Annotated in this window: 97 protein-coding genes, 2 tRNA genes and 3 pseudogenes (2 of these 102 running past the window's edge); 41 read left to right on the top strand and 61 right to left on the bottom strand. The window is 67.0% G+C overall.

Going from position 1 to position 115,343, the window contains the following annotated elements:
• Window positions 1-487, top strand: partial view of a phthiocerol/phthiodiolone dimycocerosyl transferase gene (locus OK015_RS10520; RefSeq protein ID WP_268132610.1) — the final stretch only. The gene continues 770 nt to the left of window position 1, outside the view; the window shows 487 of its 1,257 coding nt (coding positions 771-1,257); the start codon falls outside the window, past its left edge; it ends in the stop codon at window positions 485-487.
• Window positions 484-1,737: a saccharopine dehydrogenase family protein gene (locus tag OK015_RS10515; RefSeq protein ID WP_268131218.1), complete on the top strand. Its 1,254-nt coding sequence runs from the start codon at window positions 484-486 to the stop codon at window positions 1,735-1,737. Before OK015_RS10520 ends, OK015_RS10515 begins: the two co-directional genes overlap by 4 nt.
• Before the next feature lie 11 nt (window positions 1,738-1,748).
• On the opposite strand, the gene pks2 is transcribed toward OK015_RS10515, so the two are convergent.
• On the bottom strand, window positions 1,749-8,309 hold the full coding sequence (pks2, locus tag OK015_RS10510; RefSeq protein WP_268131217.1) for a sulfolipid-1 biosynthesis phthioceranic/hydroxyphthioceranic acid synthase: 6,561 nt from the start codon (window positions 8,307-8,309) through the stop codon (window positions 1,749-1,751).
• Window positions 8,306-10,048 carry an AMP-binding protein gene (locus OK015_RS10505; RefSeq protein WP_268131215.1) on the bottom strand — a complete coding sequence of 581 codons (1,743 nt, stop codon included), beginning with the start codon at window positions 10,046-10,048 and terminating at the stop codon, window positions 8,306-8,308. Before OK015_RS10505 ends, pks2 begins: the two co-directional genes overlap by 4 nt.
• 640 nt (window positions 10,049-10,688) lie before the next feature.
• Between OK015_RS10505 and OK015_RS10500 the strand changes: the two genes are divergently transcribed.
• Both OK015_RS10500 and OK015_RS10495 read left to right on the top strand, forming a co-directional pair.
• Window positions 10,689-11,858, top strand: coding sequence for a permease (locus OK015_RS10500; RefSeq protein WP_268131214.1), 1,170 nt, complete (start codon window positions 10,689-10,691; stop codon window positions 11,856-11,858).
• A 270-nt stretch (window positions 11,859-12,128) separates the two neighbouring features.
• Window positions 12,129-13,674, top strand: a pseudogene (locus OK015_RS10495) (HNH endonuclease signature motif containing protein).
• Window positions 13,675-13,676: 2 nt separating this feature from the next.
• Here the strand turns inward: OK015_RS10495 and coaD are convergent.
• The 6 genes from coaD to OK015_RS10465 all read right to left on the bottom strand — a co-directional run bounded on the left by coaD (window position 13,677) and on the right by OK015_RS10465 (window position 20,848).
• On the bottom strand, window positions 13,677-14,159 hold the full coding sequence (coaD, locus tag OK015_RS10490; RefSeq protein WP_268131212.1) for a pantetheine-phosphate adenylyltransferase: 483 nt from the start codon (window positions 14,157-14,159) through the stop codon (window positions 13,677-13,679).
• A gap of 24 nt (window positions 14,160-14,183) precedes the next feature.
• Window positions 14,184-14,738 (bottom strand): 16S rRNA (guanine(966)-N(2))-methyltransferase RsmD, encoded by a 555-nt coding sequence (gene rsmD, locus OK015_RS10485; RefSeq protein ID WP_268131210.1) that lies wholly within the window; start codon window positions 14,736-14,738, stop codon window positions 14,184-14,186.
• Between the two features lie 81 nt (window positions 14,739-14,819).
• Window positions 14,820-18,212 (bottom strand): pyruvate carboxylase, encoded by a 3,393-nt coding sequence (locus OK015_RS10480; protein WP_268131208.1) that lies wholly within the window; start codon window positions 18,210-18,212, stop codon window positions 14,820-14,822.
• 10 nt (window positions 18,213-18,222) lie between these two features.
• A complete protein-coding gene (locus OK015_RS10475; protein ID WP_268131206.1) occupies window positions 18,223-18,870 on the bottom strand; it encodes a vitamin K epoxide reductase family protein in 648 nt (215 codons plus the stop codon).
• Entirely contained in the window at window positions 18,867-19,634 is a 768-nt protein-coding gene (locus OK015_RS10470; protein WP_268131204.1) for a DsbA family protein, read from the bottom strand. The genes OK015_RS10475 and OK015_RS10470 overlap by 4 nt, the downstream gene beginning before the upstream one ends.
• Before the next feature lie 95 nt (window positions 19,635-19,729).
• The gene (locus tag OK015_RS10465) at window positions 19,730-20,848 is read right to left on the bottom strand and encodes an alpha/beta hydrolase (protein ID WP_268131203.1); all 1,119 of its coding nucleotides are present in this window, start codon (window positions 20,846-20,848) and stop codon (window positions 19,730-19,732) included.
• Here OK015_RS10465 and OK015_RS10460 point away from each other — a divergent pair.
• From OK015_RS10460 to OK015_RS10450, 3 genes are read left to right on the top strand one after another with little or no spacing between them, the layout of a single operon-like run.
• The gene (locus tag OK015_RS10460) at window positions 20,847-21,692 is read left to right on the top strand and encodes an aldo/keto reductase (protein ID WP_268131201.1); all 846 of its coding nucleotides are present in this window, start codon (window positions 20,847-20,849) and stop codon (window positions 21,690-21,692) included. The genes OK015_RS10465 and OK015_RS10460 overlap by 2 nt on opposite strands.
• Complete coding sequence (locus OK015_RS10455; RefSeq protein WP_442791233.1) at window positions 21,693-22,544, top strand: aldo/keto reductase; 852 nt, start codon at window positions 21,693-21,695, stop codon at window positions 22,542-22,544.
• 15 nt (window positions 22,545-22,559) lie between these two features.
• Window positions 22,560-23,330 (top strand): class I SAM-dependent methyltransferase, encoded by a 771-nt coding sequence (locus tag OK015_RS10450; RefSeq protein ID WP_268131199.1) that lies wholly within the window; start codon window positions 22,560-22,562, stop codon window positions 23,328-23,330.
• Here the strand turns inward: OK015_RS10450 and OK015_RS10445 are convergent.
• From OK015_RS10445 to OK015_RS10435, 3 genes are read right to left on the bottom strand one after another with little or no spacing between them, the layout of a single operon-like run.
• On the bottom strand, window positions 23,327-24,046 hold the full coding sequence (locus OK015_RS10445) for an HNH endonuclease family protein (protein WP_268131198.1): 720 nt from the start codon (window positions 24,044-24,046) through the stop codon (window positions 23,327-23,329). The genes OK015_RS10450 and OK015_RS10445 overlap by 4 nt on opposite strands.
• Before the next feature lie 41 nt (window positions 24,047-24,087).
• The gene (recG, locus tag OK015_RS10440; RefSeq protein ID WP_268131196.1) at window positions 24,088-26,307 is read right to left on the bottom strand and encodes an ATP-dependent DNA helicase RecG; all 2,220 of its coding nucleotides are present in this window, start codon (window positions 26,305-26,307) and stop codon (window positions 24,088-24,090) included.
• 2 nt (window positions 26,308-26,309) lie between these two features.
• Window positions 26,310-27,983, bottom strand: coding sequence for a DAK2 domain-containing protein (locus OK015_RS10435; protein ID WP_268131194.1), 1,674 nt, complete (start codon window positions 27,981-27,983; stop codon window positions 26,310-26,312).
• Between the two features lie 281 nt (window positions 27,984-28,264).
• Here OK015_RS10435 and rpmB point away from each other — a divergent pair, with 281 nt between their 5' ends.
• Window positions 28,265-28,459, top strand: a complete 195-nt coding sequence (gene rpmB, locus OK015_RS10430) for a 50S ribosomal protein L28 (protein ID WP_268131192.1) — start codon at window positions 28,265-28,267, stop codon at window positions 28,457-28,459.
• Window positions 28,460-28,465: 6 nt separating this feature from the next.
• On the opposite strand, the gene OK015_RS10425 is transcribed toward rpmB, so the two are convergent.
• Window positions 28,466-29,287 (bottom strand): mycofactocin-coupled SDR family oxidoreductase, encoded by an 822-nt coding sequence (locus OK015_RS10425; protein ID WP_268131191.1) that lies wholly within the window; start codon window positions 29,285-29,287, stop codon window positions 28,466-28,468.
• Between the two features lie 141 nt (window positions 29,288-29,428).
• Here OK015_RS10425 and OK015_RS10420 point away from each other — a divergent pair, with 141 nt between their 5' ends.
• Window positions 29,429-31,045: a putative alpha/beta hydrolase gene (locus OK015_RS10420; protein WP_268131190.1), complete on the top strand. Its 1,617-nt coding sequence runs from the start codon at window positions 29,429-29,431 to the stop codon at window positions 31,043-31,045.
• A gap of 28 nt (window positions 31,046-31,073) precedes the next feature.
• On the top strand, window positions 31,074-31,559 hold the full coding sequence (locus OK015_RS10415) for a hypothetical protein (protein WP_326498545.1): 486 nt from the start codon (window positions 31,074-31,076) through the stop codon (window positions 31,557-31,559).
• An 8-nt stretch (window positions 31,560-31,567) separates the two neighbouring features.
• Here the strand turns inward: OK015_RS10415 and OK015_RS10410 are convergent, their stop codons facing one another.
• A complete protein-coding gene (locus OK015_RS10410; protein WP_268131188.1) occupies window positions 31,568-32,458 on the bottom strand; it encodes an SDR family NAD(P)-dependent oxidoreductase in 891 nt (296 codons plus the stop codon).
• An 84-nt stretch (window positions 32,459-32,542) separates the two neighbouring features.
• On the opposite strand from OK015_RS10410, the gene OK015_RS10405 reads away from it, so the two are divergent.
• The 3 genes and pseudogenes from OK015_RS10405 to OK015_RS10395 form a co-directional block, all read left to right on the top strand.
• Window positions 32,543-32,989 (top strand): nuclear transport factor 2 family protein, encoded by a 447-nt coding sequence (locus OK015_RS10405; RefSeq protein WP_268131187.1) that lies wholly within the window; start codon window positions 32,543-32,545, stop codon window positions 32,987-32,989.
• Between the two features lie 142 nt (window positions 32,990-33,131).
• The gene (locus OK015_RS10400; protein ID WP_268133185.1) at window positions 33,132-33,326 is read left to right on the top strand and encodes a hypothetical protein; all 195 of its coding nucleotides are present in this window, start codon (window positions 33,132-33,134) and stop codon (window positions 33,324-33,326) included.
• A pseudogene (locus tag OK015_RS10395) lies at window positions 33,296-33,532 on the top strand (short-chain dehydrogenase/reductase); the annotation flags it as partial. The gene OK015_RS10400 and the pseudogene OK015_RS10395, both read left to right, overlap by 31 nt.
• A 22-nt stretch (window positions 33,533-33,554) precedes the next feature.
• On the opposite strand, the gene OK015_RS10390 reads toward OK015_RS10395, so the two are convergent.
• Window positions 33,555-34,238 carry a uracil-DNA glycosylase gene (locus OK015_RS10390; protein WP_268131185.1) on the bottom strand — a complete coding sequence of 228 codons (684 nt, stop codon included), beginning with the start codon at window positions 34,236-34,238 and terminating at the stop codon, window positions 33,555-33,557.
• A 66-nt stretch (window positions 34,239-34,304) separates the two neighbouring features.
• The gene (locus tag OK015_RS10385) at window positions 34,305-35,273 is read right to left on the bottom strand and encodes a thiamine-phosphate kinase (RefSeq protein ID WP_268131184.1); all 969 of its coding nucleotides are present in this window, start codon (window positions 35,271-35,273) and stop codon (window positions 34,305-34,307) included.
• A 170-nt stretch (window positions 35,274-35,443) separates the two neighbouring features.
• Between OK015_RS10385 and OK015_RS10380 the strand changes: the two genes are divergently transcribed.
• Window positions 35,444-36,013, top strand: a complete 570-nt coding sequence (locus tag OK015_RS10380; protein WP_268132606.1) for a DUF3515 domain-containing protein — start codon at window positions 35,444-35,446, stop codon at window positions 36,011-36,013.
• Here the strand turns inward: OK015_RS10380 and OK015_RS10375 are convergent.
• Together OK015_RS10375 and OK015_RS10370 are read right to left on the bottom strand one after the other, a co-directional pair.
• Complete coding sequence (locus OK015_RS10375) at window positions 36,010-37,119, bottom strand: D-alanine--D-alanine ligase family protein (protein ID WP_268132604.1); 1,110 nt, start codon at window positions 37,117-37,119, stop codon at window positions 36,010-36,012. The genes OK015_RS10380 and OK015_RS10375 overlap by 4 nt on opposite strands.
• Window positions 37,120-37,240: 121 nt before the next feature.
• Window positions 37,241-38,272, bottom strand: a complete 1,032-nt coding sequence (locus tag OK015_RS10370; RefSeq protein ID WP_268131182.1) for an NAD(P)H-dependent glycerol-3-phosphate dehydrogenase — start codon at window positions 38,270-38,272, stop codon at window positions 37,241-37,243.
• Window positions 38,273-38,416: 144 nt separating this feature from the next.
• Between OK015_RS10370 and cofC the strand changes: the two genes are divergently transcribed.
• The 3 genes from cofC to OK015_RS10355 all read left to right on the top strand — a co-directional run bounded on the left by cofC (window position 38,417) and on the right by OK015_RS10355 (window position 42,354).
• Window positions 38,417-39,067 carry a 2-phospho-L-lactate guanylyltransferase gene (cofC, locus tag OK015_RS10365; protein WP_268131181.1) on the top strand — a complete coding sequence of 217 codons (651 nt, stop codon included), beginning with the start codon at window positions 38,417-38,419 and terminating at the stop codon, window positions 39,065-39,067.
• Between the two features lie 86 nt (window positions 39,068-39,153).
• Entirely contained in the window at window positions 39,154-41,343 is a 2,190-nt protein-coding gene (locus OK015_RS10360; RefSeq protein WP_268131180.1) for an RNA degradosome polyphosphate kinase, read from the top strand.
• Between the two features lie 72 nt (window positions 41,344-41,415).
• Entirely contained in the window at window positions 41,416-42,354 is a 939-nt protein-coding gene (locus tag OK015_RS10355) for an NUDIX hydrolase (protein ID WP_268131179.1), read from the top strand.
• Between the two features lie 70 nt (window positions 42,355-42,424).
• Here the strand turns inward: OK015_RS10355 and OK015_RS10350 are convergent, their stop codons facing one another.
• The 3 genes from OK015_RS10350 to leuC form a co-directional block, all read right to left on the bottom strand.
• Window positions 42,425-43,045: an HU family DNA-binding protein gene (locus OK015_RS10350; RefSeq protein WP_268131178.1), complete on the bottom strand. Its 621-nt coding sequence runs from the start codon at window positions 43,043-43,045 to the stop codon at window positions 42,425-42,427.
• 214 nt (window positions 43,046-43,259) lie between these two features.
• Window positions 43,260-43,856, bottom strand: a complete 597-nt coding sequence (gene leuD, locus OK015_RS10345; protein ID WP_268131177.1) for a 3-isopropylmalate dehydratase small subunit — start codon at window positions 43,854-43,856, stop codon at window positions 43,260-43,262.
• 19 nt (window positions 43,857-43,875) lie between these two features.
• On the bottom strand, window positions 43,876-45,303 hold the full coding sequence (gene leuC / locus OK015_RS10340; RefSeq protein WP_268131175.1) for a 3-isopropylmalate dehydratase large subunit: 1,428 nt from the start codon (window positions 45,301-45,303) through the stop codon (window positions 43,876-43,878).
• A gap of 86 nt (window positions 45,304-45,389) precedes the next feature.
• Between leuC and OK015_RS10335 the strand changes: the two genes are divergently transcribed.
• On the top strand, window positions 45,390-46,091 hold the full coding sequence (locus OK015_RS10335) for an IclR family transcriptional regulator (protein ID WP_268131173.1): 702 nt from the start codon (window positions 45,390-45,392) through the stop codon (window positions 46,089-46,091).
• An 87-nt stretch (window positions 46,092-46,178) separates the two neighbouring features.
• A complete protein-coding gene (locus OK015_RS10330) occupies window positions 46,179-46,691 on the top strand; it encodes a pyridoxamine 5'-phosphate oxidase family protein (protein WP_268131172.1) in 513 nt (170 codons plus the stop codon).
• A gap of 7 nt (window positions 46,692-46,698) precedes the next feature.
• Here OK015_RS10330 and OK015_RS10325 read toward each other — a convergent pair.
• The 4 genes from OK015_RS10325 to OK015_RS10310 form a co-directional block, all read right to left on the bottom strand.
• Window positions 46,699-46,771, bottom strand: a tRNA-Glu gene (locus OK015_RS10325).
• A gap of 84 nt (window positions 46,772-46,855) precedes the next feature.
• A tRNA-Gln gene (locus OK015_RS10320) sits at window positions 46,856-46,927 on the bottom strand.
• A gap of 115 nt (window positions 46,928-47,042) precedes the next feature.
• On the bottom strand, window positions 47,043-48,443 hold the full coding sequence (gene gltX, locus OK015_RS10315; RefSeq protein WP_268132603.1) for a glutamate--tRNA ligase: 1,401 nt from the start codon (window positions 48,441-48,443) through the stop codon (window positions 47,043-47,045).
• 53 nt (window positions 48,444-48,496) lie between these two features.
• Complete coding sequence (locus OK015_RS10310) at window positions 48,497-49,297, bottom strand: fumarylacetoacetate hydrolase family protein (RefSeq protein WP_268131170.1); 801 nt, start codon at window positions 49,295-49,297, stop codon at window positions 48,497-48,499.
• A 216-nt stretch (window positions 49,298-49,513) separates the two neighbouring features.
• Here OK015_RS10310 and OK015_RS10305 point away from each other — a divergent pair, with 216 nt between their 5' ends.
• The gene (locus OK015_RS10305; RefSeq protein WP_268131168.1) at window positions 49,514-50,725 is read left to right on the top strand and encodes an MFS transporter; all 1,212 of its coding nucleotides are present in this window, start codon (window positions 49,514-49,516) and stop codon (window positions 50,723-50,725) included.
• A 26-nt stretch (window positions 50,726-50,751) separates the two neighbouring features.
• A complete protein-coding gene (locus OK015_RS10300; RefSeq protein ID WP_268131166.1) occupies window positions 50,752-52,068 on the top strand; it encodes an MFS transporter in 1,317 nt (438 codons plus the stop codon).
• Here OK015_RS10300 and OK015_RS10295 read toward each other — a convergent pair.
• Window positions 51,968-52,990, bottom strand: coding sequence for a 3-isopropylmalate dehydrogenase (locus OK015_RS10295; RefSeq protein ID WP_268131164.1), 1,023 nt, complete (start codon window positions 52,988-52,990; stop codon window positions 51,968-51,970). The genes OK015_RS10300 and OK015_RS10295 overlap by 101 nt on opposite strands.
• Window positions 52,987-54,573, bottom strand: a complete 1,587-nt coding sequence (gene serA, locus OK015_RS10290; RefSeq protein ID WP_268131162.1) for a phosphoglycerate dehydrogenase — start codon at window positions 54,571-54,573, stop codon at window positions 52,987-52,989. The genes OK015_RS10295 and serA overlap by 4 nt, the downstream gene beginning before the upstream one ends.
• 30 nt (window positions 54,574-54,603) lie before the next feature.
• Here serA and OK015_RS10285 point away from each other — a divergent pair, with 30 nt between their 5' ends.
• The 3 genes from OK015_RS10285 to OK015_RS10275 all read left to right on the top strand — a co-directional run bounded on the left by OK015_RS10285 (window position 54,604) and on the right by OK015_RS10275 (window position 57,644).
• On the top strand, window positions 54,604-56,070 hold the full coding sequence (locus tag OK015_RS10285) for a phytoene desaturase family protein (RefSeq protein ID WP_268131161.1): 1,467 nt from the start codon (window positions 54,604-54,606) through the stop codon (window positions 56,068-56,070).
• Complete coding sequence (gene wrbA, locus OK015_RS10280; protein ID WP_268131160.1) at window positions 56,067-56,666, top strand: NAD(P)H:quinone oxidoreductase; 600 nt, start codon at window positions 56,067-56,069, stop codon at window positions 56,664-56,666. The genes OK015_RS10285 and wrbA overlap by 4 nt, the downstream gene beginning before the upstream one ends.
• 123 nt (window positions 56,667-56,789) lie before the next feature.
• Window positions 56,790-57,644 carry a hypothetical protein gene (locus OK015_RS10275; RefSeq protein WP_268131158.1) on the top strand — a complete coding sequence of 285 codons (855 nt, stop codon included), beginning with the start codon at window positions 56,790-56,792 and terminating at the stop codon, window positions 57,642-57,644.
• Between the two features lie 103 nt (window positions 57,645-57,747).
• On the opposite strand, the gene ilvC is transcribed toward OK015_RS10275, so the two are convergent.
• From ilvC to OK015_RS10260, 3 genes are all read right to left on the bottom strand, one after another.
• The gene (gene ilvC / locus OK015_RS10270; RefSeq protein ID WP_268132602.1) at window positions 57,748-58,749 is read right to left on the bottom strand and encodes a ketol-acid reductoisomerase; all 1,002 of its coding nucleotides are present in this window, start codon (window positions 58,747-58,749) and stop codon (window positions 57,748-57,750) included.
• 61 nt (window positions 58,750-58,810) lie between these two features.
• The gene (gene ilvN / locus OK015_RS10265; RefSeq protein ID WP_163789748.1) at window positions 58,811-59,317 is read right to left on the bottom strand and encodes an acetolactate synthase small subunit; all 507 of its coding nucleotides are present in this window, start codon (window positions 59,315-59,317) and stop codon (window positions 58,811-58,813) included.
• Window positions 59,318-59,400: 83 nt separating this feature from the next.
• Window positions 59,401-61,269: an acetolactate synthase large subunit gene (locus OK015_RS10260; RefSeq protein WP_268131155.1), complete on the bottom strand. Its 1,869-nt coding sequence runs from the start codon at window positions 61,267-61,269 to the stop codon at window positions 59,401-59,403.
• 362 nt (window positions 61,270-61,631) lie between these two features.
• On the opposite strand from OK015_RS10260, the gene OK015_RS10255 reads away from it, so the two are divergent.
• Complete coding sequence (locus tag OK015_RS10255) at window positions 61,632-61,988, top strand: PH domain-containing protein (protein WP_268132601.1); 357 nt, start codon at window positions 61,632-61,634, stop codon at window positions 61,986-61,988.
• 16 nt (window positions 61,989-62,004) lie between these two features.
• Here the strand turns inward: OK015_RS10255 and OK015_RS10250 are convergent, their stop codons facing one another.
• Window positions 62,005-62,871: a DoxX family protein gene (locus OK015_RS10250; RefSeq protein WP_268131154.1), complete on the bottom strand. Its 867-nt coding sequence runs from the start codon at window positions 62,869-62,871 to the stop codon at window positions 62,005-62,007.
• A gap of 243 nt (window positions 62,872-63,114) precedes the next feature.
• Here OK015_RS10250 and OK015_RS10245 point away from each other — a divergent pair, with 243 nt between their 5' ends.
• The gene (locus tag OK015_RS10245; protein ID WP_268131152.1) at window positions 63,115-64,236 is read left to right on the top strand and encodes a PQQ-dependent sugar dehydrogenase; all 1,122 of its coding nucleotides are present in this window, start codon (window positions 63,115-63,117) and stop codon (window positions 64,234-64,236) included.
• Between the two features lie 35 nt (window positions 64,237-64,271).
• Here OK015_RS10245 and gatB read toward each other — a convergent pair whose 3' ends face one another.
• The 7 genes from gatB to gatC all read right to left on the bottom strand — a co-directional run bounded on the left by gatB (window position 64,272) and on the right by gatC (window position 72,491).
• Complete coding sequence (gatB, locus tag OK015_RS10240; protein ID WP_268131150.1) at window positions 64,272-65,789, bottom strand: Asp-tRNA(Asn)/Glu-tRNA(Gln) amidotransferase subunit GatB; 1,518 nt, start codon at window positions 65,787-65,789, stop codon at window positions 64,272-64,274.
• 60 nt (window positions 65,790-65,849) lie between these two features.
• Window positions 65,850-66,719: a MinD/ParA family ATP-binding protein gene (locus OK015_RS10235; protein WP_268131149.1), complete on the bottom strand. Its 870-nt coding sequence runs from the start codon at window positions 66,717-66,719 to the stop codon at window positions 65,850-65,852.
• A 106-nt stretch (window positions 66,720-66,825) separates the two neighbouring features.
• A complete protein-coding gene (locus OK015_RS10230; RefSeq protein WP_442791289.1) occupies window positions 66,826-68,379 on the bottom strand; it encodes a GMC family oxidoreductase in 1,554 nt (517 codons plus the stop codon).
• A 195-nt stretch (window positions 68,380-68,574) separates the two neighbouring features.
• On the bottom strand, window positions 68,575-69,555 hold the full coding sequence (locus tag OK015_RS10225) for a helix-turn-helix domain-containing protein (RefSeq protein WP_268131147.1): 981 nt from the start codon (window positions 69,553-69,555) through the stop codon (window positions 68,575-68,577).
• A 42-nt stretch (window positions 69,556-69,597) separates the two neighbouring features.
• Window positions 69,598-70,629 carry an ATP-dependent 6-phosphofructokinase gene (locus OK015_RS10220; RefSeq protein ID WP_268131145.1) on the bottom strand — a complete coding sequence of 344 codons (1,032 nt, stop codon included), beginning with the start codon at window positions 70,627-70,629 and terminating at the stop codon, window positions 69,598-69,600.
• Between the two features lie 54 nt (window positions 70,630-70,683).
• Complete coding sequence (gatA, locus tag OK015_RS10215; protein WP_268132600.1) at window positions 70,684-72,171, bottom strand: Asp-tRNA(Asn)/Glu-tRNA(Gln) amidotransferase subunit GatA; 1,488 nt, start codon at window positions 72,169-72,171, stop codon at window positions 70,684-70,686.
• 8 nt (window positions 72,172-72,179) lie between these two features.
• Window positions 72,180-72,491, bottom strand: coding sequence for an Asp-tRNA(Asn)/Glu-tRNA(Gln) amidotransferase subunit GatC (gene gatC, locus OK015_RS10210; RefSeq protein ID WP_268131144.1), 312 nt, complete (start codon window positions 72,489-72,491; stop codon window positions 72,180-72,182).
• Between the two features lie 96 nt (window positions 72,492-72,587).
• On the opposite strand from gatC, the gene OK015_RS10205 reads away from it, so the two are divergent.
• Window positions 72,588-73,244, top strand: coding sequence for an amino acid-binding protein (locus OK015_RS10205; RefSeq protein WP_268131143.1), 657 nt, complete (start codon window positions 72,588-72,590; stop codon window positions 73,242-73,244).
• Between the two features lie 10 nt (window positions 73,245-73,254).
• Here OK015_RS10205 and OK015_RS10200 read toward each other — a convergent pair whose 3' ends face one another.
• The 5 genes from OK015_RS10200 to OK015_RS10180 form a co-directional block, all read right to left on the bottom strand.
• Window positions 73,255-76,170, bottom strand: a complete 2,916-nt coding sequence (locus OK015_RS10200) for an MMPL/RND family transporter (protein WP_268131141.1) — start codon at window positions 76,168-76,170, stop codon at window positions 73,255-73,257.
• On the bottom strand, window positions 76,167-76,598 hold the full coding sequence (locus tag OK015_RS10195; protein ID WP_268131139.1) for an MmpS family transport accessory protein: 432 nt from the start codon (window positions 76,596-76,598) through the stop codon (window positions 76,167-76,169). The genes OK015_RS10200 and OK015_RS10195 overlap by 4 nt, the downstream gene beginning before the upstream one ends.
• A gap of 169 nt (window positions 76,599-76,767) precedes the next feature.
• Window positions 76,768-77,376 carry a TetR/AcrR family transcriptional regulator gene (locus OK015_RS10190; RefSeq protein WP_268132598.1) on the bottom strand — a complete coding sequence of 203 codons (609 nt, stop codon included), beginning with the start codon at window positions 77,374-77,376 and terminating at the stop codon, window positions 76,768-76,770.
• 36 nt (window positions 77,377-77,412) lie between these two features.
• Complete coding sequence (ligA, locus tag OK015_RS10185) at window positions 77,413-79,512, bottom strand: NAD-dependent DNA ligase LigA (RefSeq protein WP_268131137.1); 2,100 nt, start codon at window positions 79,510-79,512, stop codon at window positions 77,413-77,415.
• 34 nt (window positions 79,513-79,546) lie between these two features.
• Window positions 79,547-80,560: a methionine synthase gene (locus OK015_RS10180; RefSeq protein ID WP_268131135.1), complete on the bottom strand. Its 1,014-nt coding sequence runs from the start codon at window positions 80,558-80,560 to the stop codon at window positions 79,547-79,549.
• Window positions 80,561-80,659: 99 nt separating this feature from the next.
• Here OK015_RS10180 and OK015_RS10175 point away from each other — a divergent pair, with 99 nt between their 5' ends.
• A complete protein-coding gene (locus OK015_RS10175) occupies window positions 80,660-81,304 on the top strand; it encodes a sensor domain-containing protein (protein ID WP_268131133.1) in 645 nt (214 codons plus the stop codon).
• A 65-nt stretch (window positions 81,305-81,369) separates the two neighbouring features.
• Here OK015_RS10175 and OK015_RS10170 read toward each other — a convergent pair whose 3' ends face one another.
• The 5 genes from OK015_RS10170 to OK015_RS10150 all read right to left on the bottom strand — a co-directional run bounded on the left by OK015_RS10170 (window position 81,370) and on the right by OK015_RS10150 (window position 85,751).
• Window positions 81,370-81,645 (bottom strand): DUF4190 domain-containing protein, encoded by a 276-nt coding sequence (locus OK015_RS10170; RefSeq protein ID WP_268131131.1) that lies wholly within the window; start codon window positions 81,643-81,645, stop codon window positions 81,370-81,372.
• A gap of 111 nt (window positions 81,646-81,756) precedes the next feature.
• Window positions 81,757-82,833, bottom strand: a complete 1,077-nt coding sequence (mnmA, locus tag OK015_RS10165; protein WP_268131129.1) for a tRNA 2-thiouridine(34) synthase MnmA — start codon at window positions 82,831-82,833, stop codon at window positions 81,757-81,759.
• Window positions 82,830-84,017 carry a cysteine desulfurase family protein gene (locus OK015_RS10160; protein WP_268131127.1) on the bottom strand — a complete coding sequence of 396 codons (1,188 nt, stop codon included), beginning with the start codon at window positions 84,015-84,017 and terminating at the stop codon, window positions 82,830-82,832. The genes mnmA and OK015_RS10160 overlap by 4 nt, the downstream gene beginning before the upstream one ends.
• A gap of 34 nt (window positions 84,018-84,051) precedes the next feature.
• Complete coding sequence (locus OK015_RS10155) at window positions 84,052-84,882, bottom strand: lysophospholipid acyltransferase family protein (RefSeq protein WP_268131125.1); 831 nt, start codon at window positions 84,880-84,882, stop codon at window positions 84,052-84,054.
• Window positions 84,879-85,751, bottom strand: a complete 873-nt coding sequence (locus OK015_RS10150; RefSeq protein ID WP_268131123.1) for a GNAT family N-acetyltransferase — start codon at window positions 85,749-85,751, stop codon at window positions 84,879-84,881. Before OK015_RS10150 ends, OK015_RS10155 begins: the two co-directional genes overlap by 4 nt.
• Before the next feature lie 266 nt (window positions 85,752-86,017).
• Between OK015_RS10150 and OK015_RS10145 the strand changes: the two genes are divergently transcribed.
• The 3 genes from OK015_RS10145 to OK015_RS10135 all read left to right on the top strand — a co-directional run bounded on the left by OK015_RS10145 (window position 86,018) and on the right by OK015_RS10135 (window position 89,257).
• The gene (locus tag OK015_RS10145; protein ID WP_268131121.1) at window positions 86,018-87,280 is read left to right on the top strand and encodes an aminotransferase class I/II-fold pyridoxal phosphate-dependent enzyme; all 1,263 of its coding nucleotides are present in this window, start codon (window positions 86,018-86,020) and stop codon (window positions 87,278-87,280) included.
• Between the two features lie 79 nt (window positions 87,281-87,359).
• A complete protein-coding gene (locus tag OK015_RS10140; protein ID WP_268131119.1) occupies window positions 87,360-89,009 on the top strand; it encodes a fatty acyl-AMP ligase in 1,650 nt (549 codons plus the stop codon).
• Entirely contained in the window at window positions 89,006-89,257 is a 252-nt protein-coding gene (locus OK015_RS10135) for an acyl carrier protein (RefSeq protein WP_268131118.1), read from the top strand. Before OK015_RS10140 ends, OK015_RS10135 begins: the two co-directional genes overlap by 4 nt.
• Before the next feature lie 127 nt (window positions 89,258-89,384).
• Here OK015_RS10135 and OK015_RS10130 read toward each other — a convergent pair whose 3' ends face one another.
• Together OK015_RS10130 and OK015_RS10125 are read right to left on the bottom strand one after the other, a co-directional pair.
• Window positions 89,385-90,341: an electron transfer flavoprotein subunit alpha/FixB family protein gene (locus tag OK015_RS10130; protein ID WP_268131116.1), complete on the bottom strand. Its 957-nt coding sequence runs from the start codon at window positions 90,339-90,341 to the stop codon at window positions 89,385-89,387.
• A 37-nt stretch (window positions 90,342-90,378) separates the two neighbouring features.
• Window positions 90,379-91,170: an electron transfer flavoprotein subunit beta/FixA family protein gene (locus OK015_RS10125; RefSeq protein WP_268131115.1), complete on the bottom strand. Its 792-nt coding sequence runs from the start codon at window positions 91,168-91,170 to the stop codon at window positions 90,379-90,381.
• Between the two features lie 228 nt (window positions 91,171-91,398).
• On the opposite strand from OK015_RS10125, the gene OK015_RS10120 reads away from it, so the two are divergent.
• The 3 genes from OK015_RS10120 to OK015_RS10110 are packed head-to-tail and all read left to right on the top strand — an operon-like array spanning window position 91,399 to window position 95,062.
• Window positions 91,399-92,229, top strand: a complete 831-nt coding sequence (locus OK015_RS10120) for a class I SAM-dependent methyltransferase (protein WP_268131114.1) — start codon at window positions 91,399-91,401, stop codon at window positions 92,227-92,229.
• Window positions 92,230-92,255: 26 nt separating this feature from the next.
• The gene (locus OK015_RS10115) at window positions 92,256-93,821 is read left to right on the top strand and encodes a 1,4-alpha-glucan branching protein domain-containing protein (protein WP_442791288.1); all 1,566 of its coding nucleotides are present in this window, start codon (window positions 92,256-92,258) and stop codon (window positions 93,819-93,821) included.
• Complete coding sequence (locus OK015_RS10110; RefSeq protein ID WP_268131110.1) at window positions 93,818-95,062, top strand: glycosyltransferase family 4 protein; 1,245 nt, start codon at window positions 93,818-93,820, stop codon at window positions 95,060-95,062. The genes OK015_RS10115 and OK015_RS10110 overlap by 4 nt, the downstream gene beginning before the upstream one ends.
• Before the next feature lie 3 nt (window positions 95,063-95,065).
• On the opposite strand, the gene OK015_RS10105 is transcribed toward OK015_RS10110, so the two are convergent.
• Complete coding sequence (locus OK015_RS10105; RefSeq protein WP_268131108.1) at window positions 95,066-96,040, bottom strand: SDR family NAD(P)-dependent oxidoreductase; 975 nt, start codon at window positions 96,038-96,040, stop codon at window positions 95,066-95,068.
• Window positions 96,041-96,105: 65 nt separating this feature from the next.
• Between OK015_RS10105 and OK015_RS10100 the strand changes: the two genes are divergently transcribed.
• The 5 genes from OK015_RS10100 to OK015_RS10080 all read left to right on the top strand — a co-directional run bounded on the left by OK015_RS10100 (window position 96,106) and on the right by OK015_RS10080 (window position 102,094).
• The gene (locus OK015_RS10100; protein WP_268131107.1) at window positions 96,106-97,464 is read left to right on the top strand and encodes a TIGR01777 family oxidoreductase; all 1,359 of its coding nucleotides are present in this window, start codon (window positions 96,106-96,108) and stop codon (window positions 97,462-97,464) included.
• A 20-nt stretch (window positions 97,465-97,484) separates the two neighbouring features.
• Window positions 97,485-99,593: an MMPL family transporter gene (locus tag OK015_RS10095; RefSeq protein WP_268131106.1), complete on the top strand. Its 2,109-nt coding sequence runs from the start codon at window positions 97,485-97,487 to the stop codon at window positions 99,591-99,593.
• A complete protein-coding gene (locus tag OK015_RS10090) occupies window positions 99,590-100,078 on the top strand; it encodes a TspO/MBR family protein (RefSeq protein ID WP_268131104.1) in 489 nt (162 codons plus the stop codon). The genes OK015_RS10095 and OK015_RS10090 overlap by 4 nt, the downstream gene beginning before the upstream one ends.
• Window positions 100,078-101,409, top strand: coding sequence for a cryptochrome/photolyase family protein (locus OK015_RS10085; protein WP_268131102.1), 1,332 nt, complete (start codon window positions 100,078-100,080; stop codon window positions 101,407-101,409). Before OK015_RS10090 ends, OK015_RS10085 begins: the two co-directional genes overlap by 1 nt.
• Window positions 101,410-101,545: 136 nt before the next feature.
• On the top strand, window positions 101,546-102,094 hold the full coding sequence (locus OK015_RS10080) for a DUF4333 domain-containing protein (protein ID WP_268131101.1): 549 nt from the start codon (window positions 101,546-101,548) through the stop codon (window positions 102,092-102,094).
• Between the two features lie 191 nt (window positions 102,095-102,285).
• Here the strand turns inward: OK015_RS10080 and OK015_RS10075 are convergent, their stop codons facing one another.
• The gene (locus OK015_RS10075) at window positions 102,286-103,023 is read right to left on the bottom strand and encodes an acyltransferase (protein WP_268131099.1); all 738 of its coding nucleotides are present in this window, start codon (window positions 103,021-103,023) and stop codon (window positions 102,286-102,288) included.
• A gap of 163 nt (window positions 103,024-103,186) precedes the next feature.
• On the opposite strand from OK015_RS10075, the gene OK015_RS10070 reads away from it, so the two are divergent.
• Window positions 103,187-104,452 carry a PQQ-binding-like beta-propeller repeat protein gene (locus OK015_RS10070; RefSeq protein WP_268132596.1) on the top strand — a complete coding sequence of 422 codons (1,266 nt, stop codon included), beginning with the start codon at window positions 103,187-103,189 and terminating at the stop codon, window positions 104,450-104,452.
• A 5-nt stretch (window positions 104,453-104,457) separates the two neighbouring features.
• Here the strand turns inward: OK015_RS10070 and OK015_RS10065 are convergent, their stop codons facing one another.
• From OK015_RS10065 to OK015_RS10055, 3 genes are all read right to left on the bottom strand, one after another.
• Window positions 104,458-105,138 (bottom strand): esterase, encoded by a 681-nt coding sequence (locus OK015_RS10065; protein WP_268131097.1) that lies wholly within the window; start codon window positions 105,136-105,138, stop codon window positions 104,458-104,460.
• 72 nt (window positions 105,139-105,210) lie between these two features.
• Window positions 105,211-106,407, bottom strand: coding sequence for a THUMP-like domain-containing protein (locus OK015_RS10060; protein ID WP_442791287.1), 1,197 nt, complete (start codon window positions 106,405-106,407; stop codon window positions 105,211-105,213).
• Window positions 106,404-107,366, bottom strand: coding sequence for a class I SAM-dependent methyltransferase (locus OK015_RS10055; protein WP_268131095.1), 963 nt, complete (start codon window positions 107,364-107,366; stop codon window positions 106,404-106,406). The genes OK015_RS10060 and OK015_RS10055 overlap by 4 nt, the downstream gene beginning before the upstream one ends.
• Before the next feature lie 191 nt (window positions 107,367-107,557).
• Between OK015_RS10055 and OK015_RS29245 the strand changes: the two genes are divergently transcribed.
• Window positions 107,558-107,797, top strand: a complete 240-nt coding sequence (locus tag OK015_RS29245) for a barstar family protein (RefSeq protein WP_442791286.1) — start codon at window positions 107,558-107,560, stop codon at window positions 107,795-107,797.
• Window positions 107,798-107,963: 166 nt separating this feature from the next.
• On the opposite strand, the gene OK015_RS10050 is transcribed toward OK015_RS29245, so the two are convergent.
• The 7 genes and pseudogenes from OK015_RS10050 to serB form a co-directional block, all read right to left on the bottom strand.
• Window positions 107,964-109,208 carry an HNH endonuclease signature motif containing protein gene (locus OK015_RS10050; protein ID WP_268131093.1) on the bottom strand — a complete coding sequence of 415 codons (1,245 nt, stop codon included), beginning with the start codon at window positions 109,206-109,208 and terminating at the stop codon, window positions 107,964-107,966.
• A gap of 436 nt (window positions 109,209-109,644) precedes the next feature.
• Complete coding sequence (locus tag OK015_RS10045) at window positions 109,645-110,853, bottom strand: glycoside hydrolase family 76 protein (RefSeq protein ID WP_268131092.1); 1,209 nt, start codon at window positions 110,851-110,853, stop codon at window positions 109,645-109,647.
• Between the two features lie 294 nt (window positions 110,854-111,147).
• Entirely contained in the window at window positions 111,148-112,371 is a 1,224-nt protein-coding gene (locus OK015_RS29055; protein WP_326498529.1) for a PPE family protein, read from the bottom strand.
• A 200-nt stretch (window positions 112,372-112,571) separates the two neighbouring features.
• Window positions 112,572-113,234, bottom strand: a pseudogene (locus OK015_RS10035) (enoyl-CoA hydratase); the annotation flags it as partial.
• Entirely contained in the window at window positions 113,231-114,061 is an 831-nt protein-coding gene (locus OK015_RS10030; protein WP_268131091.1) for an NUDIX hydrolase, read from the bottom strand. The gene OK015_RS10030 and the pseudogene OK015_RS10035, both read right to left, overlap by 4 nt.
• Complete coding sequence (locus tag OK015_RS10025; protein ID WP_268131089.1) at window positions 114,058-114,945, bottom strand: ABC transporter ATP-binding protein; 888 nt, start codon at window positions 114,943-114,945, stop codon at window positions 114,058-114,060. The genes OK015_RS10030 and OK015_RS10025 overlap by 4 nt, the downstream gene beginning before the upstream one ends.
• A 14-nt stretch (window positions 114,946-114,959) precedes the next feature.
• Window positions 114,960-115,343 carry the final stretch of a phosphoserine phosphatase SerB gene (serB, locus tag OK015_RS10020; RefSeq protein WP_268131087.1) on the bottom strand. Its footprint extends 852 nt past the window's final position, so the window shows 384 of its 1,236 coding nt (coding positions 853-1,236); the start codon falls outside the window, past its right edge; it ends in the stop codon at window positions 114,960-114,962.

The raw sequence follows: 115,343 nt of genomic DNA, 5'->3' as shown, positions 1-115,343 counted from the left end.
GTACTTCTATCCGGTCGACCTGCGCTTTCACCTGACGCCCCCGGTGGGTGCGACCGAAGGCACCATGCCGCTGGGGTTGGCGAGCTACCTGGCCGAAATTGGGCCCGATACCGATCTCGTCGGCCTGGCCGGTGGCATCGTCGACGCATTCCGGGCCGATCTGTCGGAAGGCCTGATCCAGCAGTCGTCGCTGCACTTCAGCCTGCAATACGAAGGAAGCCTGCCCGGACTCCCCCCATTTGTGATGTGCACGGACGTCGGCTCGATTCCCGGTCTGCGCACGCCCGATGGCATCGAGATCAACGACGTCGGCGGCGAATTCCACTTCGCGGCCGACGCTCCGGTCGATCTCTACAGTTGCTGGACCTTTGCGGGCCGGCTGTACATCGAGCGCCATTCGAACCTGCCGGGCCACGAGAAGTCCCTGGACGCGATACGTGCCCTGTTGTGCTCTGCTCCCGCCGAGGACAGTTGGATCATGGAGTGAACAGCGGGCGTGAGTTCGACATCGTCCTGTACGGTGCCACAGGCTTTTCCGGCAAGCTGACCGCCGACTACCTCGCGCAGTGTGAATCACCGGCGCGCATCGCGCTGGCCGGTCGTCGCAGCGAACGTCTGCTGGCCGTGCGGCAGACGCTGGGTCCGACCGCACGGGATTGGCCGGTGATCGTTGCCGACGCGTCGCGGCCGCCGACGCTGCGCGCGATGGCCTCCCGAACACAGGTGGTGCTGACGACCGTCGGCCCCTACGCGCGATACGGCCTGCCACTGGTGGCTGCGTGCGCCGCGGCCGGAACGGACTATGCCGACCTGACTGGCGAGCTGATGTTCGCCCGCAACGCCATCGACCAATACCACAAGCAGGCCGTCGACACCGGCGCCCGTATCGTATTGTCGTGCGGATTCGACTCTATCCCTTCGGATCTGAACGTCTACCAGCTACATTGCCGGGCAACCGAGGATAACGCCGGCGAACTCGCCGACACGATGTTGGTGCTGCGCGCGTTTCGGCAGACCGGGGCCTCCGGCGGCACGATCGCATCGTATTTAGGTGCCATGCGGACCGCGTCAATCGACGCACACGCACGCCGACTCATCGAGGATCCCTATACACTCAGCACCGACTTCGGCGCTGAACCCGATCTTGGTCCGCAACCCGACTTTTCGTGGCATCGGGGACGCGACATCGCACCCGAATTGTCCGGCTTCTGGGTCGGCGGATTTTTCCAAGCCCCCTACAATGACCGAATTGTTCGGCGCAGCAATGCCTTACAAGATTGGGCTTACGGCCGGCGGTTCCGTTACTCGGAAACGATGAGTCTCGGAAAGTCGTTTGTGGCTCCGGTCGCCGCCAGGGCGGTCACGGGCGCTCTGACGGGCGCCGTCCGCTTGGGCAACCGGCATGCCAAGCGATTGCCCCGGCGGTTGATGGAGCGGATTGTGCCTAAGCCCGGCGCCGGTCCGAGTGATCTCTCCCGACGGCGCGGTCACTTCACGATCCAGACGTACTGCACGACGACGACCGGCGCTCGCTACCGGGCGACTTACGCCCAAAACTGCGACGCATATCACGCAACGTCGCTGATGCTCGCGGAGAGCGGGCTAGCGCTGGCGCTCGATCGCGATCGGCTCTCCCCGTTACGGGGGGTACTCACTCCCGCCGCGGCGATGGGCGACGCGCTGCTGGCCCGGCTGCAGGCCGCCGGAGTATCGCTGGGCACGACCCGGCTGGCCTGAATCCCGTTCGCCTAGCCCGGAGTTGCCGTCGCGGCCTCTTCGGCCACCAGCGTCTCGGCCAGGTGCAGGCTCAAAGCGTGGGCTGTGTTGTGGGTGGCGATGGCCTTGGGGGTGATCCGGATACCGATCTCGGCTTCGATCCGGGTCCGCAGCTCCAGATTGCCCAGCGAGTCCAATCCGTGTTCGACGAACGGGCGGTCGGGATCGACCGTGCGGCGCAGGATCAGGCCGGTCTGCTCGGTGATCAGGCGCCGCAGCCGGGTGGGCCATTCGTCCTGCGGCAGCGACCGAAGTTCGGTGCGCACCGTGGTGGCGCCGGTCTGGTGGTCTCCTCCGGCCTGGAAGGCTTCCGCGAACGGGCTGTGGGCGACCAACGGGGTCAGCCACGACGTCCCCGTGGTCGGGATGTAAGCCGCGTAGCCACGGTCATAGCGCAGGAGTTCCTCGAACGCGTACGCCCCCTCGTCCGGAGCGATCATCGCGGTACGGCCGCCCTCCGCCAGGTGCGTGGCGCGCCCGATCTCGCCCCATGGTCCCCATGCGATAGCCAGCGCCGGCAGGCCCAGGCTGCGCCTCCAGATGGTGAAGCCATCAACCCAGCTATTGGCTGCCGCGTATGCGCCCTGCCCGGCTGAGCCCAGCAACGCGGCCGCGGAGGAGAAACAACAGAACCAGTCCAGCGGCTGACCGGTCGTCGCGCGGTGCAGGTTCCACGCACCGTAAACCTTTGGCGCCCAGTCACGGTCGATCACCTCGTCGGTGATGTTGGCCAACGTGGCGTCCACGACTACCGCCGCGGCATGCAGCACCCCGCGCAGCGGAAGCCCGGTGGCAGTGGCCACGGCCACCAGCCGGGCCGCGGTGTCGGCCTCGGCCATGTTGCCGCACTCCACAACGACGTCGACCCCGCCCGCGCGGATCCGCTCAATGGCCTGCCGCGCCTTGGCCGTCGGGTCGGCCCGGGCGGTAAGCACGATCCGGCCGCAACCCGCCTTGCCCATCTCGGCGGCCAGTAACAGGCCGAGCCCGCCCAGGCCCCCGGTGATGATGTAGGCACCGTCGCCGCGGAACACGCTGGCCCGCTCCGGGGGCACCACCACGGTGCCCTGTCCTTCGCGCGGGATGGACAGGATGAGTTTGCCGTTGTGCTCGGCCGCACCCATGACGCGAATTGCGGTGGCCGCCTGGTCAAGTGGATAGGTGGTGTGCTCGAGCGCGGGTAATTCGCGGTCTCCGACGAGCCGGTACACGGTGCGCAGCAGGTCCCCCACCTGCTTGGGGTGGCTGGCAGCCATCAGCGCGAGGTCGAGGTAGTGGAACGTGAGGTTGCGGCGGAACGGATACAGGCCCAGGCGGGTATCACCGTAGACATCGCGCTTGCCGATCTCCACGAACCGTCCACCGATCGCCAGCAGTTCGAAGCCGGCGCGTTGGGCGGCACCGGTCACGGAGTTGAGCACGACATCGACGCCGTATCCGTCGGTGTCGCGGCGGATCTCCTCGGCGAACTCGGTGCTGCGCGAGTCGTAGACGTGCTCGATGCCCATGTCGTGCAGCAGCGCACGCCGCTGCGGGCTGCCCGCCGTCGCGAAGATCTCCGCCCCCGCCAACCGGGCTATCGCGATTGCGGCCCGCCCCACGCCGCCGGTGGCCGAGTGGATCAGCACCCGTTCCCCCGCCTTGATCCTGGCCATGTCCTGCAGGCCATACCAGGCGGTGGCGTACGCGGTCGTGGCCGCGGCGGCCTGCTCGGCGTCCAGGCCGGGCGGCAGTGTCACGGCAAGATTCGCGTCGCAGCTGACGAACGTTGCCCAACAGCCGTTTTCGGACACACCGCCGACGCGGTCCCCGACCTGATGGTCGGTGACTCCCGGCCCGACCGCGGTGACGACTCCCGCGAAATCCATCCCCAGCCGGGGTTGACGCCCGTCGACGCTGGGGAATCGACCCATAGCGATGAGCACATCGGCGAAGTTGAGGCTGGAGGCGGTGACGGCGACCTCGATCTGTCCGGGCCCAGGTGAGATGCGGTCGAATGCAACGAGTTCCAAGCCTTGCAGGTCACCGGGAGTTCGGATCTCCAGGCGCATGCCGTCGAGCTGACGGTCGGCGATGGCGGTGCGCCGCTCGTCGGGGCGCAGCGGGGCAGCGCGCAGCCGGGCGGCGTACCACCGCCCGTCACGCCAGGCGGTTTCGTCTTCGTCCGAACCGGCCAGCAGCTGGCGCACCACCTGCGCGGCGTCGGCACCCTCGTCCAGGTCGATCTGGGTGGCACGCATGTGGGCGTCTTCGGCCGCGATCACCCGCATCAGCCCGCGCAGCCCCGCCTGGTCCAGGTTGGGCCGGTCATCGGACAACACCGTCTGGGCGTTGCGGGTCACCACATACAACCGGGGCGGCTCGTCTGCGGATTCGGTCAGCGCACGGGCGATCCGCACCAGACGTCGCACCTGCTCGCGGCCGCGGGCCGGGGACTGCTCGCCGTTGCCCTCGGCCGCCGGGCCGGTCAGGACCACCACACCGCCGGCATCGCCGATCTGCACGTCGACCTGTTCAGCGGTCGGCCAGCAACTGATTTTACATTGCGCACCTTCGGTTTTCAGCGCATCCGCGAGCTGGGCGGCCAACGGGTTGTCGGCATCCGAGGCCGTCAGCAGCAGCCAGGCTCCGGCCGCGCCGTCGCCCGCGGCGGGCAGGTCGCGCTGCTGCCAGTCGATCGCCAGCAGGCGTTCGGCCAATAGCCTTCGGCGGGCGTCACTTTCGGTGACGTTGCCGCCGATCCGCAGCCCACGCACGATCAGCAGCACGGTCCCGTTCTCGTCCAATACGTTGAGGTCGGTTTCCATTCCGGTCCGATTAGCCTCGGTCACCCGGCTCAGGCAGTAGCGAGCGTGCTGCAGCGGGCCGTAGCTGCGTAGCCGGCGCACGCCCACCGGCAACAGCATGCCGCCGTCGCCGACGTCGCTGATGCGCGCATGGGCAGCTACGGACTGAAAGCACGCATCCAGTAGCGCAGGGTGCGCGCCGTAGCCGGTCTGTCGTGCGCGAATCGATTGCGGCACTTCAATTTCAGCCAGCACGGTGCCGGTTGTGCCGTCGCCGGTGTAGGCAGCCGCCAGGCCGGCGAACGCCGGACCGAACCGGACTCCGCGGTCCTCGAACCACTGCCTCAGCCCATCGCCGTCCACCCGATTCGGGTGCGCCGCAAGCAGGCCGGCGATGTTCTGCGCGGCTGGCCGGTCGTCTTCATCGGCGCGGCGCAGGGTCGCGGAGGCGCGCCGTGCGTGCTCCCCATCGTGGTCGGTCTGCACCTCGAAGTCGACGACGCCGGACGCCCGCACCGACGCGTCGGCGTGCAGTGGGGTCTGTTCGTCGAGCAACAACATCTGTTCGAAGCGGATGTCACGGACCTCGGATGCATCGCCCAGCGTGGCGCGGGCCGCGGCCAGCGCCATTTCGCAGTATGCGGCCCCGGGGAAGGCCGGGACCGCATGCACCTGGTGGTCGCTGAGCCAGGGGTGGGCCGTGGTGCCGACTTCGCCGGCCCAGACATGACGCTCGGGCTGCTCGGGTAGCCGCACGTGCGCACCCAACAGCGGATGCACCGAAACGGTGTGGCCGCCGGCCACCGCGGATCCCTCGCCGTCGTGGGCCGCTAGCCGCGCACGATGCTCGACGGCGCCGAGCCAGTGGCGGGTGTGGTGCCAGGGTGCGGTGGGCAGCGGCGGATGTGGTTCGGGCGGATGTGGGGTTTGGGGCGCAGTAGTGGTGTGGCTGGCGTTGACGTTGGAGTGGAACGCCAGCGTGTCATCGGCATCGCGCTGCAGGGTGCTGACGATCTGGTAGTCGCCGGCGCCGAGAATGTCATTGATGGCGTGCGTGAGCAGCGGGTGTGGGCTGATTTCGACGAACGTGGAGTGGTCGGCGCCGGCCATGGCGACGGCCTGGCTGAACCGAACCGGGTTGCGCAGGTTGGCCGCCCAATGGTCAGCGTCGAACACCGGTGTGTCGTCGGGGCCGCAGGTGGTGCTGATCACCGGGATGGCCGACGCATCCGGGGTCAAATCGGCTAGCTCAGAACATAATTCGGGCAGGATCGGCTCGATGATCCGGTGGTGGGAGGCCACGTCGACTTCGATGCGCCGGGCCAGTCGGTCGCCGCCGGCCACCACCGCCATCACCGCGTCGACCTGCTCGGGCGGGCCGGCAATCACCGTCTGTCCCGGCGAGGCGTACACCGCGATGCTCAACTGCGGGTAGTCGACCAGGAGCTTCTCGGTGGCGGCGGCGTCGGATTCCAGCAGCGCCATCGCGCCCTGACCGGCCAGCCGCGCCATCAACCGCGACCGGGTGGCGATCACCCGCAGCCCGTCGGCGACGCTCAGAGCCCCGGCCACCACCGCCGCGGTGACCTCGCCCATCGAGTGCCCGATCACCGCGCTCGGCTCAATCCCATAGGAACGCCACAGCGTGGTCAGCGCCAGCTGCACACCCACCAGCACCGGCTGAATCCGCTCGATGCCCGTTACTGCCCGGCCCTCGGCCAGTACCTGCTGCAGCGAGAATCCGGCCTGCGCCACGAAGGTGGGCTCCAGCTCGGCGACCGCCGCGGCGAATGCCGGCTCGTCGGCCAACAACTGCTGTCCCATCCCCGCCCACTGCGAACCCTGACCGGAGTAGACGAAAACCGTGCCGGGCCCCGACTTTCCCTCCCGGGTGAGTACCACTCCGTCCGCCGGCTTGCCGTCGGCCAATGCCCGCAACCCGGCGATCGCCCGCCGGGAATCGCGCGCACACACGGTGCCGAACAGCGCGTGCCGGGGCCGGTGGTGATTAAGCGTGTGGGCGACATCGGCCAACGCCACATCGGCGCCGTCGCCGTCCATCCACTCGGCCAGCGCCGACGCCCAGGACGCCACCCGCTCGGTCGTCTTGCCCGAGACCACCAATGTGCTCACCGCCGGGACTTGCCGGGAGGCAACGGGATCCGTGGCCGGCGCCTGTTCGACCACCACATGGGCGTTGGTGCCGCCGAAGCCGAACGACGAAACTCCCGCCCGCCGCGGCAGCCCGGTATCGGGCCAATCCGTGGGTTCCGCAACGACTTTCAGTCGCATGTCTTGGAAGGGAATGTGTGGATTCGGGGTCGCGAAGTTCAGGTTGGGCGGGATGTGCCCGCGGTGTACTGCCAGCACCGCCTTGATGAGGCCCGCGATCCCAGCGGCCCCCTCCAAATGACCCATGTTCGATTTGACGGCGCCCATGAGCAGCGGCCCGTTTTCGGGGCGTCCGCGACCCAGCACCGTACCCAGGGCACGCGCCTCGATGGGATCGCCCAAAAGCGTTCCGGTTCCGTGAGTCTCCACGTAGTCGACCTGGTGTGGCGCAACGCCGGCGTTGGCACACGCCGCGCGCAGCACGGCCATCTGTGCGGCCGGGTTCGGCGCCATCAGCCCGTTGGATCGGCCATCCTGGTTGACCGCCGATCCCCGTATCACTGCCAGCACCCGATCGCCGTCGCGCACAGCGTCGCTCACCCGCTTGAGTATCACGGCGCCGCAGCCCTCGCCGCGGACGAATCCGTCCGCATCCGCGTCGAACGACTTGCACCGACCCGTCGGCGACAATGCCTCGGCTCCGTCGAAGCTGCGAAAGATGGCCGGCGACAACAACAGGTTCACTCCTGCCGCGATGGCCAGATCGCAATCCCCCGTCCGCAGACTCTGGGCGGCCAGGTGCACGGCGACAAGCGACGACGAACAGGCCGTGTCCACCGACACCGAAGGTCCGCGGAGATCCAGGACGTACGACAGCCGGTTGGCGATGATGCTCAGGGCGCCGCCGATGTTGCTCCACGCGTCGACACGACTCAGGTCCGTTCCCGCCAGGTATCCGTAGTCGGTCGCACACGCTCCGGCGAAAACGCCGGTCTGCGATCGGCGCAAGGATTCCGCGGGAATACCGGCGTGCTCCAACGCTTCCCAGGCCACCTCCAGCAGCAGACGCTGCTGCGGGTCCATCGCGGTCGCTTCACGCGGGGAGATCTCGAAGAATTCTGCGTCGAAACCATCGACGTCGGTCAACACCGAAGCCCAGCGAGTGGTGGCGGCCAACGCCGTCGCGATCTCCGGCGAACCGTCGTCAAACGGCTCCCACCGATCGGCAGGCACCTCGGTTATCGACGAACGACCCTCACCCAAGAATCGCCAGAATGCGTCCGGCCCGCAAACCTCGCCGGGAAAACGACATCCCAACCCGATCACCGCGATGGGCTCGTCGACCGAACCGCGCTCTGCCGAGACGGCTTGCGCCGCGGACTCCGACTCGGGGGTGGTCAGAAACTGCACCAACTCGTTGATCGTGGGGTGCTGCCAAAAATCCACCGGGGACACCGACCGGTTGATTAAGGTGGCCAATTCTCCCGAGAGTACGACCGCATCACGGGAGCCGACGCCCAAGTCGTTGAACGCCACGTCGAGGCCGACTTCATCGCTATCACAACCGATCTCGGTAATCAGATAGTCGATCAGCCAGCGCCGCAGCTCGGCCTCGTCCGGGACGGCGGACGTCATGCCGAGACATCCAGACGGTCAAACTCCTCCCGGCGATAGGTCTCGACACAAGTCGACCGGCGGACCTTGCCGCTCGTCGTGAGGGGAAGCGAACCGGGCGCCACGAGCACAAGATCGGTGATACGCACACCGTGTGCGCTCGAGATGGCGGCCGCGACCTCGCGTCGCATCGAGCGAAGTTTCTGCCGGGCATCCTCATCGGATCCGCCGCGGCTCTTCACCTCCGCGATCGCAACGAGCTGCTCGCTGGTGTCATCGACAACCGAAATCGCCGCCACCCGGCCCTTGGTGATCTGTGAAATCGTCGACTCGATGTCGTCGGGGTAGTGATTGCGTCCGTCGACGATGAGCAGATCCTTGAGGCGGCCCACGATGAACAATTCGCCGTCGTGCATGAACCCCAGGTCACCCGTCCGCAACCAGGGACCTTCGGGTGTGCCCGGAGTTGGAGAGGCAATCTTTGCGCCAAAGGTGCGTTTGGTCCGTTCCGGGTTCCGCCAATATCCCGTGCCGATGTTGGCACCGTGCGCCCAGACCTCGCCGATGATTCCCGACGGGGTCTCGGCCCTGGTTTCAGGGTCGACAATGCGCACCAGCGGGGACTTCAGCGTGCCGTAGCTGACGAGGTCGCTACCGCCTTGTTCCTCCGTGCAGGGCGTCGCCTGACCGCCCGACAGTTGCTGGTATTGAAAACGCACGGATCTGGGCGCCTGCCCCGCCGACGCGCTCGCGACATACAGAGTCGCCTCGGCGAGCCCATAGCACGACCTGATAGCCGTGTTTGGCAGGTTGTACCGCGAGAATCGGTCCATGAAGCGGGCGATCGACGCCGGCTGCACCCGCTCGGCGCCATTGGCCAGCCCCACCACTGCGCCGAGGTCAAGCCCGGCCATGTCGTCGTCCGAAATTCTGCGCACCGCCAGATCGAAAGCGAAATTAGGCCCGGCGGAGAATGGCCGCGGATTGGCGGCAAGCAGCCTCATCCAACGAGCCGGCTCCACCAGAAATGCGATCGGACTCGTCAACACCGCGGGACGTGCCCATACCGTGGGAAAGCAGATCCCTTGAATGAGCCCCATATCGTGATAGAAGGGCAGCCAGGACACCAACGATTCCGGTGACCCGGAAACGTCGAACAAAGCCGACTCGAGTTGCTGGCAATTAGTAAGCACATTCTCGTGAGTGATCACGACGCCGGCCGGCTGGCCGGTCGATCCCGAGGTGTACTGCAGATAAGCTTCCTTGGGATGCGAATATTCTGCCCGAGTGAATTCGCCGGCGGAATAGAAGTCGAGTGAGTCGATTTCGATGACCGCGGGTGCCGCCGAAGTGCCGTGCGCCTCAGCGTATTTGATGACACCGTCGACGGCAGCGGACGTCGTGATGATCGCGGCGGGTGTGCAATCCTGCAGCGCCGACGATATGCGAATGTCGTGGGCGCCAAATTGCGGGATGGACAGCGGGACGGCGATGAATCCGGCTTGCAACGCCCCCAAGAAACCAATGAGGTAGTCGAGGCTCTGCGGGGCCAGTATCGCCGCCCGATCGCCGGTCGTCCCGCAACGCCTGAGCTCCTCGGCAACGATCGACGCGCGACGGTGCAGCTGTGACCAGGTCAAGCTTTCGGCGAAGCCTTTCGGATCCACGTCGTAGTCGATGAATGTGAACGCCGTCTCACTGGGCTGCCGGCGCGCGTTCTCACCGAGGAGCGCGGGAATGGAGGACTCGAGAACGGACATAACGCTACCCTTCTGATTTCGTGCAAATAATGGTGCGTATCACGTCCCCCACGGGATGCCGCGGCCTGGTCTTCTCGCAGCACCACCCCATGCCACAACCGATACAAACGCGTCTACCTTGGCAGCACCACCCTGGATAAGAAGCCATCAGAGGCGAGGCGGGTGTCGCCGGGATCGACGGCGAACGCGACGCGCGTCTGCGAACGCACGGCTTTCGCGACCGCGCCCGCCTGCACTCCGACGACCGCGGGAGCTACCCACTGTTCGAGGAAGTGTACCTCCGCACGGCCCGGCGACGATCCAGCCCACCTGCGCTTTTCCGGCGTCGGGCGACTCGTCCGCCGGGCGCTGCGCTGCCCTGCGCGAGCGCCCGCGGTCCTGGCCACTTCCACGGCGAGGAACCTACCCGTTCGCGAGCGGCCTCGTTGGCGAATCGGCGAACTGCGTGACCAGCCATTATCGTCGCCGCGGTTCACCAACGTCCTACTCCCCCGCACCAGCGGGGCCGGTCGGGGTGCGCGGCAAATTGCCTGCCGTTTGCCACGGGCGAGTGCCGAAACGGTCCTAACACGTCTGCCCGGGCGCAACGGCCGCGAATGCGTGATGATCAACGTACGGACAGGGAAGCGAGTCGCCGGTGATGAGCAAGGTGCTAGCGGCAATCGAGCACGCACTGGCGCTGGCCGGGTCGATGACCTGGGAAATCCTGTGGGCGCTGATCCTGGGTTTCGCCCTGTCGGCCGTCGTGCAGGCGGTGGTACGCCGCTCGACGGTGGTAGCCCTGCTCGGCGACGACCGGCCACGCACCCTGGCGGTGGCGGCGGGGCTTGGCGCGGCATCGTCGTCGTGCTCGTATGCCGCGGTGGCCTTGGCGCGGTCGTTGTTTCGCAAGGGCGCTCATTTCACCGCCGCCATGGCATTCGAGATCGGTTCCACCAACCTTGTCGTGGAGTTGGGCATCATCTTGGCCCTGCTGATGGGCTGGCAATTCACCGCCGCGGAATTCATCGGCGGCCCGCTGATGATCGTGATGCTCGCCGTCTTGTTCCGGTTGTTCGTGCGGTCGCGCCTCGTCGATGCCGCCCGCCGGCAAGCCGAGCGGGGAATCGCCGGCTCGATGGAAGGCCACGCCGCGATGGACATGTCCATCAAGCGCGAGGGTTCCTTCTGGCAGCGACTGCTTTCCGCCGAGGGCTTCACTTCCGTTTCGCACGTGTTTGTCATGGAATGGCTGGCGATCCTGCGGGACCTGGTGCTGGGCCTGTTGATCGCCGGCGCCATCGCGGCGTGGGTGCCCGAATCGTTTTGGCGGAGTTTCTTTCTGGCCGACGACCCGGGCCTCTCGGCACTGTGGGGGCCGATCGTGGGACCCGTCGTGGCGATTGTGTCCTTCGTCTGCTCGATCGGCAACGTGCCGTTGGCCGCGGTGCTGTGGAACGGCGGCATCAGCTTCGGCGGCGTGATCGCCTTCATCTACGCCGACCTGTTGATCCTGCCGATCCTGAACATCTACCGTAAGTATTACGGCACCAGGATGATGCTGACCTTGCTCGGCACCTTCTACGCCGCGATGGTCATCGCCGGTTACCTCGTCGAATTGCTTTTCGGCACAACGAACCTCATTCCAGCCCAACGCAATGCCACGGTCATGCAAGCGTCGATCGCGTGGAACTACACCACGTGGCTCAATATCGTCTTTCTCGCTATCGCGGTAGTGCTGGTCGTCCGCTTCGTCACGTCCGGAGGAATGCCGATGGTGCGCATGATGGGCGGCTCCCCGGAGGCGACGGACGGCCACCACCATCACTGACGACAGCTATGACATAGCGGAGGCCGCCGGCCATCAATTCACCGCCCAAGGTAGCGAACCCACATCCACTCCAGGCGCGACGCACCCGAGGTGGGCTAATTCGCTTCTCCGCGGCCTGGTTTGGCGGGTTCGGCGCATCGCTGAACGAAGCGAGTCCGTCGACGGCGTCGATGACGAGGCGTCGACGCGGGCGTACGGCGAGGCCCTCACCCTTTCGCGCGCATTTCTGACGAGTCAACGCGGTCAGTAGACAGTGGCATAATCGAACCTATGTTCGAGAACGCCGATCCCCGCGATCTGGTGACGGAGATCGAGTCCACGCACCGGCAGGAGTCGACGCTGGTGGCGCGGCGGATGGCCGCCGTGGCGGCATTGCTTCGGCATCGAGTGGCCGCGACCGAGCAGGCACGGTACCGGCGGGGCTATGCCGTGATCGACGGGTTCGAGCAGGCCGCGGCCGAGGTGGCCGCCGCGATGAATCTGTCCCCGATCGCGGCCAGCTATCTGGTGTCGTACGCCGAGGCGCTCGATACCAGGCTGACCAAGGTTGCGGCTCTGCTGGCCGAAGGCCGTACCGATTGGCGCACCGTCCGGTTGATCATCAGCCGTACCGACTTGATTACCGATAACGAGTTGATCGCTCAGGTCGACCGGTCACTGGCCACTCGCATCGGGAAATGGCACGGCTGGTCGCGACAGCGGATCGTCAATGCGGTCGACGCCACGGTGCGGGCCGTCGATCCCGATGCCGCCCGCGAACGACGCGAGACCGCCGAGAATGATCGGCACATCGCAATCAGCACGCTGGACAACGGGATGGCGGACATCTACGGCACCGTCGCGGCCACGGCAGCGACGGCCTTCGACCGCCGGCTCTCGCAACTTGCGCGGCAGGTTTGCGCCGCCGATCCGCGGACGATGGATCAGCGCCGTGCCGACGCCTTGGCCGCGCTGACTCAGGGGCGCGGACTTGCATGCCGCTGCGGACGGCCGGATTGCCCAGCCACTGCCAGCGACAGCGAACAGAAGTCAGGTGATGTGCGGGTGGTCATCAACGTGGTCGCCAGCGAACCAACCGTCTATGGCAACAGCGATCGGCCGGGCTACCTCGAGGGTTACGGAGTCATCGACGCCGAGCAGGTCCGTGAGCTCGCCGCCACCGCAGCACAACTCTCTGCCAATCCGGTCACCAGCACGTCAGAGGGCGCTCCGCTATCAACCATCCGCGGCACTCGAACGCTCAGTTCGTTGCCGAGATCTGACCTGTCGCTTCCCGGGATGTAGCCGTCCCGCAGTGGTATGCGATGTCGACCACACCATCCCGTTCAACCACCAGGATCCAACGGCCGGCGGCCTGACAGTGGCAGAGAATCTCAAATGCCTTTGCCGCCAACACCATCGGCTCAAGACGTTCCACGGTGGGTGGCGCGACACACAGCTTGCCGACGGCACTGTCACCTGGACCTCTCCCAGCGGGCGCACCTATCGGACATACCCGGCAGGCGCGGATCTTTTCCCGCAGCCGCGCGGACCGGCGTGTGCCGCGCCGACCTCGGTGCGACGCGATAGGTCCAAACAACAACGCGCTCGAATAAGTCAGGCGCGCACGCATAACCGCCGGCAAAAAGCCCGCAAAGAGGAAGTAGCCGCGCGCAAGTTCCGAAACTATATGCGCGACACGCTGTTCGCCTTCAAGGGCGCACCAAGCACCAGCCCGTTCTGTAGCTGGATCAACGAACCCCGCGAGTCGGAGGAACTACCTGCCGATTGGGTCCCCGACCCGCCGGCGCCCCTGCCCGACGACCCACCCTTTTAACCCTACGGCTTGCCCGACAGCCTCTGGCGCAGACGGCGATTGACCGATTCCGGCAGCAGCGCCGAGACGTCGCCGCCCATCGTCGCGACCTCTTTGGCCAACGACGACGACACGAACGAAAACTGCGGCGCGGTCGCCACGAAGAACGTGTCCACATTGGCGATGTGCTTGTTCATCTGTGCCATCTGCAACTCGTATTCGAAATCGGTGTCGGTGCGCAGACCCTTCACGATCGCGGTCATCCCACGAGACGTGACGAAATCCACCACCAGACCTTGCCCGACCTCGACGCGCAGATTCGGCAGATGAGTCGTCGCCTCCTCGATCATCGCGATCCGCTCGTCGACGTCGAACATCCCCTTTTTGGCGGGGTTGGTCAGGATCGCCACGACCACCTCGTCGAACTGGCCGGCGGCGCGTTCGAAGACGTCGATGTGGCCCAACGTCACCGGGTCAAACGAGCCCGGGCATACGGCGCCGCTCATAAGCGATCAAGGTAGCAGGACGCGTCAGCCAACTTCGGCCAGCTCCAGCCGGGTATCGCCGTAAACCCGCTGCGGCCAGGGGATCCAGCCGTCCGGCCAGGTCAGCGGTTCGCCGGCCGCCGCACGCTCCACGACCGCGACGGTCCCCTCGTGCACCCAACCGTGGTTGCTCAAGGCCGCCAGGACGGCGTCGACCTCCGCGGTCTCGACGTCGTAGGGCGGGTCGGCCAACACCAGATCCACCGGGGATCCGGCCCCGCCCGCCAGCACCGCCGCCACCGCACCCCGACGCAGCGTCGCACCGGGCAGACCCAGGGCTGCGATGTTGCGCGCGATGACGGCCGCGGTGCGCTGGTCGGACTCGACGAACAGCGCCGACGCCGCGCCGCGCGAGAGCGCCTCGAGACCCAGCGCGCCCGAACCGGCGTAGAGGTCCAGCACCGCCAGGCCGGCCAGATCCCGTCGCGCGGCCACGATGTTGAACAGCGACTCACGCACCCGATCGGTGGTCGGGCGGGTTCCGCGCGGCGGCACCACGATGCGCCGCCCTCCGGCGACGCCGCCGATGACCCTGCTCACTTGCGCCGCTCCTCCTCGTCGCTTCGTCCCCCTCGCCGCTGCGCGGCTGGGGGTGCCCCCACTGCATCGTCCGGGCGCGGGTCAGCTCAGCACCACCAGCAGATCTCCGCCCTCGACCTGCGCGGTGCTCGACACCGCCACCCGTGCGACGGTCGCGTCTTTCGGAGCCGTGATCGGAGCTTCCATCTTCATCGCCTCGATCGTGGCGATCGTCTGGCCGGCGCTCACCCGATCGCCCTCGGACACCGAAACCGCGACGACGCCGGCGAAGGGCGCCGCGATGTGGTCGGGGTTGGTTCGCTCGGCCTTCTCGGCGGTCGGGATCGTGCTGGCAATGCTGCGGTCGCGCACCAGCACCGGACGCAACTGGCCGTTCATGATGCACATCACCGTGCGCATGCCGCGCTCGTCGGGCTCGGAGATGGCTTCGAGACCGATCAGCAGATCGACCCCGCGCTCCAGTGTCACCTGGTGCTCATGGCCCTGCCGCAGGCCGTAGAAGAACTGGTTGGCCGACAGGTGCGACGTGTCGCCGTAGGTGTCCCGGTGCTCCTCGAATTCCTTTGTCGGACCGGGGAACAGCAGCCGGTTAAGCGTGGCCTGACGTTTGGGTCCGGTCAGGGCCAGCGCATTCTCATCGTCGGCGTTGAGCTGCTGGACCGGCTTGGCGGGCGCGCGGCCGGCCAGCGCGGCGCTGCGCAGCGGCTCCGGCCAACCACCGGCCGGATCGCCCAGCTCGCCGCGCAGGAATCCGATCACCGATTCCGGGATGTCGAATCGCGCTGGGTCGGAAGCGAATTCGTCAGCACTGGATCCGGCACCGACCAGCGCCAGCGCCAGGTCGCCGACGACCTTCGATGACGGAGTGACCTTGATCAGCCTGCCCAGCACCCGATCGGCACCGGCGTAGGCCTCTTCGACCTCTTCGAATCGATCTCCCAAACCCAGTGCGATCGCCTGCTGCCGCAGGTTGGACAACTGACCGCCCGGGATTTCGTGATGATAAACCCGCCCCGTCGGGCCGGGCAGCCCGGATTCGAAGGGCGCGTAGACCTTTCGCAGCGCTTCCCAATACGGCTCCAGCGCGCATACCGCCGGCAGCGACAGCCCGGTGTCGTGCTCGGTGTGTGCGGCGGCGGCGACGATCGAACTCAGCGCGGGTTGGCTGGTGGTTCCCGCCATCGGCGCGGCGGCCCCGTCGACGGCGTCGGCTCCCGCCTGCCAGGCGGCCATATAGCTGGCCAGCTGGCCGCCCGGGGTGTCGTGGGTGTGCACGTGGATCGGCAGGTCGAAACGACTGCGCAGCGCGCTGACCAGTTTGTGTGCGGCCTGTGGCCGCAGCAAGCCGGCCATGTCCTTGATCGCCAGCACGTGCGCGCCGGCGTCCACGATCCGCTCGGCCAGGTCGAGGTAGTAGTCCAGCGTGTAGAGCCGCTCGCCCGGGTCGGACAGGTCTCCGGTGTAGCACATCGCGACTTCGGCTATCGCCGAACCTGTTTCGCGCACGGCGTCGATCGCCGGGCGCATCGAGTCCAGGTTGTTCAGCGCATCGAAGATGCGGAAGATGTCGATACCGGTCGCGGTCGCCTCCTCGACAAAGGCCGAGGTGACCAGTTCCGGATACGGCGTGTAGCCCACGGTGTTGCGGCCCCGCAACAACATCTGCAGGCAGATGTTGGGCATCGCCTCGCGCAGCGTGGCCAGCCGCTCCCAGGGATCCTCCTTGAGGAAACGCAGCGCCACGTCATAAGTCGCCCCGCCCCAGCACTCCACCGACAGCAGCTGCGGCATCGTTCGGGCCAGATACGGCGCCACCATCATCAGCCCGCTGGTACGTACCCGTGTCGCCAGCAACGACTGGTGGGCGTCGCGGAAGGTCGTGTCGGTCACGCCCACCGCGGGCGACTCGCGCAGCCAGCGCGCGAAACCCTCGGGCCCCCACTCGACCAGCCGCTGCTTGGACCCGGCCGGCGGCTCCACCTCGAGATCGGCCGGGTCTATGAAGGGCAACTTGTCGTGCGGATACACCGTCGACGGATGCGTCCCGTGCGGATGGTTGACCGTGACGTCGGCCAGATAGGTGAGGATCTTGGTGCCGCGATCGGCCGAGGCGCGTGCGGTCAGCAGCTGCGGCCGCTCGTCGATGAACGACGTCGTGATGCGGCCGGCCTGGAAGTCCGGGTCATCCAGAACCGCTTGCAGGAAAGGAATATTCGTCGACACCCCGCGAATCCGGAACTCCGCGATCGCGCGACGGGCCCGGGCCACCGCGGTGTGGAAGTCGTGGCCGCGGCAGGTCAACTTGACCAACATCGAATCGAAGTGGGCGCTGATCTCCGCGCCGAGGTTGGTGCTGCCATCCAGGCGGATGCCCGCCCCGCCGGGGCTGCGGTACGTGCTGATCCGGCCGGTGTCGGGCCGGAACCCGTTGGCCGGGTCCTCGGTGGTAATCCGGCACTGCAGTGCGGCACCGTGCGGCGCGATGTTCTCCTGCCGCAGGCCCAGATCGTCCAGCGTCTCGCCGGACGCGATGCGCAATTGGCTGGACACCAGATCGACGTCGGTGATCTCCTCGGTCACGGTGTGCTCCACCTGAATCCGCGGGTTCATCTCGATGAAGACGTGGTGACCGCTCTCGTCCAGCAGAAATTCCACCGTGCCCGCGCAGCTATAGCCGATGTTCCGGGCGAACGCGACGGCGTCGGCGCACATCTTGTCCCGCAGCTCGGTGGGAAGGTTTGGGGCGGGAGCTAATTCGATGACCTTCTGGTGCCGACGCTGAACGCTGCAGTCGCGCTCGTGCAGGTGGATCACATTGCCGGCGTTGTCGGCCAGGATCTGCACCTCGATGTGTCGCGGCTTGATCACCGCCTGCTCGAGATAGACGGTCGGGTCACCGAAGGCCGACTCGGCCTCACGACTGGCCGCCTCGATGGCTTCGGGCAGTGCCGCGGCGTCGGCGACGCGACGCATGCCCCGTCCCCCGCCGCCGGCAACAGCCTTGACGAACAACGGAAACCGCATGCCGTCCGCCGCCGAAACCAGCTCGTCGACCGAGCGCGACGGTGCCGACGACGTGAGGACGGGCAGCCCGGCTTCCCGCGCGGCTTCGATCGCTCGCGCCTTGTTTCCGGTCAGCTCAAGGATTTCGGCGCGGGGACCGACGAAAGTGATGCCGGCGGCCGCGCAGGCGGCGGCCAGGTCCGGGTTCTCCGACAAAAAGCCGTACCCGGGATAGATGGCGTCGGCGCCGGCCCGGACGGCCGTTTCGACGATCTCGTCGACAGACAGGTAGGCCCGCACGGGATGTCCGACGTCGCCGATCTGATACGACTCGTCGGCCTTGAGCCGATGTTGCGAATTGCGGTCCTCGTAGGCGTAGACGGCAACGGTGCCGACGCCAAGCTCGTAGGCCGCGCGGAACGCACGGATCGCGATCTCGCCGCGATTGGCGACCAGCACCTTGGAGATCACCTTCGACTCCTTACAGAAGTGTCGACCAATAGTCCCAGAACCGCACCATGATCAGCAGAAACACCGCGGTGAACCATAGCGCGGCGAGCGACCACCGCCATTGATAAAGCAACCGTGCCGCGGTGCTATCGCGGCTGTCGAGCACCGGGCGAAACACGATGGACGCGACCACCACCAGCAGCGTGATCGTCATCGCCCAGACCACCATGCAGTAGGGGCACAACGCCCCGATCCGGTACAGGCTCTGATAGATCAGCCAGTGCACGAACACCGCACCAACCAGGAGCCCAGCCGCCAGAGCGGCCCAAAACCATTGGGGTATAGATACTTTCGCGACCGCAAGGACGCCGGCGACCAACACCACGGTGAACGCCACGATGCCGAGCAATGGATTCGGGAAGCCCAGCACCGACGCTTGCGGCGTGATCATCACCGACCCGCACGAGATGATCGGATTGAGGTTGCACGACGGCACGTAGGACGGGTTGAGCAGAATGTCGATTTTCTCCACCGTCAGGGTCGCCGACGAGGCCAAACCGACCGCACCGGCGATCAGCACCCACCACGCGCTGAGGGTCGGTGCCCGAAATTCCCGCGTCGAAGCCGGTGTCGGGTCACCGGATCGCTCGACGGGTTCGACCGACACCGCAGCCGTCACGAAGCCGCGGGAGCGACAGCCGTGTCGATGCCCGGAATGTCACCGACGATCGTCTTGATCTTGGCGACCAGCGCATCCGGGGTCGACGGGTCGTAGTTTTCGCCGTTGATCTTGATCGTCGGGGTGGCGGTGATGTTCGCGGCCGCCGCTTCCCCACTGACCTTGGAGAGGTACTTCCCGCTGTTGATGCAGTCCGGCACCTTGCCGACGACGCCGGCTTCACGGGCGAGTTCGATCAATTTCGCATTGTCCGGGAAACTGGTGCCGCGCTCGTCGGGCTGGACACCGGAGCTGTACAGCGCGCTATGAAAACGCCGAAACGCATCCATGTTCTCGTCGGCGACGCACAACGCCGCCGCCCCCGCCCGCGAGGGATAGTTCTGGTTCTTGGAGCTGTCGAGAATGGCCACCATCGAGTAATCGGCCGCAATGGCGCCCGCGTCGATCAGCTTGGACACCGTCGGTCCGAAGGTGCGCTCGAAATTACCGCAGGCCGGACACAGGAAATCCTCGTAGAACGTGACGACGGCCTTGGGGTTGCTGGTCCCGGGCGCGGTGATCAGCTTGCTCGACGTCACGCGGACGGTGTCGCCCTCACCAGCGACGCCGCCCTTCTTGTCGTGATGCGACGTCACGATGTAGAAAACGAGCGCGACCGCGAAGATAACGATGAACGCGGTACCGCCGATCTGAATGAGCCGGCCGGACTTGCCGTCTCCGGCCTTCAGGTCGAATCGGGGGGGGCGTTTCGATTTGTCGGCCACAGGTTCGGAGGTCCTTCTGTGCTTGGATCGGCTTGCGGGTGGTCCGTAGGTTCCAGACGGCGCTTCTAGATTACCGGCGAGCGTCCCTCGGCAAATCAGGCCCGGCTCAGGTGAGCGCGCAGCGCCGAAATCAGATCGCTGGTTGCGGCCGCGCTGCCACCACCGAGCTGAAACAGGCTGGCGAAACCATGCGTCAGCGAACCCGGGCACCGCAGATCCACCGGGGTGCCCGCGGACTGCAGCGCCGCCGCGTATCGCTGGCCTTCGTCGCGCAACGGGTCGAACCCCGCGACGGCGATCAGCGCCGGCGCCAGCCCGGACAGCGACTCGGCCAGCAGCGGCGATACCCGCGGGTCGGCGGCCTCGATGCCGGTACCGCGCAGGTACTGGGCGGTGAACCAGTCGATGTCCCGCTTGGTCAGCAGAAATCCGCGGGCGAATAGGCTCAGCGACCGAGTCTGCGCGGTGAAGTCGGTCCGCGGATAGATCAGCCACTGCAGCAGCGGCGCAGGGCCATCCTCGTCGCGCGTCAGCTGGCACACGAGCGCGGCCAGGTTCCCGCCCGCGCTGTCTCCGCCGACCGCGACCCGTCCCGGGGTCGCGCCGAGTTCGGCGGCGTGCTCGTAGGCCCAGGTGAACGCCGCATAAGCGTCGTCGATGCCGGCCGGCGCCGGATGCTCGGGCGCCAGCCGGTAGTCGATCGACAACACGTGCACTCCCGCGTCGCGGCTAGTCAGCCGGCACAGCGGGTCGGCGGTGTCCAGGTCGCCGAGCGCCCAGCCCCCGCCGTGATAGAAGACCAGCAAGTCCGAGGCCTCACCACTGGCCGGGCGGTAGTGCCGCGCCCGGATCGCGCCGGCGGGCCCGGGGATCGTCAGCTCTTCGACCGTGACATGAATCTGGGGACCGGGCATGGCCAGCATCGACTGGCGCATCTGGGCGCGAGACGCCGCCAGGTCGCCGTCGAGCGTTATGCCGTCGACGCCACCGAGCCGCAGACCGGACAGCATCAGCTGCAGGGTGGGATCGAGCGTGTTGCCGTCGATGATGATCGACCGACCACCGAACATCACCCGCTTGGCGGGGGTCGGGATCCACGGAATGGCCTTGACGCCAACGGTGGTGAGAACGTCCTGAACGCGGCCGGCCCAGCGACTCGATGCGCGTCCGGCTTGAAGATCCAGATCCGGTGCGCCTGGCAGACTCTGTGTCATGTCCGGCCCCCTCGAAAAAAACGTAGTCACCCTCAACGACGGTCATGCAATCCCCGCCGTCGGATTCGGAGTCTTCCAGGTCCCTCCGGCGGAGACGGAGCAGGCGGTGCGTACTGCGCTGCGCGCCGGGTACCGCCACATCGACACCGCCGCCGCCTACCGCAATGAACGGGAGACCGGGCGCGCGGTTGCCGAATCCGACGTGCCGCGCGATCAACTCTACGTGGTGACCAAACTGTGGAACGCCGACCAGGGTTACGACAGCACGTTGGCGGCCTTCGACGCCAGCATGGACCGGCTTGGCCTCGACTATCTCGACCTGTACCTGATCCATTGGCCGCTACCCGCGGTGGGAAAGTTCGTCGAAACCTTCAAGGCTTTCGCCCACCTGCGCGACCAGGGCCGGATCCGGTCCATCGGAGTCAGCAATTTCGAGCCCGAGCACCTGATGGTTCTGATCGATGCCATCGGCATCGTTCCCGCGGTGAATCAGGTCGAGTTGCATCCCCGTTTTCCTCAGACGGAGTTGCGAAAAGTGCACGCCCAGCACGGTATAGCGACCGAGGCGTGGGCGCCGCTGGGGCAAGGAGCACTCCTGACGGATCCGACCGTCACCGCCGTCGCGCAAGGTTGTGGGCGGACACCCGCCCAGGTGTTGATTAGGTGGCATATCCAACTCGGTAATATCGTGATCCCCAAGTCAGTCAACCCTGCACGGATTGCGAGTAACTTCGACGTGTTCGATTTCGAACTCACCGCCGATGAAATGGCGACGATTTCCGCGCTCGACGACGGAACTCGGCTTGGTCCTGATCCACGAACCTTCAGTTTCACAGGTAGGTGAATGACGTTGACTGGCGACGCGGGCCTCGCCGTACCCTCGATCACTCTCAATGACGAAAACACGATGCCGGTGCTTGGCCTCGGCGTCGCGGATTTGTCGGAGGACGAGACCGAACGCGCCGTATCGGCGGCGCTGGAGATCGGCTGCCGGCTGATCGACACCGCCGCGGCCTACGGCAATGAGGCCGCCGTCGGTCGCGCCATTGCCGCCTCGGGTATCCCCCGCGCGGAACTGTTCGTCACCACCAAACTGGCCACCGCCGACCAGGGTCTCAAGGGCGCGCAGGATGCCTGCGACGCCAGCCTGGAGCGACTCGGGCTGGATTACCTCGACCTGTACCTGATTCATTGGCCGGCCGCCGCGCAGGGCAAGTATGTGGACTCCTTCGGCGGGCTGCTGCAGGTCCGCTCCGCCGGACATGCCCGCTCCATCGGTGTCGCCAACTTCACCGAGGAATACCTGGAGATGGTCATCGATCTGGTCTTCACGACTCCGGCGGTCAATCAGATCGAGCTGCACCCGCTGCTCAATCAGGCCGACATGCGCAAAACGAACACACAGCACAACGTCGTGACGCAGTCTTACACTCCGCTGGCGCTAGGCAGATTGAATGACAACCCGACCGTGAACTCGATCGCCGGTGAATACGGCAAGACACCCTCGCAGGTGCTTTTGCGATGGAACCTGCAATTGGGTAACGCGGTCGTCTTCCGGTCGGCCAACGCCGAGCACATCGCCAGCGACTTCGACGTGTTCGATTTCGAACTGGCCGCCCAACACATGGATGCGATCAACGCGCTCAACGACGGGACCCGGCTGCGCCCGGACCCCGACACCTACGCCGGCACCTAGCCGACTGGGCCGCTGATGCCGGGTCGCGCGGTCGGCGACGACCGGGTGCGCTACGACCGGACCGGGCGCGGCTATTCACGCACTCGCCGCGCCGACCCGCGGGTCGCCGCGGTGATCGGCGAGGCGCTGCTCGGCATGACGACGGTGGCGAACATCGGCGCCGGGACGGGATCCTACGAACCGGCGCGCACCGTCGTCTCGGTCGAACCCAGCCGCGTGATGATCGCCCAGCGTCCGCCTGGTTGCGCTCCCGCGATCCAGGCCGTCGCCGAGCGGCTGCCGATTCGCTCCAACGCCGTGGACGCCGCGCTTGCCGTGCTAACCGTCCACCATTGGAGTGACCTCGCGACGGGTATCGCCGAGATGCGGCGGATCGCGCGTCGTCGCCTGGTCGTCTTCACCTGGGACCACAACCTGTTTCGGCGGTTCTGGTTGGTCAACGAGTACCTGCCCGCGGCCGCCCGGACCGACGCCGACCTGGCCGTCCCGATCACGAAACTTGCTTCCCTGCTCGGAGATCCGAAGATCATTGCGGTACCCGTCCCGCACGATTGCGTCGATGGGTTCGGCGGCGCCTATTGGCGCCGACCGCACGCCTACCTCGATCCGGCCGTTCAGGCAGGGATGTCGCTGTTCACCCTAACCTCGAAAGTAGCACTGCAGAAAGGACTTTCGCGACTACGCGCGGACCTCGACAACGGCGCGTGGGAACGTCGACACGACGATCTGCTGGACACAGAGGAGCTGGATCTCGGCTACCGGCTCCTGGTCGCCGAGCTGGCCTAGGGTCCCGCCGGGCAGGTGGCCGCGGCCTGACGCAGCGCGCCCGCCGACGCCTGATCCACCGGCAGCCGATATCCCCGCAGCACCGCGATGAACTGCATCGCGTATTGACAGGCGAACGCCTTGTTCGGCGGCATCCATAACGCCGGCGGCAGGTCACCCTTGTCCTGATTGGCCTGCCCCTGCACGGCCAGCAGGTTGGCCGGATCGTTGGCGAAGCGCAGTCGCTCGGGATCCGGCCAGCCGAAGGCTCCCATGTCCCAGGCGTAGGCGAGCGGAACGATGTGATCGATCTGTACCGATTCGCCGACCTTGGCGCCCCGCTGGAAGGCGATGGTGGTGTTGGTATACGGGTCGCGCAGGGTGCCGGTGGCCACGGCGGTGGGGCACCGCTTGATCGCCACGAAGGTCTTGTCGACGAGATCGCGGTCGAGAATGTCGTCGCGGGTGTCGCATCCGTTGTGGCCACCCGGCGCGTCGTTGTCGTCGTCCCAGGCGTCGCCGAACGCCGCCCGGCGGTAGTCGTAGTGGTGGACCCGAAGTGGTGCCACCACAATGCCGGCCAGCACATCGGTTCCCCGCGCCACCGTGGGCACATCGGCGCGCGCGGCGATCTCCGCGTGCCTGGCCGAGGTCGAGCCCAGCGTCTGATACGCGACGAGCACCGCGAGCACCGCGGTCACCGACAACCACAGCAGCACTTTGCGATTAGATTGCACCACTTCTCCTCATCGCTCCGCTCTGCATCGTCGCTGGCGCGTCACGACTTGTCCAGGTATTCGATGCGGTCGGTGTCGGTGAATTGCGCTGCCAGCAAGGGCAATCCGGGGTACCGACCGGCGTCCTGATATGCACGGGTACAGAATTCCCGGGCGGCCTCAATGAACACCAGATGGTCGGCCAGCGACAGCAGGCGCAGGGTGATTGCCTTACCGGACTGGTTGCGGCCCAGCACATCTCCTTCGCGGCGCTCTTTGAGATCGAGCTCGGAAAGAGCAAACCCGTCCAGCGTCCCGGCGACGGCACTCAACCGCCGACCGGCCGGCGATCCCGGCGAGCTCCAGCTGGCCAGCAGGCACAGGCTCGGGTGCTGGCCGCGGCCGATGCGGCCGCGCAGCTGATGCAACTGGCTGATTCCGAACCGGTCGGCGTCCATCACCAGCATGACCGTGGCGTTCGGAACGTCGACCCCGACCTCAATGACGGTGGTGCACACCAGCACATCGGTCTCGCCGCTGCGAAAAGCGGCCATCGCGGCGTCCTTCTCGTCGGCCGGCAACCGACCGTGCATCAGTCCCAGCCGCAGGTTCGACAGCTCGCCGGCACGCAACCGGGCGAAAAGCCCCTCGGCGGTCTCCGACGGGCGCGCGCCTTCCTCCCCCTTTGCCGGCTCCTCGGTCTCATCGATGCGGGGAGCCACCACGTAGGCTTGGCGACCGGCCGCGACCTCCTCGCGGATGCGCTGCCAGGCGCGCTCCAGCCAGGCGGGCTTGTCCTTGACGAAGATGACGTTGCTGGTGATCGGTTGACGGCCGCGCGGCAGCTCACGCAGCGTGGAGGTTTCCAGATCGCCGTAGACGGTCAGCGCGACGGTGCGCGGGATCGGCGTCGCCGTCATCACCAGCAGGTGCGGCGTGATGCCCTCGGGAGCCTTGGCGCGCAACTGATCTCGCTGCTCGACACCGAAGCGGTGCTGCTCGTCGACGACGACCATGCCCAGCTTGGCGAATTCCACCGAGTCTTGAAGCAGCGCGTGCGTGCCGATGACGATGCCGACCTGACCGCTGGCGATCTCGGCGCGTACTTGCTTTTTCTGCGCCGCGGACATCGATCCGGTGAGCAGCGCCGCCCGGGTGGCGTTGTCGGCTCCGCCCAGCTGGCCGCCCATCGCCAACGGGCCGAGCACGTCGCGTATCGACCGCAAGTGTTGTGCGGCAAGGACTTCCGTCGGTGCCAGCAGTGCACACTGGTAGCCCGCATCGACCATCTGCAGCATCGCCAGCACCGCGATGATCGTCTTGCCGGAGCCGACCTCACCTTGCAGCAGCCGGTTCATCGGGCGGTTCGCCGCCAGTCCTTCGGACAGCACCTCCAGCGTTTCGCGTTGTCCCGCCGTCAGTTCGAAGGGCAAGCGTTCCAACAGTTCCGCGGCCAGACCGTCAGGCTGCCGCGGCGCCGGCGGCCCCGACTGCGACAGCTCACCGTGCCGGCGCGACACCAGCGCCCACTGCAGGCCGACGGCTTCGTCGAACGTCAATCGCTCACGCGCGCGACGGCGCTGCGCCTCGTCCTCGGCGAGATGAATCGCACGCAGCGCCTCATCTTCGGGCATCAGATCGTGGGCGGCGAGTAGCTCGGCGGGCAGCGGATCGTCGACCGGATCGAGGACCTCGAGCACCTGGCGCACGCAGGCGAAGATGTCCCAGCTCTGCACTTTGGTGCTGGCCGGGTAAATCGGGAAGAAGCGGCGTTCGAACGCCGACATCAACAGCTCGCCGCTGACGGCCTGCGAGGTGTCGGCGATGGTCTTGAGCGACTTGCTGCCGCGGTTGCGTCCGCCCGGCGAGTCGAGGATGAGAAAGTCCGGGTGAGTCAGCTGCATGACGCTCCGGAAGTAGCCGACCTCCCCGGAGAGCATCACCTTGGTGCCCTCGGTGAGGTCCTTGCTGAGGTAGTCCGCGTTGAAGAACGTCGCGGTCACCTTGCTGCGACCGGAGCCTACGGTGATGCGCAGGCATTTGCGCCTCGGGTTCTTCTTCATCGGAAACGAGTGCGTATCGGTGATGGTGTCGACCAAGGTGATGTGCTGCCCCTCTTCGGGCCGATCATCGTCGGCGTCCCACCTCGCCGCGCCCTCGGTGTAGCTGCGGGGGTAGTGCCGCAGCAGGTCGTCGACCGTGCGGATGCCGAACACCTCGTCGAGGGGCCCCGCAGCCTTGGCGCCCAGCACATAGTCGAGCCGCTCGGACAGCGACACCACGGCTACTCGACCCCGATCAGCAGCGCGTCGCCGCGGTGGCCGGTGTGGTAAGTCACCAACTCGGTGCCCGGATGATGGTCGTGGACGTGCTGTTGCAGGATGTCCGGCACCGAGGCGACGTCGATTGCACCGCCGACCAGCACCGTCACCAGGTCGCCGCCGGAGGCCAACAGCAGATCGAGCAGGCCGATCGCCGCCCCGGCCGCATCGGCGGCCACGATCAGCACCTCGTCGCCTGCGATGCCCAACCCGTCGCCCGGCTGACAGCGCCCCGCCCAGGTCAGCGCGCTTTCGGTGGCGATGCGCACCGAACCGTATCGGGCACCACCGGCGGCGCGGGCCATGGTGTAGCCGTCGTCGACCGCCGGCCGGTCCGTCTCGTGCACGGCCAGCGCGGCCAGCCCCTGCACCATCGACCCGGTCGGTATCGGCACCACGTCGATACCCCAGCCGATGGCCGCGGTGCAGCCGGCGACCAGCTCCTCTGCCGCCACATAGCCGTTGGGCAGCACCATCACCTGCGCGGCACCGGCGTCCACCACGGCCCGCATCAGCTGGTGAGCGCTGATATCCGTGGTCGGGTCGCCCGCCTCGACAGCCGGCCGCAGCACGTGGGCACCTTCGCCGGCGAACAGTTCGGCGGCCCCATCGCCGTCGACGACGGCCAGCACCGCCCGTTCCTTGGTCCAGCTGCCCGCGGGCAGCCCGACGGTCCCGGCGCTCAGCGCCGAGATCACGATCCGGCTGAGCCGTCCGGCCGCCAGCCCCGCTTCGACCGCGGCGCCGGCATCGTCGGTGTGAACATGCACCGAGTAGGTGGCCTGATTGGTAAAGGGCGCGGCGGCGATGGCTACTGAATCGCCCAACCTCGTGAGCCGGTCCCGCAGGGCATTCGCGGCCGGCGGATTGCAGCCGTCCAGCCGGTACATCACCTCGAACTGTGGCGCCGGCCGTTCGCTGGGGCCCGCCGTCGGCTCCGCGCGCGGCGAGAGCTCATAGACCGTGCGGGCCGGCGCCTGCCCGATGACCGTCGAACGCAGCGCGTCCAGCAGCACCAGCAGGCCCCGCCCCCCGGCGTCCACGGCGCCGGCGTCGGCAAGCACGTCCAGCTGCTCCGGGGTTTTTTCCAACGCGACGACCGCAGCGTCGCCGGCCGCCGTAATCGCTGTGGCCAGCCCGTCGCTCGCACACTCGTCGACGGCGTCGGCGGCGGCCCGCAGCACCGAGACGATAGTTCCCGCGACTTCTTGGCCGCCCATCGAGGTGATCACCAGCTCGACGCCGCGCTGCAACGCCGCCCCGAGCAGCACGGCGTCCAGGTGCGGCAGTTCACCCCCGGCCTTGGCGGCCGCGGTCGCGGTGACGTCGGCGATACCGCGCAGGATCTGCGACAGGATCACGCCGGAGTTGCCGCGGGCGCCGTTGAGCGCACCCACCGAAAGGGCGGATGCGACCCGGGCGACGCATCCGGGGCCGCCGTCGGCGGCGATGCCCGCGTTGGCCTCGGCCAGCGCGGACCGCATCGTGAACAGCATGTTTGCCCCGGTATCGGAGTCGGCCACCGGGAACACGTTGAGGCGGTTGATCTCGTCGATGTGTGTGATCAGGTCGCTGACGGCGGTGTGCGCCCAGTCCCGCAGGGCGGGCGCGTCGAGCAGACGATCCGAATTGCCCACCGTGACCCACCTCCTCGGAGCCTCATTCAGGCCAGCAGCCGGCGGGCGCCGGCCTAGCCCGACGATGACGCAATTAGCGGCTGCCCGCGAGTCACCGCTGGCCGGCAAGGGCTGACCGGCCTATTGAGCCTAACCAGCGGCAGGGACAGTTTCAGAGGTGAGCCGGCCGGACGAAGCCTTGATCGTTTTGGCAGTTGCCCACCACAGTCGGTATCCTGGGCTGTCGCGGCGCGTCTAGACCTATCCGTGCCGGACCCCCGAACATCTGAGGAGCTTGAACGATGGCCGCTGTGTGCGAAATCTGCGGGAAAGGCCCCGGCTTCGGCAAGTCGGTGTCGCACTCCCACCGGCGCACCAGTCGGCGCTGGGACCCGAACGTCCAGACGGTGCACGTCGTGACGCGCCCCGGCGGCAACAAGAAGCGACTCAGCGTCTGCGCGTCCTGCATCAAGGCCGGCAAGGTCCTCCGGGGCTAGCTGTACCTACATGACGACGTGTCCGGCGTCGACGGGTATCGACACACCCGTCACATAGCGTGCGCGAGGACCGACCAGCCAGAGCACCGCTTCGGTCACGTCTTGCGGTTCGACCAGCGGCACACCGGGCAACAGCATCTGCGAGACCGCCGGATTCGGATTCTCCAGCATCCGGTTCACCACGAAGTCGTTGAGGATCATCGGCGTCGAGACGCCGCTCGGATGTACCGAATTGACCCGAATCTTGTGTGGTGCATAGGCGTTCGCGGCCGAACGCATCAACCCCACCACTCCGTGCTTGGACGCCGCATAGGCGAACATGGCGGCCGTGCCATCGCCACCCCGTCCGGTCAGGCCCTGCGACGAGCTGACCATCACGATCGATCCGCCCCGTCCCTTGCGGATGATCGACGGCACCGTCGCGAGCAGCGTGTGCCAAACCCCCTTCAGATTGGTGTCGACGATCGAGTTGAACACCGGTTCGGAACGGGTTTCGGTGTCACCGATCGCCACCACGCCGGCGTTGGCGATGACGATGTCCACCTCTCCGACATCGTCGATCCCGGTCCGCACCCCGGCCTCCAACCGAGCCAGCTCGCGAACGTCGGCGACGACGGGCACCGCCTTGCGGCCCGCGGCTTCGACCAGCCGTGCGGTCTCGTCGAGATCCGATTTGGTCCCCAGCGGGTACGGAATCGCGTCGATATCGGCGCAGATGTCCACGGCGATGATGTCAGCGCCCTGTTCGGCGAGCGCCACGGCGTGGCTGCGACCCTGGCCGCGCGCCGCGCCGGTGATGACGGCAACCGTGTTGTCGAGTTCACCCATGACGGGCAACGTACCTGGCGACTACGTCCGCTCCTGCGATCGGGCTGAATTGACGGCTCGGTACCTGCTTTAGCCTTACCATCACCACCAGGGGAGGGTGGCGATGGATAGTCGGCGACGGCGGCGACCGCTGGGGATCCGGTGCAGCTCCGGTACATAAACATCCCCCTGCTGATCGCCGAGGCAGGTGGCGATCCCTGGGCCATCAATCAGAGCCTGCAATCGGGGCGCCCCGCCCAGATTTCCGATTTGGCGGAGGCCTTTCATGCCGCAGGTGTGTGCACGACCGAATCCAGCAAGGCGTTCGCCGATGCCCGCGACCGCTTCGAAGCCGCCTGGAATAGGGAGACCGGCGGTCATCCGATCAACGACTCCGATGAGGTGCAGCGGGTGACCAAATCCCTTGGTGCACAGTCCCTGCAGTTGCCCAAGATCGGCGTCGACCTGGAAAAAATCGCCGCGGCGTTGGCCGAGGCGCAAAAGGCCGGGGCCGCACGGATCGCCGCTCTCGAGACGCAGTTGCAGACGCTCGACAACATGATCGGCCAAGCGCTCGAGATGGAAACCGATCCCCATCTCGGCGCGGCGGATAGGGACGCGCTGCATGCCTTCATCACCACGTGTGAAGACGACGCGATCCGCGACACCAAGGCCGCGCTCGGCGATCTGCAAGCAACGCGCAACGGCTATGCGGCCACCTTGCACAGCTCGATGGCCGGCCTGCACAGCGAAGGCTACGACCCGCCGGCCAGCGTGGGCGACTGGATCGAAGGTCCGTTGCAACCCGATCAGGCACGCAATCTTGGGCCGGTCGCCGGTACCGGTGCTAATCCGGGCATCCCCGGAATTGGCGCGGCGGACTTGGGGGAAGTGGTGCAGCTGCCCGACGGCAGATACGTAGCGATCTTCGGGGATTCGTTCTCCGGCAATGGAGCGTACGACGGGACGCATTACCCGTCCGTCGCCGTACCCGTCACCTTCGACGACCAGGGTCGTCCCCATTTCGGCGAACCGCTGACGGGGCCGGACGGGAGCCCGAACGTGCTGTTCCCCCCACCGTTGCAAGCAGCGGGCAAAAACACACTCCCGGCTGGGAGTATCCGGATGCGCGATGGCACGACCTACGTGATGGCCACGGGCACAAGCAATTTGAAACCCGATGGCGGCTCGTGGCTGACCCGGGTCACCAACGACCCCGGCCGGGGCTGGCAGCCCATCGAAGGTTCGTGGCGTGCGCCGGGAGCCGGGCCGACGCAGATCAGCGGGTTCCAGGCCGCCGACGGCAACGTGTACATCGCCGCCGACTCATTCGACCGCAGCCAAGGAGTAAGCATGTACCGGGTTGATCCCAGCCATGTCGCCGACCGCAACGCCTGGCAGCCCTGGACCGGCAATAGTTGGGGCCCAGCCGGACAACAAGCCATGCCGGTGAGCCAATCGCCCTACGGCGAACTCAGTTTCAGGGAAGTCGACGGCAAGGCGGTACTCTCGGGGTTCAACCAGGGCACCGGAAACGTCGAGGTCCGGGTGGTCAACGATCCTACGAAAGCGCTGACCGTTGGACCGACAGTTGTTGCGCAGCAGAGCAATCCGCAGGGTCCGAACTTCGTACCGCAGAACTACGGTGGATTCATCCTCCCCGGCTCCACGCTGGACAATCTGAATCTATTTGTCAGCCAATGGAATACAGCGACCAACACGCCGTACAACACACAGCAGTTTGAGGTCAACGCGAACCGCCAACCCACCCACCGATAGGACGAACATGATCAGTAAGACGCTCGCCATCGCGGCCGGGATCGTCAGTGCTGTTGTCACCAGCTGCAACGCCCATGCCGATACGCCTGCTTTTCCCGACATCAGCGGCTATGCACCGGTAAACGTCGCGGACTACACGATCGGGCTTCCCAACACCGGGCGCGCGCCACTGAACACGGTGTATTTCCTCACCCCGGACGGCATCACGTGCGACTTCTTCTCCGAGCAGGCGCAATGCACGGGCAACAACTTTCCCGCTGTCCCGCCGGCCGCCGGCGCCGGCACGGTGAACGCGATCGGAACCACCTCGGGGTTGGCGCAATCCGGTGACCCGATCGCCCCCAACGGTCAGGTTTATGGACACCCGCTCAAAACGCTGCCGCCACTGCACTCCATCACGGTGAACGGCGTGACCTGTGGCGTCGACAACGCGGGTACCACCGCGTGCAAAGACCCCCAAGGCCGTGGCTTCGTCCTGTCCCCGCGCGGCTCTGGCTGGCTGCCGCACGTGTGAACAGGCCGCTAGACGGACAGCGTCGTGCCGGTCTGTTCTTCGGCGAAAGCCACCAGTCGGGCGGCCACCGCGTAGTCGGACGCGAGCGGTGTCCGACCGATCAGCGCCACGTCGCCGCGCAGTCCGAGCCTGCCGCTGACACCGACGAAGCTGCCCGGCGGCACCGGTTCGCTGATGCAGTACAACGTGGGCGCGGCACCCTCGTCGATGTCGTTGCCGAACCGGTCGGCCACGACCTTGACGGCTTTGTGCGCCAGCGACATCACGGGCGAGTCCGAGAGATTCGACAAGTTCGAGGCCACCCACCCCGGGTGAGTGAGTTGGGTGACGATGGCGGATCCGGCGGCGCGCAGCCTGCGGTCCAGCTCGAGCCCCCACAACATGACCGCGAGCTTCGAGGCCGCGTAGGCTCCCAGCCTCGTCCACTTGCCGCGGCGCAGATGCATGTCGTCGAGCCGCAACGTGGCCGACTTGTGCGCGTCGGAGCCGACGTTGATGATCTGCGAACGCACCCGGGGCAGCAGCAGATTTGTCAACGCGAACGGTCCGAGCAGGTTGGTGCCCATCGTCATCTCGAAGCCGTCAGCGGTTTCAGTGCGCCGAGCGGTGAGCGTGCCGGCGTTGTTGATCAAGATGTCGATTTCCCCGTCGACCTGATCGGGAAAAGCACGCACCGAAGCCAGGTCCGCGAGGTCGAGCTTGACCACCGACGTCGAGCCGCCCATCTCGGCGGCCCGTTGCTTGCCGAGGTCCGCGTTGCGCACGGCGAGGACGACGTGGGCGCCGGCGTTGGCCAGAGCGTGCGCGGTGCCCAGCCCCACGCCGTTGGTTGCGCCCGTCACGATGACTCGCTTGCCGGTCAAGTTGCCGAGGCGGCTCGGCGTCCAAGGTAGCGTCACGGCGACTAAGAGTAATGGGTGGTTCTATGTAAGTCGGGTCAGTTCTGCCAACATGATCTGCAAACCGCACAGGAGTGGCTTGGCATGAGTGACAGCGCGCGAGACATCACCAACCTGATCTACACCTACGCCGAACTCCTCGACGGTGGTGACCTGGACGGGGTGGCCGCGCTTTTCGAGCATGGCCGCATCTGTGGCATGGAGGACGGTCCGCCGGAGACGGTGTTCGAGGGGTCCGCCCGGGTGCGGCAGATGTACGAGATGGCCACCCGCATCTACGAGGACGACGGCACCCCGAAGACCAAACACAACACGACCAATGTGCAGCTACACATCGACGAGGCCGCGGGGACCGCACGCAGCACGTCCTACTACTGCGTCACGCAGGCCACTGTCGACCTTCCGTTGCAGGTGATCGTCACCGGCCACTACAAGGACACGTTCCATCGATTGGACGACGCATGGTGGTTCGACAGTCGCATCATGTTCGTCGACCAGGTCGGCGACGTCAGCCAGCACCTGAAGTTCTGAGCGAGTGGCAGCCCCGAGCGCCTTCGACGTTGGGGCGCCGGCGAATTCGAGGGCCCGCGATCAGCGAAGCGCGATGGACTGGAGAACTGTGGCCTGCTTCCCGATCAGGTAGACCAGCGATTCATCCTGTACAACAAGCGTTTTGGACAGCAAATCGGAGGAACTGCGCAGGCCTGACGATCCTGTCTCGACCGCCTCCCAGCGCGAACGATTCGACGATTCGTTCGCCGAAGTGATGTTCTCGGGTGACGAACGCTACGAGATCCACGGCCGCCTCGGCCGGCACCGGACGACCGAGAACTACTTCACGCCGACGTGGCGGCACGCAAAGACCTGATCAAGCAGTTCGCCGATCACCTGCCGGGCGATCCGAAAAAGGTGGCCGAGGCGGTGCTCATGGTGACCACACTCGACGAGCCGCCGCTGCGCCTACTACTGGGCCGCGACGTGCTCAAGGCGATGCGGGACAAGATCGCCGCGATGTCGGCGTCGATCGAAGAGTGGAAGGCCGTCACCAAAGACGTGAACTTCCCGGATTCGTGAGCGCTTGCTGTCCGAGACCAACTCAGGGCAGCCGCCAATCGATCGGGTCGGCTCCCATCCCGGCGAGCAGTTCGTTGGCGCGGCTGAACGGACGCGAGCCGAAGAATCCGCGCGATGCCGACAGCGGTGAGGGGTGCGGCGACTCGATTGCCACGCAATTACCCTCCGCCAGAACAGGTTTGAGCGTTGACGCGTCGCGGCCCCACAGGATCGCCACCATGGGCTGTGACCGCCCGACCAGGGCGCGGATCGCGCACTCGGTGACGGCTTCCCAGCCCTTGCCGCGATGCGACGCCGGGTTGCTCGGACGAACCGTCAAAACCCTGTTCAACAGCAGCACGCCCCGCTGCGCCCAGGGCGTCAGATCGCCACACGAGGGTTGCGGGTAACCCAGGTCGGCCGAGTATTCGTCGAAGATGTTGGACAGGCTCCGCGGCAGCGGACGCACATCGGCAGCCACCGAAAAGCTCAGGCCCACCGCGTGCCCCGGTGTCGGATAGGGGTCTTGCCCGACGATCAGCACCCGCAGCTGATCGAACGGGAAGGTAAAGGCGCGCAACACATTCGGACCGGCGGGTAGGTATCGGCGGCCCGCCGCGATCTCGTCCCGCAGGAATTGCCCCATCTTGGTCACCTGCTCGGCGACCGGCTCGAGCGCGGCGGCCCACCCCTGCTCGACGAGTTCACTCAACGGACGTGCGGTCACCGCGCAACCCTAACCCTCCCGATACGATTGCCCGGCTCCTCCCCGGGCCGCGCGCGGCCCGCATCGTCACCGAGCGAAAGACTGCCAGCCCGCGTATCCCCGCCACTCGGCGCCGTCGACGAGTACCCGGGCCGGGCCGTCGAGCACCTGCCCGATGACGCGCCACCCGGGTGGCACCGGGCCGGCGAAACAGGCCACCAGGGCGTGGTCCTCGCCGCCACCCAGCACCCACGACCATGGATCGTCGCCCACCGCCGCCGCGGCCGCGCTCAGCGCATCGCGATCGGGGGCAAGCGCCGCGGTGGACAGGTCAATACCCACAGCCGACGCCTCGGCGACGTGGCGCAGATCGGCGACCAGCCCATCGGAGACGTCGATCATCGACTGCGCACCGTAAGCCGCGGCCACCGCGCCCTGACCGTAGGGCGGCTCCGGCACCAGATGACGCGCGCGCAGTTCGTCAAACCCGCTAATCCCCTTATGCCACAACGAGTATCCAGCAGACGAGCGGCCCAGGTCGCCGGCGACGGCAAGCACCGCGCCAGGTTTCGCCCCCGAGCGCAACACCGGCGCCCGCCCACCCAAGTCGCCCAGCACCGCCACCGACAACACCCACAGCGGTGCGCTGACCAGATCGCCGCCGACGATGCCGGCGCCGACTCGTGCTGCCTCGTCCCACATTCCGTCGACCAATGCGTCCGCATCCGCCGTCGGCGTATCAGCGGGTGCGCCGAAGCCGACCACGAATGCCGCGGCCCGCCCACCCATCGCCTCGATGTCCGCCGCGTTCTGAGCGATCGCCTTGCGGCCGACGTCGCGGGGCGTCGACCAGTCCAGCCGGAAATGCCGGCCGGCCACCAGCATGTCGGTCGACACGGCGGTACGGCCGTCGGCGGCGGACACCACCGCCGCGTCGTCGCCGGGTCCGAGCAGCACTGCGGCGGGCTGAACGCGGCCGCGTACCAGCCGATCGATGACGGCGAACTCGCCGAGTTGCCCCAGCGTTGGTGACTCCGGAGCCGGTTCTTCGCGCACGGCACCTCTTTCTGCGCGTCCTCTTCCTGCGCGTCCCGGCACGTCAGGGCCTCGTACAGTGGTCCGACCTGCGGTAAATTTGGTCCCTGCCCGCGCGAGCGGACGGCGCCAGTGTATGAGATGGGAGGTGTCCGGTGGTCGATGCTGCCGGCGTCGACGGCCGGGTGGTGATGGGAAGTTCGGACACCGAGGACCTGGGCGGGCCACCGCGGGCCCTGCTGATCGCCGCGGTGGTGGTGGCGGTCCTGGCGACCGGCGTCGTGCTTGTCATCGCGGCCACCCGCGAAGCGCCGCCGCGGCCGGTCGCCCTGCCCGCCGCGCCGGCCCCGCACGCCGACAGTTCCGCATGCCGTGCGCTCTCCGCGGCGCTGCCGCAGCGGCTCGGCGACTACCAGCGCGCGCAGCTGGCGCAGCCGGCGCCCGCGGGCGCGACCGCCTGGCGCGCCGGATCCGGCACCGAACCGGTGGTGTTGCGCTGCGGGCTCGAGCGCCCGGCCGGCTTTGTGGTGGGGTCCGCGATCCAGGTCGTCGACCGGGTGCAGTGGTTCGAGGTGGCGTCCGAACAGCAATCCGCCGGTGACGCAGGCAGATCCACCTGGTACACGGTGGATCGACCGGTGTACGTCGCGCTGACCCTGCCGTCGGGATCCGGCCCGACCCCGATCCAGCAGCTCTCCGGAGTGATCGACCACACCATCGCGGCGGTGCCCATCGACCCCGCCCGACCCGGTGAGCGCTAGCGCAGACCCGTACCCCGGGCCAAAGCCGTTTCGACCATGGTCGCCAGCAGACTGCGATAGTCGACGCCGCTGGCCGCCCACATCCTCGGGTACATCGAGATCGTGGTGAAGCCCGGCATCGTGTTGACCTCGTTGATCACCGGCCCGTCGTCGGTGAAGAAGAAGTCAACCCGGGCCAGGCCCTGGCAGTCGATGGCCTTGAACGCCCGGATCGCCAATTGGCGCACGGCGTCGGCGATGTCGTCGTCGACCTTGGCCGGGACGTCCAATTCGGCCGCGTCGTCGAGGTATTTGGTGGCGAAGTCGTAGAAGCTATCCTCGCGTCCGCGCACACCGGCTACCCGGATCTCCCCCACCGTACTGGCTTCTATTGTGCCGTCCGGCATTTCAAGCACGCCACATTCCAGCTCGCGACCGTTGATCGCGGCCTCGACGATCACCTTCGGGTCGTGGCGGCGAGCCTGAGCCACCGCGGCGGCCAGCTCGTCCCAGCGCGCGACCCGCGTGACACCGATCGACGAACCACCGCGTGCCGGCTTGACGAACACCGGCAGGCCCAGCCGCTCGCGCTCCTCGGGCGGCAGCGTCTGCCGCGACGGCTTCAGCACCGCGTACGGGCCGACCGGAAGTCCCTCGGCGACAAGAAGCTTCTTGGTGAATTCCTTGTCCATACCGACGGCGCTGGACAGCACACCGGCGCCGACGTACGGCACGCCGGCGAGTTCGAGCAGCCCCTGGATCGTGCCGTCCTCGCCGTAGGGTCCGTGCAGCACCGGGAACACCACGTCGACGGAGCCCAGAACTTCACCGGCGCCGGGCGGTAGCGACACCAGCTGACCGCCGCGCCGCGGATCGGCCGGCAGCGCCAGCTCAGTGCCGGCCTCGATGGTCACCTCGGGCAATTGCCGGTTGCTGATCGCCAGCGCGTCCGGGTCGCCGTCGGTGAGCACCCACGACCCTTCGGGGGTGATGCCGATCGCGACCACATCGAATCGTTGCGGATCGAGGTTGCGCAGGATGCTGCCCGCGGACACGCACGAGATGGCGTGTTCGTTGCTGCGTCCGCCGAAGACGACGGCGACGCGCACCCGGCTACCGGGTGGCACGGGGACCCGACTCGTCCCCTCGCTAGCGCTCACAACCTGGAGAGGCTACCGGTTGGGACGCCGACAGGTCGGGGCGCCGACCGTTAGCGGGGTTTTGCCGGACCGCCGGGCGGGAACGCGCTCATTCCGGCTTGGTGCTGCGGCCCAGCAGCAGGGCCATCGCCTCGTCGACCGAGAGTCCCTTATGGCAGACCCGGTGCACCGCGTCGGTGAGCGGCATCTCGACGTCGTAGCTGGACGCCAGCGCGAGCACTGATTCGCACGAGGTGACGCCCTCGACGACGTGGCCGTCCTTTCCCTCCAGCGCCGACTGCATGGTTGCGCCGCGCCCCAGGCGCTCACCCATCGAGCGGTTCCGTGACTGCGGCGACGTGCAGGTGGCCACCAGGTCACCCACCCCCGCCAGGCCGGCCAGCGTCGCGCCCTTGGCGCCCAGCGCGATGCCGAGCCGCATGATCTCCGCCAGGCCCCGGGTGATGATCGCCGCGGCGGTGTTTTCGCCCAGGCCGACGCCGGCCGCCATCCCGCACGCGAGCGCGATGACGTTCTTGCAGGCTCCGCCGATCTCGGTGCCGACCACGTCGCTATTGGTGTACGGGCGGAAATACCCGGTGTTCAGCATGCGCTGCAAGGCGACGGCGCGGCCGGAGTCGCTGCACGCCACGACGGTGGCGGTGGGTTGACATTCAACGATCTCGCTGGCCAGGTTCGGCCCGGAAATCACCGCGACCTGCGACGGGTCGACACCGGTCACCGAGACGATGACCTGGCTCATCCGCATTAGGGTGCCCAGCTCGATGCCTTTGGCCAGGCTGACCAGGGTTGCGCCGTCGGCGATTAAGGGAGCCCACTGCTCGAGGTTGCTCCGCAGGTTCTGCGCCGGGACGCCCAGCAGCACCGTCGTCACGCCGCGCAGCGCTTCGGCCGCGTCGGCGGTGGCCCGGATCCCCGGCGGCAGCTCGGTGCCGGGTAGGTAGGCGGGGTTATATCGGGTGGCGTTGATCTGCTCGGCGACATCGGATCGCCGGGCCCACAACCTGACCTCCGCTTCCGGTGCTCCGGTCGTTTCGAGGACCTCGGCGAGCACCTTGGCCAGCGCCGTTCCCCATGCTCCGGCGCCCATCACCGCGACGGCGCCCGCTGTGCTGGCCATTTCTCATCCCGATCTGTCATCAACGCGGCATCTGCAGCCGCTACACCCTAGAACAGCCTCGGGCGGCCGGCATATGTCCCCCGCGAGCGGGTGCGGCGCCAGCTCGCGACCGGCGCGAATCGCTGCGCTGGCAGGATTGACGTCATGAGCGGCGCGCAGACAAACGGTGCCGGCGATATCGCGTTGATCATCGCCGTGAAGCGGTTGGCCGCCGCCAAGACCAGACTCGCTCCGGTGTTCTCGGCACGGACCCGAGAGACCGTGGTGCTGGCCATGTTGGTGGATACCGTGACGGCCGCGGCGGGGGTCGGATCGGTGGGCTCGATCACTGTCGTCACGCCGGACGAGGCCGCGGCGGCCGCAGCGGCGGGACTCGGAGCACAGGTGCTCGCCGACCCGACACCCGAAGGCCACGACGACCCGCTGAACCAAGCGCTTGCCACCGCCGAACGTCACGTGGCCGAATCGTTCTCCAATGTTATTGCACTGCAAGGTGATTTGCCCGCTTTGCAGACACAAGAGCTGGCCGGCGCGATCGCTGCCGCACGCCAGCACCGGCGCAGCTTCGTTGCCGACCGGCTGGCAACCGGCACCGCGGCACTGTGCGCATTCGGCACCGCGTTGGATCCACACTTCGGGGCGGATTCGGCGGCGCGGCACCGTCGTTCGGGTGCGATCGAGCTGACGGGCGCGTGGCCCGGGCTGCGCTGCGACGTCGACACCCCCGCCGACTTGGTGGCCGCTCGCCGTCTCGGCGTCGGGGCGGCAACCGCTCGTGCCATCACCCAACACTGAGGAAAGCCACGCGGCAAACCTGTCTGCGGGATGAACGGCGCGCCAACGCCGGATGGATCTCTACCGAGCGCTAGCAGCACCACCCGGTGATGAGCAATGATTCCTTCGTGACCGAAATCGAAGCTGAAGCACGGCTTGACGAAACTGTGTGGCAACCCGGCGACAGCGCGGTGGGGGCGCCCCCCGCTACGACCCCCGCCGCGATCGACGATGCGCTACCGGAGGACCGATACCTCAACCGGGAACTGAGCTGGCTGGATTTCAACGCGCGCGTGCTCGCATTGGCCGCCGACACCTCGCTACCGTTGTTGGAGCGCGCCAAGTTCCTGGCGATCTTCGCGTCGAACCTCGACGAGTTCTACATGGTCCGGGTGGCCGGCCTCAAGCGCCGCGACGAGATGGGGCTGTCCGTCCGCTCGGCCGACGGCCTGACGCCTCGTGAGCAGCTGGCCCGCATCGGCGAACAGACGCAGCGGATCGCAACCCGGCACGCGCGCGAATTCCTCGATGCGGTGCGACCGGCGCTCGCGCACGAAGGCATCTATATCGTCACGTGGGCCGATTTGGATCAGGCCGAGCGAGACCAACTGTCGACCTACTTCAACGAGCAGGTCTTCCCGGTTCTGACCCCGCTCGCCGTCGACCCGGCGCACCCATTCCCATTCGTGAGCGGGCTGAGCCTCAACCTGGCCGTCACGGTCAAGGACGACGGCGGCCAGCACTTCGCTCGAGTCAAGGTGCCCGACAACGTCGATCGCTTCGTCGAACTCGGCGGCGGTACCGACGCCGACGGCAACGACGGGCCAGCCGTCGTCCGCTACCTGCCGATGGAATCGCTGATCGCGGCCTTCCTCCCGGCCCTTTTCCCGGGGATGGAAATCGTCGAGCATCACGCGTTCCGCATCACCCGGAATGCCGACTACGAGGTTGAAGAGGACCGCGACGAAGACCTGCTGCAGGCGCTCGAACGGGAATTGGCGCGCCGGCGGTTCGGTTCACCGGTGCGACTCGAGATCGCCGATGACATGACCGAGAGCATGCTCGAGCTGCTGCTGCGCGAACTCGACGTGAATCCCGGTGACGTCATCGAAGTCCCGGGGCTGCTCGACCTCTCGTCGTTGTGGCAGATCTACGGCGTCGACCGGCCGGCACTCAAGGACCGGACATTCGTTCCGGCCACCAGTCCCGCCTTCGCCGATCGCGAAACGCCGCGCAGCATTTTCTCGACGCTGCGCGAAGGCGATGTGCTGCTTCATCATCCGTATGAGTCGTTCTCCACGAGCGTGCAGCGATTCATCGAACAGGCCGCAGCCGACCCGAACGTGTTGGCAATCAAGCAGACGCTGTACCGCACCTCCGGTGACTCACCGATCGTTCGGGCCCTCATCCAAGCGGCCGAGGCCGGAAAGCAAGTCGTGGCAATGGTGGAGATCAAGGCACGCTTCGACGAGCAGGCGAACATCCGCTGGGCTCGCACGCTTGAGCAAGCGGGCGTGCACGTCGTCTACGGGTACGTCGGACTCAAGACGCACTGCAAGACCTGCCTGGTGGTGCGCCGCGAAGGTTCAACCATCCGGCGCTACTGCCACATCGGGACCGGCAACTACAACGGGAAGACGGCGCGACTGTACGAGGACGTCGGTCTGCTCACGGCCTCCCCCGACATCGGCGCCGACCTGACCGACCTGTTCAATTCGCTGACCGGCTACTCGCGCAAGGTCTCCTACCGCAACCTCTTGGTTGCCCCGCACAGCATTCGCACCGGGATCATCGAACGCGTCGAGCGCGAGATTGCGGCCCACCGCGAACATGGTGGTGGCCGGATCCGGGTGAAGATGAACGCTCTGGTCGACGAGCAGGTCATCGACGCGCTGTATCGCGCGTCGCGGGCCGGCGTGCGGGTCGAGGTGGTGGTGCGCGGCATCTGCGCGCTACGCCCTGGCACCGAAGGCTTCTCGGAGAACATTGCGGTCCGTTCGATCCTCGGCCGATTCCTGGAGCACTCGCGGATCATGCATTTCAGTCGCATCAACGAGTTCTGGATCGGCAGCGCCGACATGATGCACCGCAACCTCGACCGGCGCGTCGAGGCGCTGGTTCAGGTCAAGGATCCCAAGCTGACCACGTATCTGAACGAGTTGTTCGAGTCCGCGATGGACCCGTCCACCCGGTGCTGGGAGCTCGAATCCGACGGGCAGTGGATCGCGTCGCCACGGGAAGGTCACTCGGTGCGCGATCACCAGGAGTCATTGATGGAGCGCCACCGCGGCGCCTAACGACATGTGGTAACTTTCCAGCCCACGCCCGGGGCCGGTGTAACGCTGGCCGAATTGACCTGCAGGAGTGGAGTGTCGGACCAGAACTCGCGGCGCTCAGGGAAGCGGCTCGTCTACGCGGCGGGCGCGGTGCTGTGGCGAGACCGCCGTGCCGATGCGGACGACACCGAGCTCGAGATCGCTGTCATCCACCGTCCCCGCTACGACGACTGGTCGCTGCCCAAGGGCAAAGTGGACCCGGGCGAAACGGCACCGGTGGCCGCGGTGCGCGAGGTGCTGGAGGAAACCGGACACCACGCCATCCTCGGCCGGCGGCTCGACAAGGTGAGCTATCCGATCGACCAAGGCGTCAAAAAGGTCTACTACTGGGCGGCGCGCAGCACCGGTGGCAATTTCGAACCGGGCAAAGAGGTCGACGAATTGATCTGGTTGTCCGTCGCCGACGCAATGAAGAAGCTCGACTACGGACAAGACCGAAATGTGTTGCGGGAGTTCACAAAACAACCAGCAGACACGCACACCGTGTTGGTAGTCCGGCACGGCACCGCGGGCCGCAAATCCCGGTTCTCCGGAGATGACACCAAGCGACCGCTCGACAAGCGAGGCCGCGCTCAGGCTGAGGCCTTGGTCCCGCAGCTGATGGCGTTCGGCGCCACCGACGTGTATGCGGCCGATCGGGTGCGCTGCCACGAGACGGTTGAGCCGCTCGCCGAGGAGCTGGGTGTGACGATCGAGAACGAGTCCGCGCTCACCGAGGAGTCGTACGCCAAGAGTCCCAAACGCGGCCGGCACCGGATACTGCATATCGCCGAGCGCGAGGGCACACCGGTGATCTGTACGCAGGGCAAGGTGATTCCCGATCTGATCACATGGTGGTGCGAACGCGACGGGGTACACCCGGATAAGTCGCGCAATCACAAAGGCAGTACGTGGGTGCTGTCGCTATCCAAGGGCCGACTGGTGGCGGCCGATCACATCGGCGGCGCGCTGGCCGCCAACGTCCGGGCCTGACACACGAAATACCCTTCGGGGGCAGCCTTGCCGCCCCGAAGGGTATTCGCGTCTGAACTCGGCTACTGCCTTACTTGCGGCCGCGCTTGGCGGCGGCCTTCTTGGCCGGAGCCTTCTTGGCCGCAGTCTTCTTGGCCGGAGCCTTGGTCGCGGCCTTGCGCACGGGCGCCTTGGCAACGACCTTCTTCACGGCCTTGACCGCTTTCTTGACCGGAGCCTTGGTCGCGGCCTTCTTGACCGGGGCCTTGGTCGCGGCCTTCTTGACCGGAGCCTTGGTCGCGGCCTTCTTGGCCGGAGCCTTGGTCGCGGCCTTCTTCACCGCAGCCTTCTTGGCGGGAGCCTTCTTGGCAACCTTCTTGGCTGCGCCTGCAACAACACCACGTTTCACGGCCGGTCCTTCCGACGGGAGGCGCTGTGCGCCAGCAACAACCGCTTTGAATTGAGCACCCGGGCGGAACGCGGGGACGGACGTCGGCTTTACCTTCACCGTCTCACCGGTACGCGGGTTGCGGGCGACACGCGCTGCGCGGCGCCGTTGTTCGAACACACCGAACCCGGTGATGGTCACGCTGTCGCCCTTGTGCACCGCACGCACAATGGTGTCGACAACATTCTCGACGGCGGCGGTCGCCTGCCGACGGTCCGAGCCCAATTTCTGTGTGAGCACATCTATGAGCTCTGCTTTGTTCATCCAAACCCTCCGAAGCCAGTGGTCCCATTTTGGGAACCGACTAGCGAACACGGTAAACCCTTACCCAGCAAATTGCCAAGCGCCACGCGCAATTTCACGGCTAAGCAACAGGAAATTCGGCAATCCGGTTGCCGCCCTTGGTCGGTGACGCGGGCGAAAAATAAGCCTTGCTAGCTAAGGCGATCGGGGCGAAATTCCACCCCGATCGAGGAGTTCACGGGGTGGGTAGAGTGCGCGGTTTCCAGTCCGGACGGGCCGCCTCGAAAGACTCGATGTCATCGAGTTTCTGCAGCGTAAGGCCTATATCGTCGAGTCCTTCGAGCAGTCGCCACGCGGTGTGGTCGTCAATCTTGAACGGCAGCACCGTCGTTCCCGCAATGATATTTCGATCTTGAAGATTGGCAGTGATTTCCAGTCCCGGACTCTGCTCGATGAGCTTCCAAAGGAGTTCCACGCCGTCTTGGCTGACTTCGGCCGCCAGCAGCCCCGCCTTGCCCGCGTTGCCCCGAAAAATGTCGCCGAATCGAGACGAGATGACCACCCGGAAGCCGTAGTCCATCAGCGCCCACACTGCATGCTCGCGCGACGATCCGGTCCCGAAGTCGGGTCCGGCGACCAAGACCGAGCCTCGGTCAAATGGACTGAGGTTGAGCACGAATGACGGATCCGACCGCCACGTCGCGAACAATCCGTCCTCGAAACCGGTGCGGGTGACACGCTTCAAATACACCGCAGGAATGATCTGGTCGGTATCGACATTGGAGCGCCGCAGCGGCACGCCAATCCCGGTGTGGGTGTGAAAGGCTTCCATCTTCGTCCTCGATTTCGTTTCAGTTCAAGTCAGCCGGAGCGGAAAGCGTGCCGCGAACCGCTGTGGCCGCGGCGACGTCCGGCGATACCAAATGCGTACGGCCGCCTTTGCCCTGCCGCCCTTCGAAGTTCCGGTTGGACGTCGCGGCGCAGCGCTCGCCGGGCGCGAGCTGATCGGGGTTCATACCCAGGCACATCGAGCAGCCGGCCTGCCGCCATTCGGCACCGGCGGCGGTGAATACCTCACTGAGCCCTTCGGCTTCGGCCTGCGCGCGCACCCGCATCGAGCCCGGAACAACCAGCATTCGCACGCCCGGGGCCACTTTGCGCCCGCGCAACACCTCGGCCACTACCCGCAGATCCTCGATGCGACCGTTGGTACAAGACCCCACGAATACCGTGTCGACCGCGATCTCACGCATCGGCATACCCGGCCGAAGGTCCATATATGCCAACGCTTTCTCCGCGGCCTGGCGTTCGTCGTCGTCGGTCATCAACTCGGGATCCGGCACCGCCGCCCCCAACGGCACTCCCTGGCCGGGGTTTGTTCCCCAGGTGACGAACGGCGTCAACGACTCCGCATCGAGATAAACCTCGGTGTCGAAAACGGCGCCGTCGTCGGTGCGCAGCTGCTGCCAGTACTGCAACGCGGCGTCCCACTGGGCGCCGGTCGGCGCGTGCGCGCGGCCACGCAGGAATTCGTAGGTGGTCTCGTCCGGCGCCACCATTCCGGCGCGGGCGCCGGCTTCGATGCTCATGTTGCAGACCGTCATCCGGCCTTCCATGGACAGGGATTCGATCGCACTGCCCCGATATTCGATGACATGGCCCTGGCCGCCGCCCGTGCCGATCTTGGCGATCAACGCCAGGATGATGTCCTTGGCCGTCACGCCGGGCGCCAATTCCCCGTCGACATTGACCGCCATTGTTTTGAAGGGCCGCAACGGCAAAGTCTGGGTGGCCAGCACATGCTCGACCTCCGAGGTACCGATTCCCATGGCCAATGCGCCGAATGCTCCGTGAGTGGAAGTGTGACTATCCCCACAGACGACCGTCATTCCCGGTTGGGTCAGCCCTAATTGCGGTCCGACGACATGCACGATGCCCTGTTCGATATCACCCATCGGATGTAGCCGGACACCGAATTCGGCGCAGTTGCGCCGCAATGTCTCAACCTGAGTACGCGATATCGGGTCGGCGATCGGCTTGTCGATGTCGACGGTGGGCACGTTGTGGTCCTCGGTGGCCAGCGTCAGATCTGGCCGGTGCACCGGGCGCCCGGCCAGGCGCAGGCCGTCGAACGCCTGCGGGCTGGTGACCTCGTGCACCAAATGCAGGTCGATGTAAATCAAGTCCGGCGCGGTGCCGTCACCGGAGACCACAACGTGGTCTTCCCACACCTTTTCGGCCAGGGTGCGCGGCTTACCCCCAGCTACTTCGGTTCCCATCGTGAACTCGCCTCGATTCGCCTCATTCGCGGCTCGCCGATCAATCTGGGCTGTGATCTCATAATACGAGACGCTAGTATCTCTCTATGAGACAGCATAGCGGCATCGGCGTCCTGGATAAAGCCGTGGAGGTGTTGCACACGATCGCGGAATCTCCCTGTGGGTTAGCCGAACTGTGCGACCGCACCGGTTTTCCCCGGGCGACGACCTACCGGCTGGCCGCTGCACTGGAAGTGCACCGCCTGCTGGCGCGCGACGACGAAGGGCGTTGGCAGCTGGGCCCCGCGCTGACCGAACTCGCGGCGCAGGTCGACGATCCGTTGCTGGCGGCCGGCGCGGCGGTGCTCCCGCACTTGCGTGAGACCACCGGCGAAAGCGTGCAGCTGTACCGCCGCGAGGGCACGTCGCGGGTCTGCGTGGCGGCCCTGGAACCGTCTGCGGGCCTTCGCGATACGGTTCCGGTCGGAGCGCGGTTGCCGATGACAGCGGGTTCGGGGGCCAAAGTCTTGCTGGCCCACAGCGATGCCGCCACTCAACAAGCCGTGCTGCCGACGGCCAAGTTCACCGACCGGACGCTGGCCGAAGTACGCCGGCGTGGTTGGGCGCAAAGCATTGCCGAGCGCGAGCCGGGGGTGGCGAGTGTGTCAGCGCCCGTGCGTGATGGCCGCGGCGTGGTCGTCGCCGCCATCTCGGTGTCGGGGCCCGTCGACCGGATCGGCCGGCGTCCGGGAGCGCGCTGGGCCGCCGATCTTCTATCGGCGGCCGACGCCATGGCTCGACGGCTATAGTCGCCTCGACCGCTCGAGTGTGCGTCCGGGGCGCACAATTCCCGCCCTCAGCGCACGCTCGAAATCCGCCGCTGACAAACTGACGCGATGGGAACCAATCAGCGCGCGAGCATCGTCATGACCGAGGACGAGATCGCCGACTTCGTCGTCAGAAGCCGCACCGGGACAATGGCCACCATTGGGCGCGACGGCCAGCCGCACTTGACCGCCATGTGGTACGCCGTCGTCGACGGCGAAATCTGGATCGAGACCAAAGCCAAGTCTCAGAAGGCCGTCAACCTGACCCGCGATCCGCGAGTGACCTTTCTGATCGAAGACGGCGACACCTACGACACGTTGCGCGGAGTGTCCTTCGAAGGCGTCGCGGAGATCGTCGACGATCCCGACGTCTCGCATCGCGTCGGGGTCAGTGTGTGGGAGCGCTACACCGGCCCCTACACCGACGACATGTTGCCGTTCGTCCAGCAGATGATGAACAAGCGAGTCTGCGTGCGCATCGTGGCGCAGCGCGCGCGTTCCTGGGATCACCGCAAGCTCGGATTACCGCCGATGCCGGTAGGCGGATCAACCGCCCCGGCAGTGCTGGGGACCGGCCAGTAATTACTTGTAGCCCCGATGGGATTCGAACCCACGCTACCGCCGTGAGAGGGCGGCGTCCTAGGCCGCTAGACGACGGGGCCAGAACCGATCCGAGCAGCCAGCATAGCTCACCCGGCGAGGGCTACCTAATCACTGGGCATCTGCTTGCAGCCTGACAGACTTTGCTGGGGTACCAGGACTCGAACCTAGAATGGCTGAACCAGAATCAGCTGTGTTGCCAATTACACCATACCCCATTGGCTGCCTAAAACCGCTGCTCAGAGCGTGTTCTGCGGGCTAGCGCCAGCTTGTGAACCCACTCTGCCAAACCGTTGTCGGCCTTTGTAAACCGCTGTGCAGACTACCAAAGATTCAGCCGGCCCCATCGCGCGCGGCCCGCAACCGCTCCAGGCTGCGGTCCCGGCCCAGCAGCTCCAGCGATTCGAAGAGCGGCGGACTGATCGTCGTTCCGGTGGCGGCAACGCGGATCGGGCCGAACGCCTTGCGCGGTTTGAGCTCGAGGCCCTCGATGAGGGCCGCCTTGAGCGCGTCCTCGATGCCCGCCGTCGTCCAGTCCGCGAGGCCCTCCAACGCCCGCAGAGCGGCGTCGAGCACCGGGGCAGCGTCCGGGCCCAGCTCCTTGCCGGCGGCCTTGGGGTCGATCGCGTATTCGTCGTCGTTGAGGAACTTCAGCAGGTCCCACGCATCGCCGAGCACCACGATGCGGGTCTGCACCAGCTCGGCCGCCGTGGCGAATCCGGCCTCGTCGAGCCCGAGGCGATGGCCGTGCACAGCGAAGTAGTCGTGCAACCGGCCGGTGAAGTCGGCGACGTCGAGCATCCGGATGTGTTCGGCGTTGAGCGCGTCGGCCTTCTTCTGATCGAACCGGGCCGGGTTGGAGTTGACGTCGACCACGTCGAACGCGGCCACCATCTCCCGGAGGCTGAACAGGTCGTGATCGTCGGCGATCGCCCAGCCCAGCAGCGCAAGGTAATTCAGCAACCCTTCGGGGATGAAGCCCCGGTCGCGGTGGGCGAACAAATTAGACTGCGGGTCGCGCTTGGACAGCTTTTTGGTGCCCTCCCCCAATACCGTTGGCAGGTGCGCGAATTGCGGAACGCGCTCGGCCACCCCGATTCGGATCAGCGCCTGGTACAACGCCAGCTGACGCGGCGTCGACGGCAGCAGATCCTCGCCGCGAAGCACGTGGGTGATCTTCATCAGCGCGTCGTCACACGGATTGACCAAGGTATACAAGGGATCTCCGCTTGCGCGGGTCAACGCGAAATCGGGTACCGAGCCCGCCGCGAAGGTGGTGGTCCCGCGCACCAGGTCATCCCACGCCAGATCTTCGTCGGGCATCCGTAGCCGCACCACGGGCTTGCGGCCTTCGGCCAGGAACTCCGCGCGCTGCGCCTCGGTCAGCTCGCGGTCGTAGTTGTCGTAGCCCAATTTGGGATTGCGGCCGGCGGCCACATGGCGGGCCTCGACCTCCTCCGGCGTCGAAAAAGCGTGGTAGGCCTCACCGGCGGTCAGCAACTTGTCCACCACTTCGCGGTAGGTGTCGCCGCGCTGCGACTGCCGGTACGGGCCGTAGGGTCCGCCGACCTCGGGCCCCTCGTCCCAATCCAGCCCGAGCCAGCGCAACGCGTCGAGCAGGGCCAGATAGCTTTCCTCGCTGTCGCGCTCGGCATCGGTGTCCTCGATGCGAAAGACGAAGGTGCCACCGGTGTGGCGAGCGTAGGCCCAGTTGAACAGCGCGGTGCGGACCATCCCGACGTGCGGGGTGCCGGTCGGCGATGGGCAGAACCGGACCCGAACGTCAGTCACGACTTTCCTTTTCGGACCACGGGATTGGAGAGGGTGCCGATACCCTCGATGAAAATGGAGACGGTGTCGCCGTCCTCGATGGGACCGACCCCGGCCGGCGTCCCGGTGAGGATGAGATCGCCCGGCAGCAAAGTCATCACCGCCGAGATCCATTCCACGATGGCACCGACATCGTGAATCATCAGCGAGGTGCGGCTGTCCTGTTTGACCTGGCCGTTGACCTCGGTGCGCAGCGCGATGTCGGCCGGGTCGAGGTCGGTGACGACCCACGGCCCCACCGGGCAGAAGGTGTCGTGCCCCTTGGCGCGAGTCCATTGGCCGTCGGCCTGTTGCTGATCGCGAGCCGACACGTCGTTGGCGATCGTGTAGCCCAAGATGTTGTCGGCGGCCTGGGCGGCCGCCACGTCCTTGCACGGCCGGCCGATCACCACGGCCAGCTCCCCTTCGAAATGCACGGGTGATGCGTTGGCGGGCAACCGAATCGGTACGTTCGGTCCGATGATGGCGGTGTTGGGCTTGAGGAAGATGATGGGATCGGCCGCGGCCGGGCCGGTTGCGAAGGTGGCCATCTCGGCGATGTGGTCGCTGTAGTTCTTGCCGATGCAGACCACCTTTCCGGCAAGCATCGGAGCCAGCAGCCGGACGTCGGCGACCGGCCACGAGCGACCGGTAAACGTCGGCGTGCCGAACGGGTGCTCGGCGATCTCACGGGCAGTCATCGCGCTGGGATCCTCCAGCGGGCCCTCGATACTGACGAAGGAGACACCATCCGGGCTAGCGATTCGACCAAGGCGCATTCACCTAAGCCTAGTGACGGTCGCGAGCCCGGCAGCAGCCGGGCGATGCGGGCCGTCACCATCGGCCCCCCGGGCGACGATGCGGCGCCCCGACCCGGGCCGAGGTGAAGAAACCGTCGCGACGAGACCATCCGGCGACCGTCTTGTTCCGAACTACTTCAGGGGCAGGTTTCGTGGCAGACGAAAGGAGCCCGCGGACCTAGGGAGTAGAACTGCGTGCCGGAGCAGACGATCAGCACCGCTCGACGATGGACGATGCTCGTCGTCTCGCTCACCGCGACGTTGTGCGCCAATGTCTTCATCAATGGCGTCGCCTTCTTGATCCCCATGCTGCACACACGACACGACACCGGCCTGGCCGAGGGCGGCCTGCTGGCAGCGCTGCCGAGTTTCGGCATGGTGGTCGCCCTGCCGATCTGGGGCTACCTACTGGACCGCGTCGGGGAACGCATCGTGCTCACCCTGGGCCTGATCCTGACCGCGACAGCCGGCTTCGCCGCCGCATCGGCACATTCGCTCATGACGATGGGGATATTTCTGGTGCTCGGCGGTATGGCCGCCGCCAGTAGTGTCACCGCGTGCGGCCGGCTGGTCACCGGCTGGTTCCCGCAGCACCAGCGGGCTCTGGCGATGGGCATCCGGCAGACGGCACAGCCGCTGGGAATTGGATTGGCGGCGTTGGTGATTCCCGAGCTGGCCAAGCAGAGCTTGTCGACGGCGCTGCTCTTTCCCGCCGGACTGTGCGCCGTGGCGGCGGTGATCGGCGCCATCGGCGTCAAAGACCCACCGCGCCCGAGGCATGCGGATGCCAGCGATGAGGACCTCGCGAACCCCTACCGCGGCGCCACCACGCTGTGGCGAATCCACGCCGCTTCGGCGCTGCTGATGGTGCCTCAGCCGGTAGTCCTGACCTTCATGCTGGTCTGGTTCACGATGGACCGCGGCCTGTCGGCGGCCTGGGCGGGCGCACTGGTGGGCCTTTCTCAACTACTGGGTGCGCTGGGCCGCATCGCGGCCGGCCGCTGGGCGGATCAGGTCGGCTCGCGGATGCGGCCGCTCCGGATCCTGGCCGTCGTCACCACCGTGGTCATGCTGGTGCTGGCGCTCAGCGACCACTTGAATTGGTCACTGGCCGTGCCGGTCATGGTGACCGCGGCAGCGCTCACCGGCGATAGCGGGTTGCCGTTCACGACGATCCCCGAATTAGCCGGGCCGTTTTGGAGCGGACGCGCATTGAGCGCGCAGAACGCGCTCGAGCGGCTGATGGTTGCGCTCGGCCCCCCGGCATTCGGCGCGTTGATCGCCACCGCCGGATTTCCGGTGGCGTTCGCGGTATGCGGCTTGTTCCCGCTGGCGGCGCTGCCATTCGTACCGGTCGGCGCCCTTCCGCGGGTGATGGCCGACAGGGCCGCCGTGTTCGAATCCTGATGCGTTGACCGCGGTTAGCATGGGGGATGACCACGGACCCGGCAACGGCGGTCCAACTCAGCACCGGCGCACGCTGGCAGATGATGATCGTCTCGCTGGTCGTGACATCCACGTCCTTCCTTTTCATCAACGGCGTCGCCTTCCTGATCCCCGCACTGGAAGCCGAGCGCCGAACTCCGCTCACCGAAGCCAGTCTGCTGGCCTCGATGCCCAGCTGGGGGATGGTCGTCACCTTGGTCGGCTGGGGCTATGTGCTGGACCGGGTCGGCGAGCGGCTCGTGCTGACTGTGGGCTCGGCGCTCACCGCGGTCGCGGCCTACGCTGCGGCATCGGCAGATTCGCTCTTGTGGGTCGGTGTGTTTCTGTTCCTCGGCGGTATGGCCGCGGCCAGTTGCAACACCGCCGGCGGACGGCTGGTCTCGGGTTGGTTCCCGCCGCATCAGCGCGGCCTGGCGATGGGGATTCGCCAGACAGCGCAACCGCTGGGTATTGCCTTGGGCGCCTTGGTGATACCCGAGTTGGCCGAGCACAGCCCACACGCGGGTCTGATGTTTCCCGCCATCGCATGCACGGTGGCCGCCCTGCTCAGCATCGTTGGTGTCGTCGACTCACCACGCAAAGCCCGGGCGACGGCTACCGACCAGGAATTGGCGAGTCCCTACCGCGGGTCATGGGTGCTGTGGCGAATTCACGCGGTGTCTGCGCTGATGATGATGCCGCAGACGGTGACGGTCACGTTCATGCTGGTCTGGCTGATCAGAAACGACGGCTGGTCGATCGCGGCTGCGGGCGCCGCGATGACGGTCTCGCAGTTGCTCGGTGCGTTGGGCCGGATCTTGGTCGGGCGCTGGTCGGATCGCATCGGCTCGCGCATGCGGCCTGTCTCGGCCATTGCGGCCGCGGCCGCTTTGACGCTGTTCCTCTTGGCCTACGCCGACCACCGGACTTCGCGGTACGAAGTGGCACTGATGGTCATCGTCTCGGTGCTCGCCGTGCTCGACAACGGGTTGGAAGCCACGGCGATCACCGAGTTCGCCGGACCGTTCTGGAGTGGGCGCGCGTTAGGCTTTCAGAACACCACTCAGCGACTGATGGCGGCCGCCGGTCCCCCGCTCTTCGGTGCATTGATCAGTGCGGCAAGGTATCCCACGGCCTGGGCGTTGTGCGGACTGTTCCCGTTGGCGGCCATTCCGTTGGTGCCGGCCAAGCTCTTACCGCCCGGCTTAGAAACCAGGGCGGCAGCTACAGCCCGGCTGCAATCCGTTCGCCGACTTCGCTGGTGGAGAGCCGTTCGTTCCCGCGCGACGCCAGATACGTCTCGACGGCCCGGTCCACCCGGCTAGCGGCCTCGGCCTCACCGAGGTGGGCAAGCAGCAGCCCCACCGAAACGATGGCCGCGGTCGGATCGGCGACGCCCTTGCCGGCGATGTCGGGTGCGCTGCCGTGCACCGGCTCGAACATCGACGGATTGGTCCGGGTGGCGTCGATATTTCCACTGGCGGCCAAGCCAATTCCGCCCGAGACCGCGGCGGCCAGGTCGGTGATGATGTCGCCGAACAGGTTGTCGGTGACGATCACGTCGAAGCGGCCGGGGTCGGTGACCAGAAAGATGGTGGCGGCGTCCACGTGTTGATACGCCACCTCGACATCGGGATATTCCGCGCCGACCTCGGCGACGACTCGCGACCACAGTTTCCCGGCGAAGGTCAGCACATTGTTCTTGTGCACCAACGTCAAATGCTTGCGGCGCTGCCGGGCCCGCTCGAAGGCGTCGACAACCACACGCCGCACCCCGAACGCGGTGTTGACGCTGACCTCGGTGGCGACCTCGTGGACAGTTCCGACCCGGATCGCGCCACCGTTGCCGGTGTAGGGACCTTCGGTCCCCTCCCGCACCACCACGAAATCGATGTTGGGATTTCCCGGCCCCTCCAGTTTCAAAGGGCTGCTCACCCCTTTGTACAGCCGGGCCGGTCGCAGGTTGACGTGATGGTCAAGCTCAAAGCGCAGGCGCAGCAACAGTCCTCGCTCCAGCACACCACTGGGCACCGATGGATCACCGATCGCGCCTAGCAGGATCGCGTCATGCTCCCGCAATTCGGCCAGCGCCGACTCGGGCAGCAGCTCGCCGGTGGCGTGGTAACGCCGCGCGCCGAGATCGTACTCGGTCTTCTGCACGCCGGGCTTGACCGCGTCGAGAACCTTCACCGCTTCGGCGACTACTTCGGGACCGATCCCGTCACCGCCGATGACCGCCAATTTCATGACAGGTCAACCACTTCCAGCTTGTTGGCGCCAACCGCAAGCGAGATCGCCGACCGTACATCGTCGGGCACGTCCTGGTCGAGCCGCAGCAGGATCGTCGCGCTCGGCCCCTCGGTGTCCTCGGACAGCTGTGCGGCTTGGATGTTCACCCCGGCCGCGCCCAGCAGGGTGCCGATCTTGCCCAGCGCACCGGGCTGGTCGTGGTAGTTGATCACCAGGTTGGTGCCCGTCGCGCGCAGGTCGAAGTTGCGGCCGTTGATCTGAACGATTTTCTCGACCAATTGCGGACCCGACAGTGTCCCGGCGACGTTGACGCTCGAGCCGTCGTGGGCAACGGCCCGCACGTCCAGGACACTGCGATGGTTGGGACTCTCGGTGGCCGTGCTGATTTCGGTCGTCACGCCGCGCTCGGCAGCCAGCGCCGGGGCGTTGACGAAGGTGACCGGATCCTCGATGATCGCCGAGAATAGGCCGCGCAGAGCCGAAAGCTTCAGCACCTCAACATCTTCGGATGCCAGCTCGCCGCGTACCTGCACCGTCAACGACGCCGGCAGACCCTCGGACAGGGCGGCGGCCAGCACCCCGAGTTTGCGCGCCAGGTCCAGCCAGGGCGCCACCTCCTCGTTGACCACGCCGCCGCCGACGTTGACGGCATCGGGCACGAACTCCCCCGCCAGCGCCAGCCGTACGCTCTCGGCGACATCGGTACCGGCCCGGTCCTGCGCCTCGGCGGTGGACGCCCCCAGGTGCGGCGTCACCACCACTTGCGGCAACTCGAAAAGCGGGCTGTCAGTGCATGGCTCGCTGGAGAACACGTCGAGCCCGGCGCCGCGCACATGGCCACTGGTGACCGCTTCGGCCAGTGCCGCCTCGTCCACCAGGCCGCCGCGGGCGGCGTTGACGATGATGACGCCGGGCTTGGTCTTGGCCAGCGCCTCCTTGTCGATCAGGCCCGCGGTCTCGGCCGTCTTCGGCAGGTGCACCGAGATGAAGTCGGCACGCGCGAGCAGTTCGTCCAGGGACAGCAATTCGATGCCCAGCTGCGCGGCGCGCGCCGGGGAGACATAAGGGTCGTAGGCGATGATGTGGGTGCCGAACGCCGCGATCCGCGCCGCGACCAACTGACCGATCCGGCCGAGTCCCACGATGCCGACGGTCTTGTCGAAAAGCTCGGTACCCGAGAACGACGACCGCTTCCAGGTGTGCTCGCGCAGCGTGGCGTCGGCCGCCGCGATCTGCCGCGACGCGGCCAGCAACAGCGCTATCGCGTGCTCGGCAGCGCTGTGGATGTTCGAGGTCGGGGCGTTGACCACCAGGACACCGCGTTCGGTGGCGGCGTCGACGTCGACGTTGTCCAGCCCGACCCCGGCGCGGGCGACGATCTTGAGCTTGGGGGCGGCGGCCAGCACCTCGGCGTCGACGGTGGTCGCGGAACGCACCAGCAGCGCGTCGGCCTCGGGCACCGCTGCCAGCAGCTTCTCCCGGTCCGGACCGTCTACCCAGCGCACCTCGACCTGGTCACCCAGGGCGGCGACAGTTGATTGAGCGAGTTTGTCGGCGATTAACACAACAGGCAAGTTCACGCCCGCCAGCGTATCGGCTGTAATTGACCGGTGGACGTCACCATCGTCGGCAGCGGACCCAACGGCCTCTCAGCGGCCGTGATCTGCGCCCGCGCTGGACTCAAAGTGCAGGTCGTCGAGGCACAGCCCACCTTGGGCGGCGGTGCCCGCACTGCGGCCGACCCAGAATTTCCCGGAGTCGAACACGACATCTGCTCGGCGGTTCACCCGCTGGCACTGGCCTCGCCGTTTTTCGCGGAGTTCGACCTGCCCGCGCGCGGCGTGCAGCTGTCGGTCCCGGACATCGCCTACGGCAACCCGCTACCGGGCCGGCCCGCGGCGATCGCCTACCGCGACCTCGATCGCACCTGCACCGAGCTGTCCGACGGCGCATCCTGGCGGCGGCTGCTGGGTCCGTTGGTGACGGACTGGCATGCCGTCGTGGATTTGCTGCTCGGCGACAAACGTTCGGTGCCTGGATCGTTGCCGTCGGCGCTGCGGCTGGGGCTGCGGATGCTGGCTCAAGGCACGCCGGCGTGGGGATCGTTGGCCGGCTTACTGAACGGAGACGACGGCCGCGCCTTGTTCACCGGCGTTGCCGCGCATGTGCTTTCGCGAATGCCATCCTTGACGGCAGCCGGGGCGGGGCTGATGCTGGCGACGCTGGCCCATTCGGTCGGCTGGCCGATTCCGGTGGGCGGCAGCCAGGCAATTACCGACGCGCTGATCGCCGACCTGCGCGCGCACGGCGGTGAGGTGACGGCCGGCGTCGAAATCACCGAGCCGCCAACCGGTGTCGTCGCCTTCGACACGGCACCGACTGCGCTGCTGCGGATATACGGCGACGCGCTGCCGGACCGGTACGCCAAAGCGTTGCGCCGCTACCGATTCGGCCCCGGTGTCGCCAAAGTCGATTTCGTGCTCGGCGAGGACATTCCGTGGTCGGATCCACGGCTTCGGCACGCCCCCACCCTGCATCTCGGCGGCACCCGGGAGCAGATGGCGTTCGCCGAGAAAGAGATCGCGGCCGGACGCCACGCGCGGTGGCCGATGGTGCTGGCCGCGGCGCCGCACCTCGCCGACCCCGGCCGCATCGACACCAACGGCCGTCGCCCGTTCTGGACGTATGCCCACGTCCCGTCGGGTTCGGACCTCGATGCGACCGAGGCCGTCACCGCGACCATCGAGCGGTTCGCGCCGGGCTTTCGCGACGTCGTAGTCGCCGCCCGCGCGGTGCCCGCCGCACACCTGACCGACCACAACGCCAACTACGTCGGCGGTGACATCGGGATGGGCGCAAACTCCGCCTGGCGCGCGATCGCCGGACCCACGCCGCGGCTGGACCCTTGGCGCACACCGATTCCCAAGACATACCTGTGTTCGGCCGCCACCCCACCCGGCGGCGGCGTACACGGCATGGCCGGCTACTACGCCGCGCGCAGCCTGTTGCGCCGTGAATTCGGCATCGACACGCTGCCCTTTTTGGGGCCGGCCCTCGGGCCTAAGCTGACGCCGTGACCAAACTCGCGATCATCTACTACTCGGCCACCGGCCATGGCACCACGATGGCGAAGCGCGTCGCCGCCGCGGCCGAGGCCGCCGGCGCCGAGGTCCGGGTGCGACCCGTCGCCGAGACTCGCGACCCGGAATCCTTTGCCCAGAACCCGGCCTGGACGGCGAATTACAACGCCACCAAGGACCTGCCGATGGCCACGGGTGACGACATCGTGTGGGCCGACGCCGTAATCTTCGGTTCGCCCACCCGGTTCGGCTCACCGGCGGCGCAGTTGCGCACCTTCCTGGACTCGCTGGGCGGGCTGTGGGCCGAGGGCAAGCTGGCCGACAAGGTGTACGCGGGCTTCACGTCGTCGAACACCGTGCACGGCGGCCAGGAGACCACGCTGGTCTCGCTCTACCTGACGCTGATCCACTTCGGCGGCATCCTGGTGCCGCCGGGCTACACCGATCCGTCCAAGTTCGTCGACGGCAACCCCTACGGGGCCAGCCTGGTCGCCACGCACGACAACATCGACGAGTTCGATACCGCGACCGGCGACGCCCTGGAGCACCTGGCGCGCCGAGTCGTGACGATCGCCGACCGCCTGACGTCCTAAGCCTCCGGCCTTTGCGCCGCGACATCGACAGCGACATTGACGTAAGCGTGACGACACGCCGTACTTCGCCGCGCTCGCGTCGATCTCGGCGAACCTGTCGGTGGTCCCGCCCACGATCGACGTATGACCGAAGTGTTCGTTGGCAGCGAAGCGGTCGCGGCCGCGGCGCTCACCGAGCATCAGCTGAGGAGTCGGAACCGGCCGATCTTCCGCGGTGTGTACCTGCCGGCCTGGTGCGACCCCACGATTGACGACTACACAGTCGGTGCCTGGCTATGGTCGCGTAGACGAGCGGTGGTAGCGGGTGTTGCGGCGTCGGCACTGCACGGGGCCCAGTGGGTCGATGCGCAGACGCCCGTCGAGCTGGTCGCGAAAAGCGCCCGGCCACAACCCGGATTGATTGTTCGCAATGAGACATTGCGCGCCGAGGAGGTCACGCAGGTCACCCGTCACTCGATCACGCTTCCGGTGACCACGCCCGCGCGCACCGCCTTCGATCTCGGCCGTCACCTGCCGCGAGGCCAGGCGTTGGCGCGACTTGACGCACTCGTGCGGGCCACCCCGTTCTCCATCGAGGACGTCTTGATGCTCGCGAAGAGCTACCGGGGCGCCCGTGGAGTGCGACGGCTCAACGCTGTCCTCCCGTTGATCGACGGCGGCGCCGCATCGCCCAAGGAAAGCTGGCTGCGTCTGCTTTTGCTCGACGCCGGATTGCCGAAGCCAACCACACAGATACCGGTGCACCGCGGATGGCAACTTGTGGGCCTGCTCGACATGGGTTGGGAGGACTACCTGGTCGCCGTGGAGTACGACGGCGACCAACACCGCGCCGACCGCCGCCAGTTCGTCAGGGACATCAACCGGATCGCGGAGATGGAGCAGCTGGGCTGGGTGGTGATTCGCGTCGTCGCCGAGCACCGCCCGCATGACATCATCGACCGGGTTTCTCAGGCGCTGGCGCGCCGTGGTTATCGCTGAAATCGACATTAGCGCGAAGACACGCCGAAAATTGCCGCGCTAACGTCGATCTCGGCGAAATGAGCCCTACGCCGTCTCGGTGATGATCTCGGCGAAATGAGCCCTACGCCGTCTCGGTGATCGGGCGGTCCACCCAGCTCATCAGGTCGCGCAGCTTCTTACCGGTGACCTCGATCGGGTGCTCGGCGTTCTCCTTGCGCAACTGCTCGAGCTGCTTGTTGCCGCCCTCGACGTTGGCGACGAGCTTCTTGGTGAACTCGCCACTCTGGATGTCGCGCAGGATGTCGCGCATCCGGTCCTTGGTCCCGGCGTCGATGACCCGTGGGCCCGACAGGTAGCCACCGAACTCCGCGGTGTCGGACACCGAGTAGTTCATCCGGGCGATGCCGCCCTCGTACATCAGGTCGACGATCAGCTTGAGTTCGTGCAGCACCTCGAAGTACGCCATCTCCGGCGGGTAGCCCGCCTCGACCATCACATCGAAACCGGTCTTCACCAATTCCTCTGTGCCACCGCACAATACGGCCTGCTCACCGAACAGATCGGTTTCGGTCTCGTCCTTGAAGGTGGTCTTGATGACACCGGCCCGGGTGCCGCCGATGGCCTTGGCGTAGGACAGTGCCAGCGCCTCGCCCTTGCCGGTCGGGTCCTGGTCGACGGCGATCAGCGCGGGCACACCCTTGCCGTCGACGAACTGCCGGCGCACCAGGTGCCCGGGCCCCTTCGGGGCGACCATCGCGATCGTGACATTGCCGGGCGGCTTGATCAGGTCGAAGTGGATGTTGAGCCCGTGACCGAAAAACAGTGCGTCACCGTCGTTCAGGTTCGGCTCGATCTCGTTCTTGAAGATGTCGGCCTGGGCGGTGTCCGGCGCCAGCAACATGATGACGTCGGCCCACTTGGCGACCTCGGCCGGGGTGTCGACGGGCAGACCCTGCTCCTCCACCTTGGGCCGCGACTTCGACCCCTCTTTGAGCCCGACGCGCACCTGGACCCCGGAGTCGCGCAGGCTCAGCGAGTGCGCGTGACCCTGACTGCCGTATCCGATGACGCCGACCTTGCGGCCCTGGATGATCGACAGATCTGCGTCGTCGTCGTAGAACATCTCTAATGCTTCCGGCACGGTGAATCTCTCTTTCTCGTTGGACTTTTGGAATATGTATCGCTTATTTGGCGGTGCCGATTCCACGCGGCCCGCGGGATAGCGACACCACTCCCGATTGAACGATCTCGCGGATACCGAATGGTTCCAGCACTCGCAGCAGCGCCTCGAGCTTGCCGCGGGTACCGGTCGCTTCGACGGTCAACGAATCCAGGGATACGTCGACTACCTTGGCGCGGAACAGGTTTGCCGCTTCGATTACCTGGCTGCGGCTACCGGAATCGGCCCGCACCTTGATCAGCGCCAACTCGCGAGCCACCGAGTTGTCCTCGTCCTGCTCGACGATTTTGATGACATTGATCAGCTTGTTGAGCTGCTTGGTGACCTGCTCGAGCGGAGTCTCCTCGGCGGAAACCACGATGGTCATCCGCGACATGTCCTTCTGCTCGGTGGCCCCCACAGCCAGCGACTCGATGTTGAAACCACGGCGCGAGAACAGTGCCGCGATGCGCGCGAGCACACCCGGCTTGTCTTCGACCAACACCGACAGGGTGTGCGTCTTGGCGTACATTCAGGGCCGCTCCTTCTCATCGCTACGTCCCACTCGCCGCTCCGCGGCCGGGGGCGCCCCCACTGCATCGTCGCCGGCGCGCATCAGGCGTGCCCTTCGGTTTCGTCGTCGAACAGCGGACGGATTCCGCGGGCGTGCTGAATCTCGTCGTTGCTGGTCCCGGCGGCCACCATCGGCCACACCTGGGCATCGGCGCCGACGATGAAGTCGATCACGACCGGACGGTCGTTGATCGCGCGAGCCTGATTGATCACGTCGACAACGTCTTCCTCACGCTCGCAACGTATCCCGACACAACCCAACGCCTCGGCCAGCTTCACGAAGTCCGGGATGCGGTGGGAGTGCGTGGCCAGGTCGGTCTGGGAGTAGCGCTCCTCGTAGAACAGGCTCTGCCACTGCCGCACCATGCCCAGGTTGCCGTTGTTGATCAGCGCCACCTTGATCGGCACGCCCTCGATCGCGCAGGTGGCCAGCTCCTGGTTGGTCATCTGGAAGCACCCGTCGCCGTCGATCGCCCAGACCTCCGCCTCGGGGCGAGCGACCTTGGCGCCCATGGCCGCCGGGATGGCGAACCCCATGGTGCCCAGGCCGCCGGAGTTGAGCCAGGTGCGCGGCTTCTCGTACGAGATGAACTGGGCCGCCCACATCTGGTGCTGACCCACACCGGCGACGTAGACGGCGTCGGGCCCGGCGATCTTGCCGAGCTGCTCGATCACGTACTCCGGGCTCAGGCTGCCATCGCTCTGCGGGCCATAGCTCAGCGGATAGGTGGACTGCACCTCGTCCAGATAAGCCCACCAGGCCGTCATGTCGATCTTGCCCGGGGTTTCGTACTGACGCAGCATCGTGATGAGGTCGGTGATGACGGCCTTGACGTCGCCCACGATCGGCACGTCGGCGACCCGGTTTTTGCCGATCTCGGCCGGGTCGATGTCGGCGTGGATGACCTTGGCTTCGGGCGCAAAGGAATCGAGCTTCCCGGTCACCCGGTCGTCGAAGCGGGTACCCAGCGCGATCAGCAGATCGCTGCGCTGCAGCGCCGCCACGGCGGCGACCGTGCCGTGCATGCCCGGCATGCCCAGGTTCTGCCGGTGACTGTCCGGGAAGGCGCCGCGCGCCATCAACGTGGTGACCACCGGGATCCCGGTCAGCTCGGCCAAATCCCGCAGCTGCTCGGTCGCCTCGCCGCGGATGACGCCGCCGCCGACGTAGAGCACCGGTTTGTGCGCCCGCGCGATCAGCTTGGCGGCCTCACGGATCTGTCGGTTGTGCGGCTTGATGTTCGGCTTGTAACCGGGCAGATCCATCCGCGGCGGCCAGCTGAACGTGCACTGTCCCTGCAGCACGTCCTTCGGGATGTCGACGAGCACCGCGCCGGGACGTCCGGAGGAGGCGATGTGGAACGCCTCGGCCAGCACCCGGGGAATGTCGTCACCGGAGCGGACCAGGAAGTTGTGCTTGGTGATCGGCATGGTGATGCCCGAGATGTCGGCCTCTTGGAAGGCGTCGGTCCCGATCAGCGCCCGGCCGACCTGCCCCGTGACGGCGACCACAGGGATCGAGTCCATCTGCGCATCGGCCAAGGGGGTCACCAGATTGGTCGCGCCGGGACCCGAGGTGGCCATCATGACGCCGACCTTGCCGGTGGCGTGCGCATAACCGCTTGCCGCGTGACCGGCGCCCTGCTCGTGCCGAACCAGCACGTGCCGCAGCTTTTTCGAGTCGAACAGCGGGTCGTAGACCGGCAGCACCGCGCCGCCCGGGATCCCGAAGATGACCTCGACGTCGAGCTCCTCCAGCGACCGGATTACCGACTGAGCGCCGGTAAGTTGGTGCGGTGCAACATGTTTCGCCTGCTTGGGTGGAACTTTTGCGGGGGCTTCCGCAGTGTCCGGCGCCCAGTGGTCGCCATCCTGCGACTCGGGTGTCTGTGGCCTGGTGGGTGCGCTCACTGTGGTGATTGTCCTCTTAGTCCTGATTTGGCTGTGGAAGTTTCGTTGATACGCAAGAAAAAACCCCCGTCAGCTCTCGCTGATCGAGGGTTGCGCGTTGGTGCCGGATCGCTTCACATGCTGAAGGAATTAGTCACGCACCAACGCGCTGACTAATTACTACGAGCATCCCGGGCTTTCCGGTGGTATCCATAGCTTTCGACGGTAGCCTTCGCACTGCTCAACCGTCAAATCCGGTGCGGCGGGGACCAATCGTCGCCGCGCCGGCGGCTCCGGTGCCGGCACGAAATCGTCAACCCACGCCGGGGTGAAATGATGTGCGGGTGGCTTCTGGCTCTGCTGCCCCGACACCCGCGCCCGTAGTGATCAAGATCTCACCGATCGCGCACCTCGCCGTGGGATTTCTAGCCCTCGGGTTGCTGATCCCGGTGCTGGCCTGGGCACCATCGACCCCACTGCTGCTGATCCCGGTGCTGTTGTCCGCATTGATCATCCGGCTGCGCACCGTTGCCGACAGCCGGGGCGTGACGGTGCGAACCCTGCTGGGGAGCCGGACGGTCGGCTGGGACGACATCGACGGGCTGCGCTTCCACCGAGGTTCCTGGGCACGCGCCAAGCTCAAGAGCGGAGCCGAGCTGCGCCTGCCGGCGGTCACGTTTGCGACACTTCCGCAGCTGACCGCGGCCAGCTCCGGGCGAGTGCCCAATCCCTACCGATGAACGCCTGAAACGGCAGTCAGGCGATCGGATTGACCCCGTTGAGCAGCACCCACACCGCGATGCCGGCCGCGATGCCGGCGAGCAGGGCCACGAACGACCCGATGAAAGGCCGGTGGGCCCATCCCCTGTTGGCGTCCAGGCCGTAGCGGCCGGGCCCGGACAGGATGATCGCGACGGCGAGCACGATCAGCGTGATCTGGTACTCGTGCCCCTGCGGCAGGAAGTAGGAAAAGGTGTGCGGCCGCGCCGAGATGCTGACCAGCAGCTCGTTGATCAGGAACGCCAGGGCGCCCGCCGCGGCCACCGGGGTGAACAACCCCAGCACCAGCAGCAGGCCCGCGGCGACCTCACCGCCCGCGCTCACGTAGGACAGGATGTCGGCATGCTGGTAACCGGCGTCGGACAGCGAGTTCTTGAAGCTGGCCAAACCCTGACCGCCCCACCAGCCGAACAGCTTCTGCAGCCCGTGCGCGCCGAGCACCACGCCGAGGCCGACCCGCAACACCAGCAACCCGAGATTCTGGGTGCCGCGCCGGCCGATCGCGCGTTGCCGTTCGTAGTCCTCGCTCGGATCGATCTCGGCGGGTTCGGCCGCTAAATGCCGCGGCGCCGGGTGTGGCTGGACATACGGCAGCGGCTCCTGCTGGTCGAGCACGTTGTACGACGGCCCGGAGGGGCTGGCGGCCTGATTCGGGTCTTGATAAGGGATCACATTCGGGTCTTGGTACGGGATGACGGTGGTGGTTCCGAAGTCGCCCGGATACCCGACGGGAGTCAGGTCATCTTCGGGGTCGACCAAGCGCGCTGCGGCGGGGCGTCCCGGGGCCGACTCCGGAGCTTCGCCGGGCCGCTGCCAAGATGCGTCATTCGATTGACCGGTCACGGGAGTCAGGGTAAGGGCATTTAGGCCCGAATTGGGGATTTGAGCGGCGCTTTCGCCAGGTAATTGACGCCCGGACCGCGAAATGGGCCCGGATTGGCCCCAAATGTGCTTCGCCTGCTTCCCAAACGGATGAAAACGCACGCAGAAAACGGGCGGCCCGCAGACGCCGCCGCGACCGGCCCCGAATGCCCACACACGCACGCTTGTGGCGCCGGTGCCCACACTATCCGTAGCCTGTCGGTCATGCGTTTGGGGTGGCCGGTTCGGTGCGGGCTCGCTGCGCTCTGCACGGTGCTGCTGGTAGCGACGGGCTGCGCCCGATTCAACGACGCCGCGTCCGCGCCCTTCACCACCGCACCGGAACTCAAGCCCCAGCCGAGCTCGACACCGCCCCCGCCGCCGCCACTGCCGCCGACGCCGTTTCCCAAGGCCTGCCCCGCACCCGGGGTGATGCAGGGCTGCCTGGAGAGCACCAGCGGCCTGATCATGGGCCCCGACAGCAAAACCGCGCTGGTCGCCGAGCGCACCACGGGCGCGGTCAAGGAGATCTCGGTCAGCGCGGAGCCCAAGGTGAAATTGGTCGTCCCGGTCGACGGGTCCGGTGACGGCGGGTTGATGGACATCGTGTTGTCGCCCACCTACTCGCAAGACCGGCTGATGTACGCCTACATCAGCACGCCCACCGATAACCGGGTCATCCGTATCGCCGACGGCGACATCCCCAAGGACATCCTGACCGGGATTCCCAAGGGCGCCACCGGAAACACCGGGGCGTTGCTCTTCACCAGCCCGACCACGCTGCTGGTGCTGACCGGCGATGCGGGCAACCCGGCCACTGCCGCCGACCCTAAATCGCTGGCCGGCAAGGTGCTACGCATCGAGCAGCCGACGACGGTCGGTCAGGCGCCGCCGACGACCGCGCTGTCCGGCGTCGGCTCGGGCGGCGGCCTGTGCGTCGATCCCGTCGACGGTTCGCTCTACGTCGCCGACCGCACCCCGACCGCGGACCGGTTGCAGCGCATCACCAAAGCCTCAGAGGTTTCCACGGTGTGGACCTGGCCCGACAAGCCGGGAGTGGCCGGATGCGCGGCGATGGACGGGACCATCATGGTCAACCTGGTCAATACCAAATCGACGGTGGCGGTGCGACTCGCGCCGAACACGGGTGCGGTCACCGGTGAACCCGAGGTCGTCCGCAAGGACACGCACGCCCACGCGTGGGCCCTGCGGATGTCGCCGGACGGAAACATCTGGGGCGCCACCATCAACAAGACCGCCGGTGATGCCGAAAAGCTCGACGACGTGGTGTTCCCGCTGTTCCCGCAGGGTGGCGGCTTCCCGCGCAACAACGACGACAAGGCTTAGACGACTTCCGGGCCGGCGCGGCCCGCTGACGAGCGCTAGGACTGCCCGCAGGCGGCCAGCACCAGTTCGCGTACCCGGGCCGCATCGGCCTGACCGCGGGTGGCCTTCATGACCGCGCCCACGATCGCACCGGCCGCGGCCACCTTGCCGCCGCGGATCTTTTCCGCCACATCGGGATTGGCGGCCAGGGCTTCGTCGACGGCGGCCTGGGTGACCGAGTCGTCGCGCACCAGTGCCAAACCGCGGGCGGCCATCACCTGCTCGGGTTCACCCTCCCCGGCGAGCACACCTTCGACGACCTGGCGGGCCAGCTTGTTGGACAGCTTGCCCTCGTCGACCAGCACGATCACCGCGGCGACCTGGGCGGGTGTGATGGCCAGCTCGTCCAATTCGATGTTCGCCTCATTGGCCTTCTGCACCAAGAAGTTTCCCCACCAGGAGCGCGCTTGGGTGCTGGAGGCGCCGTGCTTGATGGTCGCGGTGACCAATTCGACCGCGCCGGCGTTGACGAGATCACGCATGACCTCGTCGGAAACACCCCACTCTTCTTGAATCCGCTTGCGGCTCAACCAGGGAAGCTCGGGGATGGTCTGACGCAACTGCTCAACCAGCTCGCGGCTGGGTGCGACGGGTTCCAGATCGGGCTCGGGAAAGTAGCGGTAGTCCTGCGCCGTTTCTTTGGCGCGGCCCGATCTGGTGGAGCCATCAGCCTCCTGAAAGTGCCTGGTTTCCTGCGTGATTCGGCCGCCGGCTAGCAGTACCGCCGCTTGACGCCGCATTTCGTAGCGCACCGCGACCTCGACGCTTTTCAGCGAGTTGACGTTCTTGGTCTCGGTCCGGGTGCCGAACTCGGTCGCGCCGGTCGGCTTCAGCGAGACATTGGAGTCGCAACGCATCGAGCCCTGGTCCATGCGGACATCGGATACTTCCAACGCGCGCAACAAGTCTCGCAAAGCCGTCACGTAGGCCCGGGCGATCTGCGGTGCCCGCGCTCCGGCTCCCTCGATGGGCTTGGTCACGATTTCGATCAACGGCACGCCGGCGCGGTTGTAGTCGATCAGCGACGTCGTCGCCCCATGGATGCGTCCGGTCTCGCCGCCCAGGTGGGTGAGCTTGCCGGTGTCCTCTTCCATGTGGGCGCGTTCAATCTCGACGCGCCAGGTGGTGCCGTCTTCCAGCGGGGCTTCCAGGTAGCCGTTGATGGCGATCGGCTCGTCATACTGCGAGATCTGATAGTTCTTCGGCATGTCCGGGTAGAAGTAATTCTTGCGGGCGAAGCGGCACCACGGCACGATCTCGCAATTGAGTGCCAGCCCGATGCGGATCGCCGACTCGACCGCGGCCCGGTTGAGCACCGGCAGCGAGCCGGGCAACCCCAGACACACCGGGCACACCTGGGTGTTCGGCTCGGCACCGAATGTGGTGGAGCAGCCGCAGAACATCTTCGTCGCGGTGGACAGTTCGACGTGTACTTCCAGCCCGAGCACCGGATCGAAACGCGCGATGACGTCGTCGTAATCCAGCAGCTCGGCCGCCCCGGAAGTAACAGTCATGGAAACGATCTTAATGGTGGTGGCGCCGCCGACCGCAGGGCCGGGCACAAGCGCAAGCGATCAGGACGAGCGGGACTCGCGCCAGGACCGCAGCGGTGCGTCGGGCCCCACCGACCTGCCGGCAGCCATGTCGCCCAGCGCGGCCGCCATCTCCAGGTAGCCGCGCCGGCTTTCCTTGCTCAACCGGTCCAGCCCGAGCTCTTTACCCCTGTGCACATACCGATCGAAGGGCAGTACCACGGTGGCGGGGACGCGGGCAGACAGCGACTCGAATTCGTTGGTGACCACGCCGTCGAGCTTGGCCGGCTCGGTGTAATTCAGGGCGAGTACCGTCGACTTCAGCAACCGCCGATGTCCGTTGTTGGACAACCACTCCAGCGTTGTCCTGGTCTTGGCTACCGCGTCGATCGAGGTGCCGCTGACGACCACGAGGGCTCGCGCCTCCGGCAGCACAGCGTCCATCACGCTCGAGTTGATCGCCTTGACGCAGTCCACCAACACCACCGAATAGTGTTGCCGCAGAATCGAAACCGCCTTGACGATATCCTGGCGTTCCAGGCGCCACTCGGTGCGGCCATAGTCGGGCAGGCCCAGCACCTCCAAACCGAAGCTGTTCATACGAGTATGCGCCCGCACCTCGGCGTACTTCGTCACCGAATCGCGCGTGACGAGGTCGGCCAGGCTCAGCGGGTTGCGGCGTCCGTGGCGGTCCACCAGGTCGCCGGCGCCGATGTCGACGGCGATCACCCGGTCGCCACGCGCCTCGGCAAATGTCGAGCCGAGCGCCTCGACCACCGCGGTCTTGCCGACCCCGCCCTTGACATTCAGCACCGCGATCGGAAACGCACCGCCGATCGCGGCGCCGATGCGTTTCCGCAGTTCCTGCTCGTATGCGACGCCTTTGCCCGGGCCGAGATCGACCCCGGTCACCCGGTGGATCACCTCTCGCCAGCCGGGCCTGCCCGCCGCCGCGTCGGCGTCGGCGCGCCGGCTCGGGCACCGTGGCCGCCGCCTCCCGGTGGTTGCTCTCCGCACGCTAGAGCCGGTGCGCTTGCCTGAGGATCTGTGCAGCGCGTTCCCCGATGACCACGCACGGCGCCATCGTGTTGGTAGCGGTGATCTGCGGCATGATCGAGCCGTCGGCCACCCTGAGATTCTCGACTCCGTAGACCTTGAGGTTGCCGTCGACCACGGACGTCGCGTCGCGGCCCATTTTGGCCGTACCGACCTGGTGAAAAAAAGTCGTTGCCGCATCCCGGACGAACTCCTCCAGGTCCGCTCCTCCCAGATTTCCGGGCATGACCTCGCGTTTCACGTACGGCCGCAGCGGCGCACTGTTGGCGATTTCGCGGCACCATTGCACACAGGCGATTGCTTTTTTCACGTCGTCGGGATCGGACAACGTGTTGGCCTCGATGCGGACCGGATCCGTCGGGTCGGGGCCGCCGAGCCGTACCCGGCCCCGGCTCTTCGGATGAGCCAGCGCGGCATGGAACGTCCAGCCGGCCGCGGGAAGGCCGAACCGGGCCGCCGTCTCGTCGGTGGCGTAGGGCACTTCGACCTGCCAGGCGAAAACATCGGGGTGGGTCAGCCCGGACACTGTCTCGCCGAGGACGACGACTTCGGCCGCATTGTTTCGCGGTGGCTGTGGCTCGCGGTATTCCCACATGCAGTCGAAGGCCACGTGATCCTGAAGGTTGCGGCCCACCCCGGCCAGGTGTTGACGCACCGGAATCCCGACGCGGCTCAGTTCGTCGTGGTCGCCGATACCGGAGAGCATCAGCACCTTGGGGGTGTTGTTCGCGCCCAGCGACAAGACGACTTCCGCGTCGGCATCGATGCGCCGGCTCGCTCCTTGATGACGAATCTCCACGCCGACAGCTTTGCCGCCCTCGACGACGACGCGCTGCACGAGCGCATGGGTGAGGACGGTGAGGTTGGGCCGATCCATGACCGGGAAGGTGTAGGAGCGAAATACCGACTCCCGCTGCCCATTTCGGATGCGTAGATCTCCCAGCGCCGCGCCCGCAGTGCCCTCCATCAACCGCCCGTTGGCCGACGGGTACACCGCTGTGCCGGTAGCCTTCGCGGCGTCCAACGTCGCCAGGGCAAGCGGATGGGGATCCCGTGGGGGCTGCACGAAAACCGGCCCCCCGCGTCCGCGGTACGCCGGATCCGGTGTGCCGTGCCAATCTTCGATGTCGCGGTAGATGTCGAGGACGGACTCGTAGTCCCACGCCGGATCGCCCGCCTCGGTAGCGAAATGGTTCCAATCGTCGCGGTGGCCTCGGATCCAGGCCATCACGTTGATGCTCGAGCTGCCTCCCAGGACCTTGCCCATCGTGTAGGCAATCGAGCGGTTGTTGATGCTGGGGTTCGGCTCGCCGCGGAAACCCCAGTCGCGTTCGGAACCGAAGTTGGCGGTCCATCGACCCGGTGCGATGACATCGGCGACGTTGTCGTCGCCGCCGGCCTCGACAAGCAGGACGTCGGCATCCGGATTCTCGGCCAGCCTTCGCGCGACAACCGAACCCGACGAACCCGAACCACACACGATGAAGTCGTACCGTGGCTTCAGCGCCGCGGTCAGCCTGGCCTGATTGGCGGCGACCCGCTCCGCGAGTGCGGCGTCTACGTTGAACTCGAGATTGGCCTCGAATTCGATCGCGGTGTCTTGCATTTCGCCTCCGTGACATGGGCTGTTAGCTATTAACACCCAATATCGGCCTGATCGAGATGCAGGTCTTGCCAGTACGCGCCAAGGTCTTGCAGACTTGCGCAGCCCTCAGCTCAACGCCCAGACGCGATACTCCCGGGGCGATCGACCGTGCGCTGCTTTGAACAGCCGACAAAAATTCGCCGCATTGACCAGACCCCACCTTGCACCGATCACACTCACCGGTACCGTGGCCAGTTCGGCGTTCGCAAGGTCTTTGCGGCAGTGCTCGATCCTGCGGTTCCTGATCCACTCGGTGACGGTGTGACCATCGTCTTCGAACATCCGTTGCAGCTGGCGAATCGAAATGTGGTGCGCCGTCGCGATCGTCGTCCCATCCAGGCCGGGGTCGTCGAGGTGTCGTTCAATGTAGGCGAGTATGCCCAGCATCATCTCGTGTTGGACGTGACTGCGACCCGCCGGACGCTCGCATGCCAGCTGCTCGCAGAACGAAGCCTCCAGCATGTCGAAAACCGCGTCGGCCAACCGGATGTTGGGCGCCTGGGGCGTTTTGGTGGCCTGCCTGCCCAGCTCGACGAGGAACGGAGCCAACAACGCGCCGATTCCCTCCCGTCCGTTGAAGCGGCGAGCCGTGAGCCCCGCCAACCGTGCGGCCGGAATTCGCACCAATTCGCGCGGAAGAAGCACGCTGAACATCTGGAATTTCCCGTCGACCGCGAACTCGAACGGCCGCGTCGTGTCGTACATGACGTAATCGCCGGGCGACAGGTCTGCTTCGCGGCCGTCTTGGCGGATTGCGCAGCGCCCTCCCATGTGGACGCCGACCTTCAGATACTCGGCACTGTGGTGCTCGAAGTGCCGAGGGGCGCCGCGCAGCAGCTGCCGTGGCGTTCGGCGCAACACCACCCGGCCATTGAATTGCAGCCGGTTGAGCCGCACCGTGCCGATGCTAGACGTGTCCATCTTTGCCCAGAACGAGGCGGCATCGTCCATCGACAGCGCGACCGGGACGAATATATCGTCCAAAAGCTGGTGAAACGCCTCGAGGCGCTCTGTTACGCCCGGGCGCCCGAATTTGCTATCGGTCATGATCGGTGACAACGTTTCCGCGGCGGAATTTGTTCACCGGTGTTAGCCGAAGAACGCGGCCGCCTCGTCGTGGCGGGCGTCGGGCACCAGCTTGAGGTGGCGGGTCGCGTCGGCCAGGGCCACCCGGCCGATGTCCTGTCCCTGCAGCGACACCATCTGGCCGTATTCGCCGGCATGCGCGGCGTCGGCGGCGTTGACCCCGAACCGGGTGGCCAGGACCCGGTCGTAGGCCGTCGGGATACCGCCCCGCTGGACGTGACCGAGCACGGTCACTCGAACTTCCTTGTTGATCCGCTTCTCCACCGCTATACCCAACTGCTGGGCGATCCCGGTGAATTTCTCGTGGCCGAATTCGTCAATCCCGCCCTCGCGCAGGGGGATCGATCCCGGGATCGGCTTGGCACCCTCGGCCACCACGCAGATGAAGTGCGAGTCACCCCGCTGGAAGCGGCGTTTGACCAACCGGCACACGTCTTCGATATCGAAGGGCTGCTCGGGGATCAGCGTCATGTGTGCACCGGAAGCCAGCCCGGCGTTGAGCGCGATCCAGCCGGCGTGGCGGCCCATCACCTCCACCAGCATCACCCGTTGGTGGGATTCGGCGGTGCTGTGTAACCGGTCGATGGCATCGGTGGCCACGGTCAGCGCCGTGTCATGACCGAAAGTCACGTCCGTGCAGTCGATGTCGTTGTCAATCGTCTTCGGCACCCCGACCACGGGCACGTTCTCGTCCGACAGCCAGTGCGCGGCGGTCAGCGTGCCTTCACCGCCGATCGGGATGAGCACATCGATGCCGTTGTCGTCCAGGGTCTGCTTGATCTGGTCCAGCCCGGCCCGCAGCTTGTCCGGGTGCACGCGGGCGGTGCCCAGCACCGTTCCGCCCTTGGCCAGCAGTCGGTCATTGCGATCGTCGTTCTGCAGCTGTATGCGCCGGTTCTCCAGCAACCCGCGCCACCCGTCTTGGAAGCCGACTACCGACGAGCCGTACCGAGCGTCGCAGGTGCGCACCACCGCCCGGATAACGGCGTTGAGTCCCGGACAGTCGCCACCGCCGGTGAGAATTCCGATCCGCATCCGTTCATCTTGCCCGCACCCGCCGTCAACGGCGCGATTTGGGGCACCGCGCGGCTAAACGGTCGGTGCAGCCGGCAACGGTCCGCGCGCGGCTTCGTATGCGGCCCCGACGCGATAGAGGCGGTCGTCGGCCAGCGCCGGCGCCATGATCTGCAGGCCCACCGGCAGCTGGTCGTCCGGGGACAGCCCGGATGGAACCGACATCCCGCAATGGCCGGCCAGGTTCAGCGGCAGCGTGCACAAGTCGAACAGGTACATGGCCAGCGGGTCGTCGACCTTCTCCCCCAGCCGGAATGCGGTGGTGGGGGTCGCCGGCGATACCAGAACGTCGACGGATTTGTACGCCTCGTCGAGGTCGCGGGCGATCAGGGTGCGCACTTTCTGCGCCTGGTTGTAGTAGGCGTCGTAGTAGCCCGCCGACAGCGCATAGGCACCAATCATGATGCGGCGCTTGACTTCTGGACCGAATCCCGCGGCCCGCGTCAGTGCCATCACTTCCTCGGCGCTGTGGCTGCCGTCGTCACCGACCCGCAGCCCGTATCGCATCGCATCGAAGCGGGCCAGGTTGCTCGACACCTCCGAGGGCAGGATCAGGTAGTAGGCCGGCAGCGCGTGATCGAAGTGCGGGCAATCGACCTCGCTCACCTCGGCACCCAGGGCGGTCAGCTGCCGCACCGCGTCCTCGAACGACGCCAGCACTCCCGGCTGGTAGCCCTCGCCGCGCAGCTGCCGGACCACGCCGACCCGCACGCCGCGCAGGTCGCCTCGCGCGCCGGCCTTGGCGGCACCGACCACGTCGGGTACCGCGGCATCGATGGAGGTGGAGTCCATCTGGTCATGCCCGGCGATCACCTGGTGCAGCAGCGCGGTGTCGAGCACGGTGCGTGCGCAGGGCCCGCCCTGATCCAGGGACGACGCGCAGGCCACCAGGCCGTAGCGGGACACCGTGCCGTAGGTGGGCTTGACCCCGACGGTCGCGGTCAGCGCGGCGGGCTGACGGATGGAGCCCCCGGTGTCGGTGCCGATGGCCAGCGGCGCCTGGAAAGCGGCCAGTGCCGCCGCGCTGCCACCACCGGAGCCACCGGGCACCCGCTCGAGGTCCCACGGGTTACGGGTGGGGCCGAAGGCCGAGTTCTCCGTCGACGAGCCCATCGCGAACTCATCCATGTTGGTCTTGCCCAGGATCGGGATGCCGGCCGCGCGCAGCCGGGCGGTAACGGTCGCGTCGTACGGCGAACGCCAACCCTCGAGGATCTTGGATCCGCAGGTGGTGGGCATGTCGACGGTGGTGAACACGTCCTTGAGCGCCAGCGGAACCCCGGCCAGCGCCGAGGGCAACCGCTCCCCGGCCGCCACCGCCTCATCGACCGCGGCCGCCGCCGACAGCGCCTCGTCGGCCGCGACGTGCAGAAAGGCGCTGTACCGGTCGTCGGTCGCCGCGATCCGGTCCAGGCAGGCCCGGGTGATCTCGACCGACGACAGCTCCTTGGCGGCGACCTTGGCGGCCAGCGTCGCGGCGTCCGATCGGATGATGTCGTTCAGTGGCGCGTTCACTCGCCGTCCCCCAGGATCTGCGGGACGGCGAAGCGGCCGTCGACGGCTTCGGGTGCCGCGGCCAGCGCCTCCTGCTGCGTCAGACACGGCCTCGTCTCGTCCGGCCGGGTGCCAGTGACGTCTTTCAAGACGGCACTGAGCGGGTTGTCGGTCGCTTCGACCCCGGTGACGTCGACCGCCTGGATCTGGCTGACGTGGGTCAGGATGGCGTCGAGTTGGCCGGCGAAGCTGTCCAGCTCGGTATCGGTCAGCGCCAGCCGGGACAGCCTGGCGAGGTGCGCTACCTCGTCGCGGGAGATCTGGGACACGAGCGAAAAGCCTAACCGGGCGCCGGGCGCGAACGTGAAGCCGGCGCTGCGCCGTGCGGAAATGCCTTGTGCGCGGCTCTGTGCAAAAGTGGGCGCGTGCCGTCGTATCTGTTGCGCATCGAGCTTGTCGACCGCCCGGGAAGCCTGGGCGCGCTGGCGGTGGCGCTCGGTTCGGTGGGCGCCGACATCCTGTCGCTCGACGTCGTGGAGCGCAGCGCCGGGTATGCGACCGACGACCTGGTCATCGAACTGCCCGCGGGAGCGATGCCCGACACGCTGATCACCGCGGCCGAGTCGCTGAAGGGTGTGCGGGTGGACAGCGTCCGTCCCCACACCGGCCTGCTGGAAGCGCACCGCGAGCTGGAACTTCTCGACCATGTCGCCGCGGCCCGCGGCAAGGATTCGCAACTGCAAGTGCTGGCCGACGAGGCACCCCGGGTGCTGCGGGTGAGTTGGTGCACGGTGTTGCACGGTTCCGACGGGGAGCTGCAGCGCCTCGCCGCCAGCCCCGGCGCGCCGGAGACTCGCGCGGTGTCGGCTCCATGGCTGCCGCTCAAGGAGGCCGCGGCGCTGGACGGCACCGCCGAGTGGGTGCCGCAGGCCTGGCGCGACATGGACATCACGATGGTCGCCGCGCCGCTGGGCGACGCGCACACCGCGGTGGTGCTGGGACGTCCCGGCCCAGAGTTCCGGCCCTCGGAGGTGGCCCGCCTCGGCTACCTGGCCGGGATCGTGGCCACCATGCTGCGCTGACCCGCCGGGATCAGTGCGGCGCGGAATTCGAGCCGGCCAGCACCGCGTCGTCGTCTTCCCACAGCAGCAGCTGACGAACCGCCGGACGCGGGCCGTAGGGCCGCAGCATGGTGCTGGCCGGACGCGGGCGCACCAGCTGAGGCCACCAGAACCAGCGGCCGAGAAGCCGTGCGATGGAAGGCGTCATGAATGAGCGCACGATCAGCGTGTCGAAGAGCAAGCCGAGGCCGATCGTGGTGCCGATCTGACCGAGCACCAGGAAACCGCTGAAAACGAAGGCGCACATGGTGACGGCGAAGACGATGCCGGCCGAGGTGACCACCGAGCCGGAGCCGGCCATAGCCCGGATGATGCCGGTATTGAGGCCGGCATGAATTTCTTCCTTGAACCTGGAGATCAGCAGCAGGTTGTAGTCGGATCCGACCGCCAGCAGCAGGATTACGGCCAGCGCGAGCACGACCCAATACAACTGAATGCCGAACAGGTACTGCCACACCAGAACTGAAAGCCCGAACGAGGCGCCCAGCGAGAGGGCTACCGTGCCCACGATGACCACCGCGGCGATCAGGCTGCGCGTGATGATCATCATGATCAGCAGGATGAGGCTCAGCGCGGCGAATGCCACGATCAACAGGTCATACTTGGCGCCGTCCTGGATGTCCTTGTACGTCGCCGCCGTCCCGCCAAGATAGATCCCGGCGTCCGCCATCGGCGTACCCTTCAAGGCCTCATGCGCGGCCTTCGCAATCGGATCGATGTGCGAAATGCCTTGGGTCGTAGCGGGATCGCCTTCATGCGTCACGATCATGCGCGCGGCCTTGCCGTCCGGCGAGAGGAACAATTTCAGCCCGCGCATGAAGTCGGGGTTGCTGAACACCTCGGGCGGCAGGTAGAAGGTGTCGTCGTTCTTGGCCGCGTCGAAGGCTCGCCCCAGCGCCGTCGCGTTGTCGATCGCGGCCGCGGTCTGCGCGTAAATGCCGGACAGCGTGGCGTAATTCGCCAAAGTCAGATCGCGGTTGGTCTGTTGACTGTCGATCTGCGGCGGGATCAGCGCCGTCAGCTTCGGCTGCAGCGCGTCGAGCTTGTCGAGCGAAGCCGTGAGACTTTGGAATTTATCGGTGAGCTCGTCGATTCCATCGAGCGCATCGAAGAGGGATCGGAACGCGAAGCACGCCGGAATGTCGTAGCAGTGCTTCTCCCAATAGAAGTAGCTGCGAATCGGCCGGAAGAAATCGTCGAAGTTCGCGATCTTTTCGCGAATGTCTTGGATCGTGGCGAGCGTGTCGTGAAAGCTCTGCGTCTCATCGTGGGTGGTGCCGGCCAGCTGCTGCTGCAACACGTACTGCTGTTTGAGGATGTTGATCGTCTTCGACAGTTCGTTGGCCTGTTTCAGGGCATCGTCGGCCCGATCCCGTTGGTACTGAAGGTTTTGTTGCTGGCCAGCGCTCTGATTGCTGACCACGAACGCGAGCGAGCTGTGGACGAGCGGGGTACCCAACGGCCTGGTGATGGTCTGCACCTGCGCGACCCCGGGAACGTGAAACACGGCCTTGGCCACCTTGTCCAGGATGAGCATGCTTTCCGGGTTTCGCATGTCGTGATCCGTCTCGACCATCAGCAACTCGGGCTCCAGCCGGGCCCGCGAGAAGTGCTTTTCGGCGGCCGTGTAACCGACATTGGCCGGTGCGCTTTCGGGCATGTACGGACGGGTGTCGTAACTGGTCTTGTATCCGGGCAAGGCGATCAGGCCTACCAGGGCCAGCGCGGATGCGGCCGCGAGAACGGCGCCGGGCCAACGGACGATCGCGGTGCCGATCCGCCGCCAGCCACGGGTTCTCATCGCCCGCTTGGGTTCGAAGATGCCCACCTTGGCGCCCAGCGTGAGGATCGCGGGCCCGAGGGTCAGCGCCGCGAACAGCGCAACCAGGACCCCCAGAGCTGCCGGAATACCCAGACTTTGGAAGTAGGGCAACCGGGTGAAACTCAGACAGGCCACCGCGCCGGCTACGGTCAGCCCGGAGCCCAACACGATGTGGGTGGTGCCGTGATACATGGTGTAGAAAGCCTTTTCCCGGTCCTCACCGGTCCCGCGCGCTTCCTGGTAGCGGCCCACGAAAAATATCGCGTAGTCCGTTCCGGCGGCGATCACCAACAGGGTCAGGATATTCGTCGCATACGTCGACAACCCGATGACTCCGGCGTTGCCTAGAAACGCGACAAGCCCTCGGGCGGCGGACATTTCGATCAGGACCGTGGCCAGCACCAGCAGTGTGGTGAGCACCGATCGATAGACGAAGAACAGCATCACCGCGATCATCCCGATGGTGATCGCGGTGACCTTAGCGGTCCCCTTGCTGCCGACGTCGAATTGATCGGAGATCAGCGGCGCCGCACCGGTCACGTAGACCTTGACCCCCGACGGCGGCTTCATGCGTTCGATGATGTCGCGGATGGCGCCCACACCCTCGTTGGCCAACGCCGAACCCTGATTACCGGCGAGGTTCACCTGAACGTAAGCGGCCTTACCGTCGCTGCTCTGTGACCCCGCCGCGGTGAGAGTGTCGCCCCAGTAGTCCTGGACATGTTGGACATGTTTTTTGTCCTGCTCGAGCTTGCGGATCATCTCGTCGTAGAAGCGGTGGGCGTCCGCACCGAGCGGCTTGTCGCCTTCCAGCACGATCATGGCCGAGCTGTCGGTGTCGAACTCATGGAACGCTTGGCCGATGCGCTTGATCGCCTTGAGTGACGGGGCATCGGGCGAGTTCAGCGCCACATTGTGGGTTTTCCCCACCTCTTCGAGCTGCGGCACCGCGATGTTCGTGAGGGCGGCCAGCGCCACCCAGAACAGCAGGATCGGCAGCGCGAGCCGGCGGATGGTGCGCGCCACCTTGGGCCGCGTCTGCTGATCGTTGCTTTGGTTGCTCATCCCGACTTATCCAGACAGAAGGTGTAGGCGTCGACTTTGTTGACGGTGCGTTGGTCTTTGACCTCACCGTTGATGGTGATCCGGCAACCGAGGGTGTCTCCGTTGCCTTGCGCCACGACGTTGGCGACGACCGCCGGCTCCGTCGTGGTGATCGTGAACGACCAGGGCAGGGGCGCGTCTTTGACTTGCTGCGGCTGGGCGTTGACGTCCAGATAGTTGATCGTCGCCACCGCGCCCGGTGCGCCGAAGACGTCGAGCACTACCTGCTTGGGGTTGAACGGAACGATCTCGTTGGCCAGGCCGCTATTGGCCGACGTGGTGTCGTGCGACCCGAAGATTCCGTGCAGGCGATAGATTCCGAAGCCCGCGACCGCAACGACGAGCACCGCGACCAACACCATCCACCCCTGCCTGAGCACGGTGGACATTGAAGTCGCCTTCACCCGTCGGCCTTTCGATGGTCGGCGTTCTCGATCACTCTATGACTTCGACACTTGTCTCGCGCGAACGCGATCGACGGATATCACAGTACGGTACTGGACCGTACTGGACAAGAGACGCGCCCGTACACATCTTTCGGCATGTGCGGCTTGCCTGCTATTTGCTGAATCGGGTGAGGCCGGGGATGAGGAACCCGTCGACAAGGGCTTGCACGGTCTGACGAGTGGGCGGCCGGTCCGGGATGATGGACCGGAAGATCAGGTAGCCGGGCAACAGATCCCAGAGCTCATCGGTGATGGCCTCTTGGCTGATCTCGCCGCGATCGACGGCCTGTTGCAGCACGTGCTGAATCATGGCCTTGCGTTGCTTGAGGAATTGCTCCTGCAGCGCGTCGTTGAGGGCGGGGTGCCGCGACACCTCGACCATCACCGCGCGGATGGTGCTGGCGTGCTCGCGTCCGTGCTCGCCGCAGACTTCTCCGAGACTGATCAAATCGCCGCGCAGGGTGCCGGTGTTCGGCATGACCGCGACCTGGCGGACCCCCTCGATGAAGGCGGCCAGCACCAATTCGGTCTTCGAGGGCCAACGCCGGTACACCGTGGCCTTGCTGGCGTGGGCAGCGCTGGCGACCGCGTCGATCGTCAGCTGGTCATAGCCGTGTTCTTGCAACAACCGCAGGGTGACGGCCAGCAGTTCGGCCTCGCGCGGAGACCATGGCGATGCCTCCGTGCAGGGATCGGCCGTCTGGGTCATAGCGCCCACGATAGATCCGCTAGGGCAGTACGGACCAGTACTGCGCTGTTAATCGGCTGTGGTGTCGGTGGCGGGGCCCTCGTCGAGCAGCCGGCGAAACCCGTCTTCATCCAGGATCGGCACGCCCAGTTCCACGGCTTTGTCGTACTTCGAGCCCGGCGAGTCGCCGGCGACAACGTAGGCCGTGTTTTTCGACACCGAACCCGCGGCCTTACCGCCACGGGACACGATGGCCTCCTTGGCGTCGTCGCGGGAAAAGCCGTTCAGCGAGCCGGTGACCACGATGCTCAACCCCGCCAGCGTGCGCGGCACGCTGGCGTCGCGCTCGTCGGCCATCCGCACGCCGGCCGCTTGCCACTTGTCGACGATCGCGCGGTGCCAGTCGACGGTGAACCATTCGGTGACCGCGGCGGCGATGGTTGGCCCGACGCCCTCGACCGCGGCCAATTGCTCGGTCGACGCCGAGGTGATCGCCTCGAGGCTGCCGAACTCGGTGGCCAGGGCGCGCGCGGCCGTCGGTCCGACGTGCCGGATCGACAGTGCCACCAGCACCCGCCACAGCGGCTGGGCCTTGGCCTTGTCGAGGTTGGCCAGCAACCGCTTCCCGTTGGCCGACAGCGTGCCGGCCTTGGTGGTGAACAGCTCGGTGCGCAGCAGGTCGTCCTCGGTGAGGGTGAACAGATCTCCCTCGTCGGCGATCACCTCGGCGGCCAACAGCGCGGTCGCGGCCTCGTAGCCCAGACCTTCGATGTCGAAGGCACCGCGGCCGGCGACGTGAAACACCCTCTCCCGCAACTGCGCTGGGCAGGATCGGGAGTTGGGGCAGCGGATGTCGGCGTCGCCCTCCTTGGCCGGAGCCAGCAGGGTGCCGCACTCGGGACAGTGGGTGGGCATGACGAATTCGCGTTCGGTGTCGTCGCGCAGGTCGACAATGGGGCCGAGCACTTCGGGAATCACGTCGCCGGCCTTACGGATCACCACGGTGTCGCCGATCAGCACGCCCTTGCGCTTGACCTCGGCGGCGTTGTGCAGCGTGGCCATCCCGACCGTCGATCCGGCGACCTTGACGGGCGTCAAGACCGCAAACGGAGTCACCCGCCCGGTCCGCCCGACGTTCACCCGGATGTCGAGCAGCTTGGTCTGCACCTCTTGCGGCGGGTACTTGTACGCGATCGCCCAGCGCGGAGCTCGCGAGGTCGACCCCAGCCTGCGCTGCAGGGCTACGTCGTCGACTTTCACTACGACACCGTCGATTTCATGATCGACGTCGTGGCGGTGCTCGCCCCAGTAGGCGATCCGCTCCAGCGCATCGGCGGCGTTCTGGACGCGCGTGGTGTGATCGGAGACGGGCAGACCCCAGGCACCCAGCGCCAGGTAGGCGTCGTGCAGCGTGGCCGGCCGAAATCCCTCGGCGCGTCCCACCCCGTGGCAGATCATCCGAAGCCTGCGGCGGGCGGTCACCGCGGGATCCTTCTGCCGTAACGACCCTGCGGCGCTGTTACGCGGGTTGGCAAACGGCACCTTGCCGTCTTCGACCAGCGCGGCATTGAGCGCCTCGAAGTCGGCGACCCGAAAGAACACCTCGCCGCGGACCTCGAGGACATCGGGGATCGGATAGTCGTCGCTGGCCGTCAGCCGTTCCGGGACGTCGTCGATGGTGCGCGCGTTGTTCGTCACGTCCTCGCCGACGCGGCCGTCCCCCCGCGTCGCGGCGCGCACCAGCCGGCCACCGCGATAGACCAGAGCCAGCGCGACGCCGTCGATCTTGAGCTCACACAGGTAGGGCACGTCGCTACCGACCTCCGCGTGGATGCGCGCGGCCCACACGTCGAATTCCTCGGTGCTGAACACGTTGTCCAGAGACAGCATCCGTTCCAGGTGCTCGGCCGAGGTGAAATCGGTGGCAAACCCCGCACCGCCGACCAGCTGAGTCGGCGAATCCGGGGTGCGCAGCTCGGGATGCTGCTCCTCGAGCGCGGCCAGCCGCTGCAGCAGCTGGTCGAAATCGGCATCGGAGATGATCGGCGCATCGCGCACGTAGTAGCGGAACTGATGTTCGCGCACCTCGTCGGCCAATTCGCGCCAAAGACGGCGAACCTGGGGCCCCAAGGAATCAGGCACCGTGGGGTCAGCTTCTGGCGAACTCACCCTGGCAGGCTATCGAAGGCACCCGACATCGGTCCTAGATGGCGTCGGGCTCCTCCGCGAACACCTCGGCGGCCTTGCGGGCCAGCCCGATCGCGGTGCGGGCCCAGGCCGACGTCGCCGCGGCCAGACCACATGCCGGGGTGACGCCGATGCGATCGCGCAGCGCCGAGCGGCCGAACCCGAGCCGGTCGGTCACCGCGACAAGAGCGGCGGCCACCTCCTCGGCCGACGGCCTCTTGTCCGGAGCCGTCGCGGCCACCACGCCCAGCATCACGGTACGACCCGATTCGACGAACGCCGCGATTCCCTCCAAGTCCGCCGCCTTCAGCGTTCCGGCGTCAACCGACACCGCACTAATCACACTGCGCTGCAACAGATCCCATGGCAATTCCCGCGCACAACTGTGCAGTAGCACCTCGGCACCCGCCGTCTCGGCGCAGGTGTCGAGCAGCGAGACGGCCACCGACTCGTCGAGCGCCGCAACCGGACTCAGCGCGGTGACCCCGGTCAGTCGTCCGGCCAATGCCGCCGGCAACGACGGCTCGTCGAGCTGCACCACCACCGGCGTGTCGAGCCGGCGGGACAGCGCCGCGCGGTGCGCGGCAACGCCTTCGGCCAGCGATGCCGTCAGGTCGCGCACCGCCCCGGGGTCGGTGATCGCCCGGTGGCCGTTGGCCAGCTCGAGCCCGGCGGTCAAGGTAATCGGTCCGGGCGCCTGGACCTTGACCACCCGTCCGGCACCGCGCAGACCGGCCGTCTCCCAGGCCTCCTCGATCGCATCCATGTCCTCGTCGAGGAGGCTGACGGCCCGCCGAGTCACCGCGCCCGGCCGAGCGGCGATGCGGTAACCGCGCGGAACGGTGTCGATTGCCACGTCGATCAGCAGCGCGCCGGCCCGCCCAAGCAGGTCGGCACCCACTCCCCTGGCCGGCAGTTCGACGAGGTGAGCCAGCGCGGCCGCCAACTCACCGACGACAATTTCCGCCGACGGCCGTGCCGCGGTGCCGGGCCACGAACCCACGCCACTGGCGGCCGCGAAAACACTCACCCGGCAACCGTATTCGACGTCACCTGGCGCACCGACGGCCAGGGGTGTGTTGAGCCCGCCGTCGCGACTACTCTCAAGGGTTTAAAGGGGTGCAAAACGGTGTGGCGCAACGGAACATTCGCGTGGCCGCTGCTGATAGGTGGCGCGGTGGTGCTGACTGCGGCATGCACCCGGGTCGTGGATGGTACGGCGATGCCGGGATTCACCGGAGGTGCCCGGGGTGTCAACGGGGTCAACGTCGACACGATCCTGCTGGACCAGTCGCGGATGCGCGCGATCACCGGCGCGGGCGAGCACCTGTCGATCATTCCCTCGATGGACGGCAGCGTTCCGGTCGACATCGACACGCTCGCCGACACCACACCGCGGCCGTGCCGCTTCGTTTTCGCCGAGACCGCGACGTTCGGGCCCGACATCGAAGAATTCCACAAGACCACGTTTCAGGACCCGCCCGACGGCGCCCTGATCTCTGAGGGCGCCGCGGCCTACCGGGACGTCGCCACCGCGCAACATGCGTTCACCGCCCTTGTCTCGACGGTCACCGACTGCGCCGACGGCTCGGGCGGCCAGCTGCTCGTCGGCGACTGGAAGGCCGACGCCAACTCGCTGCACCTGGGACCGGGCGGCTGCGGCCGCGACTACCGGGTGCTGTCGGTGGCCCTGGTGGAGGTCACCTTCTGCGGCTTCCCGCAGTCGGTGTCCGACATCGTGATGACGAACATCACCGCCAACATCCCGCACTAACCGGTCGGCGCCGCTGTGCAACAACGAGATTCACGAATGTTCGTCTAAACCAACGGTTATCGCCGTCACCAGTGCGCCGTGGTCTCCAACTCGAAATTCGGGTGGCCGCATTGGATCCACATCGCGACATGCAGGGCGGTGACGGCCGCCGACACCGCCAGGGCGGTGAGCGCCAGCGCAAAACCCTGCTGGCCGCGGTGTTTGAGCTGCCACATTCCGGCCAGGGCCAGCACGCTGCTCACGATCGGGCTGGCGTACATGCCCATGATGCTCAGCACGAAGGCCGCAATAGCCAGGCCGTTGGTCTGCGCTGCCTGCGCCGTGATCTGGTTCTCGCTCATCCTCACTCATCCCTTCCCGCTCGGGACCACCCGATTGTCGAGACGAATAGTCTGCGAAAGCTCTTGGAGAATTCTTGGAAAGCAACGGCGATGGCCGCCGCGCGGGAAAAATCAGTGCGAAGTAGTGGCGATGGTGGCGCTGCCGAGCACCTCGTCGCCCGCTGAATCCGGGCGGTACAGCACGACGGTCTGGCCGCACGCGACCCCGCGCAGCGGGTCGCGCAACCGCACGCAAAGCTCGTCGCCAGTCAATTCGGCCACCGCAGCCGCGGTTTCACCGTGGGCCCGCACCTGAACAGCGCACTCGATGGGACGCTGGGGTGCGGCTCCGGCGGTGAAGACCGGATCCCGTCCCGTCAGCGCATGCACTTCGAGATCGGCGGCGCTGCCCACGTGCACCGTCGCGGTGTCGGCATCGATGGCCGTCACGTAGCGCGGGCGACCGTCCGGTCCGGGACCCGCAATGCCCAAACCCTTGCGCTGGCCGATCGTAAAACCGTGCACCCCACCATGATTGGCCAGCACCGCGCCGTCCGCATTGACCACGTTCCCCGGCCGGACCGCGATGCGCTCCCCCAGGAAGGCGCGGGTGTCCCCCGACGGGATGAAGCAGATGTCATGGCTGTCGGGCTTGTCGGCGACCGCCAGACCGCGGCGAGCCGCCTCTTCGCGGATCTGCGGCTTGGGGGTGTCCCCGACCGGAAAAGCGGCGTGCCGCAACTGCTCCGCGGTCAGCACGGCCAGCACGTAGGACTGATCCTTATCCCGGTCGACGGCGCGGCGCAACCGGCCTTCCGACAGCCGGGCATAGTGGCCGGTGACCACCGTGTCGAAACCCAGTGCCAGGGCACGCAGCGACAGCGCCGCGAACTTGATGCGCTGATTGCAGCGTACGCACGGGTTCGGCGTCTCGCCGCGCGCGTACGACGACACGAAATCGTCGATCACATCTTCGGCGAACTTCTCCGCGAAATCCCAAATATAGAACGGGATTCCGAGCACGTCGGCAACGCGGCGCGCGTCTGAGGCGTCTTCCTTCGAGCAACACCCCCGCGAACCGGTGCGCAGCGTGCCGGGCGCTGACGACAGTGCCAGGTGCACGCCGACCACGTCGTGCCCGGCGTCGACCATCCGAGCCGCGGCGACCGACGAATCGACGCCACCACTCATCGCGGCAAGAACTTTCACCCGGATGCTCCCGCAGCGGCCAAAGCGGCTCGCCTGGCCCGGTCGACCGCCGCGGGAAGCACCCGCAGCACCTCGTCGACATCGGCGTCAACGCTGGTGTGCCCCAAGGACAGACGCAGCGACCCGCGAGCGGTGGCGGCATCGGCTCCCATCGCGATCAAGACATGAGAGGCCTGCGGGACGCCGGCCGTGCACGCCGACCCGGTCGAACATTCGATTCCGTTGGCATCCAACAGCATCAACAGTGCATCGCCTTCGCAGCCACGAAAAGTGAAGTGGGCGTTGCCCGGAAGCCGAGACTCGCGGGACCCGTTGAAGCGGACGTCGTCGATCTCGGTCAGGACGCCCTCCACCAACCGATCGCGCAGCGCGCGCAGCCGTGCGCTGTTGGCCTCCAGGCCGTCCACGGCGAGCCGAATCGCGGCCGCCATTCCGACGGCACCGGCGACATCCGGAGTGCCGGAACGGATATCACGTTCCTGGCCGCCGCCGTGTAGCAGCGGCACGCAGGCCACGTCTCGGCGCAGCAACAGGGCACCCACGGCCGGTGGACCGCCGAACTTGTGCGCCGCAACGCTGATCGCCGACAGCCCGCTGGCGGTGAAGTCGACGGGCAGCTGCCCGACCGCCTGAACGGCGTCGCTGTGCATCGGGACGTCGAATTCCGCGGCGACGGCCGCGAGTTCAGCGATGGGCATCACGGTGCCGACCTCGTTGTTGGCCCACATCACCGAGACCAGCGCGACGTCATCGACGTCACCGTGGCTGTCCAGCACCTCGCGCAGCGCGGCGGCCGACACCGATCCGTCGGCGGCGGTGGGCAGCCAGGTCACCTGGGCGCCCTCGTGTTCGACGAGCCAGTCCACCGAATCCAGCACCGCGTGGTGTTCCACCTGGCTGGCGATGATGCGGACATGGCGCGGGTCGGCGTCGCGGCGCGCGCGGAAGATCCCCTTGACGGCCAGGTTGTCGCTCTCGGTGCCGCCCGCGGTGAAAATCACCTCCGACGGACGCGCGCCCAGCCTGTCCGCGATCAGCTCACGCGACTCCTCGATCCGGCGGCGCGCCGTGCGACCGCTGGTATGCAGCGACGAAGCGTTGCCGACGGTGCCGAGCACGGCCGTCATCGCCTCGATGGCGACAGGGTGCATCGGGGTGGTGGCAGCGTGATCGAGGTAGACCATGACGCGCCCCAGGATACCGGGCCGGGCTGGACCCCTAAGCGACCAGCACGTGGCGTTGACCTGGGCGCCGCACCACTCCGACGCCCACCGCCGCCTGGCAGCGGCGGGCCAGCGCCCGCCGATCGTCGCCCGGCAGCTGCAAAGACTCGACGTGAACGTGTGCCAAGGTGCGGCGCTGGGTGAACAACCGGCACATCGCTGCCCCCAAGGTGTCGTCACCGACGAAGGCCGGAGCGGTCGAAATCAGGCCGTCGACGTGGTGGTACGTCAACCGCAGTGGCTGCACCGGGCGACCGGCATCGATCGCGGCCTGGAACATCGCCGGGTAGAACGAGCCGCAGGCCACCCCGCACCACGTGGTGCCCTCCGGGAACGCCACCACGGTCTCACCGGCGCGCAGCCGGTCCGCGACGGTGTCCACCACCGCGGGCAGCCGCCGCAGGCTGGCCCGTTCGATCGGAATGATCTTCAGCAGGCGCGCCGCGAGCTGGCCGAACATGTCAGCGCGGGCGACGTACCACCCGGGCAACACCGAGCCGATCGCGAACACGTCCAGCCAGGACATGTGCGGACTGACCACCAAGACCCCGCGCAGGTTGCGGATCGGCGCCCCCGACACGCTGATCCGAACGCCGAAACAGCGCAGCACCATGCGGCAGTAAAACCGTCGCACCCGCCACTGCCAGGGCAGTGGCACCAGCGCCAACAGCAGTCCCGGCGCCAATACCAGCGCCAACACGACGCGAAGCATTACCCGCAGCACCACCAGCCACCGCGACAACGCGGGGCCGATACCCACACAGGTGCTGTCGCACGTCGCGCGCGGCAGCCAAGCGTGGTCGGTGGCGCCGGCGGGAGCGCTCATCGGGAGCCGCCCGCCATTTCGCGGCTCATCTCGGAGGCCGCCGATACCGACCGCAGTCTTCGCAGATATCGGGTATCGGCCTGGCGTTTGTCCAGCAGCACGCAGAAGTCGCCCACCCCGAAGTCCGGGTCCAGGGCCGGCTCGCCGCAGGATTTGGCGCCCAGCCGCAGGTAGCCGCGCATCAGCGCCGGAACCGACGGCCGCGCCGGAGGCGCAATCTCGTCGAGGCCCTTCCCGTCCACCACCACCGGGTGGTGCGGGTACACCCGATACTCGGGCGGCGCGGCGTGTCGGCTCCGGACGAAATCGCGCACGCCGCGCAGCTGGCTGCCCGGCGCGTCCCGACCCGATTCGAGGCCCGATTCGCCGACGATCGGCACCGACACACAGCCCGTCACGTAGTCGTAGCCGTAGCGATCCAGGTAGGCCAGGATCCCCGCCCACATCAACAGCACGACGCCACCGTTGCGGTGACCGTCGCGGACCACGGCGCGTCCCATCTCCACCAGCGACGGCCGCAGCGGGTCGAGCGCGCCGAGGTCGAATTCCGTCGCGGTGTAGAGGCCCCCGGCCGCGATGGCCCCCGCCGGCGCCAGCATCCGGTAGCAACCCACCAGCTCGCCGGTGTCGTCGTCACGCACCAGCAGGTGGTCGCAGAACTCGTCGAAGCGGTCCACGTCGCGGTCCCCCGCACCGGCTGCCGGCAGCGCGAAGCCGGGGGTGCTGGTGAATACGTCGTACCGGAGCCGCTGCGCCGCCTCGACCAAGCTGGGGTCGGTGGACAGCAACAGCGAATAACGCGGCCCGGAAGAGCTGGTCGCGGCTCCGTCCGGTTCGTCACTCGGTATCAGGACAGAAGCAATGCTCATGCCAACAACGTGGCGTAATCGAGGAGCTAATCGGCATCGACGCTATGACGTGTTGGTGCACGCAAGATGACGAAATGTGTTGCGCGGTGTTGTGTGGCGAACATAACTCCGGCGCCGACCGGTGCAAAATGGCCGACGCAGTCTGCGGGCGACCGGCTTCCGTCCACGTATTCGTAAGAGCGGCAACGCAATAAACCCCTCCGCGTTAATCGCTATTAACGTGCACGCCAATTTAGCGCGAATCGGATACCGGAGTACGAGGTGCCATGTTTGATGTAGGCGTGCCGCAGACTTCCAAGCTCAATATTCAAGCGCGGGCGCAACAAGATCGCCGCCTGGCCAGCCTGCGCTCCTATGCTGCCCGCAATCGACTGCCGTTCTTCAGGAATGTCGAATCTGCTCCGGGACCGACGTCGGTCATCGAAGGAAAGACCCGAATCATGTTCGGGTCGAACAATTCTCTGGGCTTGTGCGGCGACCCTCGATTAATCGAGGCAGCTAATCGGGCGACCGATCTGTATGGGCCCGCCTGTGGCGGCGCGCCGCCACACTGCGGCACGCTCCGGGTGAAGGTCGACCTCGAAGAATTGCTGGCCGACTGGTACGGCACCGAGGCGGCGCTCGTCTTCAACAGCGGCTATTTGGCGAATGTCGGTGCGATCACGGCGCTCTTGGGTGCGGCCGATCTCGCGTTCCCCGACAGCGAGGCCCACATGTCGCTGCACGACGGCATCCGGCTCTCGGGCGCCAGTTCGCGCTACTTCGCGCACAACGACCTGGATTCGCTGGAACGCAACCTGATCCGCACGGCCGGTCGCGGCGGCACCAAGTTGATCGTGATCGACGGCCTCTACTCGATGCGGGGCGACGTGGCACCGATGGAAAGCATTGCCGCGCTGGCCGACAAATATGACGTCGCCCTCTACGTCGATGAGGCGCACAGCCTCGGCGTCTTCGGGCCCAACCGAACCGGGATCGCCGAGGAGTTCGGCTGCGCCAAGGATGCCGACGTGTTGATGGGCAGCATGTCGAAGGCGATCGCCTCCACCGGTGGCTTCATCGTCGGATCGCGCGACCTGATCGATGTGCTCGGATTGCGGTCCAGCCAGCACATGTTCACCGCCACCGCGGCACCGGCGGCGATGGCGGCAAGCATCGCGGGGATCGAGATCATTCGCGGCCCGGAGGGAGCCCAGCGCGCCGCCGCGGTCCTGGCCAACGCCCGGGCCCTGCGCGACGGCCTGGTGTCCCACGGCCTGCAGGTGCGAGCCGGAATCGTGCGCGCCGACGGCTCACACGTAGTGGCCCCGCATGTTTCGGTGTGGATCGGGCCGGAAGCACGGGCGGTCGCGGCGTGGAACAACGCATTCGACAACGGCGTCTTCTGCTCGCTGGCGGTCGCACCCGCGGTCGGTGAGAACGACGCCCTGATGCGCTGCTGCGTTTGCGCCACTCACTCGCCGGCGCAGATCGAACGTGCCGTCGATGTCATCGCCTCGGCCGTGCTCAACGCCGCAGAAGATTGCTAGCTGATTCTCGAATTATGTTGGTGCGCAACCATTTATGGAATCACTCTGTCCGGCTCCCGAGATAGGACATCGCACGTCTATGAGTAGATTCACCGACCGCATTGCGAAGGTGGCCGCCGATTCCACATTGGGGCTTCGCTTCGGCACCGCCGGCGATCTGCATTTCGCGAGCTGGCACGACATCAATCGCACTGCGGGCAACGTCGCCGGCCGGCTGGCCGCCGAAGGAGTGGCGCGCGGCAGCAGGGTGGGCGTGTTGGCCGCCAACGCCGACGATGTCGCTCCCGTCGTCCAGGCCATCTGGAAGCTGGGCGCGGCCATGACGATGCTCCAGCAGCCCACGTCGCAAGCCGACCTCACCGAGTGGCACGAGGGCACGCTGCGCGCGCTGAGGCTGCTCGGCGCAAGCTGCGTGGTGCTGGGGCGGCCGTTTTTCGCCGTCGCCGACGCGCTGCGCGCCTGCGGACACCGGGTCATCGAGGTACCCGAGACGTGGGCCGAGGCCGATGTGGCCGAGGAACCGACCGACGAGGACGACGTCGCCATCTACCAGCTCACCTCGGGATCGACCGGAGATCCCAAGGCGGTCGCGATCACCCATCGCAACCTGTACGCCGACATCGCCGCCATGGTGGCGGTGGTGGGCGTCGACCCCGGGGCCGACGTGACGATGAGCTGGCTTCCGCTGTCTCACGACATGGGCCTGATCGCCTACCTGCTGTCGCCGATGTTCGCCGGTAACGGGGCCGTCTACATTCCTGCCACCGAGTTCGTGAAGTCGCCGCTGACGTGGCTGCAAATCCTCACCGAACAGCGGGCCACGATCACCGCGGCACCCAATTTCGCGTACTCGATCGTCAGCCGCAGGCTCAAGGCGGTCGGCGACGGCGCCTACGACCTCAGCGCGCTGCGCTGCGTGGTCTCCGGCGCCGAGCCCATCGACCCCGCCACGATGTACGAGTTCGCGCGGCAGGCCGCGCGGTTCGGGATGCGGGTGTCGGCGATCGGCGCGGCATACGGTCTCGCCGAGGCGACGGTCGCGGTGTCGTTCTCGCCGGTGGACCGACCGCTCGCGGTCGAGAACGTATGTGGCGACGAGCTGGAAAACCAGGGCCGTGCGGTGACCGCATGCGGCTGCGCGGCGCCGAAGAAGGAATTCGTACTCTTAGGACGCCCGATGTCCGGGGTCGAGACCCGAATCGCCGGTGCGGACAAGGCCACCCGACCGGCGCGCCACATGGGCGAAGTCGCCATCCGGGGCGACGCGGTGACGCGGCACTACCTCACCACCGACGGCGAGGTGGCCGCGGTCGATGCGGACGGCTGGTTCTACACCGGCGACCTCGGCTACCTCACCGACGACGGAGAAATCGTCGTGTGCGGGCGCCTCAAAAACGTCATCATCGTCGCCGGCCGCAACATCTTTCCCTCCGACATCGAACGGCTTGCCGCCTCGGTCGACGGCATCAGGCGCGGCGCTGTCGTCGCGTTTGGCGTCACGCTCGCCGATCAGCGTGAGGAGATCCGCGTCGTCGCCGAGACGGTCCGGGAGGACCCCGGCGACGGTGCCCACGAGATCCGCCGCCAAATCGGCCGGAAGGTACGCAGCGCAACGGGATTGAGCCCGACGGTGCTGCTGGTCGGCAAGGGCAAGGTGCCGAAAACGCCGTCGGGCAAGATCCGCCACGTCGCAGCAAAAGAAATGTTCGGAGAGGTCAGCACACTGTGAGTAGCGTCAATGAATCTGTTGTCTCGATCGTCACCCGGCTGGCGCCGGACCGGATGGCACCGGTGACGGCCGACTCGCATCTCGTCGACGACCTGGGGTACGACTCGCCCCGCAAGATGGAACTCGTTGCCACCCTGGAAAGTCACCTCAAGATGCGGCTCAAAGACCCCGAGACGCCGATCGACACCGTGCGCGAAGTCGTCGACTGGGTCAACGCCAACATCGCCGACCAGGCGGTGGCCGACTGACTGACGTGCCGGGCGGGAACCGCTAGGTTGTCCGCGGATGGCGCGGTTGCGGCTACCACCTGGTGCGGTTGTGCCTTCACGAAAAAGCCCCGACGCAAGCGCGGGGGCTGTTTCGTGAAAGGGTGAGCTAGCCCTTGCGGGCCTTGACCGCGTCGGTCAGCTGGGGAGCGACCTTGAACAGGTCGCCCACCACGCCGTAATCGGCGATTTCGAAGATGGGTGCCTCTTCGTCCTTGTTGACCGCGATGATGGTCTTCGACGTCTGCATGCCCGCCCGGTGCTGGATCGCACCGGAAATGCCCAGCGCGATGTAGAGCTGGGGCGAGACCGTCTTACCGGTCTGGCCGACCTGGAATTGACCCGGGTAGTAACCGGAGTCGACGGCCGCGCGCGACGCGCCGACGGCCGCACCCAGCGAGTCCGCCAGCGCCTCAACCACGCTGAAGTTGTCCGCGCTGCCGACGCCGCGGCCACCGGAGACCACGATGGTGGCCTCGGTGAGCTCCGGGCGGTCACCGGCGACCGCGGGCTCGCGGGAAGTGATCTTGGTCGCGTTCTCGGCGGGAGCCGGAACCTCGACGGTGACTTCCTCACCCGCACCGGGCGATGGCTCCGCGTCGACCGCGCCGGCCCGCACGGTGATCACCGGGGTGTCACCGTTGGCCTGCGCCTCGACGGTGAACGCGCCACCGAAGATGGAGTGGATGGCCTTGTTGCCCTCCTTGACGTCGACCACGTCGACCAGCAGACCGGAACCGAGCCGGGCCGCGAGCCGGCCGGCGATCTCCTTGCCGTCGGCGTTGGCCGCCAGCAAAACCGCTGCCGGAGAAGCAGATTCGACCAGTGAGGCCAGCACGTCGACGACCGGGGTGACCAGGTACTTGTCGACGTCGTCGGACTCGGCGACGTAGATCTTGGCGGCGCCGGCTTCCTTGAGTCCGTCGGCCAGCGGCGCGGCCGTGCCCGGCGCACCGACGACGACGGCGGACGGCTCGCCCAAAGCGCGCGCGGCGGTGATCAATTCGGCGGTGACCTTTTTCACCGCGCCGTCAGCGTGCTCGACGAGCACCAGTACTTCAGCCATGGGTTATCTCGCTCTTCTCGTCTTAAGGGAACTTGGGTTAGATGATTTTCTGGCCGACCAGGTACTTGGCGATGTCGTTGCCGCCTTCACCTTCGTCGGTGACCTTTTCACCCGCGGTCTTCGGCGGCTTCGGGGTCGACGACAGCACGGTCGACCCGGCATTCGCCAGACCGACCTCGTCGCTCTCGACGCCGATTTCGGCCAGGGTCAGCACCGTGACCTCTTTCTTCTTGGCGGCCATGATCCCCTTGAAGGACGGGAAGCGCGGCTCGTTGATCTTCTCGGTGACGCTGACCACCGCGGGCAGCGTGGCTTCGAGGGTGAACACACCGTCGTCGGTCTCGCGCTCGCCGGTGACCTTGTCACCCTCGATCGACAGCTTGCGCAGGTGGGTCAGCTGCGGCAGGCCGAGGTACTCGGCGATGATGGCCGGGACCGCACCGCCGGTGCCGTCGGTGGCTTCGTTACCCGCGATGACCAGCTCGGTGCCCTCGATGGTGCCCAGCGCGCGCGCCAGCGCCCATCCGGTCTGGATCACGTCCGACCCGTGCAGGCCGTCGTCCTTGACGTGAACGGCCTTGTCGGCCCCCATGGACAGCGCCTTGCGGATGGCCTCGGTCGCGCGTTCGGGACCCGCGGTGAGCACGGTCACCGAACCCTCGCCGCCTTCGCGCTCACGGATTTGCAGGGCCTCTTCGACGGCGCGCTCATTGATCTCGTCCAGCACCGCGTCGGCGGCCTCTCGGTCCAGCGTCCAGTCGCCGTCAGTCAGCTTGCGCTCCGACCAGGTGTCCGGGACCTGCTTGATCAGGACCACGATGTTCGTCATGAGTGTGGTTCTTCCTCCTTGAAGGAGTCTCGCAGCAGTTAGCCACAAGACTTTCAGTACGCGTTTTGCAGCGCACGGTCGTGTTACTACTCGGTAACTTTGTGCTGCCTGCCTTCACACCATAGCGGGTCGTACTGCAGGTTCTTGCGGCCTGTCTCCCCGCTGCGAGCGGGGGCTACCCCCGCAACGGTTCGCGAATCCGGCTCTTCGCGTTAGCCTCCCTATGCAATGAGCGCATTCGTCCCCGACGTCCCCAGCGGCACCCCCGACGGCACTTCACCGGCGGTCTCGCGAGGTACCCCGGCGGTGTTGGCGCTGACGGGCGAACGCACCATCCCTGACCTGGATATCGAGAACTACTGGTTCCGCCGCCACCAAGTGGTGTATCAGCGATTGGCAACCCACTGTGTGGGCCGTGACGTGCTCGAGGCCGGATGTGGCGAAGGTTACGGCGCCGATTTGATCGCCGGCGTCGCCCGGCGGGTCGTCGCGGTGGACTACGACGAGGCGGCGGTGGCCCACGTCCGCAGCCGTTACCCGCGGGTGGAAGTCATGCGGGCCAACCTGGCCGAGCTGCCGCTGCCGGACACATCCATGGACGTCGTAGTGAATTTCCAGGTCATCGAGCACTTGTGGGACCAGACCCAATTCGTCAAGGAATGTGCACGGGTGCTGCGCCCGTCGGGGCTGTTGATGATGTCCACGCCCAACCGCCTCACCTTCTCCCCCGGCCGCGACACCCCGATCAACCCGTTTCACACCAGGGAATTGAACGCCGACGAGCTGACCGAGCTGCTGGTCGACGCCGGTTTCACCCGCGTGTCGGTCAGCGGTCTGTTCCACGGCACGCGGCTGCGGGAGATGGATTTGCGTCACGGCGGTTCGATCATCGACGCGCAGATCGCATTGGCGGTGGCCAGCGACGAGGGAGTGCCATGGCCACCGGAGCTGGCCGCCGACGTCGCCGCGGTCACCGTCGACGACTTCGACCTGGTCGCCGCGGGCGATCGGGACATCGATGGCAGCCTGGATCTGGTCGCGATCGCGGTGCGGCCGTGAGCATTTCGGAGACTCCGGTGCCCGGCATGTTCACGCTGGTGCTGCACACCCACCTGCCGTGGCTGGCCCACCATGGCCGCTGGCCGGTCGGCGAGGAATGGCTGTACCAGTCCTGGGCGGCCGCGTATCTGCCGCTGATGCGGGTGCTGCGGACACTGGCCGACGAGGATCGCCACCGGTTGCTCACGCTGGGCGTCACGCCGGTGGTCAATGCACAGCTCGACGACCCGTACTGCCTGGACGGCATGCATCACTGGCTGGCGAACTGGCGGCTGCGGGCCGCCGAGGCGGCCAGCGTGCGCTCGATTCCCAAGTCGAAGTCGGTCGGCTACCAATCCTGCACGCCAGAAGCATTGCGGGCGTTCGGGATTCGTGAACTCGCAGAGGCGGACCAGGCACTCGACGACTTCGCCACCCTGTGGCGGCACGGCGGCAGCCCACTACTGCGCAGCCTGATCGACGCCGGGACCGTGGAGTTGCTCGGCGGCCCGCTGGCCCATCCGTTCCAGCCGCTGCTCGCCCCCCGGTTGCGCGAATTCGCGCTGCGCGAAGGCCTGGCCGACGCACAGCACCGCCTAGGGACGCGGAAAGGGCAAAGTTCCGGCGGCATTTGGGCGCCCGAGTGCGCCTACGCCCCGGGCATGGAACACGACTATGCCGCCGCGGGGATCACCCATTTCATGGTCGACGGCCCCTCGCTGCACGGAGACACCGCGCTGGGCCGGCCCGTCGCCGACACCGACGTGGTGGCCTTCGGGCGCGATTTGCAGGTCAGTTACCGGGTGTGGTCGCCGAAATCCGGCTACCCCGGACACGCCGCCTACCGCGACTTCCACACCTACGATCACCTGACCGGGCTCAAGCCCGCGCGCGTCACCGGGCGCAACGTGTCCTCCGAGGCCAAGGCGCCGTATGACCCCGAGCGCGCCGACCGCGCCGTCGACGTCCATGTCGCCGACTTCGTCGACGTCGTGCGCAACCGGCTGACGAGCGAGTCCGAGCGCATCGGGCGCCCGGCGCACGTGGTCGCCGCGTTCGACACCGAGCTGTTCGGCCACTGGTGGTACGAGGGACCGACGTGGCTGGCGCGGGTGCTGCGGGCGTTGCCCGCCGCCGGGGTGCGGGTTGGCACCCTTAGCGATGCGCTGGCCGGCGGATTCGTCGGCGAGGCGGTCGCGCTGCCGCCCAGCTCGTGGGGCTCGGGCAAGGACTGGCAGGTGTGGGCCGGCGACAAGGTGTCCGACCTGGTCCAGCTCAACAACGAGGTCGTCGACACCGCGCTGAGCACCGTCGACAAGGCACTGTCCCAGCCCACCTCGTCGCTGGACGGGCCGGCCCCCCGCGATCGCGTCGCCGACCAGATCCTGCGCGAGACCCTGCTCACCGTGTCCAGCGACTGGCCGTTCATGGTCAGCAAGGACTCGGCCGCCGATTACGCCCGCTACCGCGCCCATCTGCACGCGCACGCCACCCGCGAGATCGCCGGGGCACTGGCCTCGGGCCGGAGGGACAGCGCCCAGCGGCTGGCCGACGGCTGGGGCCGCGCCGATGGCCTGTTCGGCGCCCTGGACGCCCGAAGGCTGCCGCGATGAAGATTTTGATGGTGTCGTGGGAGTACCCGCCGGTCGTGATCGGCGGCCTGGGCCGCCACGTGCACCACCTGTCGACCGCCCTGGCCGCGGCCGGTCACGACGTGGTCGTGCTGTCGCGCCGCCCGTCGGGCACCGACCCCAGCACGCACCCGTCGTCCGACGAGATCAGCGAGGGCGTGCGGGTGATCGCGGCGGCCCAGGATCCGCACGAATTCGGCTTCGGCACCGACATGATGGCCTGGACCCTGGCGATGGGTCACGCGATGATCCGCGCCGGGCTTAACCTGAAGAAGTCAGGCACTACCCGGCCGTGGCGTCCCGACATCGTGCACGCTCATGATTGGCTGGTCGCCCATCCCGCCGTTGCACTCGCCCAATTCTACGATGTGCCAATCGTTTCCACGATCCACGCGACCGAGGCGGGCAGGCATTCGGGCTGGGTTTCGGGTGCGATCAGCCGTCAGGTGCACGCGATCGAATCGTGGCTGGTGCGCGAATCCGATTCGCTGATCACCTGTTCGGCGTCGATGAGCGACGAGATCACCGAGTTGTTCGGTCCCGGTCTGGCCGAAACTACCGTGATCCGCAACGGGATCGACGCGGCACGCTGGCCGTTCGCGCCCCGTCGTCCCCGCACCTGGCCCGCCGAGCTGCTCTACGTCGGGCGCCTGGAATACGAGAAGGGTGTGCACGATCTCATCGCCGCGCTGCCGCGGATCAGGCGCACCAACCCGGGCACCACGTTGACCATCGCCGGCGACGGAACCCAGCAGGACTGGCTGGTCGAACAGGCGCGTAAACACCGGGTACTCAAGGCAACTCGGTTCGTCGGGCACCTGCATCACGACGAGCTGCTGGCCGCACTGCATCGAGCCGACGCCGCGGTATTCCCCAGCCACTACGAGCCGTTCGGGCTCGTCGCGCTGGAGGCCGCCGCGGCCGGTACTCCGCTGGTGACCTCCAACATCGGCGGCCTGGGTGAAGCCGTGATCGACGGGCAGACCGGGGTGTCGTGCCCGCCCCGCGACGTGGCCGCCCTCGCCGCGGCGGTGCGTACGGTGCTCGACGCGCCGGACGCCGCGCAGCAGCGGGCGTGCGCCGCCCGCGAACGGCTCACCTCAGATTTCGACTGGCAGACGGTGGCCGGCCAGACCGCGCAGGTGTACCTGGCGGCCAAGCGCGGCGAACCTCGGCAGCTGCCTCGCCTGCCCATCACCGAGCACGCGCTGCCCGATCGCTGAGCCTCAGGCGTCATCGATGCCGACCGCATAGGCGCAGTACCGCCAGAGCCGGTCCCGCTCGCCCTCGCCGTGCCGGGTCGACGGCAGATAGTGTTCCGGGCGCGGCCGCCGATCATGCCAGAAGCCGCCGGTGGGTGGCGCCGGTTCGGTCGCGGCCAGCCAGATGGCGGTGTCGGCACCCTGTTCGGGAGTGCGCAGCAGCGGGCCGGTGAGTGACCGGAAACCCGGAAGGGACGCGGCCACCCCGGGAGTATCGGCCCAGCCGGGGTGCATCGAGTAGACGCGGATGTTGTCGTCCGCCCAATGACGGGCCAGGATCGGGGTCAGCGCCACTTGCATGCGCTTGGTGCGCGCGTAGGCGGAGACGCCGCGGTAGGGCTCATCGACATATTCGGGGTCGTCGGCGGGCAGCGACTGGGTGTACATCCCGCCCGAAGACATCAGGATCACCCGCGGCTCCTCGGCGCCACGCAGGACCGGAAGCAGGCGCTCGGTCAACAGCACCGGACCCAGCACATGCGTGGCCAGGGTGACCTCGTGCCGGTCGGCGGTCTCGGTCCGCTCGGGCGGCAACACCCCGGCGTTGTGGATCAGCACGTCCAATTCCCACACCCTGGCCGACAAGTCGGCCGCGAAGGCACGGACCGCCGAGAGGTCGGAGATGTCGCATACCTCCACCTGCACGTCGGCCTCGGGGTTGGCGTCGACGATCTCCTTGCGAGCCTGCTCCCCGCTCGCCTCGTCGCGGACCGTCAACAGCACGGTCGCGCCCAACTGCGCCAGGCCCGTGGCGATCGCCTTGCCGATGCCCCGGTTCGCGCCGGTGACGAGCGCGGTTCGCCCTTTCAGCGCGTGCGGGTGTGGATCGTCAGGCCTTCCCCAGCGACGCAGTTCATAGCCGATGCGGCTGTAGCCTCCGACGATGGTCCGATCGAGGGCGGCGTCGAGCAGGGACCGCAGTCCGGCGTGAATACTCATGCAGTCTCTGGTACCCGCCGCGGCGCCAGGCATGCTCTGGTCGTGGCTGGGTATCTCTGAAGACCATGGGACTGGAATATTCGAGCGTCGTGGACGCGCCGCGCGACGATGTGTTCGCCTGGTACGCGCGACCGGGTGCCTTCGAGCGGCTCTCGCCGCCGTGGTCGCCGCTGCGGCTGGTCGCCGAGGCGTCGTCGCTCAAGGACGGGCGAGCCGAGCTCGCCCTGCCGGGCGGGCTGCGCTGGGTGGCCGAACACCAGGCCGACTGCTACGACCCACCTCGGCAGTTCGTCGACACGATCGGCAGTGACGGGCCGGCCTCGCTGCCGGCCCGCATCGCCGTACGGTGGCGACACACGCACGACTTCGAGGACCTCGGCGACAACCGAACGCGGGTGATCGACCGCGTCCAGTCGCCGGTGCCCGGCGCCGCATTGCGCCCGATGTTCGTCTATCGGCACCGCCAGTTGGCCGACGATCTGGCCGCCCACCAGTTGGCGGCCCAGCACGGTCTGACTCCGCTGACCGTGGCGGTCACCGGTTCGTCGGGACTGGTCGGTTCGGCGGTGTCCGCGTTTTTGCGAACCGGCGGACATCGCGTCATCGGACTCGTCCGCCATCCCGCACGCAACAGCGACGAACGCCAGTGGAACCCCGGCGACCCCGACTCGGATCTGCTGGCCGGGGTCGACGCGGTCATTCATCTGGCCGGCGCCTCGATTGCCGGACGGTTCACTGACGGACACCGGAAGGTGGTGCGTGACAGCCGGATTGATCCCACCCGCCGGCTCGCCGAACTGGTGGCCCGCACTGCCGATCGGCCCTCGATCCTGATATCGGCGTCGGCGATCGGCTATTACGGATACGACCGCGGCGACGAGGAGCTCACCGAGTCAAGCGAGCGCGGCGACGGGTTTCTCGCCGACGTGGTCGCCGACTGGGAAGACGCGAGCGCACCGGCCGCGCAGGCGGGCGGACGGGTGGTGCAGGTGCGCACCGGCATCGTGCAGTCCCCCCGCGGCGGCACGCTGAAGCTGATGCGTCCGCTATTCAGTGCCGGGGTGGGTGGCCGGCTCGGCGACGGCCGACAGTGGTTGTCCTGGATCGGGATTGACGATCTGGTCGACGTCTATCACCGGGCGCTCTGGGATAGCACCCTGTCCGGTCCGGTGAATGCCGTTGCCCCGCAACCGGTCCGCAACACCGAATACACTCGCACGCTGGCCCACGTGCTGCGGCGGCCCGCGGTGTTGCCGGTTCCGGCACTGGGGCCCCGGCTATTGCTCGGTGAGCAAGGTGCCCGCGAACTGGCCTTTGCGAGCCAGCGTGTCGTGGCCCAGCGGCTCAGCCAGGCCGGGCACCGGTTTCGCCAGCCCGACCTCGATGCGGCCTTGCGTCACCTGCTGGGGCGCGCCCCGCGGTAATGAGGGGAAAAGTTGCTGTCGTGATGTGGGAGGGTCTGGCCGCCGCAGTGACGGGACGGCGTTCGTGGCGGATCGGCTTGGCCGCGGTCCTGCTGGGTATCGGCTTCATGGTGTTGATCGGCCCAAACGCGGCGGCCGGCCAGGCGCCACTGTCGGTGCCCGTCGACTCCGACTCCGCGAAGGCCGACGCCTTGGCCCGCCAATTTCCCGGGGGTGATCAGGTTCCGGTGCTGCTGGTGGTGACCCGCGCCGACGGCGCGCCACTGGACTCCGCCGACGTGACCGCGGCCCGGGCGGCCCGCGACCGGATGCAGGCCGTCGTGGCGCCTTTCGGCACGACCAATCCGCAGGCGCCGACGGTGTCGGCGGACGGCAAGGCTGCTGTCGGCACGGTGCCCATCCGGGCCGATTTGTCCGGCATGGTTCTGAATGACGGCGTTGCCGCGCTGCGCACCGCCGCCGACGCCGGCCTGCCCGCGGGTCTGCGCGTGCATGTGACCGGCGGCCCGGCGTTCGGCGCCGATATCGCCAACGCGTTCACCGACGCCAACATCACGTTGCTGGCGGTGACGGGATCCGTGGTGGCGCTGTTGCTGATCGCCACCTACCGCTCGCCGGTGTTGTGGCTGGCACCGCTGCTGGTGATCGGACTCGCCGATCGGGTCGCGGCGGCGCTGGGTACCGCGGTGGCAGCGTTGACCGGGTTGAGCTTCGACGGCGCGACCTCCGGGATCACCAGCGTCCTGGTGTTCGGGGCGGGCACCAATTATGCGCTACTGCTGATTTCCCGCTACCGGCAAGAACTTCGGAGCCACACCAACCACCGCGACGCGTTGCGCCGCGCGGTGCGGATGGCCGGACCGGCCATCGTCGCCAGCAATGCCACCGTGGTGCTCGCGTTGCTCACTTTGCTCAACGCATCGACGCCCAGCACCCGCAGCCTGGGAGCACTGGCGGCCTGCGGACTCGTCGTAGCGGCGGTATTCGTCCTGGTGGTGCTGCCGCCTCTGCTCGCGCTGTGCGGCAGGCGACTGTTCTGGCCGCTGGTCCCCCAGCCCGACGGCGCCGCCACCCTCGACTCCGGAGCCTGGCACCGGGTCGCCGTAGGCGTGGCCCGCCGCCCCGCCGTGGTCGCGGTCGTCTCGATCGCGGTGCTGGCGGCGCTGGCCTGCGGCCTGCTGGAAACCCGAATCGGCTTGTCGCAGACCGAACAATTCCGGGTGCGAGCGGACTCGGCGTCGGGCTACGACGAGGTGGCCGCGCACTTCCCGGCCGGCGTGGCCAACCCCACGCTCGTCATCGCCCCCACGCCCCAGGCCTCGCGGGTAACGGCCGCGATCGCCGCCACCGTCGGCGTGGTGTCGGTGACCGAAGTGGGTCGGTCGACCTCCGGGCTGACCCAATGGTCGGTGGTGACCGACGCGGCACCGTCATCCAGCCGTGCATTCAATACCATTGCGGCGCTGCGATATTCGACGATGTCCGCCTCCCCTGGCGCGCTGGTCGGCGGACCCGACGCCGCGGCGTTCGACGTCCGGGACGCCGCCGTGCACGACCGGTCGATCCTGATCCCGGCGATCCTGGCCGTCATTCTCGTCGTCCTGTATGTACTGCTGCGATCGGTCGCCGCGCCGCCGATCCTGCTGACCGCAACGATCCTCGGCGCGTTTGCCGCACTCGGCCTCGGCGGCGCGGCGAGCATGCACGCCTTCGGGTTTCCGGCGCTGGACAACAGCACACCGCTGTTCGCGTTCCTGTTCCTGGCCGCCCTCGGCGTCGACTACACCATCTTTCTGGTCACCCGCGCCCGCGAAGAAGCCGCCCGCTACGGCGGCCGCGACGGCATGATCCGCGCGGTTTCGGCCACCGGTGGCGTGATCACCAGCGCAGGAATCGTTTTGGCGGCGGTCTTCTGCGTGCTGGGGGTTTTGCCACTGGTCGTGATGGCCCAGCTCGGCATCATCGTCGGCCTGGGGATCCTGCTCGACACCTTCGTGGTGCGCACCCTCGTCATCCCCGCACTGTTCGCCCTGATCGGCGATCGGATCTGGTGGCCAACCGATCCGATGAGCACCAAAACCGCTGATCTGCAGGATAATCCGGTACATCAGGAACGGAGCATGCTGTGAATAACTCGACGCTGGCCGCGACGACGCTGGCCGTTGCCGCGGCCGCAGGCACCGGAAGCATCGCCAGCCCACGACGTGTGCCCGCCTGGTACTCGCGGCTGCGCAAACCCGCGTATCAGCCTCCCGGCGCCGCCTTCCCCATCGTCTGGACCGCCCTGTACGGGGACATCGCAACCACCTCCGCGGTCACTCTCGACAAGTTCCGCGCGGCGGGGCAGCACGATAGGGCACGCGGCTATGCCGCGGCATTGAGCGTCAATTTGCTCCTCAACGCCGGATGGAGTTGGCTGTTCTTCCGCTTCCACAGACTCGGGGCATCCGTGCTGGGCGCGGCCGCACTCACGGTCAGCAGCGCCGACCTTGCCCGCCGGGCCGCCGCGGCGGATCCACGCGCCGCCGCGGCACTCTCGCCCTACCCGCTGTGGTGTGCCTTCGCTACCGTCCTGTCGAGCCATATCTGGCTCCTCAATCGAATCGTCCAATAATGCCTGCGCTCTTGTGGTTTCGCCGCGATCTGCGATTGCGGGATCATCCCGCGCTGCTCGCCGCGGCGCAAAGCCAGGACGTGCTCGCCTGCTTCGTGGTCGATCCGCGACTGGAGAAGTCGTCGGGCCAGCGTCGCCTTCAGTTTTTGGGTGACACGCTGCGCCAATTGCGCGACAACCTGGATGGCCGATTGTTGGTGACCCGCGGGCGCGCCGAAGACCAGATCCCCCGCATCGCGGAGAAGATCGACGCGACGGCGGTACACATCTCGCAGGATTTCGCGCCGTTCGGACGGCGGCGCGATGAAAAGGTACGTGCGGCACTGGGTTCGGTGCCCTTGGTCGCGACGGGATCGCCGTATCTGGTTTCACCCGGCCGCGTCACCAAGGACGACGGCGAACCCTACAAGGTATTCACACCGTTTCTGCGGAAGTGGCGTGCGCAAGGATGGCGCAAGCCGGCGCAATCGAGTGCCGATTCCGCGCGCTGGCTCGACCCGGCCGGCGTGATCAAACAATGCGAGATCCCCGACCCCGGCATCGAGCTTGGCCTGGATTCCGGTGAGAAGGCGGCACTTTCGCAATGGGAGGAATTCGTCGACGACGGGCTGCAGCGCTACGCGCAGGACCGCGACCGGCCGGACCTCGGAGGCACCAGCCGGATGTCGGCACACTTGAAGTTCGGCACCATCCACCCCCGGACCATGCTTGCGGCGATGAACCTGCATACGCCGGGGGCACAAACTTACCTGCGGGAGTTGGCTTTTCGTGACTTCTACGCCGGGGTGCTGCATTATTGGCCAGCCAGCGCGTGGCACAACTGGAACAGCGACTTCGACAGCATCTTGACCGATTCGGGTGCCGACGCCACACGTCGCTTCGAGGCATGGAAGGCCGGCCAAACGGGCTTCCCGATCGTCGATGCCGGCATGCGTCAACTCCGCGAGACCGGCTTCATGCACAACCGGGTGCGGATGATCGTCGCATCCTTTCTCGTCAAGGACCTTCATCTGCCGTGGCAATGGGGTGCGCAATGGTTTCTGGATCAACTCACCGACGGCGACATGGCCAACAACCAGCACGGCTGGCAGTGGTGCGCGGGGTGCGGTACCGACGCCGCGCCGTACTTCCGGGTGTTCAATCCGATCACGCAGGGCGCGAAGTTCGATCCCACGGGTGATTACATCCGCCGCTGGGTTCCCGAGCTGAGCGCGGCCGGCGACGTCCATCTACGCAAAGGTGAACGGCCACAAGGGTATCCGACACCGATCGTCGACCACGGCGCCGAGCGGGCCGAAGCGCTGCGTCGCTATCAGGGCATCAGTTCCTAACTCGGCGGCGGCCGGGCCCGGCGCCGGCCGCCGCCGAGGGGTTGCGGCTCGCCGAAAGGATCTTTGCGTGAACCGCTTACCCGACGATCCCGGGCATGTAATTATCAGCCGATTCACGTCGCGCCTGGGAGGCGATATGGCCCACTCGATCGTTCGGACGTTGCTGGTTTCCGGTGCCGCCGCGGGGCTGATGGCCGGCGCCGGCGCCTGTTCGTGTTCGATCGGGTCGTCGTCGCATTCGGTGGCGAAGAGCGACGTCGCCGGCCAGATCACCCAGAAGTTGACCGATGCCGCGGGCAACAAGCCCGATTCGGTCGACTGCCCAAGCGACCTGGAGGCGAAAGTCGGCGCGCAGCTGAACTGCTCGATGAAGGTCAAGGGCGCCACCTACCACGTCAATGTGACGGTGACCAGTGTCAACGGCAGCGACGTCAAGTTCGACATGGTGGAAACGGTCGACAAGAACCAGGTCGCGACCTCGATCAGCGACAACGTCACGCATCAGGTGGGGACCAAGCCCGAATCGGTGACCTGCCCCGACAACCTGAAGGGCGTGGCGGGCGCGACGCTGCGGTGCAAGCTCGTCACCGGCGGCCAGACCTACGGGGTGAATGTGTCCGTCACCGGCGTCGATGCCGGCACCGTCGACTATCACTTCGTCGTCGACGACCAGCCGTCGTCCTAGCACCGGCAATCAATGGCCAACCGCCGCACGGTAACCCACGACACCAAGCAGCTGCGTCAACGGCTGACGTCGCGATAGAGCACGGCCAGCGCGAGCGTCGGCGAACCAGCCGGACGATCGTCGCGACACGCCCGATGACCGAACATGCCAGCCGGGACGCTTCGGCTTGGGACCGTTCGGGCCCGGCGACGTCAGTGGGCCGCTTTCTTACGTTCGATATCGGCGAGGGCGGCGGCCAGTTCGGCCCGTTGCGCGGCCGAGCTCTCCCAGGACAACTGCCGGTTCTTGACCACCTTGGCCGGCGCACCGACCGCGATCGAATAATCGGGCACGACGCCGCGCACCACCGCATGGGAACCGAGCACACAGCCCCGACCGATCGACGTGCCCCGCAGCACCGTGCACTTCACCCCAACCCAGGTGTCGGGGCCGATCCGCACCGGCGACTTGACGATGCCCTGATCCTTGATCGGCAGGTTGATGTCGTCCATCCGGTGGTCGAAATCGCAGACGTAACACCAGTCGGCCATCAGCACCGAGTCGCCGAGTTCGATGTCCAGGTAGGCGTTGATCACGTTGTCGCGGCCCAGCACCACCTTGTCGCCGAACCGCAGCGAGCCCTCGTGCGCGCGGATCGTGTTCTTGTCGCCGATGTGCACCCAGCGGCCGATCTCCAGCTGCGCCAGCTCGGGGGTGGCATGGATCTCGACGCCCTTGCCGATGAACACCATTCCGCGGGTAATGATGTGCGGGTTGGCGAGCTTGAATTTCAGCAGCCGCCAGTACCGCACCAGGTACCACGGCGTATAGGCGCGGTTTTTCAGCACCCACCGCAGCGATGCCAGCGTCAGGAACTTGGCCTGCCGAGGGTCCCGCAGGTTCGATCCGCGCCACCGGCGATGAACCGGAGCACCCCACATGGACGTCATGGCCAAAAAGCCTAGCCAAGGCAATCAGCGGCCCGCGAGCCGCCACGGGTTACCCTCACGTGTACTCGATCACCGCACATTTCAGACGCCCGGCGAAAGGTTTTGGGAAACCGACGTGCTTGCCCGACACCTCGTCAGTGGGCTTCGGCGTTCGTCATCGGCAGTGCTCGCGGCGGTGCTCGCGGTGGGCCTCGGTGGTTGCGGAAACACCGATTCGTGGGTGGAGGCCGCACCCGCGCCGGGCTGGTCGGCGCCGTACGGCGACGCGGCCAACAGCGGCTACACGACGACGGGTGGTGCCACCAAGCTGTCGCTGCAGTGGACCCGATCGGTCAAGGGCAGCCTGGGCGCCGGACCCGCACTGAGCTCGAGCAACTATCTCGCCGTGAACGCGCAAACCCCGGCCGGATGTTCGCTGATGGAATGGGAGAACAACGACAACGGCCGGCAACGCTGGTGCGTGCGGCTGTTCCAGGGAGGCGGCTTCGCCGGCCCGCTGTTCGACGGCTTCGACAATCTTTATGTCGGCCAGCCGGGAGCTTTTCTGTCCTTCCCGGTGACCCAGTGGACGCGGTGGCGCCAGCCGGTGATCGGAATGCCTTCCACCCCAAGGTTTCTAGAGGGTGGTCAGCTGCTCGTCAGCACACACCTGGGTCAGGTGCTGGTCTTCGACGCACACCGCGGCGAGGTCGTCGGCTCTCCGCTGGACCTGGTGGACGGGATCGACCCGACGGACGCGACGCGCGGCCTGGCTGATTGCGCCCCGGCACTGCAGGGCTGCCCCGTCGCGGCCGCCCCCGCCTTTTCGACGGCCAGCGCCACGGCGGTGCTCGGCGTCTGGCAGCCAAGTACCCCGGCGGCGGGACTGGTCGGGCTTAAATACCATCGCGGTCAGACGCCCCTGCTGACCCGGGAGTGGACCAGCGACGCCGTCGGCGCCGGCGTCATCGCCAGCCCGGTGCTGTCTGCCAACGGATCGACCGTGTACGTCAACGGCCGCGACCAACGTTTGTGGGCACTGGACGCCGCCGACGGGAAACCGAAGTGGTCGGCACCGCTGGGATTCCTGGCCCAGACGCCGCCCGCGGTCACCCCGCAGGGCCTGATCGTGTCCGGCGGCGGACCGGACACCCGGCTGGTGGCCTTCAAGGACGCCGGCGACCACGGCGATCAGGTCTGGCGCCGCGACGACGTCACCCCGTTGTCGTCGTCGAGCCTGGCCGGCGCCGGCGTCGGCTACGCGGTGGTCGGCGGCCCCGATGCTTCCGGCATGTCGCTGCTGGTGTTCGATCCGGGCAACGGCCACACGATCAACAGCTACCCGCTTCCCGCGGCCACCGGATACCCGGTCGGTACCGCGGTCGGCAACGACCGCCGGGTGGTGGCCGCCACCAGCGACGGTCAGGTCTACGGCTTCGCCCCGGCCTGAGGCCGTTAGACAGCCAGCGGCGGGATGGCATTGCGCGGCACCTGGGCCTGGCAGGGGCCGGCGAACGCGGGCAGCATCTCCCCCGGAGCGAAATAGAAGATCAGCTGGTCCTCGGTGATGGCGAAGTTCTGATAGTGCGAGGGATCCCGGCCCGACGAGGGCAAGATGGCCGCGCCCAGCGCGTTCTGCCTTTCCAGGTCGCGCTGGACCAGCGGGAAGATCGCCTCCAGCGGCGACGTGTTGGGGACGAACAGGTTGTCGAAGGTGATGGGCTGCTTGGTCGCGAGGTTGTAGTTGAACGCCTTGTACCAGGTGGAGGTGTGCGATCCGCCGACGTCCTGAAAGAACTTGAGCACCACGCTGCGGGTGTTGTGCGGCGGCTGCCCGGCAAAGTGCTGCTCGGTGGTCGCCTCCATTTGGTAAGGCTGGTCGCGGGGTCCGGTGGTCTGCGCGACGGCCAAGAACCCGTCGCGGTTCTGCGTGATGTAGTCGGTCAGCTGCTGGTCGGGGTAGTCGGCCGGAAAGGTCATGTTCAGCGTGTACGTCGGACCGGTGGCACGCACCTGGCACAGCTGCCCGCCCTCGACGGCGCCGCCCAGGCTGGCACAGGTTGGCGGCCCGGCGGCTGCCGGCCGGGCCAGCAGCACCGCGGTAAGCAGTACCGCGGCCGCGATCAGATAGCGCATAGCTCGAATTGTCCTCGTCGACTTCAAAAGGCGAGGTCCCCCGGAAAGTGACCGCCGACAGCGTACAGGGCGTTACCGCGAGGGGCGGCAGACGTACGCCGTCGCACGAGCGGCGGGCCCGGCGCCGATACGCGTGATGACCACCGACAGCGATTGGCTGCCGCGAGGCCGCAGCCGTCGCCGCAACGCGTCGGGGTCGACCTGTAGACCGCGCACCAGGATCTCCAGCGCCCCACAATCCAGCGCCGTCAGAGCCCGGCGGAGCCGGCGCTCGTCGAACTCCAGCTGCTCGAGCACCTCGAAGCCCCGCACCTGCGGCGGCGCTCGGTCACCGGACAGGTAGGCGATGTCGGGATCGAGTTGCCACAGCCCGTGCCGCGCGCCGTAGTGGCGCACCAGGCCGGCCCGCACCACGGCGCCGTCCGGGTCGACGATCCAGCGCCCGGCCGGGCGCACCCCGCAGTCGTCGGGCTCGGTATCGGTGAGCTGTTCGCCGCGATCCAGCACGCTGGCCCGCCGCCGAACCCCCGGCGCGGCCAGCCGGCCCGACCACAGGCACGCTTCCCGCACCGAGCCGCGATACGACGTGACTTCGACTTCACCGTCGAAACCGAAGCGCCGTAGCTGATCGAAATCTATTCCCGGAGCGCACTTTACGACGAGATCACGACCGCGGTAGCAGTCGATCAACTCGGCCAGGCCCGGTTGGTAGTCGGCCGGATGGAACCGGCGCTGCCCGCCGCGGCGGCGGGCAGGATCGACGACGACCACCGCGTCGCGGGTCACCGGGTGCAGGGCGTCGGCGCGGCAGAGGCCGGCGTCGGGGCCTAGGTTGTGGGCCGCCATCGCCAACCGCACCGGGTCGATGTCGCTGCCCAACACTCGGGCGCCCGCGCCGCGCAGCGCGGCCACTTCGGTTCCGATCGAACAGGTCGCGTCGTGCACGAAAGCCCCGGCGAGCCGCTTCGCCCGGTGCAGGGCCACCGGCGCCGCTGTCGCCTGCTGCAGTGCCTCGTCGGTGAACAGCCAGTCCGACACGGCGCCCAGCTGTCCCAGCTTGTCGCTGGCGCGTCGGCGCAGCAGCGTGGTCTCCACCAGCACCGGCGCCCGGTCACCGAAACGGCCCCGCACCGCGGCGATATCGGCGATTCGGGTGGCGTCGGTCAACGCGAACTCGGCGACGGCGGCCAGCGCCTCGACACCCGAATCCGATCGCAGATAGCCGACGTCGTCGGTGGTGAAACGCAGGCCTTGACCGGACTGGTTCAGGAGGGTTTGACCCCGGTGACCATCACGTTGTAGAACCACCCCTTTGGCGCGAGGTGGCGCCAGATGTTGGCGTCGACCCAGCTCAGTGTCTTCCAGCCGTTGAAAGCGAATTTCGCCCAGCCCCAGCCCAGCCGCCCCGGCGGCACCGACGCCTCGAAGGTGCGGACCGGCCAGCCGAACATCGCGGCGGTGAACTCCTCACTGGCGGTCTCGACCCGTACGGCGCCGGCGTTGGCGGCCATCCGCTCCAGGTCCTCCGGCGCAAAGGTGTGCAGGTCGACGATGGCTTCCAGCGCCGCGACGCGGGAGGACTCGTCGAGCTCGACCTGCGGGCGCCGCCAGCCGCCCAGGCCGGGCAACTTGGTGACATTGGTGGCAACCCGCCAGGTCAGCGTGGACAACGAACGGGCGTAGACCTCGCCAACATTGGTCGGCTCGCCGGCGAACACGAATCGGCCGCCGGGCTTGAGCACCCGGATCACCTCACGCAGCGAGAGCTCGACGTCGGGAATGTGATGCAGCACGGCGTGGCCGACCACCAGGTCGAAGGTGTTGTCGTCGTACGGAATGCCCTCGGCGTCGGCGACCCGGCCGTCGATGTCCAAGCCCAGCGATTGCCCGTTGCGGGTGGCGACCTTGACCATGCCGGGTGACAGGTCGGTGACCGAACCCCGCCGGGCGACGCCCGCCTGGATCAGGTTGAGCAGGAAAAACCCTGTGCCACAACCTAATTCGAGGGCACGATCGTACGGCAGATCGCGTTGAACCTCGTCGGGCACGGCGGCGTCGAAGCGGCCACGGGCGTAGTCCACGCAGCGCTGGTCGTAGGAGATCGACCACTTCTCGTCGTAGGTCTCGGCCTCCCAGTCGTGGTAGAGCACCTGGGCGAGCTTGGTGTCGTGCCGGGCGGCTTCGACCTGATCGGCCGTGACATGGGCGGCCGGAGTTACTTCGGTCATGCAGGGCAGCCTAATCGCTGGCGGATTCGGGGTGTCTGGCGCCGGCAAGAGGCGAACCGCGATCAGGCAGAGTCGGCCTAACTCAACAATGTGGCCGATGTGCTTCGGGTCAGTGATGAAGGGCAGCAGGTGCTGGCTGCGATAGTGACCGGCACACACCTTGAACGTCGACGAATTTCCGAGACAGGCCGCTGATCGCGGGCCCGTGTGGGTATACGCGCGAATCGCCGCTAGCACCGCTGCCCAGGATTGAGGTCACAGCGGTCGACGGCGCACACATCAAGACCCTTGATGCCGTTTTCGCCGAGGCATGGGACTTCCCGCAGTGGTTCGGCCGCAATGCGAATGCCTTTGATGATTTGTGCGCGACTTGGACAGCATGGTGGGTGCCGGCACCGGAGCGGTCGAAGGCAATCTCTGGCTCAAATTAGTGCGCACGTCAACGGCACTCTTGATGAGGGCCCTGGGTGTCGGGTCGGCGACGGTGCGGGCCTGCGTGTCGGCGTTGCACAACAAGATCCGATGGTAGCGGGTAGCGCAAGCGAAATTCTGTATCTCCCAACCGTTTTCATCATCGATACGTTGCTTCTCACCAGCCTAGTTTTTTGTTGGTGGTGGTTGGGGTTGGAAGGGTTGGTACCACCACCAGTGGGCGCGTTCGCCGGTGGGTCCGGGCCATGGTGGGACCGCGGGCGGGGGACGGTTGGGTGGGCGCGCGAGTGATCCGGTGCTGAGCTGTCGGCCGGCGTTGTCGGTGACGATGAGATGGTCTGCGGGTCCGGTGATGGTGATGATGCCGCGGTGGTGCAGCCGGTGGTGATAGGGGCAGACGAGCACCAGGTTGGCCAACTCGGTGGGGCCGCCGTCTTCCCAGTGCCGGATGTGGTGGGCGTGCAGGCCGCGGGTCGCCCCACAGCCGGGGACCGCGCAGGTCGGGTGGCGGTGCTCCAGCGCACGACGAAGCCGCCGGTTGACGGTGCGGGTCGCCCGCCCGGCACCGATGACCTCGCCGTCACGTTCGAACCAGACTTCACAGGTGGCATCACAGGTCAGGTATCGGCGTTCGGCGTCGGTGAGCAGCGGCCCCAGATGCAACGCCGCAACGTGCTGGGCCACATCGACGTGCACCACCACAGTGGTGTGCTGCCCGTGCGGGCGGCGGGCCGCCTCGGCATCCCACCCCGCCTCCACCAGACGCATAAACGCGTCGGTGGCGTTCGGGAACGGGGGCCGCTGATCTGATTGGCGGTCGCCGTGGTCGCGCTTCCACTGGGCGATCAGCGCATCCCGATGCGACGCGAGTGCCGCGTCGAACTTCGCCGCATCCAGGTGCCCCAGTGTGATCCGCCAACAGCTGAACTCCTCGTCGGAGGTCTGGGTGATCGAGGGCTGCGGTTCGGGCCGAGGATCGGGTTGGGGTCGCGGTTCCAGCTTGACCGCGGTGCGCAGTTGGCTGACCGTCGCGACCTCGGCCAGCTGCGCATAGTGCGCATCGGATCCCTTGCCTGCGGCCCCCGCGACGACGCCGACCTGATCCAGCGACAGCCGCCCCTCCCGCAGGCCCGCCGCGCAGCGCGGAAACTCCGCCATCCGGCGCGCCACCGTGGCGATCGTGTGGGCGTTTGCCGATGACGAGCCGGTCTTCCACGCCATCAACGCCGCCACCGACCGCGCGCCCGTCGCGCCGCACAGCTCGTCGCGATCTATCTCGGCGGCAATCTCCACGATGCGCCCATCAATGGCGTTGCGCTGACCGGTCAGCTCAGCTAACTCCTCGAACAACACCTCAAGCCGCTCAGCAGGACTCACCACCACGGCGCCAGCGGATGCGATCGAAGACATAACCACATCATGACAGCCGGGTACGACAAATCTCGCCGCCCAAACCACGCCAGGTGTGGCCGACATCAACTGCCAAGAAGTGCTCGACCGCACGCGATCCACACCGCGAAAACCACACGATCGAAATCCAAATCGTGAAAATAGCGGCTAATCGGCTATGTGTGTCGGCGGGTGCACTCGACCATACGATTTGGTACTACCTGAACGAGCGTCCTCCTAAGAGATATCGACCAATGCTCGCCGCCGCAGCCCAGTTGCGTCTCAAACCAGACGAATTATGCGGGTCTCATATCCCGTCTTGGGTCGAATGGTCATCGTAGATCTTTCCGGGTGCGGTAATCGGTGGCGGCGGGAAGCCGATGTCGGATGGTGATGGGGCTGACGGCGGGCTTCATGCTGGCCAGTCGACACCGCGCGGCCCGGGGCGGCCGCGGGCTCATTGCCCGGCGGAGGTGAGCTGGTGATCCGCCTCGAGCAGCATCCACCCGCTCAGCTGTATCGAGAGATCGCGGCTCTGGTTCGGCGACGACGCGAGCGACGAGTCCCCGAGCTGGGGAACGGTTTCCAGACCTGCCGGCACGGTGACCGGGCGGGTCCAATCCGCACCGAACAGCGGCAGCCCGTCCACCTCGGCGCGGTTGGCCCAGGCGGCCCGCGCGGAGGCGTGCACGAGCTGCGCGGCGGTGGTATCACCCAGGGCCAGCGCGGTTTGAGCGAGATACCTGGCGAGGATGCCCATGAACAGCCCGGAGTCGTTCCCGGCGACCCCGGCGATCACGCCCCCGTGAGCGAGCCTGCCGGCGGTAGCGGCGACGAGCGCCGCAGCGCGGTCACCATGGCTCGAATCGTTTGTGCGCAGGGCCAATTCGGTCTCGAGCCCGATGGCCACGCCCTGACAGTAGGTCAGCAGCGAGTGGTCCACCCGCCCGCTGGGTTCGTGCACGCCGTCGAAGATGAGGCCGCTTTCGGTGTCGCGCAACCGGGTGTGCAGGAAATCGGCGAGTCGTTCGGCGCGGGACAGCTTGCCCAGGCGCGCCATCGCGATGCCGGTCGGACCGATCCCGGAGGTGCTGTAGTAATCGTGGCCGATCTTCCAGGGCACCGCACCGACGGCCGGGTTCCACCCGTCGAGCAGGGCGGCCTGCAGCTTCGGAACGGCATTGTCGAACCGGACGCCGAGTAGCCTGTCGGCGCGTTCGAGCGCCAGCACCAGCCACGACATGTCGTCGCAGTACCCGTTGGTCCAGCCGGTCAGATTGCGGGTGTGAATGCCGCGCGCGATGGCGAAGATCCGGTCGATGCGTTCGGGGGTGCGTGCGCGGTACGCGGCATCCACCGCGCAGTCCAGCAGATGGGCCTGCCACCAGTAACACCAGCGCGCCAACAACAATTGGTCGAACGCGGACGACGGCCAGTGCAGGGTGCCCAGGGCCGTCCCCGGCTGCCACCAGAGCGTGTGCACGTGCCGCTCCATGACCGCCCGCTCCGCCAGGTCCGCCCGCTCCCCGGACCCCACCGGGCTGCGGGACGACTTCGGCGCGAACGCCGCCGCATGCGTCGGCTGGTTCACCGCGGTAAGCGCGATGGCGCCCGCGACCGCGAATAACACTGCGCGGCGGCTGATCCCCTTGTTCGGGCGATCCATCCGCTCGAGCTCCCTTTGCTGGACAACGATCGCCGGCCGGAAACCGTGCAGCAGAATTTTATTCCGACATCGACGAAATCCTGAAGTATCAGAAACCGGGCGCATCCTGCCGGACGTCGAGTCTGCGAACGACGGCTCAGAGAGAGGGCTGTCGATCACTCCGAAACCTTCAGCCGATTACACCGAGACCGAGCAGATCGTCGCCATCAAGGGTGTCTTCACGGCCACGGCTTGGCAACGCGAACCTGAGTTAATTTGGGCATCCAGCCGGACCGCGAACCGATGCCCTTAATCTCAACCGCCCGCCGCCGTCACATCGGCAGCGAAGTCGACTCCGGTGAGGCCGCGCGCCCAGTCTGCTAGGAGTTCGGCGTTGAGTTGGGGTTGGATTCCGGCGGTTCCTGCCAGGCCTGGGGATGCGGCCAGCGGTGCGGCTGCCACCGCACCCGACGTACTCGCGGTAGGAGCTACTGGAACGACAGCCGCGCTGATTGTTACGGGCTGGTGAGTGATTGCGCCGAGAGCGCTGGCGGAGGCCACGCCGTTGATGATGCTCGCGCCCGGCACCTCAGCAACCATACCTCCGGTCGGGCCGATGGTGACCACGCTGTTAGAGACCGTCAGGGACCCCAGCGTGTATTCCCCGACCATAAGGTAACCGGTTGGGCTCACGGTCATGGTGCTGCCGGCATTGATAGTCAAGGTGGCGCCGTTGGCGAGGTACATGTATCCGTTGTCGATAAGGGTGCTGCCGGAATCGATGTAAATCGTGGTGCCGCTTGCGATGTGAAAAGTGGCGCCGTTGCCGATGGTGAGAGTGCTGCCGGGGCCGACGACAACGGTGCCTCCGTCCGCCGTGGTGTAGGTGCCCGGGGTGTAGGTACCGGGCCCGGTGATCCGCCCGGTGATTGTTTGGATGGTCTCTTGGGTCCGGGCGGTGGTGGTGTTGGCGATGGTCCGCGCGACGGTGTTGGCCTGATCGGCTTGCCCCGACTCGTTGGTGGTTGACTGGGGCTCTGGGAACGGTTGCAGGGTGCTCGCGGTCTGGGCTGCAGCGGCATAGCCGTACATCGCGGTGGCGTCCTGGATCCAGTATTCGGCGTATTGGGCTTCGGTGGCCGCGATTGCCGGGGTGTTCTGCCCGAAGAAGTTGGTTGCGATCAGCATCATCAGCTGCGCGCGGTTGGCCGCGATCACCGGCGGGGGCACCGTAGCGGCGAACGCCGCCTCGTAGGCGGCCGCCACGGTATAGGCCTGGGTGGCGGCCTGGGCGGCCTGGGCCGCACTGACCTGTAACCACGCCACATGGCGGGTCGCGGCAGCGGCCATCCGCATCGCCGATGGGCCCAACCACCGGCCGGACAGCCCGGTGATTTCCGAGGAGTAACCGCTGGCGGCGGTCTCCAACTCGGCGGCGGTCGCGTCCCAACTGGCCGCGGCCGCCAGCATCGGCCCCGACCCAGGGCCGGCGTACATCAGTCCGGAATTGACCTCAGGCGGCAACAACCCAAAATCCACGACAGTTCTCCTCGTGGTGAGAGTGTCAGCACGGTAAGCCGTACCTTGCGCACGCTAGCACACACCCCAAGTAATCACTTAGAATCCGCGAGCAACATCTTGGGAAGCACAAGTGATCACTTGGATAGCTGGGAAGTCCGCGGACCATTTCGCTCGGTCGCAGGGGCTCAGAAGGTCGGCTAAGGCATTCCGATTCCAGGTTCGAAAACGGCGTTGATGCCGGCCTTGGCGACGGCCAGCGCCTGCTGCGGGCCGTCGAGGAAGCGCCGCGCCCAATTCGCCGCCGCGTCATACACGTCGTCCGGGGCCACCATCTCGTCGATCAGGCCCAGCTCCAAGGCCTCCTCGGCATCGACGAAACGTCCGCTGAACACCAGTTCCTTGGCCTTGCTCGCCCCGGCCGCACGGGTCAGCCGCGCCATGCCGCCCCCACCGGGTGTCCGGCCGGCCAGAATCTCGGTCGCCCCGAATTTCACGTTGTCGCCGCTGATCCGCCAGTCCGCGGCCAGCGCCAGCGTCAGGCCCGCACCCAACGCGTATCCCGTGAGCGCGGCAACGGTCGGCTTCGGGATGGCAGCGACGGCGTCGACGGCCTCGGTGCGCACGCGGTCGGCGACGTCAGCCTCGGCCGCGGTCAGTTTCTGCAGCTCGGGCATGTCGTCGCCGGCGGAGAAGATCTCGTGACCGCCGAACAGGATCAGCGCGGCGACGTCGTCACGCCGGGCCAACTCGGTGGCGGCGGCCGTGATCTCTCGATACACCTGGCGGGTCATCGCGTTGGTCGGCGGCCGCGACAGCAGCAACGCGGCCAGCCCCGGGTCCTGCGAGCCGTCGCTGACGATGACGTGGACGAACTCGCTCAAAGCGGCCACTCCATGGATCCGCCGGCTTGACGCGCCTGGTGGTAACGGTCGGAGTCGAAGAACTCGAAGACCCAGTTGTCGCCGCGCTTCTCGAGCAGCGGCTGCACGGGCGCGATCTGGCGTTCGACGGCCAGCACATCGGCGACGCTGCGGCCGGCCAGCGAGTCCAGCTGGGTCCAGGTCGGTGGCAGCAAGATGTTGCGGCCGGCCTCGAAGTCGTCGATGGCATCCCGCGGCGAGGCCCAGCCGGACCGGTCGGATTCGGTGTTCTGCCCGTCGGCGCGCTGACCCTCGGGCAAGGCCGCCACGAAGAAGTAGGTGTCGTAGCGGCGGGTGCGCTCGGCTTCCGGGGTGACCCAGTTGGCCCACGGCCGCAACAGGTCTGAGCGCAGCACCAGGTTTTCGGTGCGCAGGAAGTCCGCGAACGACAGCGTCCGTTCGTCCAGGGCGCGGCGAGCGTCGGCGTAGACCGAGGCATCGCCGACGATTCCGTCCGGGTCGTCGGCGGGGCCGGCGAATAGCACGCCGGACTCCTCGAAGGTTTCCCGTGCCGCCGCGCATACCAGCGCCTCGGCCAGGTCGGTCTCGATGCCGAACCGCTGTGCCCACCAGTCCGGCGGCGGACCGGCCCACGCCCCCTTGCCGCCCAAGTCGGCGTCGCGGTCGCGGTCGTCGACGCCCCCACCGGGAAACACGATGACGCCCGGCGCGAACTCCATCTTCGAATGACGCCGCATCAGAAAGATTTTCAAGCCGCCGGGTGCGTCGCGGACCAGCATCACGGTGGCGGCCGGCCGGGTCGGCAGCGGCTCGGGAGTGGTGTTCATTCCAGCCTCCTCCGGTGAGCCGCACGGGTGCGGACGCGCCGCGCGAAGTACCGCCCGTCGATCACGTCCAGGGCGATCGACTGACCGAATGCCGCGGAGAGATTCTCGGCGGTCAGTACATCGGACAGCAATCCCGCGGCGACTACTTGCCCCTCCGACAGCAGCATGCAGTGGCTGAAGCCGGGTGGAACCTCCTCGACGTGGTGGGTGACCAGCACCAGGGCGGGCGCGTCGGGGTCGGCGGCCAGGTCGGTCAGCCGGGACACCAGTTCTTCGCGGCCGCCCAGATCCAGGCCGGCGGCGGGCTCGTCGAGCAGCAGCAGCTCGGGGTCGGTCATCAACGCCCGGGCGATCAGCACCCGTTTGCGCTCCCCTTCGGAAAGCGTCCCGTAGGTGCGGTCGGCGAGGTGCTCGGCACCCAGGCTCTCCAGCATGTCCACGGCCCGCTGATGGTCGACGTCCTCGTAGCGCTCCCGCCAGCGGCCCAGCACCGCGTAGCCGGCCGAGATGACCAAGTCGCGCACAACTTCATCGCTGGGGATCCGCTGCGCCAAAGCCGATGAGCTGAGCCCGATCCGGGCGCGCAACTCCGACACGTCAACCCGGCCCAGCCGCTCGCCGAGCACGAAGGCGATGCCGGACGACGGGTGCTCGACCGCCGCGGCCATGCGCAGCAGTGATGTCTTGCCCGCCCCGTTGGGACCGATGATCACCCAACGCTCGTCGAGTTCGACTGCCCAGTCCAGCGGTCCGACCAGGACGCGGTCGCCGCGTCGCAGGGAGACATTTCTGAGTTCGATCAGCAGATCGGGATCGGCCGCGGGGCTGTCTGTTTCAGATCCTGTCTCAGAGCCGGTTTCGGGCACCCGCCCATCGTGCCGCATGCCGTGCGAGTCCCCTACTCGGGGGGAATCTCGACGCGGCGCACTTCGCCGTCGACGGCATCGGCGGCCTCGATCTCGCCGCGAGTCACGCCGAGCAGAAACAGCACGGTGTCCAGGTACGGACTGCTCAACGAGGCGTCGGCGACCGCCCGCAACGCCGGCTTGGCGTTGAACGCCACGCCCAACCCGGCCGCGCTCAGCATGTCGATGTCGTTGGCGCCGTCACCGACGGCGACGGTCTGCGCCATCGGCACCCCGACCTGCTGGGCGAAGTCCCGAAGCGCCTTGGCCTTGCCGGGCCGGTCGATGATCTGGCCGACGACCCGGCCGGTGAGTTTGCCGTCGACGATCTCGAGCTCGTTGGCGGCAACGAAGTCCAGCATCAGTTCCTCGGCCAG

It is taken from the genome of Mycobacterium sp. Aquia_216, assembly GCF_026723865.1.
Classification (GTDB): domain Bacteria; phylum Actinomycetota; class Actinomycetes; order Mycobacteriales; family Mycobacteriaceae; genus Mycobacterium.
Note: the sequence above shows the minus strand (reverse complement) of the source record. Positions and strands in the feature narration are given on the sequence as shown.

Coding starts and splice junctions, on each gene's coding strand:
- OK015_RS10085 (WP_268131102.1), top strand. CDS start 100,078: ATGCCTGCGCTCTTGTGGTTTCGCCGCGATCTGCGATTGCGGGATCAT.
- OK015_RS10045 (WP_268131092.1), bottom strand. CDS start 110,853: ATGGATCGCCCGAACAAGGGGATCAGCCGCCGCGCAGTGTTATTCGCG.
- OK015_RS10030 (WP_268131091.1), bottom strand. CDS start 114,061: ATGAACACCACTCCCGAGCCGCTGCCGACCCGGCCGGCCGCCACCGTG.
- OK015_RS10155 (WP_268131125.1), bottom strand. CDS start 84,882: ATGAGCGCTCCCGCCGGCGCCACCGACCACGCTTGGCTGCCGCGCGCG.
- OK015_RS10380 (WP_268132606.1), top strand. CDS start 35,444: ATGGGAAGTTCGGACACCGAGGACCTGGGCGGGCCACCGCGGGCCCTG.
- OK015_RS10295 (WP_268131164.1), bottom strand. CDS start 52,990: ATGAAATTGGCGGTCATCGGCGGTGACGGGATCGGTCCCGAAGTAGTC.
- OK015_RS10460 (WP_268131201.1), top strand. CDS start 20,847: ATGTCCGGCCCCCTCGAAAAAAACGTAGTCACCCTCAACGACGGTCAT.
- OK015_RS10500 (WP_268131214.1), top strand. CDS start 10,689: ATGAGCAAGGTGCTAGCGGCAATCGAGCACGCACTGGCGCTGGCCGGG.
- rpmB (WP_268131192.1), top strand. CDS start 28,265: ATGGCCGCTGTGTGCGAAATCTGCGGGAAAGGCCCCGGCTTCGGCAAG.
- OK015_RS10125 (WP_268131115.1), bottom strand. CDS start 91,170: ATGACGAACATCGTGGTCCTGATCAAGCAGGTCCCGGACACCTGGTCG.
- ilvN (WP_163789748.1), bottom strand. CDS start 59,317: ATGTACGCCAAGACGCACACCCTGTCGGTGTTGGTCGAAGACAAGCCG.
- OK015_RS10350 (WP_268131178.1), bottom strand. CDS start 43,045: ATGAACAAAGCAGAGCTCATAGATGTGCTCACACAGAAATTGGGCTCG.
- OK015_RS10225 (WP_268131147.1), bottom strand. CDS start 69,555: ATGACCGATAGCAAATTCGGGCGCCCGGGCGTAACAGAGCGCCTCGAG.
- pks2 (WP_268131217.1), bottom strand. CDS start 8,309: ATGACGTCCGCCGTCCCGGACGAGGCCGAGCTGCGGCGCTGGCTGATC.
- OK015_RS10105 (WP_268131108.1), bottom strand. CDS start 96,040: ATGAGTATTCACGCCGGACTGCGGTCCCTGCTCGACGCCGCCCTCGAT.
- OK015_RS10120 (WP_268131114.1), top strand. CDS start 91,399: ATGAGCGCATTCGTCCCCGACGTCCCCAGCGGCACCCCCGACGGCACT.
- OK015_RS10465 (WP_268131203.1), bottom strand. CDS start 20,848: ATGACACAGAGTCTGCCAGGCGCACCGGATCTGGATCTTCAAGCCGGA.
- OK015_RS10330 (WP_268131172.1), top strand. CDS start 46,179: ATGGGAACCAATCAGCGCGCGAGCATCGTCATGACCGAGGACGAGATC.
- gltX (WP_268132603.1), bottom strand. CDS start 48,443: ATGGTCCGCACCGCGCTGTTCAACTGGGCCTACGCTCGCCACACCGGT.
- OK015_RS10335 (WP_268131173.1), top strand. CDS start 45,390: ATGAGACAGCATAGCGGCATCGGCGTCCTGGATAAAGCCGTGGAGGTG.
- gatB (WP_268131150.1), bottom strand. CDS start 65,789: ATGACTGTTACTTCCGGGGCGGCCGAGCTGCTGGATTACGACGACGTC.
- OK015_RS10115 (WP_442791288.1), top strand. CDS start 92,256: ATGTTCACGCTGGTGCTGCACACCCACCTGCCGTGGCTGGCCCACCAT.
- OK015_RS10075 (WP_268131099.1), bottom strand. CDS start 103,023: ATGACGTCCATGTGGGGTGCTCCGGTTCATCGCCGGTGGCGCGGATCG.
- OK015_RS10300 (WP_268131166.1), top strand. CDS start 50,752: ATGACCACGGACCCGGCAACGGCGGTCCAACTCAGCACCGGCGCACGC.
- OK015_RS10405 (WP_268131187.1), top strand. CDS start 32,543: ATGAGTGACAGCGCGCGAGACATCACCAACCTGATCTACACCTACGCC.
- OK015_RS10505 (WP_268131215.1), bottom strand. CDS start 10,048: ATGTCCGTTCTCGAGTCCTCCATTCCCGCGCTCCTCGGTGAGAACGCG.
- OK015_RS10055 (WP_268131095.1), bottom strand. CDS start 107,366: ATGACCGAAGTAACTCCGGCCGCCCATGTCACGGCCGATCAGGTCGAA.
- OK015_RS10080 (WP_268131101.1), top strand. CDS start 101,546: ATGGCCCACTCGATCGTTCGGACGTTGCTGGTTTCCGGTGCCGCCGCG.
- OK015_RS10450 (WP_268131199.1), top strand. CDS start 22,560: ATGCCGGGTCGCGCGGTCGGCGACGACCGGGTGCGCTACGACCGGACC.
- OK015_RS10110 (WP_268131110.1), top strand. CDS start 93,818: ATGAAGATTTTGATGGTGTCGTGGGAGTACCCGCCGGTCGTGATCGGC.
- OK015_RS10025 (WP_268131089.1), bottom strand. CDS start 114,945: ATGCGGCACGATGGGCGGGTGCCCGAAACCGGCTCTGAGACAGGATCT.
- OK015_RS10100 (WP_268131107.1), top strand. CDS start 96,106: ATGGGACTGGAATATTCGAGCGTCGTGGACGCGCCGCGCGACGATGTG.
- OK015_RS10170 (WP_268131131.1), bottom strand. CDS start 81,645: ATGAGCGAGAACCAGATCACGGCGCAGGCAGCGCAGACCAACGGCCTG.
- OK015_RS10200 (WP_268131141.1), bottom strand. CDS start 76,170: ATGAGCAACCAAAGCAACGATCAGCAGACGCGGCCCAAGGTGGCGCGC.
- OK015_RS10425 (WP_268131191.1), bottom strand. CDS start 29,287: ATGGGTGAACTCGACAACACGGTTGCCGTCATCACCGGCGCGGCGCGC.
- leuD (WP_268131177.1), bottom strand. CDS start 43,856: ATGGAAGCCTTTCACACCCACACCGGGATTGGCGTGCCGCTGCGGCGC.
- OK015_RS10050 (WP_268131093.1), bottom strand. CDS start 109,208: ATGTCTTCGATCGCATCCGCTGGCGCCGTGGTGGTGAGTCCTGCTGAG.
- OK015_RS10455 (WP_442791233.1), top strand. CDS start 21,693: ATGACGTTGACTGGCGACGCGGGCCTCGCCGTACCCTCGATCACTCTC.
- OK015_RS10130 (WP_268131116.1), bottom strand. CDS start 90,341: ATGGCTGAAGTACTGGTGCTCGTCGAGCACGCTGACGGCGCGGTGAAA.
- OK015_RS10195 (WP_268131139.1), bottom strand. CDS start 76,598: ATGTCCACCGTGCTCAGGCAGGGGTGGATGGTGTTGGTCGCGGTGCTC.
- ilvC (WP_268132602.1), bottom strand. CDS start 58,749: ATGTTCTACGACGACGACGCAGATCTGTCGATCATCCAGGGCCGCAAG.
- OK015_RS10065 (WP_268131097.1), bottom strand. CDS start 105,138: ATGCGCTATCTGATCGCGGCCGCGGTACTGCTTACCGCGGTGCTGCTG.
- OK015_RS10145 (WP_268131121.1), top strand. CDS start 86,018: ATGTTTGATGTAGGCGTGCCGCAGACTTCCAAGCTCAATATTCAAGCG.
- OK015_RS10275 (WP_268131158.1), top strand. CDS start 56,790: ATGACCGAAGTGTTCGTTGGCAGCGAAGCGGTCGCGGCCGCGGCGCTC.
- OK015_RS10160 (WP_268131127.1), bottom strand. CDS start 84,017: ATGGTCTACCTCGATCACGCTGCCACCACCCCGATGCACCCTGTCGCC.
- OK015_RS10220 (WP_268131145.1), bottom strand. CDS start 70,629: ATGCGGATCGGAATTCTCACCGGCGGTGGCGACTGTCCGGGACTCAAC.
- OK015_RS10140 (WP_268131119.1), top strand. CDS start 87,360: ATGAGTAGATTCACCGACCGCATTGCGAAGGTGGCCGCCGATTCCACA.
- OK015_RS10370 (WP_268131182.1), bottom strand. CDS start 38,272: ATGGCCAGCACAGCGGGCGCCGTCGCGGTGATGGGCGCCGGAGCATGG.
- cofC (WP_268131181.1), top strand. CDS start 38,417: ATGAGCGGCGCGCAGACAAACGGTGCCGGCGATATCGCGTTGATCATC.
- OK015_RS10245 (WP_268131152.1), top strand. CDS start 63,115: ATGCGTTTGGGGTGGCCGGTTCGGTGCGGGCTCGCTGCGCTCTGCACG.
- OK015_RS10150 (WP_268131123.1), bottom strand. CDS start 85,751: ATGAGCATTGCTTCTGTCCTGATACCGAGTGACGAACCGGACGGAGCC.
- coaD (WP_268131212.1), bottom strand. CDS start 14,159: ATGAGCGGCGCCGTATGCCCGGGCTCGTTTGACCCGGTGACGTTGGGC.
- OK015_RS10310 (WP_268131170.1), bottom strand. CDS start 49,297: ATGCGCCTTGGTCGAATCGCTAGCCCGGATGGTGTCTCCTTCGTCAGT.
- leuC (WP_268131175.1), bottom strand. CDS start 45,303: ATGGGAACCGAAGTAGCTGGGGGTAAGCCGCGCACCCTGGCCGAAAAG.